Consider the following 115343-nt stretch of genomic DNA (forward strand, 5'->3'; position numbering starts at 1 on the left):
GCTCCAATCAACATACAAGTTGAGAAGCCGCCTGTAGACGACCGCGATGACCTTTAGGCTTTCGCCCTGGACATGCGACAGTGCCTCCCCGGCCATAAGGCTGGGAAGACATCTTTGCGGCGGATGCTGGCACCGCCCTGTAAGGGGTTCTCACGCCCCAGAGCCGAATGCGTCCGGCTCCGGATATGACGTAACACGTAAAACACGCTGAGGGTCAATGGGTGACAGGGCAGGGGATCCTACGTCGCGGGACGCACCCGCAGTACCCGACCTTGAGCCGAATCCGTCACGAGGTAGACGTAGCCGTCGGGGCCCTGGCGGATGTCGCGGATGCGTTCGCCGATATTCTGGAGCATGCGCTCCTCCCGCGTGATCCGGTCGCCGCTGGTTTCCAACCGCGAGACGAGCTGCCCCCGCAACGCGCCCGTAAGAATGCTGCCGCGCCAGGCTGGGAACTTGTCGCCGGTATAGAAGACCATGCCGGACGGCGCGATGGAGGGGTCCCAGTAGAAGACGGGCTGCTCCATGCCGGGCTTCGACGTCCCTTCGCCGATCTTGGCGCCGGAGTAGTCGACACCGTAGCTGATGACGGGCCAGCCGTAGTTCTTGCCCTTGCGGGGGATGTTCACCTCGTCGCCGCCCCGCGCGCCGTGCTCGATGGTCCAGAGTTCGCCGGTGCCGGGGTTCAGCGCCGCCGCCTGGACGTTGCGGTGCCCGATGGACCAGACCTCCGGAGCGGCGCCTGGCTGGTTGAGGTGAGGGTTGTTGGGGGTCGGGCGGCCGTCCGGGCGGATGTGGATCACCTTGCCGATGTGGTTTTCCTTGTTCTGCGCCTGCGCGCGCAGGTCGAACCGGTCACCCACGGTCACGAACAGGTTTCCGTCCCGGTCGAAGACGAGGCGCGATCCGAAATGATTTCCGCCCGTATAGGACGGTTCCTGGCGGAAGATGACCTGCGGAGTCTCTAGAGTGGAGCCGTCGGCGCTCAGGCGCCCACGCATGACGCTGGTGCCGGCGCGCCCTTCACCGCGATCCTCCGCAAAGCTCATGTAGACGAGCCGGCTCTGGGCGAAATCGGGGGCGAGCGCCACGTCGAGCAGTCCACCCTGGCCGCGCGCCGCGATGCCCGTGAGACCGCGCACGGGCTCGGAGAGGCGCCCATCGGCCTCGACGATCCGCAGGCGGCCCGCCTTTTCGGTGACCAGCATGCGGCCGTCGGGCAGGAAGGCGAGGCTCCAGGGGTTCTGAAGGCCGTTGGCGACCGTCTCGACGATGACCTCGGCTTTTTCGGTGCGCACGCGCTGTGAAGTCTGGGCATAAGCGCCGGCGCTCGCGCCGAGGGCCAGGGTCAGCGCCAGGGCGGCGCAGAGGCGTGTCATCGAATCTCTCCGTGTCGTTCGACCCGGAGAGCTAGTGATCGGGCCCGGCGCGTCAACGGCCGGGCCGATCAAGGCCACGTTATCTCTGGAGCAGAATGACCGGCGATTCGGGCGTTGGCTGCGAGGCCGCCTGGGTTCCGGCCATCACCGACACGGTGGCAAAGCCCAGCAGGAACAGGAGGGCAACCGAGAGCCGGTTTTCCCTCAAGGGTTCCAGGCGGTACCCCGCCGACTTGACTTGATTGTGGTTGCGGATCCCAACGGTACTCATGAACCGGCCCCATTAACCTTAACGGTTGCTGGGGAAAACCTGTTCAAAACAGGAATGTTCCCGTTGCGTCCTGTCGCAGGGCCCGCCGAATCGCCTCTACCCCCAAATTGCCAAGGCCGATGGGGTCAGCCTTCCGCTTCGACCGTCACGGAGGGGGCCGAGCGCCGGGACGGCCCGTGAAAGACGGCTTCGATGTTGTTGCCGTCCGGATCGAGGGCAAAGGCGCCGTAATAGCCGGGATGATAGTCCCGCTCGCCCGGCCCGCCATTGTCCCGGCCCCCATGGGCTAGGGCCGCGGCGTGAAAGGATTTTACGGTTTCGCGGTCCGGTGCTTGGAAGGCGAGGTGGACCCGCGAGACCGGTCCGTCCGCCTTATCGACCCATAGCTCATCACAGGCAAAGTGCTTTGGGCTCTCCGAGGTGAAATCCCGCCCGACAGCGTTGAGGACAGCCTTGTAGAACCTGCGGCTCGCTTCGAGATCGGACACGCGGAGATGGAGATGATCGATGAGGCGGCCTTGGTGGATTGGCATGAGGGTCCTCTCGCTTGGCTTCGCACCTCACCCTCATCCTGAGGAGCCGCGCCAGCGGCGTCTCGAAGGAGGATCCAGTGCTCTCTGGAAACATCCTTCGAGACGAATTGCTCCGCAATTCCCTCAGGATGAGGCCGCTAAGCACTCACCCTCCGGTGTCAGAGCAATGCGCCTCACTCCGCCGGCTTGATCCCGGCCGTCCTGATGATCTCCGCCCAGGTGTCGATCTCCTTGGCCAGATAGGGCTTGAAGGTCTCCGGGTCGCGGACGTTCAGGGTGAAGCCGAGCTTGGTGATGCGCTCCTTCACGTCGGGCTTGTTCAGGATCGCCATGATGGTCTTGGACAGCTTGTCCAGCACGGGCTTCGGGGTATTGGCGGGGGCAAAGAAGGCCGCCCAGGATTCCGCGTCCGCGTTCGTGATGCCCTGCTCGCGCAGGGTCGGCACGTCCGGGGCCTGCGGGTTGCGCTGGGGGCTCGCCAGCCCGATGGCGCGCATGTTGCCGGCCTGGAACTGGGACAGCACGCTGGGAAGGGTGGAGTTGGACACGTCGATGCGGCCGGCCATCAGGTCCGTGACCAGGGGCGCCGCGCCGCGGAACGGCACGTGGGTCATCTTGGTGCCGGTGCGGACCATGAAGAGTTCCGTGGCCAGGTGCGAGCCGGAGCCGACCCCCGTGGAGCCGTAATTCAGCTTGCCGGGGTCCTTCTTGGCCAGCTCCACGAGTTCCGTCACCGACTTCACCGGCAAGGCGTTGCTCACCACGAACACGTGCTCGAAGGCGCCCGCGCCCGCGAGCGGCGCGAAGTCCTTGACGGCGTCGTAGCCCGGCTCGCGCAGCAGGAACATGTTGTTGCCGTGCGTCTGGTTGTTGCCGAACACGATGGTGTAGCCGTCGGGCTCGGACCGGGCGACGGTGCGAGTCCCCACGGCCCCCGAGGCGCCGGCGAGGTTCTCCACGATGACGTTCTGACCCAGGTCCTTGCCCATCTCCTCCGCCACGATGCGGGCGATCACGTCGGTTGGGCCGCCCGCCGGGTAGGGCACCACCATCTTGATGACGCGGTTGGGAAAGTCCTGGGCCAAGACATCGGAGAAAGGGGCGCTGGTGGACAGGAGGGCGGCTCCGGCGATGAGGCCGAGCGCGAGGCGTCTCGTAACGGAAAGGGGCGTAAGCACGGGCGTGTCCTCGGGAAAACCGAAAAAGTTAAGCTGTTTTGCTTGCTTGATGGCCGAGCGCGGAATAGGGTCCGGCCCCGCCGATCCGGTACCTTTTAGCGCCCCGACTGGAGGATTCCCATGGGCTTTTTGTCTGACGCCCTTTCCCGCATCAAGCCGTCTGCGACGATCGTGATCACGCAGAAAGCGCGCGATCTCAAAGCGCAGGGCCGGGACGTCATCAGCCTGTCCGTGGGTGAGCCGGATTTCGATACGCCCGACAATATCAAGGAAGCCGCGATCGCGGCCATCCGCCGGGGCGAGACCAAGTATACCCCCGTCTCGGGCATCGTTCCCTTGCGCGAGGCCATCGCGGCCAAGTTCAAGCGCGAGAACGGCCTGGACTACAAGCCGTCCCAGACCATCGTGGGCACGGGCGGCAAGCAGGTGATCTACAACGCCCTCCTGGCGACCCTGAATCCCGGCGACGAGGTGATCATCCCGGCCCCTTACTGGGTGTCCTATCCGGAGATGGTGGGCCTGTGCGGCGGTACGCCGGTCTTCGTGGAATGCACCATGGAGCATAACTTCAAGCTCCAGCCCGAGCCCCTCGAGCGCGCCATCACGCCCAAGACCAAGTGGATCATCCTCAACTCGCCCTCGAACCCGACCGGTGCGGCCTATACCCGGGCCGAGATGAAGGCCATCACGGACGTCCTGATGCGCCACCCCCAGGTCTGGGTGCTCACCGACGACATGTATGAGCACCTGACATACGGGGATTTCGAGTTCGTGACCCCGGCCCAGGTCGAGCCCGGCCTCTATGAGCGCACGCTGACCATGAACGGCGTCTCGAAGTCCTATGCCATGACGGGCTGGCGGATCGGCTATGCGGCCGGGCCGGAGCACCTCATCAAGGCCATGGATTTCGTGCAAGGCCAGCAGACATCCGGCGCGTCCTCCATCGCCCAATGGGCGGCGGTCGAGGCCCTGAACGGCACGCAGGAGCACCTGCCCAAGTTCAAGAAAGCCTTCGAGGAGCGCCGCGACCTCGTGGTGTCGATGCTGAACCAGACCAAGTACCTGAAGTGCCCGACCCCCGAGGGCGCCTTCTACGTGTATCCCTCCTGCGCGGAAGCCATCGGCAAGACGGCCCCGTCCGGCAAGGTGCTGGAAACGGACGAGGATTTCGTGTCCGAGCTCCTCGAGGCCGAGGGCGTGGCGGCGGTTCACGGCTCGGCCTTCGGCCTCGGCCCGAACTTCCGAATCTCCTACGCGACCTCGACCGAGGTCCTGGAGGACGCTTGCCACCGCATCCAGCGCTTCTGCGGCTCGCTGCGGTAAGGGTAGATTGCTCAGAGCCGAGGCGCGTCGGCGCAGGCCCATGTGACAAGCGTGAGCTACTCCCTTCCCCCTTGTGGGGAAGGGCTGGGGATGGGGGTGTCAGCTCCGGGCCCATAAAGGTTGGCGCTTACACCCCCACCTCCAACTCCTCCCCACAAGGGGGACGAGAGTGCGTCGAGCTCATCCCCTCAAGCGAACGTCCAGGCCTTGTGGGCGATGAAGCTCCACACCATCACGATTCCCGTCGTCACGAGCTGGGCGGGGAGATACGGCGCGTCCAGGCCGTTGATGAAGAGCTGCATGAACACCCAGGTCAGCCCGAATCCCACCGCGGCCACAAGGGCGAAGCGCCACGTGGCCTCCTGGTGGGGCCGGTCGCTGTCGTAGGTGTGGGCGCGGTTCAGCCAGTAGGACACGATTCCGCCGGCCACGTACCCGGCGAGCGTCGCCGTCACTGGGCCGAATCCCCCGGCTTCCACCAGCCCGACGAGCAGCCCGTAATGAACCACGGCGGCCGCGAGGCCAACGCCCGCGAAGGCCATGAATTGCCGAAAGAGGCGGGTGAGGGGAGGGAGAGCGGTCACGGCGCCCTCATAACGCCATTCGGCCGCTGGGTCATCCCGTCCGGGAACCATGCGTTTTCACCGGGGGAAGGGGCACCGAATGGCTTCCTTTCGGGTGCAAGCCCGTGTAAGAGCCTCCCTCAACCTTCAATCTGATCACACGCCAGCTGCGCTCGAAGCGCCGCATCATGCGGCCGCGCGGCTGGACACGCCTGGGTGGGCCAATGCCGAAGCGGACTGACATCTCCTCCATTCTTATCATCGGGGCCGGACCGATCATCATCGGCCAGGCCTGCGAGTTCGATTATTCGGGCACGCAAGCCGTGAAGGCCCTGAAGGAGGAGGGCTACCGCATCGTCCTGGTGAACTCCAACCCGGCGACGATCATGACCGACCCGGACCTGGCGGACGCCACCTATGTGGAGCCGATCACGCCCGAGATCGTGGCCAAGATCATCGAGAAGGAGCGCCCGGACGCCCTCCTGCCCACCATGGGCGGCCAGACGGCGCTGAACTGCGCCCTGTCGCTCAAGAAGATGGGCGTCCTCGACAAGTTCAACGTGGAGATGATCGGCGCGACGGCGGAGGCCATCGACAAGGCCGAGGACCGGCACCTTTTCCGCGACGCCATGACCAAGATCGGCCTCGACACGCCCAAATCCCGCCTCGCCAACGCCTCCGCGCTGAAGAAGGCCGACCGGGACGCCTATCTGGCCGAACTGGCGCGACTGGAGGCCCTCGACGAGCATCCCGGCGACAAGAAGCGCATCATCGCGGCCTACAAGCTGAAATGGGATGCGGGCGAGAACGACCGGCGCAAGCGCTACCAGGAGCACGCCATGGGCGAGGCCCTTCTGGCGCTGGCCGAGGTGGGCCTGCCCGCCATCCTGCGCCCGTCCTTCACCATGGGCGGCACGGGCGGCGGCATCGCCTATAACCGCGAGGAGTTCCTCGACATCGTGGAGCGCGGCCTCGACGCCTCGCCCACCAACGAGGTGCTGATCGAGGAGAGCGTGCTCGGCTGGAAGGAATACGAGATGGAGGTCGTCCGCGATAAGGCGGATAACTGCATCATCGTCTGCTCCATCGAGAATATCGACCCCATGGGCGTCCACACGGGCGATTCGATCACGGTAGCGCCCGCCCTGACCCTGACCGACAAGGAATACCAGATCATGCGCGACGCCTCCCTGGCGGTCCTGCGCGAGATCGGCGTCGAGACGGGCGGCTCTAACGTGCAGTTCGCCATCGAGCCCGAGACCGGGCGCATGATCGTGATCGAAATGAACCCTCGCGTGTCGCGGTCCTCGGCGCTGGCCTCCAAGGCCACGGGATTCCCCATCGCCAAGGTGGCCGCCAAGCTGGCGGTCGGCTACACCCTCGACGAGATCGCCAACGACATCACGGGCGGCGCGACCCCGGCCTCCTTCGAGCCCGCCATCGATTATGTGGTGACGAAGATCCCGCGCTTCGCCTTCGAGAAGTTCCCGGGCGCCGAGCCGACGCTCACCACCGCCATGAAGTCGGTGGGCGAGGCCATGGCCATCGGCCGCTCCCTGCCGGAATCGCTCCAGAAGGCCCTTCGCTCCCTGGAGACCGGGCTGACCGGGCTCGACGAGATCGAGATCGAGGGCCTCGGCAAGGGCGACGACCGCAACGCCATCAAGGCGGCGCTCGGCACCCCGACCCCGGACCGGATCCTCAAGGTCGCGCAGGCCCTGCGCCTCGGCATCAGCCACGAGGAGGTCTATGCGTCGTGCAAGATCGACCCATGGTTCCTGGAGCAGATCCAGGCCATCGTGGACCTGGAAGCCAAGGTGAAGGCCCATGGCCTGCCCACGACGCCGGGCGCGTTCCGCCATCTCAAGGCCATGGGCTTCTCGGACGCCCGCCTCGCGGTGCTGGTGCACAAGACCGAGGCCGAGGTGCGGGCCCTGCGCCGGTCGTTGTCCGTGCGCCCGGTCTTCAAGCGCATCGATACCTGCGCGGCTGAGTTCGCCTCGCCCACGGCCTACATGTACTCGACCTACGTGGCGCCCTTCGCCGGCACCCCGTCCGACGAGGCTCTGCCGTCGGACCGCAAGAAGGTCATCATCCTGGGCGGAGGCCCGAACCGGATCGGCCAGGGCATCGAGTTCGATTATTGCTGCTGCCATGCCTGCTTCGCGCTCCGGGATGCGGGCTACGAGACCATCATGGTCAACTGCAACCCGGAGACGGTCTCGACCGATTACGACACCTCCGACCGTCTCTATTTCGAGCCCTTGACCCAGGAGGACGTTCTCGAAATCATCGAGACCGAGCGCCAGAACGGCAGCCTGCACGGGGTCATCGTCCAGTTCGGCGGCCAGACCCCCCTCAAGCTCGCCCGCGCCCTGGAGGAGGCCGACGTGCCGATCCTCGGCACCTCGCCCGACGCCATTGACCTCGCCGAGGACCGGGACCGGTTCAAGCGCCTCCTCGACAAGCTGCACCTCAAGCAGCCCAAGAACGGCATCGCCTATTCGGTGGAACAGGCCCGCCTGATCGCGGCCGATCTCGGCCTGCCTTTCGTGGTGCGCCCCTCCTATGTGCTGGGCGGCCGCGCCATGGCGATCATCCGCGACGAGAGCCAGTTCGCGGATTATCTGCTCGGCACCCTGCCGAGCCTGATCCCGTCGGATGTGAAGGCCCGCTATCCCAACGACAAGACCGGCCAGATCAACACGGTGTTGGGCCAGAACCCGCTCCTGTTCGACCGCTACCTGTCCGACGCCATCGAGGTGGACGTGGATTGCCTGTGCGACGGGAAGGACACCTTCATCGCGGGCATCATGGAGCATATCGAGGAGGCGGGCATCCATTCGGGCGACTCCGCCTGCTCGCTGCCCCCGCGCTCCCTGTCGCCGGACACCATCGAGGAGCTGGAGCGCCAGACCAAGGCGATGGCGCTGGCGCTGAATGTCGGCGGCCTGATGAACGTGCAATACGCCATCAAGGACGGTGAAATCTACGTGCTGGAGGTCAACCCCCGGGCGTCCCGCACCGTGCCCTTCGTGGCCAAGGTCATCGGCGAGCCCATCGCCAAGATCGCGGCCCGGATCATGGCGGGCGAGAGCTTGGCGGAGTTCGGTCTCACCCCGAAGGAATTGCCGCATATCGGCGTCAAGGAGGCCGTGTTCCCATTCGCGCGCTTCCCGGGCGTCGATGTGCTGCTCGGCCCCGAGATGCGCTCCACGGGCGAGGTGATCGGCCTCGACCGGGGCTTCGGCGTCGCCTTTGCCAAGAGCCAGCTCGGCTCGGGCACCCAGGTGCCCAAGACCGGAACGGTGTTCGTGTCCGTTCGGGACAAGGACAAGGCCCGGATCCTGCCCACGGTGAAGATGCTGGAGGAGATCGGTTTCCGGGTGGTGGCTACCGCCGGCACGCAGGCCTTCCTGGTCGAGAACGGCGTCAAGGCCTCGCGCATCAACAAGGTTCTGGAGGGCCGTCCGCACGTGGTCGACGCCATCAAGAACGGCGACATCCAGCTGGTCTTCAACACCACGGAAGGCGCCGGAGCCCTGTCGGACTCCCGCAGCCTCCGCCAGGCGGCCCTCTTGCATAAGGTGCCTTACTATACCACTCTTGCAGGTGCGATCGCAGCGGCCGAGGGAATCAAGGCCTATCTCGGCGGCGATCTCGAGGTGCGCGCGCTTCAGGACTATTTCGCCTGAGGCCCGGGCCTCGAACCGGAACTGCGAAGCTTCACGGAAGTTTTCGTTGACATGCGAGGGCGCTGGAAACGGCGGCCTCGTACCTCTTTTTGGACGAGACGAACGATGGACAAGGTCCCTCTGACGATCAAGGGTTACGCGGCACTTGAGGAAGAGCTCAAGATGCGACAACAGGTCGAGCGTCCCCGGATCATCCAGGCGATCGCGGAAGCCCGCGCGCTTGGCGACCTGTCGGAAAACGCCGAATATCACGCCGCCAAGGAAGCCCAGTCCCTCAACGAGGGCCGCGTCCTCGAGCTGGAAAGCCTGATTTCCCGCGCGGAAATCATCGATGTCACGAAACTGTCCGGCAGCCGGATCATGTTCGGCGCCACGGTGAAGCTCGTGGATGAGGACACCGAGGAAGAGAAGACCTACCAGATCGTAGGCGAGCCGGAGGCCGACGTGCGCTCGGGCCGGGTCTCGATCGGGTCTCCCATCGCGCGCGCCCTCATGGGCAAGACGGTCGGCGATACGGTCGAGGTCACGACGCCCGGCGGCGGCAAGTCCTACGAGATCGTGGGCGTCAATTTCCGCTGATCGCCCCTGGGATGTCTCGGTGCGGCGAAGCCGGTTCATCGTCGACAATGCGACAGGAGAGCCGAGGGAGCCGGCGCCATCCCGATGGCGGCGGCTTCCCGGCGCTGGAACCGAGCGCGGGCCCGCTCCATATCAGGAGAGGCCCGGACCTCCCGTTTCCAAGAGCGCGTCATGACATCCTTCTCCCGTAGATTCTTCCTGGCCGGCGGCGCCCTCGCGGCGGCCTCCCCGGCGCTCGCCCAGTTCGGGGCGCGGGCGCCGTTCCCGCAGACCTTCTCGTCGTTCGCGGTCGATGTCGGCCCCCTGAAAGCCAAGGGGCTCGGCGGCTTCGCGGATCTCGTGGGCAACGCCACCCTGGCCGAATTGCGCATCGCCTTCGCGGACCGGGTCGACCCGCGCGGCCCCCGCCTCGTGGTGCGCCTCAACCAGATCTACCTCACGCCATTCCCCGACGGCGGCGGAGGTGACGGCTGGTTCCGAGGCGGCGGCGGCGGCACGGATTCCATCGACGGCGTGGCGCTGGCGGTCGGGCGGCGGGGCGAGGTGCTGGCCCAGCACCCGCAGCTCGCCGTGCTCGACATCCGCCGGAGTATCCTCGACCCGGACGAGCAGGGCCGGGCCGTGGCCATCGCCCAGCATTACGTGCGCTGGCTGCGGCGGGAGATCTGAGGCGCGGCGGCGTTCTCCTCAGCCGGATTCGTCGCTCGGAAGCCGGGCCACCTATGCCGGGCCGGCAACCTTCGCTATGAGGGGTCTCACGTCCGACCGGAAAGCGAGACCCCCACCATGTCCCCAGCCGAACCCGCCGCCAAAACGAGCTTCGGCCTAAGATACGCCGTCGCCTGCGCCGTGGCGCGAGAGGCCGGGGCCTTGGCCAAGCGCAAGTTCAACGGCCGGCCGGGCTTGTCCATGCTCAACTTCAAGGGCCACCAGGACTATCTCTCGGCTACGGATGCCGAGGTCGAGAGCCTGATCCGCGCCCGCCTGCACGAAGCCTTTCCGGAGGACGGCTTCCTCGGCGAGGAGGGCGGCGGCACCGTCTCCGACACGGTCTGGGTGGTCGATCCCGTGGACGGGACGGCCAACTTCGTGCGCGGAATTCCCCAATTCTGCATCTCGATCGCCTATGTGGCGGACGACGACATCCGGATTGGGGTGATCTACGATCCCGTCGCCGACGAGCTGTTCGGGGCCCTGCGCGGACGCGGCGCGACCCTCAACGGGGAGCCGATCCAGGTCAGCGGCCTCGCCGACATGCGCAGCGCCTCCATCGAGGCGGGCTGGTCGACCCGCCATCCGCTGTCGGATTATCTCACGATCATCAGTAACCTCATGACGGCCGGCGCGGTGGCGCGGCGCGGCGGCTCCGGAGCCCTGGCCCTGGCCTGGGTCGCGGCCGGCCGTACGGACGGCTATTGCGAACTCCATATGAATGCCTGGGACGCCCTGGCGGGCGCGATCCTGATCGAGGAGGCCGGCGGCCTCACCAACGATTTCCTGGCCGATGACGGCCTGGCCGAAGGCAGCGCGATCCTCGGCTGTACGCCGGCGCTCGCCGACGAGCTCGCTCGCCTGACGGGCATCCCGATCCGCCGCCGCTCCTAGCAGCCCCTTCCATAAGGAGATCCCGTGCCCTTCTCAGCCGACCAAGCCCTCGCCGTCGCCTCGATCCTGCGGGAGGCCGCCGAGGCGGAGATCATGCCCCGGTTCCGGAACCTGTCCGAGGGCCAGATCCGGCACAAATCCTCCGTTCGGGACCTTGTCACCGACGCCGACGAGGCCGCCGAAAAGCGCATCGAGTCGGCCCTGCGGGCGCGCTTCCCCGGCGCCGTCATCGTGGGCGAGGAGGCGACGGAGCGGGATCCGAGCCTGCTGGGCCGCCTCGGCGATGCGAGCCTGGCCTTCGTGGTCGATCCGGTCGACGGCACCAAGAACTTCGCCACCGGCCTGCCGCTCTTCGGCACCATGGCGGCCGTTACCGTGAAGGGCGAGGTGGTGGCCGGGATCATCTACGATCCGGTGGATGGCGACTGGGCCATCGCCGTCCGGGGCGAAGGCGCCTGGATCGAGCGCCGGGACAGGACGCGCTCGCCCTTGCGGGTGGCGGACGCGATTCCGCTCCCGGAGATGGAGGGCTGCATCTCCTGGTACCATCTCAAGGAGCCCCTGCGCAGCCGCGTACCCTCCCGGATGCCGTGCGTGGCCTCGGTGGCCAGCTACCGCTGCGCGGCCCATGAGTACCGCCTCGTAGCCTCGGGCCATTGCCACTTTACGTTCTACGCCAAGCTGATGCCCTGGGATCACGCGGCCGGATGGCTGCTGCACCAGGAGGCCGGAGGCTATTCGGCCCGGTTCGACGGCAGCGCCTATCGCCCGACCCATGTGGATGGCGGCCTGATCTGCGCGCCCGACGAGGAGAGTTGGAATCTCCTGCGGGATGCGCTGGTCGGCGAGGACCGGGGCGCCGCTCAGACGATGTAGAAGGCCGCGTAGCTCAGCTCGATGTTGCCCACGATCGCGAACTTGATCGGCGCTGCCGATCCGGTGCCGTCGCGATCATAATAAAGCGTGCCGGCGTCCTTGTCGTAAAGGATGCGGTCGTCGGCGTCCTGGGCCGTGGACCCGTAGCGGAAGGCGCTCTCCGGGATGGGGCCGGGGCCGCCGATGTTCTGGAAGATCGCGCCGCTCAACGAGATGCGGTCCGCCCACGGATTGAAGTCCAGCAGCGTGTCCACGTTGGTGCGCGCATCGAGCTTGGTGTCGAACGCGAAGGTGTCGTAACCCTCGCCGCTGGACAGGGTATCGTTGCCCAGGCCGCCATGGATCGTGTCGTTGCCGGAATCCCCGTAGATCACGTCGTTGCCGGCATCCCCCAGCAGGAGGTCATCGTTGTAGCTCCCGTACAGGGTGTCGTTTCCGTTGCCGCCCGAGAGGGTGTTGTTGTCCGGCCCGCCGAAGAGCACGTCGTTGCCGTTGTCGCCGAAGAGCGCGTCGCGTCCGCTGTCCCCGTAGAGCACGTCGTTGCCGTCGCCGCCGCGCAGCACGTCGTCGCCGTCACCCCCGTAAAGGCTGTCGCGCCCGACACCGCCGTAAAGGGAATCGTTGCCGCTGTCGCCGAAGAGCGAGTCGTTCCCGGCGTCGCCGTAGAGGCGGTCGTGGCCCTCGCCTCCGTAGAGCTTGTCGTGGCCCCGGCCTCCGTAGAGCTTGTCGTTGCCGCCGTCGCCGTAGAGGGAGTCGTTGCCTCCCATGCCTTTGAGGGTGTTGTGGCCTGAATTGCCGTTGATGACGTTGGCGAACTTGTTGCCGGTGAGCGAGATCGACTTCGTGCCGCTGGCCGACATGGTCTCGATGGCGGCGCCGTCGCTCAGCACGTAGCTGACCTTGGCGAACAAGCTGTCCCGGCCGCCGGAATCGATGATCTGATCGCGGCGGTTGCTGATGATGTAGGTGTCGTTGCCGCGCCCGCCGTCGAGGGTGTCGGCGCCGCCGCCGCCATCGAGGGTGTTGTTGCCCGCGTTGCCGACGATGAGGTTCGCGAAGCCGTTGCCTGTGAGTTCCAGCCTCGACCGTCCGGCGACCGCTTGGAGCCGCTCCACCTCCGAGCCAGCCGCGAGCGCATAGCTCACCCGGGCGATAACCGTGTCATAGCCGCCGTAGCGCGCCTCGATGACCCGGTCCTCCTTGTCGTTCACGAAGTAGGTGTCGTCGCCCTCTCCGCCCACCATGGTGTCCTCGCCCTTGCCGCTGACGAGGGTGTCGTTGCCCGCATAGGTGTCCATCCAGGCGCCCCGGCCCGTGCTGACGAGGTAATCGGCTCCGGCCATGATCGTGGCGGCGGCCGCGATCCCGCCGAGCTGGAAGGCGGCGAGGCCCGCACTGTAGCTGAACTTCACGTCAGGGTCGGTGGCGGCCCCGTAGGAAATCCAAGGCCGGTCCTCAGTGCCGAACAGGATCGACGAAACGCTTCCCTGCTGGTCTCCGATGGCGGGACCCCGATAGATGACCTGCACCGCCTTGCGGTCCACGAGCGTATAGAAGGCCGCGAGCTGGGGCGTCGTGGCGCTCGCGTAAGCGATGGCCGTGCTCGGAACCTGGAACAGGTCCTTCAGACGCGTCCCCTGGGGCAGGGAATCCTGAAACTGCACATACGCCATGATCGAACCGCCTGTCAGATCCCCAGGACCCTGCGGCAACGGCGCGAAGGGCCCGGGACGGGCGCGCCGAGTGCGGCCCGGTTGTTTCCGTTGCGTCACCCATAGGCGATCCGGGGACAGGCCCACAAGGCCGGGCGGGGCTGCCGCAGGGGCCCGCCTTCGCGCCACGTCGCCGCATCCCGGCGGAAAGCTTGGCGGAACCTTCCGGGGGACGGGAGGGTTCTTCCCTGACCATTCACCCGAGTTGTGACCGTAGACGCATGTACTCCACCGCCGCCATGCAAGCCGATCCCGACCTTCCGGCCATGGTCGAGCCGGTCGGTCCCCGCATCCTGAAGCCGGGAGAGAATTGCTGGCGCATCGAAATTGCCAGCAAAGCGAGCGTCTTGGTCGACGCGTCCGATTATTTCTGCCACCTCGAGGAAAGCCTGCGAAAGGCCCGCCGGTCCATCCTCATCGTCGGGTGGGACTTCGACGGCCGGATCCGCCTGTGCCCCGACCGGGAGGCGTGCGACTCCCCGAGCCTCGGCAACATGCTCCGCTCCCTCGTGGAGGAGAGGCCCGATCTGGAGGTGCGCGTCCTCGTCTGGAGCACGGCGGTGGTGCATGCCCCCGGGGCGCCTCTGCCGCTGCTCTTCGGTACCGAATGGGACGACCATCCCCGCATCCATGTGCGCCTGGACACCCAGCATCCGATCTACGGCGCGCACCATCAGAAGATCGTGTGCATCGACGATACCATGGCCTATGCGGGCGGGATTGATCTCACCGTCGAGCGCTGGGACACCAACGGCCACGCCGAGACCCATCCGCACCGCCTCAACCCGGATGGGTCCTGCTATACCCCGGTCCACGACATCCAGATGGCCGTCGAGGGCGACGCCGCCCGGGCGCTGGCCGACCTCGCCCGCGAGCGCTGGTGGGTGGCGACGGACGAGGAGCTGGGTCCCGCGGGCGCCTGCGACCGCTGCTGGCCCGAGCGTCTCGACCCTGACTTCATCGACATGCCGGTCGCCATCGCGCGTACCTGCCCGGCCTGGGGCAAAACCACGGCGGTGCGGGAGGTCGCGGCGCTCACGGCCGACTGCCTGCGGGCTGCCAAGTCGCTGATCTACATCGAGGCCCAGTACCTGACCGCCGCGAGTATCGGTGAGATCCTGGGCGAGCGGCTCCAGGAGCCGAACGGACCCGAGATCGTCGTCATCATGACCCGCTCTTCGCAGGGCGCCATGGAACAGCTCGTGATGGGCGAGAACCGCGACCGCCTCATCCGGAAACTCCGCAGCCTCGACGCACACGGGCGACTGCGGATTTTCTATCCAGTCGTGCCGGGCGCGGCCGGAGAGTGCGAGATCCACATCCACGCCAAGCTCATCGTGGTCGACGACGACTTCATCCGCATCGGTTCGTCGAACCTGAACAACCGCTCCATGGGCCTGGACACGGAGTGCGATCTGGCGGTCGAGGCGCAAGGGGCCGCGACCCGCCGGACCATCGTGCGCATGCGCGACCGCCTCGTGGCCGAGCACCTGGACGTAAGCCCGGAGGACGTGGCCCGGACCTTCGAGGCCGAGGGATCGCTCATCCGCACCATCGACGCGCTCAACCGCAATCCCCGCGGCCTGCGCGCCCTCGACCGGGTGCCGGAGGAAGGCCCGACCGTCCCGATGATCGGCACGGCCATCTTCGACCCGGATGAGCCGCTCGACCTCATGTCGATTTTGAGGGGCGGGACGAAGGGCAAGTAAACGCAACTTCATCCTCGACCTCATCCTGAGGGTCCGCGCAGCGGGCGTCTCGAAGGATGGTCCAGTTCGTACCGGAGACCCTCCGCTGGAGCCTCCTTCGAGACGGCCTGACGGCCTCCTCAGGATGAGGTCGAATGTGTTTGAGATGTGTTGCCGCTACCGCTTTCTCTTCGCGTCCAAGCGCCGGAACACGAGTTCCGTCACCGCGAATGTCAGGCTCCCCAGCGCCAGGGGAACCAGGAAGTAGATGAACCGGAACACGAGCACCGAGCCGATCAGGTTGGCGCCCGGCAGCAGGTACATCACCACGCTCTCGATGACGCCCAACCCTCCCGGCACGTGGGTGATCATGGTGGTGGCGTTGGCGATCACGTAGACGGCCGCCACGGAGAGATAATCCACCTCCGCCACCGCCAGGATCGTCTGGTGCAGGCAAGCGGCCACGAGGGAGAAGTTCACGGCCCCAACCACCACCTGACCCAGCGCCAGCCGGAACGGCGGCACGTCCACGGACCACTTCCGGAAGCCGATGGGCCGGTGGACGAAGAAGGGCAGGGCGAGCCATGCCGTCACGATCGCCACGCAGGCGATCCCCACCGTCAGGATCACGGGCCGCTGGAGCTTCGTGACCCCTTCCGCCAGATCCGGCTGCAGGAGAAGCGCCAGCCCGCCGAGGAGCGTGAGGCCTAAGCCCACCATCACGCCGCAGAACAGCACGACCTTGGCGACATCCCCCGCCGACAGACCCCAGCGCGAATAGAACCGGTAGCGGATCGCGCCGCTGCTTACGCCAGCGAACCCGATGCTGTGACCCAGCGACAGGCTGATGAAGGAGGCCAGGGCCACCTTCCGGTAGGGAACCTTGCGTCCGATGGACCGGATCGCGAGCCAATCGAACCCGGTGAGGCAGACGTAGCTCGCGGCCGCGAAGGCGCCGGCCAGCGCGAGGCGGTGGAACGGGATCGCCCGCACGGAGGCGACGATCTCGTCGAAGCTGTAGCGGCTCAGGGTGTGATAGAGCAGATAGGCCGTGAGCGCGAGGGCGGCGGCCGTCAAAGCCATCATCCAGGGCTTGCGGAAGAGCTTGCGGGCCTTCGATTCCTTCTTCTGCGGAATCGGGAAGCTGGTCTCGCTGAGGCTTACCATGCGGGCATCTCGGATGATGGGTCGAAAGGGTCGTCGAGGATTCGGTGAACGAGCAACCCGGACGCCTTCCCGGCCCGCGTGGGCTTCTGGGCCGAGAGCCGTCTTTCGGATGTGCCTAGGATCCTGAAGTCAACCAGCAGCGGCAGGTGGTCGGAGGCGCGGCGGGTGAGGGGCGTGCGCAGCGTTTCCACCCGCGTGACCTCGATGGACCGGCTCACGAAGACGTGGTCGATGCGCAGGAACGGCAGCCCGACCGGGAAGGTCGCCCGGGGACGGCGGATGTGGGGCGCGAGTTGGGCGTCGCACAACCGTTCCGCCATGCGCCGGTAAGCCCGCGACCCCGGAACCGCGTTGAAATCGCCCGTGACGATCACGGGTTCCCGGCAGGAGGGGTGGCCCAGCCAGTCGGGACCCAGGAGGGCGTTCACCTGCGCCAGGCGCTCGTGACGGCGCAGGCCCAGATGGGTGTTGATCACTTGCACCTCGGCCCCGCCGACCTGGATCGCCGCCCAGAGCGCCCCGCGGGGCTCGAGCTTCGGTCGCTTGGCGAGGCCCGGCAGGGCGTCGGCCTTGACCAGCCGCGAGGGCCGGGCGGTCAGGATCGCGTCCCCGTACATCTCCTCCATGACCCGCATGGCGGGGTGGAAATGCATCTGCATACCGAGTTCGGACGCGATCGCATGGGCCTGGTCGACGCCGCCGGAGCGGGCCCGGAACACATCGAGCTCCTGCAGCGCCAGGATATCGGGCTGATGGGGCGCGATGATCTCGGCGATCCTCGCCGGAGACAGCCGCCCGTCGAGCCCGAGGCACCGGTGCACGTTATAGGTGATGAGACGGGGCACGTCCGTGGGCGCTCGTTATCGTGGGCGGTTGCGTTGGAAGGCCCTCGGGCCCTGGGGGCGAACGCTTCCCAAGCGCGACAGTTCCGGCCGGAGGGAGCGGCTCCCGCCCGCAGGGTCAGTCCACCGCCGCGACCCGCAGGACCTCGTCGCGCCCGCGCACCGCGTGCGCGCCGAGGTCGCGGACCCTCGCGTCGGCCGTGAGCCCGAGCCGTTCCAGGAGATCCGAGGAGATGAGCAGGGGCTCCCTCAGGTGCTTGGCGAGTTCTTCCATCCGGGCGGTGGTGTTCACGGTGTCGCCGAAATACGTGATCTTGTGCTTCTCGACACCGATTTCGGCGGTCACGACCGGCCCGCAATGGAGCACGGCCCGGAAATCCGGCCGCACCCCGTAAAGCTCCATCCAGCGATCCGCCTCCCCGTCGATCTCCTCCCGGATCAGCTCCACGCAGCGCAGGCAGCGGGCCTCGCGAAGGCCACGGATGAGCGGCCACGTCACCATGGCCATGTCGCCGATATAGTCGTCCAGCGAGCCCTGGCAGGCGCGCACGGGCTCGGCGAGGCCGGCGAAGAAGCGGCCCAGGAACTCCTGGTAGCGCATGGGCCCCATCCTCTCGGCGATCGAGGTGGACCCCACCAGGTCGATGAACAGGAAGATCCGTTCCTCTTCCACGGGCTTGTGGTAGCGCCCGATGAGAAGGTTGAAGAACATCTCGCCGCCGATCAGATCGCGCATGCGCATCAGGAAGGAGATGATGGCCGCCACCATCAGGGAGTAGGACAGGACCCTTGGGGTCGGGATGACGGCCTCCCAGAACGGCTCGTCGTCGAGGCCGACCGCCAGCACGAAACTGCCCGCGATGATGTTCGCCAGGACGATCAGCGCCACCATGATCACCACAGAGGCGACGCCGTAGATCGGAGCCGAGTATCGCTTGATGCGCTGCTGAAGACGGGGGAGAATGAGCTGCCGGTCGAACCCGAGAAGGAGCGCGCAGGTGGTGATGCCCACGATGACGCCCAGGATCGGCTTCCCGTTCTCGAACAAGGCCGCGTAGGCGAGGCCCGACGCGCTGCCGATGACCACCGAGACGATCCAGAACGAGATCCACCGGCTCAACGAAACCGACCGAGTCATGGGGCGTATCTTACCATCCAGGGAATCACCGATCTGCCAGCTCCCGATACGGGATTACCCTGTCGAGATGGCGAGCGCCACTCGGCTCGCCGTTCGGATGCCCCGCCCGACCCGGTGACGGTCGTGTCCTGGCCCCGAAGCCTCCGGAGGGCACGCCGCGACGCGGGCCCCGACCTTGGCTGGATGGTTTTCCTGTCGAAAGCACCTAAGACCACTATGGACAGGTTGCTACCAATATGAGACCAGTAGGGGTCAATAGAATTTGCTAACCATGACTTTCGTTCGGACGCTGCAGCAGATTTCGGATGCCGGCTCGACCTCCCAACCCAACGAGGACGGCTGGGGCGTGCGCGGGCGGTTCGCTTGGATCGTCGACGGCGCCACGGGTGTGTCCGGCGTGAAGCTGACCTCCGGCGGCAGCGACGCCGCCTGGCTCGCGGGCCTGATTACGGAGCGGCTTCAGGCCTACGCGCCATCGGAGATCGTCCTCCAGACCGTGGAGCGCGACCTGGAGGCGGCGTTCGCGGGCGTCGCGGGAGAGCACCCCTCGGCCGAAGAGGCGGTCGCGCCGTCGGCCTGCCTCGGTCTCATCGAGATCCGGGACGCCAAGGGCGGCGGTCTTCACGTGCGGGGCTCCTTCCTGGGCGACGTGGTGGCCCTCGTGCCGGAACGGGATGGCGTCGCCCGCTGGACCGACGAACGCGCCAAGCCCTTCGAGCGGTTGACCCTGGCCTCTCTGCGCAAGGGGGGAGGGGGCGAGATATCCGACGAGACCCGGGCGCAGATCCTGGAGAACCGAATGAGTCTCAACCGGCCGGACGGCTACTGGGTCGTGCATCCGCGCCGCCCGTGGGCGGGGCATGAGCTTCCCTTCGAGGCCGAAGTGGAGGCCGGGCGGCCGATCGTCCTCGCCACGGACGGCTTCATGCGGCTCGTGGACGTTTTCGGCACCTACACGGACGAGACCCTGTATGATGCGCTCGCGGCGGGCGGGGCTTCCGCTCTCATGGCGGAGCTGCGCGGCCTCGAGACCGAGGAGGGCAGCCTCGATTCCTGCCCGCGCGTGAAAGCGCATGACGACGCGACCGTGCTCGTCATCGCCGGGGAGGCGGGCCCGTGACGAGGAATTCACCGGCGGCCGGACGGCCGGACGCCGCTGAGCTTTTGAAAACCAAAGAAGAGGGAACGACAGTGAAACTGACAAGACGCATTCTGATGGGCGCCGTGATGGGCGGCTTCCTGGCTTCCACGGCGGGCGCCGCCATGGCCAAGACCGACCTGACCTTCTGGAGCTGGCGCCAGGAGGACCGGGCCTTCTACCAGGACATCATCAAGAAGTTCCAGGAGAAGGAGCCGGACATCACGGTCAAGTTCGAGACCTATGCGCCGGAGAACTACCAGACCATCCTGTCCACGGCACTCGCGGCCGGACGCGGGCCCGACGTGATCCAGGTGCGCGCCTACGGCAACCTCGAGACCATCGCGACCCCGGGCTACCTGCTGGCGCTCGACAAGACCAACGTGCCCGAACTGGCGAACTTCCCCGAGGCCGCTCTCGCCGCCGAGACCCTGCGCTCGGACGGCAAGGTCTACGCGGTGCCCTTCGCCACCCAGGCCCAGCTCATTGTCTACAACAAGAAGATCTTCGCCGATAACGGCATCAAGGTGCCGACGACCTGGGACGAGCTGATGGAGGCCGCCAAGGCCCTCAAGGCGAAGAACATCAACCCGTTCACCAACGGCACGGCCACCGCCTGGCAGAACGAGACCATCGTGGGCGGCCTGCTCAGCTCCATGCTGGGCAAGCAGTTCGAGGACGACATCGTCTCCGGCAAGGCGAACTTCACCGATCCGCGCTTCGTCTCCGCCCTGACCAAGCTCAAGGAGATCAGCCAGTACTTCTCGCCCAATTTCACGGGTGTGGATTATCCCTCCTCGCAGCAGCTTTTCGTGGCCGGCCGCGGCGCCATGTTCGCGGGCGGCTCCTACGAGGTGGCGAACTTCAAGGGCCAGAATCCGAGCCTCGACCTCGGCGTCTTCCCGTCGCCGGTGCTCAAGGCGGGTGACCAAGCCATCATCGCCACCTATTACGACGGCGGCTACGCGGTGAACGCGAAGTCCGAGAAGAAGGATGCGGCGCTCAAATTCGTGCGCTTCCTGGCGACGCCCGAATACGGCACGAGCTTCACCAACACCCTGAAGAACCTCTCCCCGATCAAGGGCATCAAGATCGAGGACGCGGTGACCCAGGATGTGGCGAAGCTGGCCCAGAACGCCATGTCATACCTCATGCTCGTGCGCTTCCGCTATCAGGAGCCTTCGGGTTCGGTGCTGCTGCAGTCGAACATCCAGAAGATGCTCGCCGGCCAGCAGACGCCGGAGCAGGCCGCCGCCGCGATCAACGCCGGCATCGCGACCTATTACAAGCCCTTCCAGAAGTAAGCGTCCGGAGCGGCGGGCGCCGTGCCCGCCGCTCCGCCTCAGGTTTTTCCCATGCCCCTGTCCGTCCAGCAATCCCGCACATGGAAGCATCGCGGTTGGGTCGCCTTCCTGGTGCTCCCGCCGATCGCCTTCATCTGCCTGTTCGTGGTCTATCCGATCCTGTCGGCCTTCGGGTATGCCTTCTACAACTGGCAAGGGCTTGCGCGGGGCGAGTTCGTGGGGCTCGCCAATTTCCGCGAGGTGCTGTTCGGCCCCACCATGGGGCCGGTGGTGTGGAACGCTTTCCTCCACAACGTACAGGCGCTCGTCGCCCTCATGATCATCCAGAACGGCGGCGGCTTCCTGCTCGCCTGGCTCTTGTACAAAGAGCCGTTCGGCTTCCGCTTCCATCGCGTCGCGGTTTTCGTGCCGGTGGTTCTGTCCACCATCATCGTGGGCTTCCTCTGGAAGCTCTTCCTCAATCCCAATTTCGGCATCGTGAACCAGGCGCTTTACAGCGTTGGGCTCGATGCGCTCGCGAAGCCCTGGCTCGGCGATTCCGCCACGGCCTTGCCGGCCCTCATCCTCGCCAATGCGTGGCACTTCATCGGGTTTCCGACGCTGGTCTATCTCGCGGGCATGCAGCGCATCCCGTCCGAGCTCATCGAGGCGGCGCGGCTCGACGGCACGAGCGAGTGGCAGCTTCTCAAGAACATCGTCTGGCCGCTGGTGGCGCCATCGACCACGATCCTGTTCACGCTGCTCTTCATCGGCGCGTTCAATTGGTTCGAGATTCCTTACGTGATGGCCGGCCTCGATGGGTCGCCCTTCGGCACCACGGACGTGCTCGGCCTCGTCTTCTACCGCACGGCGTTCGGCAACCAATCGGCCAGCATTCAGAATTTCGGGCAGGGTTCGGCGCTCGCCACCCTGCTGTTCCTGTTCATCGTCGTCTTCGCGTCGCTCCTGACCCTGTGGCTGCGCCGCCGGGAGATCCAGATTTGACGAGCGCCGCCCACTCCCGGACCGACCATGCCCAGACCAACCCGCGCGAGTTCTCCTACGCGTTCCTGATTCAGATCGTCCTGATCCTGAACTCGTTCATCATGCTCTACCCCGTGGTCGTGATGGTGCTATCCGCCTTCAAGACCACGGGCGAGATCTTCGAGCACCCCTTCGCGCTGCCCGATTTCACGCAGGTTCAGAACTTCACCCGTGTGCTCGGCGAAACCTCGATGCCGACCTATTTCGTGAACTCGATCCTGGTCACGGGCGCGTCGATCCTCCTCATCCTGGTGCTCGGCACCATGGCGGCCTACGCGGTGGCCCGCTACGAGTCGCGCACCAATACCTTCGTGCTGCTGTTCTTCCTGGCGGGCCTGATGCTGCCGCTCAAGCTCGCCATCATCCCGCTCTTCATCCTGCTGCGGGACCTTCACCTGCTCGACAGCCTCTGGAGCCTCATCGTCACGTATACCGCCATCGGGCTGCCGTCCTGCGTGTTCATCATGGCGGGGTTCCTGCGCACGCTCCCGGCCGAACTCGAGGACGCGGCGCGGATCGACGGGGCGTCGGAGCCGCGCATCATGTGGTCCGTCATGCTGCCGCTGGCCCGTCCGCCCCTGGCGATCGCGGCGATCCAGAACGCGGTGCCGATCTGGAACGACTTCTTCTTTCCGCTGGTCTTCATCCAGTCGGACGCCAACAAGACCCTGCCGCAGGGCCTGACCAGCTTCATGGGCGAGTACACCACGGATTGGGGCATGCTATTTGCCGGCCTCACCATCGCGGCCGCTCCCATCACGCTCCTTTACATCGCCCTGTCGCGCCAGTTCATCCAGGGCATGACGGCAGGCGCGGTGAAGTAGGAGAACCCCCATGCTGATCCCGAAGGGCGCGCTCGTGGTCTCCTGCCAGGCCCGGGCCGACAACCCGCTCCACGGCCCGGTCTTCATGGCCGCCATGGCGCAAGCCGCCGAGGCCGGAGGGGCGCGGGGCCTGCGGGCCAACGGCTCCGAGGACGTCGCGGCCATCCGGGCGGTCAGCCGCCTGCCCGTGATCGGCATCGCGAAGGTCTTCGACAACCGGTTCCCGGTCTACATCACGCCGAATTTCGAGGCGGCCGCATCGGTAGCGCGGGCCGGGGCGGACATCATCGGGATCGATGCGACGCCCCGCCCCCGTGACGGCGAGCCCGCCGGACATCTGATCGGCCGCATCCGGTCCGAGCTTGGCCGCGAGGTCTTCGCGGACGTCGCGCGCCTCGAGGAGGGCCGGGCGGCCGCCGCCAGCGGGGCGGGTTACGTGGCGACGACCCTTTCCGGCTACACCGACGAGACGGCGCACGCCAAAGCCTCGGGCCCCGATCTCGAGCTTCTGTCGGCCCTCGTCGACGCTCTCGACGTCCCAGTGGTGGCGGAAGGGCGGTTCGACACGCCCGATCTCGTCGCGGAGGCCTTCGCGCGGGGCGCCCATGCGGTGGTGGTCGGCACCATGATCACCAATCCCCGCGAGATCACCAAACGCTTCGCAGCCGCCGCCGCCGCGTTTTCGGCCTGACCGAGAGACCCGATGTTCCCCAAGGACAGGACTGGCGCGGCGAAACGCCTCCGCTATAACGGCAATGTGAAGGACCTCTGCGCCTTCCGAAGTGTACTCCTGTGGCCAGGCCACAACGAGGTGCCGCCATGATGATCCGCCGCCCGTCCGATGTTCTCCCGTCCGAGATCACGCCAAAAGACGTCTACTTCAACCGGCGGCATTTCATCGCCGGGGCCGCTGCCCTGGGTGTGGCGGGCGCCGCGCCCTTCGGGGCCGGGGCGGCTCCGCTCAGCGCCGCCAAAAGCCCGCTATCCACGGACGAGAAGCTCACCTCGAAGCAGGACGTCACGTCCTACAACAACTTCTACGAGTTCGGCGTCGACAAGGCTGATCCGGCCGCCAATGCCGGGACCCTCAAGACGAAGCCCTGGACGGTTCGTGTCGACGGGCTCGTGGCCAAGCCGGCCGAGTACCAGCTCGAGGATTTCATCAAGCCCTCCACCCTGGAGGAGCGGATCTACCGGATGCGCTGCGTCGAGGGCTGGTCCATGGTCATCCCATGGATCGGCTTCCCGCTGGCGGATGTGATCAAGCGTGCCGAACCGCAGAGCGGCGCCAAGTACGTCTCCTTCGAGACCCTGTACCGCCCGGAGGAGATGCGGGGCCAGAATGGCCTCCTGCCGGTGCTCGACTGGCCTTATGTGGAGGGCCTGCGGATGGATGAGGCCATGCATCCGCTCACCATCCTGGCCGTGGGTCTCTACGGCGAGACGCTGCCCAACCAGAACGGCGCGCCGATCCGCCTAGTGGTGCCGTGGAAGTACGGCTTCAAGGGCATCAAGTCGATCACGCGGATCAGCTTCACGGACAAGGAGCCCGAGACCTCCTGGAACAAGCAGGCCTCCAACGAATACGGCTTCTACGCCAACGTGAATCCCGGCGTGGACCATCCGCGCTGGTCTCAGGCCACCGAGCGCCGGATCGGGGAGGGCGGCCTCTTCGCCAAGCGCCGCGAGACCCGGCTCTTCAACGGCTACGCCGATCAGGTGGCCTCGCTCTACGCCGGCATGGACCTGCGGAAGTTTTACTGATGCCGTCCGACCGGGGGGCGGCAGGCACCCAAAAGCGCGGCATCGCGGTGCCGCGCATCCCGACCCTCCTGGTCTACATCGTCGGATTCGTGCCGGCCGTGTGGCTGTTCTATGCTGGGGTCAACGACCGGCTCGGCGCGGATCCGATGCGCTACCTGGAGCAGTCCTTGGGCCTATGGGCTCTGCGCTTCCTGATCGGGAGCCTCGCCGTCACGCCCCTGCGGCAGAGTCTTGGCATCAATCTCCTGCGCTACCGCCGGGCCATCGGATTGCTAGCCTTCTACTACGCTGCCCTCCATCTGCTGACCTATCTGGTGCTCGACCAGGGTCTCGACGGGAGCGCGATCCTGGCCGACATCCTCAAGCGTCCCTACATCACCATCGGCATGGCCACCTTCGTGATTCTGGTCCCCGTGGCGGTCACCTCCAACAACCTGTCGATCCGCAAGCTCGGCGGGCAGGTCTGGGCGCGAATCCACAAGCTCGTCTATGTCGCGGCCATCGGAGCGGCCCTGCACTTCCTGCTCGTGGTCAAATCCTGGCCCATGGAACCGCTGGTCTACACCGCCATCGTGGCCGCCCTGTTGGGCTACCGCGTCGTGAAGGCCTTCACCCGCAAGCCGTCGCCGCGCCGCCGCGCCGCTTGATGGCGGGTGAAGCTTGGCTAGGATGGCCGGCGATCGAGGGTCGAAGCAGATGAATTTGGAACTCGACGTCATGGCCGGGCCACTCCCGACCCTCCGCGTCCAGCGACGCGGGACGACGCGGATCCTCGGATCAGCGATGGGGATGACGATCGACCTCGGGATTCCACAGCCCATAGACCTGTCGATTCCCGGCGCGTCCCGTCCATGACCGACTGGCTTTCCCCCGAGGAATGGACCGCCGTGCGCCTGAGTCTGCAGGTCGCGCTCACGGCCATGTCCTTCAGCGTCGTGCCGGGCCTGCTCGTCGCGCTGGCGCTGGCGCGCGGACGGTTTTGGGGGCGGGGCCTGCTCGACGTGCTCGTCCATCTGCCGCTCATCATGCCGCCGGTCGTGACAGGTTACCTTCTGCTTCTGAGCTTCGGACGCCGTGGTCCGGTCGGCGCTTTTCTGGCCGAACATTTCGGCCTGGTGTTCTCGTTCCGCTGGACCGGCGCGGCGCTGGCCTGCGCCATCATGGGCTTTCCGCTGCTGGTGCGGGCCATCCGGTTGTCGGTCGAAGCGGTGGACCGCAGGCTGGAGGAGGCCGCCGGAACCCTCGGCGCGAATCCGGTCTGGGTGTTCTTCACGGTCACGCTCCCCCTCATTCTGCCGGGCCTCGTCGCCGGCATGGTGCTGTCCTTCGCCAAGGCCATGGGAGAGTTCGGCGCCACCATCACGTTCGTGTCCAACATCCCGGGCGAGACCCAGACCCTGCCGTCGCTGATCTACACCTTCACCCAGGTACCCGGTGGGGAGGGCGGCGCGGCGCGCCTGACGATCGTATCGATTCTGGTCTCCGTCGTCGCGCTCCTCGCCTCCGAGGGCCTCGCGGCCCGGCTGCGGCGGAGGGCGGCCGCGTGACGCTCGAGGTCGATCTCAGCCATCCGCTCGGCGCATTCCGGCTCGAGGCGCGCTTTCGCTCCGAGGGTCGGCTCACCGCTCTGTTCGGGCGCTCGGGGGCCGGCAAGACCACCCTCGTCCGCGCCATCGCGGGACTGATCCGGCCCGAGGCCGGCCGCATCGTCGTCCACGGGCGCACCCTGGTCGATACGGCCAACCGCGTCTTCGTGCCGATGCACCGACGCCGGGTTGGCGTCGTGTTCCAGGATGCGCGCCTGTTCCCGCACCTGAGTGTGCGCCGCAACCTGCTCTTCGGCCGCTGGTTCACGCCGAGGAACGCGCGCGCGGCGTCCGTCGGCCACGTCGTCGACCTGCTCGGCATCGGTCACCTCCTGGACCGCAGGCCGGCGACCCTGTCCGGCGGCGAGAGGCAGCGCGTGGCCATCGGCCGGGCCTTGCTGGCGGACCCGCAGATTCTGCTGCTCGACGAACCCCTGGCCTCGCTGGATGAGGCCCGCAAGGCCGAGATCATGCCCTATCTGGAGCGCCTGCGGGACGAGACGGGCCTTCCCATCGTGCTCGTCAGCCACTCCGTCGCCGAGATTTCGCGGCTCGCGACCGACGTCGTGGTGCTGGCGGACGGACGGGCCGTCGCCTCGGGCCCGGCCACCGAGATCCTGGGGCGCCCGAGCCTGTTCCCGGATCTGGGCCCCACCGAGGCCGGCGCTCTCATCGAGACCCGTGTTCTGTCCCATGACGATGCCTACGGCCTGACCGTCCTCCAAGCGAAGGCCGGCACCTTGACCGTCCCGCGCCTAGAGCGGCCCGTCGGGTCAGCCTTGCGGGTGCGACTGCGCGCCCGCGACATCATGCTGGCGCTTCGGGCGCCCGAGGGCCTGAGCGCCCTCAATGTACTGCCGGGCCGGGTCGTGGCGCTGGCGCAGGCCGACCGGTCCTCCATGGATGTGACGCTGGATTGCGCGGGCGATGCGGTAGTGGTTCATTTGACGCGCAAATCCGCGGATCGCCTGGGGCTCCGGCCGGAACTCCTGGTCCATGCCGTCATCAAGGGCATCGCGTTCGACGCGGATACCGTCGGGCCGACTCTTCGCAATGCGCCCGCCGGCCACATATAAAGCCTCTTCGGCGTGGGATTGCACCCGCGCCCGCCGCGTGTAGCCTGCCGCCCGACCCCTTATTCACCGATGCGAGATCCGCCATGAACGACCAGCTTAGAAACCCCACCGCAGCCACATCCCACGCGAACCGCCTCGACCGGCTCGCTCAGGTGGCCGTGCAGGTCGGGCTCGGGCTCCGGCCGGGCCAGGAAGTCATCATGACGGCGCCCGTCGAGGCCATCGCTCTCGTCCGCAAGATCACGGAGCATGCCTACAAGGCGGGCGCATCGCTTGTCACCACGATCTTCTCGGATGAGGAATCCACGCTCGCGCGCTATCGCTATGGCCGGGAGGACAGCTTCGATACGGCATCGGCTTGGCTGTACCAGGGGATGGCGGACGCCTTCAAGGCCGGGGCGGCCCGGCTCGCGGTCGTGGGAGAAGACCCATCGCTCCTGGCCGAGGAGGATCCCGAGAAGGTGTCCCGCGCCAACCGGGCTCGGTCCAAGGCCTACATGCCGGCCCTCAACCTGATCGCGGGCTTCGACACCAACTGGACCATCGTGTCGGCCGCGACGCCCGCCTGGGCCAGGACGGTGTTCCCGAACGATCCAGAGGACGTGGCGGTGGCCAAGCTCTGGGACGCCATCTTCGCGGCGTCCCGCGTCGATGCACCTGACCCGGTCGCGGAATGGCAGCGGCACAACGCCGAGCTTCAATCCCGCACCAGGATCCTGAACGAGAAGAACTACGCCGCGCTCCACTACACCGGCCCCGGCACGGATCTGCGCCTCGGCCTCGCGGACGGACACGAATGGAACGGCGGGTCGACGAAGGCGAAAAACGGCATCGTCTGCAACGCCAACATCCCCACCGAAGAGGTTTTCACCACGCCGCACAAGGACCGGGTGGACGGTTACGTGCGCAGCACCAAACCACTCTCCTACAATGGCACCCTGATCCAAGACATCGAGGTGAAGTTCGAGGCGGGCAGGATCGTCGACGCGAAAGCCCGGACCGGCGAGGAGGTTCTGAACAAGGTCCTCGACACCGACGAGGGTGCGCGCCGCCTGGGTGAGGTGGCGTTGGTGCCGTTTTCGTCGCCGATCTCGAGGAGTGGCCTCCTGTTCTTCAACACCCTCTTCGACGAGAACGCTTCGAGCCACATCGCTCTGGGCCAAGCCTACAGCAAATGCATCAGAGGTGGTGGCGATTTGACTGAAGAGGAACTGGCCGCCCGCGGCTCCAACAAGAGCCTGATCCACATCGACTGGATGATCGGCTCCGACAAGATCGACATCGACGGCATCACGGCGGACGGCCGCGCCGAGCCCTTGATGCGCAAGGGTGAGTGGGTAAATTCCTAAGATTGGATTCCCCTCATGCGAGAACCGCATGCGTGTCGGACGTCGATTGCCGGCGCTCGAGCGACCGAGGGGTTGACGCAAGGTCCACTTCTGGCGGAAGGGGACAGGTATTCAAGAGGTTCCGACCTCAAGACCGGAGAGTATCGCATGTCCGATGGACCGATTTCGACGTCGCCGTATCTGCCGCAAAAGGGCGCCGGGGCTCTTCTATCGGTTCGAGGGTTATCGGTGGAGTTCGGCACGCAGAACGGTCCCTTCAAGGCCGTGAAGGATGTATCGTTCGACGTGGAGCCGGGTAAGACCCTTGCGATCGTGGGCGAGTCGGGGTCAGGCAAGTCCGTCACGTCTCTGGCGATCATGCGCCTGACCGACTACACGGGCGGCCGGATCGTGGGAGGGGAGATCCTGTTTCGCCCGGCGGCGGGGGAGGCCATCGACCTCGCCAGGGCGTCCGACGACCGGCTGCGGCAGATCCGCGGCAAGGACATCGCGATGATCTTCCAGGAGCCGATGACATCCCTCAACCCGGTTTTTACCATCGGCAACCAGATCGCCGAGACCCTCATGCTGCATGAGGGGTTGGGTGCACGGCAGGCCCTGTCGCGAGCCAGGGATCTCTTGCAGAAGGTCCGGCTTCCCGATGCGGAGCGGCTGCTCGAGCGCTACCCGCACCAACTCTCCGGCGGCATGCGGCAGCGCGTGATGATCGCCATGGCGCTGGCATGCCGCCCGAAGCTCCTGATCGCCGACGAACCGACCACGGCCCTCGACGTGACGATTCAGGCCCAGATTCTCAACATCGTGCGCGATCTCCAGTCGGAGATGGGCACCTCCGTGATCTTCATCACCCACGACATGGGCGTGGTGGCCGAGATGGCCGACGACGTCGTGGTGATGTGGAAGGGCGAGAAGGTCGAACAGGCTCCCGTGCGCGAAATCTTCGCCGCCCCGAAGCACCCCTATACCCGCGCGCTTCTCTCCGCCGTGCCGCGCTTAGGGAGCCTGACGGGCCAATCCCTGCCCAAGCGCACGCCCGTGACCGTGATAGAGAACGGCGAGCCGAAGCTCGTCGGTGAAACACGAGAGCAGGATACGGCTCGTTACGACAAGCCGCTGCTCCAGGTCGAAAACCTCACCACCCGCTTCGACGTGGGCAAGACCTTCTTCGGGCGTGTCACCCATCGCGTGCATGCGGTGGAAGAGGTGAGTTTCGACATTTATCCCGGCGAGACCCTCGCGCTCGTGGGCGAATCCGGTTCCGGCAAGTCCACCATCGGCCGCACGCTCCAGCAGCTCGTGGAGCCTACCGGCGGCACGGTCCGCTTCGCGGGCCGCGACATGGCGGCCATGAGTTCGTCCGACCGGCGCAAGCTGCGCCAGGAAATCCAGTACATCTTCCAGGATCCCTTCGCGTCGTTGGATCCGCGCCACACGGTCGGGTACAGCATCGCCGAGCCCATCGTGGTGCATGATCTCATCCAGGGCCGCGCCTCCATCGACCGGCGGGTGCACGAATTGCTGGAGCAGGTCGGCTTGAAGCCGGAGCATGCCAAGCGCTACCCGCACGAGTTCTCCGGCGGCCAGCGCCAGCGCGTCTGCATCGCCCGCGCGCTGGCCAGTGATCCGAAGCTCATCATTGCGGATGAGTCGGTCTCGGCCCTCGACGTTTCGATCCAGGCCCAGATCGTGAACCTGCTCATGGAGCTGCAGGAGAAGCGGCATCTCTCCTATCTTTTCATTACGCACGACATGGCGGTGGTGGAGAAGATCAGCCATCGCGTGGCCGTGATGTATCTCGGCCAGATCGTGGAGATCGGCACACGCCAGGCGGTCTTCGAGAACCCACAGCATTCGTACACGCGAAAACTCTTGTCGGCGGTGCCCATCGCGGATCCGCAGCGGGAGCGCGCCAAAACCCGCATCGATGGCGAAATTCCGAGCCCGGTGCGGGCGGTGGGTCAGGAGCCCGCCATCCACCGCATGCGGGAAGTCGAGCCGGGTCACTGGGTGGCCATCGAGAGCGAGCCGCTGCAAGGCGCGGCCTGAGGCATTCGACCAGCAAAGCCTGTCCCGGCCTTGGGCCGGGGGATGGATTCATTCCTGAACAACAAAAAAGTCCCACAGGAGAGAGCACATGAGAATCTCGAGAACGTTCAAGGCGCTGGGCCTCGCGGCCGCGGTCGCCCTCGCGCCGCTGATGGCGTCGTCCGCTCAAGCCGCCGGCACCGTGACGGTGGCGCTCGCCATCGATGCGGGCAGCTGGGACCCCATCGATACGTTCATCGTGGACTGGGCCTCTGTCGGCAACAACATTTATGACGGCCTGACGTCTCGCGGACCTGACATGAAGCTCAAGCCCGGCCTCGCCACGAGCTGGGAGTTCCTGGACGACAACGCCCGCATCCGCTTCAAGTTGCGCGAGAACGTGAAGTTCCACAACGGCGAGCCCTTCAACGCGGCCGCCGTGAAATTCACCTTCGACCGTCTCCTCGGCGAGGAGGGCAAGAAGGGGCCGCAGCAGTCCAACTACAATGCCATCGACCGCGTCGAGGTCGTGGACGACAACACGGTCGATTTCGTCATGAAGCAGCCCGACCCCGTGCTCCTGACGAAGCTGGCCGGCTACGGCGCCATGATCGTGCCGCCGCAATACATCAAGGAAAAGGGCGACGAGTATTTCAACACCCATCCGGTCGGCACGGGTCCGTTCAAGTTCGTATCTTACGATCCGAAGGTGAACATTACACTCGAAGCCAATGCCGACCACTGGGGCGGCGCGCCGAAGATCGACAAGGTCGTCTACCGCATGATCGCGGAGGCCAACACGCAGGTGGCCGAGCTGCAGGCGGGTCGCATCGACATCGCGACGTTGGTGCCCTTCGGCCTCGCGCCCACCATCGAGAAGGCCCAGAACCTCAGCCTCGTGAGCATCACCGGGCCGACGGCCGTGGCGCTGCGCCTCAACACCAAGAACGGCATCACCAAGGATGTGAACGTCCGCAAGGCACTGATCATGGGTGTGGACCGCGACGCCATCATCAAGGCGGTGCTGCTCGGTCACGCCAAGCCCATCGCGAGCTTCCAGTCGGAACTGTCCTTCGGCTACGATCCCAGCCTGAAGCCGGTTCCCTTCGATCTCGCGAAGGCCAAGCAGATGCTGCAGCAGGCAGGCGTCCAGCCGGGTGCACCGCTCAAGATCGACTTCCGCGGCAACGACGCGACCTTCCGCGAGGTGGCGCAGGCAGCCGCGGGCTTCTTCCAGGCGCTGGGCCTCAAGCCCACCGTGCAGCCCTACGAGAGCCCGGTCCTGCTCAACGACATCATCCCCAACGGCAAGACCGGCGAGGCCTGGCACAACTCCTGGGGTGGCTGGACCTTCGATTACGACAACACCGCCTACCTGATGTACCATTCGGGCGAAAAGTGGAATCCCTACGACAACGATCCCAAGCTGAACGCACTGCTGGAGAAGCAGCGTACGGTTTATGACGTGAAGGAGCGCGAGAAGATTCTGCAAGAGGTCGGCCGTTACGTGGCCGATCAGGCGATGGAGATCCCGCTCTACAACCAGAACACACTCTACGGGGTGAACAAGCGCCTCAAGAACTTCGATCCGCCGTCCGACCGCCGCTTCCGCTTCACAGACGTGACCGTCGAATAACGCCGGTTCGGCCAGAAGAAAAACAAGGATCACGGCATGGCCGGTTTCATCCTCAAGCGGCTGCTGCAGGCCATCTTCGTGATCCTTGCCGTGACCCTGATCGTGTCCTTCGCGATCAGGCTCTCGGGCGACCCTGCCATCATGCTCACGGGCGCGGGCAGCGTTACCGAGAAGGACCTGGAGAACATCCGCCAGGCCTTGGGCCTCAATCGCCCCTTCCTGGTGCAGTACCTGGAATTCCTGAGCGGCATCGCGCGTGGCGATTTCGGCCGCAGCTTCATGGGCGGTACCCCGGTGTCGCTCCTGATCTCCAAGGCGCTGCCCTCGACCTTGCTGCTGGCTTTCGCCTCGCTCGCCGTCTCCATCGCGATCTCGGTGCCCCTGGGAGTGTACGCGGCGGTCAAGCGAGGGAAGTGGCCGGACCAGGTGATCCGCGTTCTCTCGCTGGTGGGCCTGTCGTTTCCGAACTTCTGGCTCGCCATCATGATGGTGCTGTTCTTCTCGATCACCCTCGGGCTTCTGCCGCCCAGCGGCATGGAAGGCCCGGAGAGCTTCATCATGCCGGCGCTCACCATGGCGATCATCCTCACGGCCACCAATGTGCGCCTGGTGCGAACCTCCATGCTGGAGACTTTGTCGCAGCAATACATCATGGTGGCGCGTTCCAAGGGCCTGAGGGATCGGGTGGTTCTCTACAAGCATGCCCTGCGCAACTCGGCGATCCCGCTCGTCACCTATATCGGCCTCCAGTTCGGCAGCCTCATCGGCGGCATCGTGATCGTGGAGCGAGTGTTCAACTGGCCCGGCATGGGCACGCTCGCCTTCGACGCCATCTCGGCGCGCGATTATCCGGTGCTTCAAGGGTCCATCACGGTGCTGGCGCTCTTCATCGTTCTCATCAACCTCGTGGTCGACATCGCCTATGGGCTGATCGATCCGCGCATCCGCACGGAGTGAAGGCCATGGCTGCGGCACAGGCCGTCCCGTCCAGCCGCCGGCGTTTCCGTTCCATGGAATTCGTCATCGGCCTCCTGTTCGCCGGAACCATGACTCTGGCGGTCCTGTTCTCGGGCTTCCTGTTTCCCGACGGCGGCGAGAGCATGGACCTTATGGCTCGTCTCGTGCCGCCCTTCACGGATCCGGCCCATATCCTCGGCACCGATCCGCTCGGCCGCGACGTGCTGGCGCGGGTGGTCGTCGGCGGCCGAATATCGCTCATGGTCGGCGTGCTGTCAGTGCTGGGCGCCGTAGTGGTGGGCACGCTGGTAGGGCTTGTGGCAGGCTATTACCGCGGCGTCGCCGAGGTCTTTTTGATGCGCTTCGCGGACGTGCAGCTCGCGCTGCCCTTCATCCTGCTGGCGATCATGTTCCTGGCGATCCTGGGAACGGGCATCGACAAAATCATCTTCTTCATGATCGTGGCCCAGTGGGTGCAGTATGCCCGCCTCGTGCGCGGCTCCGTTTTGGCTCTGCGCGACCGGGAGTTCATCCTATCGGCCCGCGCGATCGGCGTCGGCAACGGGCGCATCATCTTCCACCACATCCTGCCCAACGTGCTCGGTCCCATCGTCATCCTGATGACCTTGAATGTGGCCACCAATATCCTCCTGGAGAGCAGCCTGACCTTCCTGGGGCTTGGCGTCGACCCGCTCATTCCGAGTTGGGGCGGCATGCTGGCGGACGGTCGCACCTATCTGCAGTCGGCCTGGTGGGTGAGCGTCTTCCCAGGGCTCGCCATCATGGTCACGGTGCTCGGTCTCAACCTTCTCGGGGACTGGCTGCGCGATCTCCTCGATCCGTTGGGACAGACGAACAAATGACGATTATCCTGGACGCGCGCATCCCCCGCACTCTCGACACCATCCTGCGCTCCTACGGCACGGGTGACTGGCACGGGGCCGTGCTGCAGGCCTGGCTGTTCGAGGATCAGCAAGCACGGCGCGACGCTGAAATCCACCTCGCGCGGGCGGGCGTTCGTGCTCGCCTGCACAGCGCCTACAAGCCGCTGGTGCATGCCTTCTTGGAGGAAATCCCCACGAACGGCCTCACACGGGCCGTCATCCGGTATCCGGTGCATCCTGAGGCCAAGCCTCTCCGGTTCGTGTCCGAGGCCTATCCGCTGGTGGCGCTTCTCGACGGCGTGGACGTCAGGTTCGAGCCGGGCGCGGCCGACATGACGTATTACGTCACGGCCGAATACGCGAACGGCGCCACGGCTCGTTACGACATCTTCGCGCCCAATCGCTTGCGCGAGAACCATCTCGGCGAAACCGACCTGACGCCCACCGGCTGGCTGAAGGTGTCCGAAGCGCCGAACGGCGAGAACACCGATGCGGCAACCGAGACAGAACATGAGACCGTGTTCCATCGCGTCATGGAAACGCTCATGCTTCACGGCTGGCCCGAAACCGAGCCTTATGCGGAGACAATCGCCATCGATGTCGCAATCGCGGGCATCGAGCGCCCGCTCGCCTATGGCGACGAGGTGATGAGCACCCGCGAGGCCCTGCACGAGGACTTCTATTTCTCGCTGCTCGAATTCTTCAAGCATAAGTCCGGCCGCCCGCCGGAGGATCGGGATCTGAAGCCGGGTCAGATCGTGCCGGACATCCGGTCAGGGGAGGGCGATGCCCTGGTGCGCGTGACCCTTCGCCCCTTTGGCCACCCGCAGGATCCGGAGCGGCCCGAGCAGAACCTGGATACCGCCGATGCCGCACCGAGCCTGACACAACTCTATCGCGAACTCGACGCGCTTCCCGGCGAGGATTTCGGCTGCACGTCCTGCGAGGGGAGGGCCGTACGGGGCAAGTATCGTGCAGGCTCGCGGCCTGCGGTCCTCGTCACGGCGGGCCAGCATCCCAACGAGGTCTCGGCCCCGGTCGGCGCCTTGCGGGCCGTGCGCCGTCTCCTCGACGACGCGGAGACGAACATCGCGGTCATCCCGGTGGAGAACCCGGACGGCTATGCGCTGCACGGCAAGCTCTGCGAGGCCAACCCGCGCCATATGCACCACGCGGCGCGCTATACCTCGCTCGGCAGCGATGTCGAATACAATCCTGAGATCGAGAAGGTTGCGCGGATCAAGATTCTAGAAACCTCCGCCGCGAAGCTGCACGTGAACCTGCACGGCTACCCGGCCCACGAGTGGACGCGTCCCTTCACGGGCTATCTGCCGCGCGGATTTGAGCTGTGGACGATCCCCAAGGGTTTCTTCCTCGTCATGCGCCATCACGCGGATTGGAAAGTCCAGGCGAGGGCGCTCGTCGAGTCCGTCACGAAGCGTCTCTCGGCCGTTCCCGGATTGCCTGAGTTCAACCGCCGCCAGATCGAAATCTGCTCCCTCCACACGGGCGGCACGCCCTACGAGATCGTCAACGACGTTCCGTGTCTCTTCACCGAGACCGACCAGCATCCCGTGCCGATGACCCTCATCACGGAGTTCCCCGACGAGACCATCTACGGCGAGCCCTACCGCTTCGCCCATACGGCGCAGATGACGACGGTGCTGGCCGCCGAGGAGGCGCTGTTCGGACTCGTGGGAAAGGGAGGGGCGGTCACCTAACACTCACACAGGCGCTTGATAGCGTGCTTTCACCGCTCGGATGGCAACCTTCGATCGGTTCGGGCTCGGTGGATGCGCGAAGGGGGCTCTCAGCCGGATTGCGCCAACAGAGACACGGCTCTCAGTCAATACTTTCTGTTTTTATTCCTATGATGCTTTTGGCTAACGGGTGTGCCTGATATGAGCCCGTGAGGCCACCTGTCACAAGACACGCTTGCGAGCGCTCGCAGGCCGGTCGGCTGAGCGGTCGCGGATGGCGCTTCCGCAAGGTCTCATACTGGGGGCGCTGCCGGCACAGGGCACAGCGACCCGAGGGTTAGCCGACTTCCCCCAGGAGCTTCAACCCTGGATCGCCACCCCAGCGCAGAGCGCGGGAGGCGCCGTCATGCCTTGGTCGCAGGGCCCGGAGACGGGCGGATCCCTTGCCCCGCCTGCCTCCTCCTGCTAACCCACCCGCAACTCATTCATCATCAAACCTTCAGCAGGACGTCAGCCCTTGTCCCGTCAATTCATCTATCACATGCGCGGCCTCACCAAGGCCTACCCCAACGGCAAGAAGGTCTTGGACAACGTTCACCTGTCCTTCTACCCGGACGCCAAGATCGGCGTGCTGGGCGTCAACGGCGCCGGCAAGTCGACCCTGCTGCGGATCATGGCCGGAATCGACAAGGACTGGAACGGCGAAGGTTGGGTGGCCGAAGGCGCCCGGGTTGGCTACCTGCCCCAGGAGCCCCAACTCGACAACACCAAGACCGTTCGCGAGAACGTTATGGAGGGCGTGGCCGCCAAGAAAGCGATCCTCGACCGCTACAACGAGCTCGCCATGAACTACTCGGACGAGACCGCCGACGAGATGACGGTTCTCCAGGATGAGATCGAGGCGAAAGGCCTCTGGGATCTCGATTCCCAGGTCGACCAGGCCATGGACGCCCTGCGCTGCCCGCCGGACGACTGGGCCGTGGACAAGCTCTCGGGCGGCGAGCGCCGCCGCGTGGCGCTCTGCAAGCTGCTCCTGGAGCAGCCGGAATTGCTGCTCCTCGACGAGCCCACCAACCACCTGGACGCCGAGACCACCGCGTGGCTCGAAGGGCATCTGCGCTCCTATCCGGGCGCGATCCTGATCGTGACCCACGACCGCTACTTCCTGGACAACGTGACGGGTTGGATTCTCGAACTCGACCGGGGCCGGGGCATTCCCTACGAGGGCAACTATTCGTCCTGGCTCGAGCAGAAGCAGAAGCGCCTCGAGCAGGAGGGCCGCGAGGACGAGGCGCACAAGCGCACCATCGAGCGTGAGCGCGAGTGGGTTCAAGCATCGCCCAAGGCCCGTCAGGCCAAGTCCAAGGCCCGTATCCAGCGCTACGAAGATCTCGTCGCCAAGGCGTCCGAAAAGGGCCCGACCACGGCGCAGATCATCATCCCCATCGCTGAGCGCCTGGGGAACAACGTCATCGAGTTCGACGGCCTCCAGAAGGCTTTCGGCGACAAGCTGCTCATCGACGGCCTGTCATTCAAGCTGCCGCCCGGCGGCATCGTGGGCATCATCGGCCCGAACGGCGCCGGTAAGACGACCCTGTTCCGCATGATCACGGGGCAGGAGCAGCCGGACGAGGGCTCGATCACGATCGGCGAAAGCGTGAAGCTCGGCTACGTCGACCAGAGCCGCGACTCGCTCGACGCGAACAAAACGCTCTATGAGGAGATCTCGGGCGGCAACGAGATCCTTTATCTCGGCAAGCGCGAGATCAACGCCCGCGCCTATTGCGGAGCGTTCAACTTCAAGGGCGGCGACCAGCAGAAGAAGGTCGGCGTGCTCTCCGGCGGCGAACGTAACCGCGTGCACCTCGCCAAGATCCTGAAGTCGGGCTCGAACGTGCTGCTCCTCGACGAGCCCACCAACGACCTCGACGTGGACACGCTGCGGGCGCTCGAAGAGGCGCTGGAGGATTACGCGGGCTGCGCCGTGATCATCTCGCACGATCGCTGGTTCCTGGACCGCATCGCCACCCACATCCTCGCCTTCGAGGGCGACAGCCATGTGGAATGGTTCGAGGGCAACTTCGCCGATTACGAGGAGGACAAGAAGCGCCGCCTCGGCACTGATTCCACGATCCCGCATCGGATCAAGTACAAGAAGTTCGCCCGGTAAGACATGGCGAAGACCTTTCTGATCACGGGTGCCGGTCGCGGCATTGGAGCGGAGATCACCCGCGTCCTTCTCGGGCGCGGGGATCGGGTCATCGCGACCTTGCGTGACACCTCCGCTGTTCCGCAGGATTGGGGCAAGGACATCGATGCAGGACGATTGACCCTGGTTCCGCTTGATGTGCGCGACGGGGCATCCATCGTCGCAGCGGCGCGCATGATCGACGAGCCCGTGCATGCGTTGATCAACAATGCAGGCATCATCGGGCCGAGGAGCCCGTCGACTCTCGACGTGGATTTCGACGGGTTTCTCGAAACGCTTGCGGTCAACACCCTTGGACCTTTGCGCATGGTGCAAGCCTTCCTGCCGCACCTGCGGCGGGCGGGTGGAGCCAAGATCGTCACTCTGACGAGCCGCATGGGATCCATGTCCCACGCCAAATCCGACCGCATCGCTTACCGAGCCTCAAAGGCTGCCGCGAACAAGATCGTGCAGGGCTTGGCGACGGATCTACTGGATGAGGGCATCATCTCCGTGGCGATGCATCCGGGTTGGGTGCGTACCGATATGGGTGGGACAGGCGCCGACATCGCGGTCGAGGAAAGCGCGGCGGGCATTGTCCGTGTCATCGATGGGCTGACTCTTGCCGAGACAGGCAGTTTCATCAATTATGATGGCAGTCGCTTGCCGTTCTGAGCACATCATGGCCTCTGCCATCGACGCAACGCCTGTCCGAAGCGTCCTCGTGGATGAGGATGCATTTCCGTGCCTCGACATCGGCGAGGGCGAGCCCGTTCTCTTTCTGCATGGAGCGGTCGGAGACCTGCGCACGTGGGAGCGCCAGTGCGAGGCGCTTTCGGATCGCTATCGTTGCATGGCCTATACGCAGCGCTGGTTCGGGCCAGTGCCTTGGCGCCCGAATGGCCCGCCTTTCGGCACGACCGCGCATGCAGGCGATCTGATTGCATTTGTCGAGGCAGTCGGCGCCGGTCCGGTCTCCCTCGTGGCGTGGTCCTATGCCGGCCATGTGGCGTTCGAGGCAGCCTTGGCGCACCCCGATCTGTTCCAGCGCATCCTTGTCTTCGAACCCGGCGTACCGACCTATGTGGAGGATCCCGCCGAGCGGGCCGCGTTCGGGGTGGAGGCCAGGCAGGCGTTCGGTCCCGTCAGCGCCGCCTTGGCGGCGGGCGACCTCCGAGAGGCGGTGCGTCGCCTCATCGATGCGTCCGGAGGTGAGGGCAGCTTCGATGGGCAGGCGGCCTCGTGCAGCGCCATCGAGATCGACAACGCCCACACCCTCCCCATGCTCTTCGGCCAGACTCCGCCGAGAGCCATTACGGCGGTCGACCTCGCCACCCTGGCGGTTCCAGTCTCCATCGCCTGGGGCGCCCGAACGCGGCCGATCTACCGGATCCCCTCGCAGGCCGCAGCCCGCGCTATCGGAGGCGCGGCCCATTGGGAAATCCCGGAGGCCGGTCACCTCTGGCCCGACCATGAACCCGAGGCATTCGCGGCCTTCGTCGGCGCCTGGCTCGAGGAGCCCCGACATTGAGGTCTTGACGATCTGTCGGGGTCCTCTTTTTCCGCCTTGGGAGGCAATGGGGTTGGGTTTGTCGCAAAATCCGTGTAAACCCCTTGAGGCACTGAACCAAAAGAAAGAAATTCAACAGTGCCTGACGATCGCATCTCTCATTTTCATACCGTCGCCACACCACAGGAAGCCGTCGAGCGTCTGATCCGGCTCCACGAGACCGCCATCGAGGCGCAGCGCCACGCGCTGGAGCATTTCTTCGCCACCGGCGAGGCCCCATCGCCTTCGGAGCGCCCACGCTTCCGGTATCCTGAGCTCCGAGTCATCTACAGGGCGACGGCCATGCCGCCGGTCAAGCAGAGGGCCTATGCCAAGCTGCAGGGGCCAGGCGTCTTCACCACGACCGTCACTCAGCCTGCGGCGTTCAAAAACTATCTTCTGGAGCAGCTCAACCACCTTGTGGCAGATTACGGAGTCCAGATCGAGGTTGGCCTGAGCGATCAGGAGATCCCGTATCCTTATGTGTTCGAGCGGGGCGACGAACTTGGGCGCGGCGCGCATTCCGCAGCGGAATTGGCTCAGCATTTTCCAACCCCGCTGCTGGCCAAGGTTGGCGACGAGATCGCGGACGGCACCTGGGTCTTCAACGAGAACGCTCCACGGCCCCTGGCGCTGTTCGATGCCGCCCGGGTGGACTATTCGCTCCGCCGACTGGTCCATTACACGGGCACGGACTGGCAGACGATCCAGCCCTGGATCCTGCTGACCAATTATCACCGGTATGTGGATCAGTTCGTGCGTTGGGCCATTGGCGAGCTGAGCCAGGCTGATTCCCCCTACGAGCGCTTGGTTCTTCCGGGTGGCATCGCCATCGAGCGCGGGCTCGACGCGGAAACAGCCGCCGAACTGGTCACGTCCTCGCCCTGGCACAGGTTCCAGATGCCAGCCTACCACCTCGTCCGCAAAGACGGGCAGGGCGGTGTCACCCTGGTCAATATCGGCGTCGGGCCTTCCAATGCCAAGAACATCACCGACCACCTGGCGGTCCTGCGGCCCCATTGCTGGCTCATGGTCGGTCACTGCGGCGGCTTACGCCAGTCGCAGACCATCGGCGACTACGTGCTGGCCCACGGCTATCTGCGCCGGGACAAGATCCTGGACGATGCCGTGCCGCCGGAGATCCCGGTTCCGGCGCTGGCCGAAGTCCAGGTGGCCCTCCAGGAAGCGGCCGCAGGCGTGACGGGAGAGCGGGGCGAAGAACTCAAGCGGCGATTGCGCACCGGCACGGTCGTGACCTATGACGACCGGAACTGGGAGTTGCGCTGGAGCCAGGAACGGCGGCAGATCAACCTGTCCCGCGCCATTGCGGTGGACATGGAAAGCGGCACGATCGCGGCCCAGGGCTATCGGCTCCGAGTTCCCTACGGAACGCTTCTTTGCGTCTCCGACAAGCCGCTTCACGGGGAAATCAAGCTTCCGGGCGCCGCGAATGCCTTTTACGAGCGGGCGGTCAGCGAACATCTCATGATCGGATTGGCGGCCATCGATATCCTGCGCGGTCAGAGGTCGTCCCTGCATTCCCGCAAACTGCGTAGCTTCGACGAGCCCCCATTCCGGTGATTTCGAACGCGGCCTTGTCGCAGATGATTTTCCAAGGGATCTGCTTGCTGCCGTCCAATAAATCGGATATAAACATATCTTTATATGTAGCAGCGTACGTTGGACATGGCAGACATACCGGCGCCTTCCCTGGACTTGGCTCTCGGCACCCTCAGGGCGGCCGCCGAGGAGACGCGGCTGCGAATCCTCGCGCTGCTGACCGTCGGCGAGTTGTCCGTATCCGACCTCACGGACATTCTCGGCCAGTCCCAGCCCCGAATCTCCCGTCACCTGAAGCTGTTGGTCGAAGCCGGGCTCGTGGAGCGCCACCGGGAAGGAGCCTGGGCCTTCTTTCGGCTGACGGACCATAACCCCGCCGCCGGCCTTCTGCGACCGATGCTGGACGGCCTCGATGATCGGGATCAGCGCCTCGTCGACGACAGGGCCCGCCTCGATGCGGTTCGGGCCCAGCGCTCGCAGGCCGCCCAAGCGTTCTTTTCCCGGCTCGCCTCCGATTGGGACCGGGTGCGCTCCCTTCACGCGCCGGAAGCGGTTGTCGAAGCTGCCGTCCTCGACATTCTGGGCGACAGGCCGATCCGAAATCTGCTCGATCTCGGGACGGGCACGGGGCGGATGCTGCAGCTTTTGGCCCCGGGCGCGTCCCGGGTCGTTGGCCTCGACGCCAGCCATGCCATGCTGTCGGTCGCCCGCGCCAATCTCGAAAAGGCAGGCTTGTCGCGCATCGAGCTGCGCCAGGGCGATATCTACGCGCCGCCATTCCCGCGCGACACCTTCGACCTCGTGATCGTGCATCAGGTCCTGCACTATCTTGACGATCCGGCTCGCGCCCTGCGGGAGGCAGCTCGTCTCGTGGCACCCGGCGGACGCATTCTCGTGGTCGACTTCGCCCCCCATCGCCTCGAATTTCTGCGCGAGACGCAGGCCCACCGGCGTCTCGGCTTTGCCGCAGATCAGGTCGCGTCCTGGTTCGGGGAGGCGGGGCTCGACTGCACGCTGACCAAGAATATCGCTCCGCCCAGCAGGGGCGAGGACCAACTCACCGTCTCCCTCTGGCTCGGCCAGGATCGACGCGTCATGACCGATTGGCCCCTGGCCCAAGCCGACAGAGAGGTTGCCTGATGTCTCCCCATACCTTCCGCCCGAGCCGGCAGGGCCATGATCCCATCAAGGTCTCGTTCGAGTTCTTTCCACCGAAGACGGCTGAGATGGAAGCGACCCTTTGGTCGTCCATCGAGCGGCTGGCGCCTCTCGGCCCACAATTCGTTTCCGGCACCTACGGAGCAGGCGGATCGACCCGCGAGCGCACACACTCCACCGTGTCGCGTCTCGTGAAGGAGACCCATCTCAAGCCCGCCGCGCACTTGACCTGCGTGGCCGCCACGCGGGGCGAGGTGAACGACGTCGTCCGGTCGTACTGGGATGCGGGCGTGCGCCACATCGTGGCCCTGCGCGGCGATCCCATAGCGGGCATCGGCACCGTCTACGAGCCTCACCCCGGCGGATATGACCAGACATGCGATCTCGTGGCGGGCATCAAGGCCATCGGCGATTTTGAGGTCTCGGTTTCGGCCTATCCAGAGAAGCATCCTGAAGCGTCCTCATTCGATGCGGACATCGACGCCCTCAAGGCCAAAGTCGATGCCGGCGCGGACCGCGCGATCACGCAATTCTTTTTCGATAACGACATCTATCTGCGCTACTTGGACAAGGTGCGCGCCAAGGGCATCGACATTCCGATCGTGCCCGGCATCGTGCCGGTGCAGAACTTTAAGCAGACAGCCAATTTCGCCGCCAAGACCGGCGCCAGCGTCCCGTCCTGGCTGGCCGCGCGGTTCGACGGTCTCGACCACGACGTCGAGACCCGTAAGCTCGTCGCCGCCGCCGTGGCGGCCGAACAGGTTCTCGACCTCGTCGACCGGGGCGTGCACGAGTTTCACTTCTACACCATGAACCGGGCCGATCTGGTCTATGCGATCTGCCACCTGCTGGGCTTGCGCGATCAAAGCCAGAAGGCCGCCGCGTAGTCCCACACGCCTGCGCCCCGTGAGACATTGTTGACCGGCTTCAACCGGTCATGCCGAAAGAAGAACAAGATGACCGCCTACCAACCTGCTCCCGCCGATGGCATTGATGTCCTGAAAGCCCTGCGCGAGGCCGCCTCGCGGCGCATCCTCGTGCTCGACGGCGCGATGGGGACGGAACTCCAGAACTCCAAGTTCACGGAAGAACAGTTCCGGGGCGAGCGGTTCAAGGATTGGAAGCAGGACGTCAAGGGCAACAACGATCTCCTCATCCTGACGCAGCCCGACGCCGTACGCGACGTGCACCTCGATTACTTCCGTGCCGGTGCCGACATCGTCGAGACGAACACCTTCTCCGGTACGTCCATCGCCCAGGCCGATTACGGCATGGAAGAAATTGTCTATGATTTGAATTTCCACGGCGCACGCTTGGCCAAGGAGGCCGCAGTAATCGCCGAGAAGGAAGACGGTCGCCGTCGTTTCGTGGCAGGCGCCATCGGGCCGACGAACCGCACGCTCTCCATCTCACCGGACGTGAACAATCCCGGATACCGTGCCGTGAGCTTCGACGAGGTGCGGGACGCCTATGCGGAACAGGTGAGAGGATTGATCGACGGCGGATCCGACATCATCCTCATCGAGACGATCTTCGACACCTTGAACGCAAAGGCCGCCATCGTGGCGACGCATCAGGTGTTCGAGGAAAAGGGCGTCAAGCTCCCGGTCATGATTTCCGGCACGATCACCGACCTGTCGGGACGCACCCTGTCGGGCCAGACTCCGACGGCGTTCTGGCACTCCGTTCGGCACGCCGAGCCCTTCTCCATCGGCCTCAATTGCGCGCTCGGAGCCCGCGAGATGCGGGCGCATATCCAGGAGATCGGCAAGGTTGCCGATACCCTGGTTTGCGCTTATCCGAACGCGGGCCTTCCGAACGAGTTCGGCCTCTATGACGAGAGCCCGGAGGCGACGGCGCGCATGCTCGCGGAGTTCGCCGATTCCGGTCTCGTCAACGTGGTGGGCGGCTGCTGCGGCACGACGCCGGATCACATCCGGGCCATCGCCAAAGCGGTCGAAGGCAAGACGCCCCGGGCCTTGCCGGAATTGACGCCTCAGATGCGGCTTGCTGGCCTCGAGCCATTCACGCTAACCTCGGACATCCCGTTCGTGAATGTGGGCGAGCGCACGAACGTCACGGGCTCGGCGAAATTCCGCAAGCTCATCACCAATGGCGACTACGCGGCCGCTCTCGATGTAGCGCGGGATCAGGTGATCGCCGGCGCAACCATCATCGACATCAACATGGACGAGGGCCTTCTCGATTCCGAGAAGGCGATGGTGGAGTTCCTCAATCTCGTCGCGTCGGAGCCGGACATCGCCCGCGTCCCGGTCATGGTCGACTCGTCCAAGTTCCACGTCATCGAGGCGGGCCTGAAGTGCATCCAGGGCAAGCCCATCGTGAACTCGATCTCCATGAAGGAGGGCGTCGAGGCGTTCATTCAGCAGGCGAAGATCTGCCGCGCCTATGGGGCGGCCGTTGTCGTGATGGCCTTCGACGAAGTCGGTCAGGCCGACACGCAAGCGCGTAAGGTCGAAATCTGTACCCGCGCTTACAAGATTCTGACCGAAGAAGTGGGCTTCCCGCCGGAGGATATCATCTTCGACCCGAACGTGTTCGCGGTCGCGACCGGCATCGAGGAGCATAATGGCTACGGCGTCGACTTCATCGAGGCCACCCGGACCATCCGCGAGACATTGCCCTACGCCCATATTTCGGGTGGCGTTTCCAACCTGTCCTTCTCGTTCCGCGGCAACGAGCCTGTGCGCGAGGCCATGCACTCCGTTTTCCTTTATCATGCCATCAAGGTCGGCATGGATATGGGAATCGTGAACGCAGGCCAGCTGGCGGTCTATGAACAGATCGATTCCGAGCTGCGGGAATTGTGCGAGGATGTGGTTCTCAACCATCGCGACGACGCGACCGAGCGTCTGTTGGATGCCGCCCCACGCTTCAAGGGCGACGGGGCAGGTGCCGCCAGGGTAGTGGATCTCGAGTGGAGAACGTGGCCTGTCGAGAAGCGGCTGGAACATGCGCTCGTCAACGGCATCACCGAATTCATCGAGCAGGATACGGAGGAGGCGCGTCTCAGCGTCGAGCGTCCGCTCCACGTGATCGAAGGTCCTCTCATGGGCGGCATGAACGTGGTGGGCGATCTCTTCGGCGCGGGCAAGATGTTCCTGCCGCAGGTGGTAAAATCGGCCCGCGTCATGAAGCAGGCCGTGGCCTATCTCATGCCGTTCATGGAGGCCGAGAAGGCAGCGTCCGGCAGTCTCGAACGTTCCATTGCCGGGAAGGTCCTGATGGCGACCGTCAAGGGCGACGTGCACGATATCGGCAAGAATATCGTCGGCGTGGTCCTGGCCTGCAACAATTACGAGGTCATAGACCTCGGCGTCATGGTACCGGCCCAGAAGATCCTAGAGACGGCCCGCAAGGAGAACGTCGACATCATCGGGTTGTCGGGCCTCATCACGCCTTCTCTCGACGAGATGGTGAACGTGGCGGCCGAGATGGAGCGCGAGGGATTCGAGATTCCGCTGCTCATCGGCGGCGCTACGACGAGTCGCGTCCACACGGCCGTGAAGATCCATCCGAACTACAACAAGGGCCAAGCCGTCTACGTCACGGATGCCAGCCGCGCCGTCGGCGTCGTGTCCTCGCTGCTGTCACCCGACATGAAAGCAGGCTACGTCGAGACCGTCCAGCAGGAGTACAAGAAGGTCGCTGACGCGCACGCGCGCTCGGAAGCCGACAAGCAGCGCATCTCCATCGAGAAGGCACGTGCCAACAGCTTCAAGCCCAACTGGTCGAACTACCAGCCGCCCAAGCCGAGCTTCACCGGCGCCCGTGTGTTCCGCAGCTACGATGTGGGAGAGCTTGTGCCCTATATCGATTGGACGCCGTTCTTCCAGACCTGGGAGCTGAAGGGCCGCTTCCCCAACATCCTCGAGGACGAAAAGCAGGGTGAGGCCGCGCGTCAACTCTACGAGGATGCGCAGGTCATGCTGAAGCAACTCGTGGATGAGCGATGGTTCAACCCGAAGGCCGTCATCGGCTTCTGGCCCGCGAACACGGTGGGCGACGACATCCGCCTTTACACGGGCGAGAGCCGGACCGAGACGCTCGCGACCTTCCACGGCCTGCGCCAGCAGCTCACGAAGCGCGACGGCAAGCCTCACATGTGCTTGTCCGACTTCGTTGCACCCGCCACGAGCGGCAAGGCCGATTATGTCGGCGCTTTCGTGGTGACCTCGGGCATCGAGGAAGTTCGCATCGCCGAGAAATTCGAGCGCGCGAACGACGACTATCGCTCGATCATGGTCAAGGCCTTGGCCGACCGCCTGGCCGAAGCTTTCGCGGAGCGCATGCACCAGCGCGTCCGGAAGGAGTTCTGGGGCTATGGCGCCGATGAGACCTTCAGCAACGAGGACCTGATCCGCGAGGAGTACCAGGGCATCCGCCCGGCCCCGGGCTATCCCGCGCAGCCCGACCATACCGAGAAGGAGACGCTGTTCCGCCTGCTCAATGCGGAACGCGCCATCGGCGTGACCCTGACCGAGTCTTACGCCATGTGGCCAGGCTCGTCCGTGTCCGGCCTCTACCTCTCGCATCCGGACGCCTATTACTTCGGCGTCGCCAAGGTGGAGCGCGATCAGGTGGAAGATTATGCGGCACGCAAGGGCATGAGCATCGTCGAGGTCGAACGCTGGCTCTCGCCGATCCTCAATTACGATCCGGTGTCGTACAACGTCATCGCGGCGGAGTAGGGTGCCGTTCAATACCTTCCCCTCGCGGGGGAAGGTCACCGCGCAGCGGCGGGATGGGGTGGGAAACACCACGTTCGGAAATGTCGCGTTTCCCACCCCACCATCCTCCCCTCAAGGGGAGGATGGTGGGCAAATCTAAACCGACGGCGGGGCGGGCCGGCTTGCGATCAAGTCGCGCAGCGTCGTAATCGTTGAGGCGTCGGCCACGCCATCGACGCGCTGAGGGCGGAAATGGCGCTGAAACGCCGCGATGACCTTCTCGGTGTCGTCATCGAAGACACCGTTGATCTTCAGGCCGTAGCCGTACATGGCCAGCATGGCCTGGATGGCCTCGACAGGCATCCCCCGGTCGCCGCGTGAGAAAAATCGTCCGTCCTGAACCGGCGCGGGCTTCACCCAATGCCCGACACCCGCCTTGTGAAGCGCCTCCCAGGGAAAGCCCTCTCCCGGGTCCAGCTTGCGCCCCGGAGCAACATCCGAATGGCCGAGCACCCGGTCGGCCGGGATGTGCCAGCGCTCGACGATGTCCTTCGACAGGGCGATCACGCTCTCGATCTGAGCGGTCCCGAAGGGCGGTAGTCCGGCGGGATGTCCGGCATTGGCGATCTCGATGCCGATTGAACAGGAGTTGATGTCGCTTTCGCCGTTCCATTGGGAATGACCGGCATGCCAGGCTCGCCGGGATTCCGGCACCATCTGCAGCACTCGCCCATCCTCGAACACGAAGTAATGCGCGGATACCTGCGACACCGGATTGCAGAGCCATTGCAGCGCCTCGCCCTCGTTCGGCATGCCGGTGTAGTGCAGGACCAACATGGTCGGGCGCTGCCCATCCTTCCGCTCACCATGGTTGGGAGATGGAAAGACCTTGGCGGCAACCGGACTTTCAGGGGACAGCGCGGCGTTCATGGTCCTATCCGGGGCTCCGCTCGGCTTCGATCCGCTCCCAGGCGGTGTTGATCGCCGCCAGGCGCTCCGTGGCGATCCTGACGGCTTCGGCGGGCAGGCCTCGGGCGATCTCCCGGTCAGGGTGATTTTCCGCCACCAGCTTGCGATAATGTCGCTTGAGCGCGTCGTAGCTCATGCCCCGGTCGGCCTTGAGAACGAGATAGGGATCGTCCGCCCAGCGAACGTGCCGGGCCGCGATCCTGTCGAAGGCGATGCCCTCGAAGCCGAAGATACGGGCGATCTCGCGCAGGTAGGAGAATTCGGCCTGATGCACGGCACCGTCGGCTTTGGCGATGTGAAAGAGGCCGTCCAGCACGTCTTCCAGGAGCAGCGGCTCATCCTCGAACAGGTCCCGGATCTGGCGCGCGTAGGCCTCGAAACCGTCCGTCGTGCCCTTCGCTAAGTCGAAGAGTCGTTGGACCTTCCGGTGCTCGTCCGGTGGCACATCGACGATCTGCTCGAAGGCTCGAACCTCCTGATCGACCACGACTCCATCGGACTTCGCCATCTTGGCCGCGAGAGCCACCAGGCCTGTAGTGAAAATCACGTCGCGCGAAGGCGGTCCTAAGAGGGCCCCTTCCCGGTCCAGCAGAAAATGGCCGGCAATGGCGCCTAGAAGGGCCCCGATTGGCCCTCCTAATGCCAGGCCTAGGCCTGCGCCGCCCAACTTGCCCCAAAGAGATGGAATCATCGTGCTTCAGTGGTACGCGCAAGACGAGACAAAAGAAAAGGGCCGAGACGGTGCTCGGCCCTGGAATTTTGTCAGGCGACCAGATTAGCGGCAGTAAACGTTGCCCGCGCGGTCCTGATAGTAGCCATAGGGGCAGGCCGGTTGGGCCGGAGCCGTCGCCGAACCCACGATGGCGCCACCCGCCGCGCCGATGGCAGCACCGGCCAACGCTCCGCCCGCGCGGCCCGTCGCGGCACCACCGATTGCGGCACCCGCGAGGCCGCCGATGGCGGCACCGCCCAAAGCCCGATCCTGGGGCGTATTGCAGGCAGCCAGCGAGAGGGTGAAGACGCCTGCGGCGAAAGCGGAGATGATCTTTTTCATGGAAGCTTCCCTGTTTTCTTGGGCTCTGATCTATCGGGCCTATGGCTGCCCACGCCTGTTTAGCTTGACCTTACGCCCTCGCCAACTCGGGGCTCGTGAAATAGTTCCCAGTTGCCACAAGGGAACGTATAGGCGCTAAGCTGAACAGCAAATCCAATTCGTTAGACTTGAAGCCAGAGATTAGTAAGACTCCGCGCTTGATAAGCTTGGCCGTTCCGCTAGTTCGGATTGTGGCGGGGACCGTCACATCTTTGCCTTATTGTCGCGAGACCCAACACGCATTCGTGATCGAGACTGAGGGAGCAGCCGTTTGACCTGGGAACATCTGAAGCGGGCCGCTCTCGGGGCAGGGATTTGTTTATTTTCCCTAAATTTCTCTAATTTGGCCCATGCTGAAGGCGGTGAGGGACCGAGCGTCATCATCGAGCATGAGCGCCAAGCCGTCGCTGAGGAAACCAGCGAAGATTTGAAGCTGAGGTCCGACGAGGCTCCCGCCGAAGCGGTCGAAGACGCGAAGCCTTCCAGGGCGAAAGGCAAGTCGGCAGCCAGGGTTGAAGCCGGATCGGATGAAACCGCAGGCGACACCAAGGCGAAGGCCGCCAAAAAGCCGAAGGACGGACCCCAGACGACCGCCGCCAAGCCCTCGAAGGATCGATCCGAGGACGCCGGCGCGGAAGGCTCAAGCCTCTCGCAGGCAGAGCGAACCGACGAGGTGGCATCGACGGAGGATGAGAGGCCGTCGAGCGCCAAGGGAGCAAAGATAGCGGCTGCCGCGGCCGCAACTGGGTTGCAGGTCTTGGTTCAGCGATACGCCTCCCAGAACAACATCCCTTATCCTCTGGCCGATGCGATCATCCGGATCGAAAGCCGCTACAACGCAGGCGCTCGCAATGGGCCGCATATGGGCCTCACGCAAATTCACACCGCCACGGCCCGCTCGTTAGGCTACACCGGCGAGGCGGCCGGTTTGCTCGATGCTGAGACGAACCTGCGTTACGGCCTGAAGTATCTCGCCACGGCCTACAAGCTCGCCGGCGGCGACACCTGCGGCACGATCCTGCGGTACCAGGCCGGCCACAGAGCCGAGACCATGACGGCGGCGGCGCGCAAGTACTGCGCCAGGGTCAAGATCATCACGGCCGGAGCAGAGTAGGGCGCCCGCGGGCTTGACGCGGTCCCCGCTTTTGCACCACATCCCGGATGTCAGCCGGCCGGGCGGCCGCTCCAAGTTCGCTTTCACGGTGCACTTGGGGAGGAAAGTCCGGGCTCCATGGAAGCACGGTGCCGGATAACGTCCGGCGGGGGACGACCCCAGGGACAGTGCCACAGAAAGCAGACCGCCCCGTGGGAGCGGGAGCCCTTCGGGCTTCCGATCTCGGGGCAAGGGTGAAAGGGTGCGGTAAGAGCGCACCGCGGGCGCAGCGATGCGGCCGGCATGGTAAACCCCACCGGGAGCAAAACCGAATAGGGACGACAGGCCACCGGCCAAGCCTGTTTCCAGGCTCGTCGTCCGGGTTGGTTGCTAGAGGCGGTCGGCAACGACCGTCCCAGACGAATGGCCGCCACGTCCGAGGTCACGCCTCGGGCCTTACAGAACCCGGCTTATAGGCCGGCTGACACCTTATCCACAGGCACACAATTGTGCGTGGCAACGTCGAAATCGTTGCCGCGCTTACGGTTCGTTAACCACAAATCATTCTCATGGGACAGGTGTGCACAGCACCGTTCCCACAGCCCCGCTTCGTTGACGCCCATACTGTCCCATGATATCCCAAATCATCCCGTCAACGATGCCTCGCGAGGAGGCGCTGGCATCCGCGAAGGGAAGCGGCGGACCCGCGCGGTCTACCGCTGGGCTGACAATCAGGAGCGTACGAGCAGCGGCCCATGCATCGCTTCGTGTCCAATTTCACGAACAAGTTGGACTCGAAGGGACGGGTCTCGATCCCAGCGACGTTTCGAGCGGTTCTAGCGCGCGACGGGTTCGAGGGCTTGTACGTTCATCCGGCACTCGACGCTCCGGCGTTGGACGCCGGTGGCAACGTGCTCCTGAACGAGATCGATGCGTTCCTGTCGACGTTGTCGCCCTATTCGGACGAGCGGGATCAACTCTCCACGGCCTTGTTCGGCACGAGCGAGATCCTCAAGGTCGATCCGGAGGGGCGGGTCATCCTGACCGAGTCAGTGAAAGTTCATGCCGGGATCGCGGACAGCGTGACGTTCGTCGGTCTTGGCAACAAGTTCCAGATCTGGGAGCCGGAGCGTTTTCGTGTGCACTTGGAGGAGGCGCGCATGAAGGTGCGAGACCTGAAGAAGGTTTTGGGAGCCCGAATTTTGGAGCCGAACACGATGCAGCACATCCCACCAGGAGGGCGGGGACAATGACGGAACGCGGCGACGGCCAGGCCGGAGCCGCTGGCGGACCTTCCCGTCACGTTCCCGTGCTCCTGGGGGAAGTCTGCGCGGCGCTCGACGTGAAGCGCGGCGGCCTCTTCGTCGATGGGACTTTCGGCGCCGGCGGTTATACCCGCGCCATCATCGACGCCCATCCCAAGAACAGCGTCATCGCCATCGACCGCGACCCGAACGCCATCGCGGCCGGGGAGGCGTTGGTGGCGCGCTTGAAGCGTCGCCTGATCCTCGTGCCGGGCCGGTTCGGTGACCTCGACGCCGTCGTGTCGGCCCAGGGTTTCGACACCGTCGAAGGCGTCGTACTGGACATCGGCGTCTCGTCGATGCAGCTCGACGAGGCCGCGCGCGGGTTCTCTTTCCGTCATGACGGACCCCTGGACATGCGGATGGAGCAGAGCGGACCGAGCGCCGCCGACTTCGTCAACGATGCGTCCGAGGCCGAACTTGCGGATATCTTCTACCATTACGGCGAGGAGCGTCGGGCCCGCGCCGTGGCGCGCTCCATCATTGAGGTGCGCCGTCGCAGTCGCATCGAAACGACTCGTCAGCTTGCGGATCTCGTCGCATCGATCATCCGCCAGGAGCCTAATGGCGTGCATCCGGCGACGCGCGTTTTTCAGGGCCTTCGCATCGCGGTCAACGACGAGCTCGGGGAGCTCGTGCGGGCTCTTCACGCGGCGGAGCAGGTGCTCTCGCCCGGAGGACGGCTCGTCGTCGTGACCTTCCACTCCCTCGAGGACCGGATCGTCAAGCAGTTCTTCGCAACTCGCACCGGGCGTGTCAGCGCCGGATCCAGACACATGCCGAGCGTCGCGCAGGCCGAACCGAGCTTCGAAGCCATTACACGAGGACCGATTGCTCCCACCGATCAGGAGACCGCGCGCAATCCGCGCGCAAGGTCGGCGAAGTTGCGCGCCGCCGCCCGCACGTCCGCTCCTGCTCAAGAGCACATGGACGCCTTGACCATGCTGGCGGAACTGCCGCGCACGGCTGACAAACGCGGAGGCCAGAGATGATTCGTTTCCTGCACATGATCGCGATCACGGCGTTGATCGCATCGGCCGTGTATGCGTACTCGATCAAATACGAGACGCTGTTCTATTCGGAGCAGGTCGCGAAGCTGCGCTCGAAGGTTCAAAGGGAGCGGGATGCCATCGCTGTGCTTCAGGCCGAGTGGCAGTATCTCAACCGTCCCGATCGTCTCCAGGCGGCGGCGGACCAGCATCTCGACCTGCAGCCCCTGAAAATCCAGCAACTGGCGCGCCTGTCGGATCTTCCGAATCGCCCCGCCCGCGAAGACGAGATCGGACGTAAGCTCGAAGCCCTCGGACTCCTCGCTCCGACGTCGACGCCCAGGGACAAGAGCGCCGATGCCCGCACGCCGGCCACGCAAACTCCAAGACGGTGACGCCCTTGCATAACGAGTTCGGACCTGAAGCGCCCGCAGCGCCCCCCGCACCGAAACGCGGTTTGTTCACCCATGTGCGCGAGCTATTCCGCCTTCGGGTGGACAAGAGCACCGCTCGCGTGGGGCTCGTGGCCGTCTGTTTCACAGGCCTATTCGCCACCATCGGAGGCCGTCTCGCCTATCTTGCGGTGACGAGCGACAACACCAGCGAAGTGCGCCGCACGGCTTCTTCGGAAATTTCCGCAGCACGTCCCGATATCGTTGACCGCAACGGTCAGGTTCTGGCGACCGACGTCAAGACGGTGTCCGTTTTCGCTGAACCGCGCAACATCATCGACAAGGATGAAGCCGTCGAGTTGCTGACGGCCGTCCTGCCGGACCTCGATGCGCGCGATCTTCGCGAGAAGCTCGGCACCAAAAAGGGCTTCGTCTGGGTCAAGCGCGAGATCACCCCCAAGCAGCAGGCGGAAGTGCACCGCCTCGGCATTCCGGGCGTCGGCTTCCTGCCTGAGAACAAGCGGGTCTATCCGAACGGAACCGCCGCCGCTCACGTGCTCGGCTTTGCCAATATCGACAATGTCGGCATCGCCGGCATGGAGAAATACATCGACAGCATGGGGCTTCAGGACCTCAACGGCGCCGGCTTCAACATCTCGGCGTCCGACCTGAAGCCGATCCAGCTGTCTCTCGATCTGCGCGTTCAGCACGCCCTGCGCGACGAACTCGAAAAGGGCATGGCCAAGTTCAAGGCGAAGGCGACCGCCGGCGCCATCCTGGACGTGAATACGGGCGAGATCATCGCCCTCGTGTCGCTCCCGGATTTCGATCCGAACAATCCCGTCGACGCTCTCGAGAACGATCGAATCAACCGCATAAATGTGGGCGTGTTCGAAATGGGCTCGACCTTCAAGGCGCTGACCGTGGCGATGGCGCTGGACTCGGGCAAGTTCAACATCAACTCGACCCTTGATGCCCGATCAGGCCTACGTTACGGCCGCTTCACCATCGGCGATTACCACCCGACCCGCCGCGTGCTGACCGTGCCGGAAGTCTTCATCCACTCGTCCAACATCGGCACGGCCCGGATGGCGCTGGGAATCGGCGTCGACGGTCACAAAGCCTTCCTGCGCAAGATGGGTCAGCTAACCCGACTCAAGACGGAGTTGCCCGAAAACGCCGAGCCGATCGTTCCCCCGCGCTGGGGCGAACTGAACACCATGACCATCGCCTTCGGGCATGGTCTCGCCGTCGCGCCGCTTCAGGCGCTCTCGGCGGTTGGCGCTCTCGTCAATGGTGGCATTCTCATGACGCCGACCTTCGTCAAGCGGGACGTGGAGACGGCGCGAGCCAATGCGCTTCAGGTTCTCAAGCCTGAGACCAGCGAAGCGATGCGCTACGTGCTGCGCCTCAATGCGTCGAACCCGGCTGGATCGGCGTCCTCCGCGGCGATCGCCGGCTTCTTCGTCGGCGGCAAGACGGGAACGGCCGAGAAGGTCATCAACGGCCGCTATTCGAAGAACAAAAACTTCACCACGTTCACGGCCGTGGTGCCCGCCGACAAGCCGCGCTACGTCTTCCTGACCATCATGGACGAGCCGCAGGCCATCGAAGGCACTTACGGCTTCTCGACGGCAGGCTGGAACGCGGCGCCGATTACGGGCAACATCGTCGAACGGGTCGCACCGCTTCTCGGTGTCCCGCCACGCTTCGAGCCGCCGGCCCAGCCCTTCCCGCTGATGGCGCGCATGAACGCCTGGGGTATCCGCTGATGTCGCAGGCGATGACGCTCCGCGATCTTTTGCCCGACGCCGGAAGTGTGTCGGACGCGTCCCCGGAGGTCACTTCGATCACTGCCGACAGCCGTAAGGTCGCCGCCGGCGCACTCTTCGTGGCCGTTCCGGGCACGAAGGCGGACGGCATGAGCTTCGTGTCGCAAGCCGTGGCGGCAGGCGCGGTTGCGATCCTCGGCGAGTCCGAGCGTCCGGTCGATCTGCCCCGGGCCGTGGCCTATGTTCGAACGAAGGATGTTCGGAAGGCGCTGTCCTTCGCGGCTTCGCGCTTCCATCCCGGTCAACCTGACAAGACCGTCGCCGTCACGGGCACCAGCGGCAAGAGTTCGGTGGCCGATTTCGCGCGCCAGCTCTTCGCGACCCTGGGATATAAATCCGCCAGCCTGGGCACGCTGGGCGTGATCACGTCGGACGGTGCGGCTTACGGATCGCTCACGACCCCGGACCCCGTCACCCTGCACAAGACTCTCGAGCAACTCACTGAAGACGGTGTCACGCGGCTCGCCATGGAAGCGTCCTCGCACGGCATCGATCAGCGGCGTCTAGACGGGGTGAAGCTCGCGGCTGCCGGCTTCACCAATCTTGGGCGGGACCACCTGGACTACCACAATACGACCGAAGCCTATGCGGCCGCCAAGCTCAGGCTCTTCGATACGCTTCTGGACGAAAACGCTCCTGCGGTGGTGAACGCGGACGGTCCGTTCGCGGACGTTTTCCTGAGCGCCATCCGCCGCCGTGGCCTGAAGCTTCTGACAACGGGCCAACGGGGCGAGAGCCTGCGCCTCACCGGATCGGCGAATGCCGGGTTCAGCCAAACGCTCGAAGTGGAGGCCTTCGGCCGCTCCCTGACGGCCGAGCTGCCTCTGCCTGGTACGTTTCAGGTCGAGAACGCGCTGGTGGCCGCCGGTCTCGTGCTGGCCGTGGAAGGCGAGGACCGAGCAGCAGAGGTTCTGGCGGGGTTTTCCGGTCTCAAAGGTGTCGCCGGCCGGCTGGAGCGGGTCGGCGAGGTCGATGGTGCTTTGTGCATTGTTGACTACGCGCATAAACCGGATGCCCTATCCCACGTTCTCGACGCCCTGCGCCCCTTCACGCCGGGCCGCCTCATCTGCGTCTTCGGCTGCGGCGGCGACCGGGACCGAGGCAAGCGGGCCATCATGGGCCGGATCGCGAGTGAGAAGGCGGACGTCGTGATCGTCACGGACGATAATCCTCGCAGCGAAGAGCCGGCCGCGATCCGCGCCGAGATCATGGAGGCCGCGGCAGGCGCCCGGGAAATCGGCGACAGGGCCGAGGCTATCCGTACCGCCGTGGGCGAACTGGGGCCGGGAGATGTCCTGATCGTCGCGGGCAAGGGTCATGAAACGGGCCAAATCATCGGCGACCGGACCCTGCCGTTCTCCGACCAGGACGAGGTTCGGGCGGCGATTGCGGAGAGGCAGGGATGAAAACGCCCCTATGGACCCAAGACGAGATCGTGACGGCGACGGGCGGTGAGATCGGAGCGGAAGTCGCGCAGGCGACCGGTGCATCCATCGATACCCGAACCCTGAACCCGGGCGATCTCTACTTCGCCATCAAAGGCGATGTGCATGACGGCCACGCCTTTGTGGCGGCCGCCCTCGACAAAGGCGCTCCGGCCGCTGTGGTCTCGTCCGCCTGGGCTCAGGGTCAGGCGAGCCGTGACAAACTCGTCGTGGTCCCGGACGTTCTGGAAGCCATGAGCCAGTTGGGTCGCGCCGCCCGGGCGCGCACGGATGCACGGATCGTCGCCATTACGGGGTCCGTGGGCAAGACCGGCACCAAAGAAGCCATGCGTCTGGCGTTCTCCCGCCTCGGCCAGGTGCACGCCTCGGTGGCGTCGTACAACAATCACTGGGGTGTGCCTCTGACCCTGGCGCGGACGCCCCGGGAGACCGAATACGGCATCTACGAGATCGGCATGAACCATTCCGGGGAAATTCTTCCTCTGACGGGAATGGTTCGGCCGCACGTGGCGGTCATCACCACGGTCGAACCGGTCCATATCGAATTTTTTCCCTCCATCTGGGGGATTGCCGACGCCAAGGGAGAGATTTTTTCCGGCATCGCGCCGGGCGGCGTGGCGGTCATCACCCGCGACAGCCCCTATTTCGAACGCTTGAAGGCCCATGCCTTGGCATCGGATGCCGGAAGGATCATTACGTTCGGCGAGCACGAGAGCGCGGATGTGCGGGCGCTCCGCATCGTGGCGAGGCCGGACGGCACCATGGTCGACGCACAGGTTTTCGGCCGGCCGATCACGTATCGCATCGGAACGCCGGGACGCCACATCGCGCTGAACTCCCTCAGCGTTCTGGCGACGGCATTCGCCCTGGGCGCCGACCTCGGCGTGACGGCTCAGGCCATGGCCGAACTGAAACCTCCGGTCGGACGCGGCGAGCGCACGATTCTGTCGCTTTCCGGCGGCGAGGCCCTGCTCATCGACGAGAGCTACAATGCCAACCCGGCCTCGATGCGCGCGGCGCTGGCCAATCTCGGCGCGGTCGAACTGGAAGGCCAGGGAAGACGGATCGCGGTTCTGGGCGACATGCGCGAGCTGGGCGAAGCCGGGCCGGGCCTCCACGAAGGGCTCGCGGAGGCCGTGACGGCCAACAAGGTGGACTTGGTTTTCGCTGCCGGATCCCTAATGGAGCGTCTGACGAGGACGCTGCCGCAGGACATGGTCGCCCAACAGGCGGAGCGCTCCGCCGATCTCGTCGAAAGTGTTTGCGCGGCTGTCCGGCCTGGCGATGCCGTGATGGTCAAGGGCTCGCTCAGCATGCAGATGGCGCTGGTGGTCAAAGCCCTCAAAGAACGCTATGGCGCGCGCGGATCCGCGCAGACGCTCAAAGGATAATGGTCTTATGTTGACGTTTCTGGCTGATTTCAGCCCCTATTTCAGCCCCCTCAACGTTTTCCGGTACATCACGTTCCGCACCGGCGCCGCCACCGCGACCGGGCTTCTCTTCGTGTTCCTGTTCGGCCCCTGGATGATCTCGCTCCTGCGCCTGCGGCAGGGCAAGGGACAACCCATTCGCGAGGACGGGCCGCAATCGCACCTGACGAAAAGAGGCACGCCCACCATGGGTGGTCTCATGATCCTGGCGGGCGTGCTCGTGAGCACGCTGCTTTGGGCGAACCTTGAGAATGCATATGTCTGGGTCGTCATCTTCGTGACACTGGGCTTCGGCAGCATCGGGTTCTATGACGACTATCTGAAAGTCACGAAGCAGTCCCACAAGGGCTTCTCCGGCAAGTCTCGCCTGGCCATCGAGGCGCTCATCGCAGCCGCGGCCTGCATCGCCATCGCCTATATCTCGGCGCCGGGCCTCTCCAACAAGCTGGCGCTGCCGTTTTCCAAGGAATTGCTGTTCAACCTCGGCTGGTTCTACGTCGTCTTCGCTGGTTTCGTGATCGTGGGTGCGGGCAACGCGGTGAACATCACGGACGGGCTCGATGGGCTCGCGATCGTGCCGGTGATGATCGCGGCCGGTACGTTCGGGTTCATCGCCTACCTCGCCGGCAACGCGGTCTTTGCGAACTATCTCCAAATCCACTTCGTGCCGGGCACCGGCGAGTTGGCGGTGGTGTGCGGGGCCCTCATGGGCGCTGGCCTCGGCTTCCTGTGGTTCAACGCGCCGCCCGCCCAGATCTTCATGGGCGATACGGGCTCGCTGGCGTTGGGTGGCCTCCTCGGCACCATCGCGGTGGCGACGAAGCACGAGATCGTGCTGGCCATCGTGGGCGGGCTGTTCGTGCTCGAGATCTTCTCGGTCATCATCCAGGTCACATCCTTCAAGCTCACGGGTAAGCGCGTGTTCAAGATGGCGCCGATCCATCACCATTTCGAGCAGCTCGGCTGGACCGAGCCACAGGTGGTAATCCGGTTCTGGATCGTGTCCGTCGTGCTCGCGATCCTGGGCCTTGCGACCCTCAAGCTGCGGTGAGCCCATGACGCCCGCCACCACATTCGCAGGACGCACGGTCGCGCTCTTCGGTCTTGGAGGATCGGGCCTCGCGACGGCGCTCGCCCTCAAGGAAGGCGGAGCGCAGGTGGTGGCCTGCGACGACAATCCGGCCAAGATGGCGGAGGCCGCGGCCCGGGGCATCGAGACCGCGGATTTGCGGACGGCTGACTGGTCGCGTTTTGCCGCATTGCTGCTCTCACCCGGTGTTCCCCTCACGCATCCCGAGCCGCATTGGTCGGCGAAGCTGGCGAAAGAGGCCGGAATCGAAATCATCGGCGACATCGAGCTGTTCTGCCGTGAGCGGGCGAAGCTCGCGCCTAACGCGCCTTTCATCGCGATCACGGGCACCAACGGCAAATCGACCACGACAGCCCTCGTCGCCCACATCCTGCGAGCGGCAGGTCATGATGTTCAGATGGGCGGCAATATTGGTACGGCCATTCTGTCGCTGGAGCTGCCGTCCGAGGATCGCATTCACGTCATCGAATGTTCCTCCTTTCAGATCGATCTCGCGCCGTCTCTGGCTCCGAGCATCGGCGTGCAGCTTAACGTTTCTCCAGATCATCTCGACCGGCACGGCACCATTGCCGAGTACGCAGCCATCAAGGAGCGATTGGTGGCAAAGGCCGATAAGGCGATTATCGGTGTGGACGACGACATAGACCGGGCCATGGTCGCGCGGCTGAGCGGCGGCAAAAGAACCATTGTTCGCGTCGGGCTGACAGACCACGCTGCGGGAAGCGTCTACGCCGAGGGCGGCCGGATCGTCTCACACCTTGAAGGTGAGCCGCGACGGATCGCCGATCTATCCGGTGTCGGCTCCCTGAGGGGGGACCACAACGCTCAAAATGCGGCCGCGGCCGTTGCTGTCGCGCTTCTGTCCGGCGTCGAAGCGGCTACAATTCAGAGTGCCCTGCGCAGTTTCCCCGGTCTTCCCCACCGCATGGAGGAGATCGGACAAAGCGGCAAAACGTTGTTCATCAACGATTCCAAGGCCACGAACGCAGATTCTACCGAGAAGGCCCTCAAATCCTTCGACAACATCTTTTGGATCCTGGGCGGCAAAGCGAAAGAAGGCGGCATCACGACGCTACGGTCGTACTTCCCGCAAATCCGCAAGGCGTATCTGATCGGCGCGTCATCCGAAGAGTTCGCGAAGACCCTTGAGGGCGAGGTACCTTACGCCCTTTGCTCGACTCTCGATCGCGCCGTAGAGCAGGCGGCTCACGATGCCGCTGCAAGCGATGCTGCCGCAGTGGTGCTGCTTTCGCCCGCCTGCGCATCGTACGACCAGTATCCGAATTACGAAATGCGCGGGAATCATTTCCGCGAACTGGTCCGGGCCTTGCCCGGCATCAACCCCACGATGGGAGCCTAAGGCCATGGTGTCACGCGCGGAACGCTCTCCCCTCGGCGATTGGTGGTGGACCGTCGACCGGACCCTTCTGGCGGCGCTCGCGGCCCTGATGGTGGCCGGACTCGTCTTTCTCATGGCGGGCGGCCCACCGGTCGCGGAGCGCCTGAACCTCTCGACCTTCCATTTCGTGAGCCGTCAGGCGCTCTTCCTGGCGCCGACCATCGCCATCCTGATCTTCGTCTCGTTTCTGTCTCTTCGCCACATCCGGCGCCTCGCCCTCGCGGTTTACGCGGTCGGGATGGCTCTAGTGCTCCTCGCATTCCAGTTCGGTCCCGAGATCAAGGGCGCGCATCGATGGATCATGCTGGCGGGCATCGGCATCCAGCCCTCCGAGTTCGTAAAGCCGGCCTTCGTGGTCATCGCCGCTTGGGCCTTCTCGGAGGGCGCCAAGCGCAAGGACATGCCGGGCGCGCTGCTGGCTTTCCTGATCCTTCCCGCCACCATCATTCCGCTGGTCATGCAGCCGGATTTCGGCCAGACGATGCTCATCACGATCGTCTGGTGCGGCCTCTTCTTCGTCGCCGGGCTACATTGGTTCTGGGTCGCGGGTCTCGGAGGCGCCGGCATGCTCGGCATCGTGGCCGCCTACGAATTCCTGCCGCATGTGCGCTCGCGGTTCGAGCGGTTCCTCGACAAGTCCTCGGGAGACACGTTCCAGGTCGACACCGCGATGGAGTCCTTCGCCCGTGGCGGCTGGCTCGGCCGCGGGCCGGGGGAGGGCACGGTCAAGCGCATTCTGCCCGACGCCCACACGGACTTCATCTTCTCGGTGACGGCGGAGGAGTTCGGTATCGTGGTCTGCATGGCCGTGCTGGTGATCTTCGCCTTCATCGTGCTGAGAGGCCTGTCGCTCGCCCGCAAGAACGAGGATACGTTCTGCCGCCTCGCCACCACCGGCCTGATCCTCATGTTCGGGCTTCAGGCGTGCATCAACATGATGGTGAACGTCCACCTCATGCCGGCGAAGGGAATGACCTTGCCCTTCATCTCCTATGGCGGCTCCTCGCTGCTGTCGCTGGCTTTGGGCATGGGCTTCCTCATCGCGCTGACCCGCAAGCGCCCCAGGGCTGAGATGATGGACCGGTTCAACTAAGATGACCGCTCCCTTGATCCTCCTCACGGCCGGCGGCACCGGCGGCCATCTTTTTCCGGCCGAGGCGCTGGCCAATGCCTTGAAAGACGTAGGGGCCCGGGTCGCGCTCGTCACGGATAAGCGGGCCAACGCCTATGCGGGCTCGTTTCCGGCCGAGGAAATCATCGAGATCCCGTCCGCGACGCCGTCGGGACGCTCCATACCGCAGATGGCCAAGGCCGGGCTATTGCTGGCGAAGGGTACGGCGCAGGCCGTTCCGGTCCTCCGGCGGCTGAGACCCGCCGTCGTGGTGGGATTTGGAGGATATCCGACGGTTCCGCCGGTGATCGCGGCCTCGCTGCTCGGCATTCCGACAGCCATCCACGAGGCCAACGGCGTTCTGGGCCGCGCCAACAGGCTGCTCGCCCGACGCGCGTCCCTGATCGCGACGGGCTTCACGGTCACGAAGGGAATCCCGGAGGGTGTCCGGGGCGAGGTTAGCCACACGGGAAACCCCATCCGCCCGATGGTCATGACGGCGGCAGCGACCGCCTACCCGAACCTGTCGCAGGGCGGCCCGATCCGGCTTCTCGCCTTCGGGGGAAGCCAGGGCGCGCGGGTGATGAGCGATGTGGTGCCCGCGTCCATCCAGATGCTGCCGGATGAGGTCCGGTCGCGTGTGATGGTGTGCCAGCAAGCGCGCATGGAGGATCTGGACCGGGTCCGGGCGATCTATCGCGGCCTGCATGTCGCATGTGAAGTCGAGCCCTTTTTCAAGGACCTGCCGCAGCGGATCGCGGATTCCCACCTCGTCGTGTCGCGCTCGGGGGCCTCGACGGTGGCCGAACTCTCCGTGATCGGGCGGCCCTCCATCCTCGTGCCGCTGCCGGGCTCCCTCGACCAGGATCAGGCGGCCAATGCCAGGACCCTGGAGGAGATCGGGGCTGCCATCGTTCTTCCACAAGCCGAGTTTACCCCTGAGCGCCTCGCCCGGGAGATCCAGGATCTCTTCGGCACCCCTGAGCGTTTGACACGCGCCGCTTCCGCCGCCAAGAGCGCCGGCATCACCGATGCCGCGCAGCGTCTGGCCCAGGCTGTCCTGAAGCTGGCCTCCACCTACAAGAATGGAACCAAAGCATGAAACTGCCTCCGAAGCTCGGACCCATCCACTTCATCGGAATCGGGGGCATCGGCATGTCCGGCATCGCTGAGGTGATGCACAATCTCGGCTACACGGTGCAGGGCTCGGACGCCGCCGACAACTACAACGTCAAGCGGCTCGAGGAGAAGGGCATCAAGACCTTCATCGGCCACAAGGCCGAGAACGTGGACCAGGCCGAGATCGTGGTGGTCTCCACCGCCATCAAACGCGACAACCCGGAACTGGCCGCCGCCCGCGAGCGGCGCCTGCCGGTGGTCCGCCGGGCCGAGATGCTGGCCGAGCTGATGCGGTTCAAGTCCTGCGTGGCGGTTGCCGGAACCCACGGCAAGACCACGACGACCTCTCTCGTGGCAACCCTGCTCGATGCGGGCGGGCTCGATCCGACGGTGATCAACGGCGGCATCATCAACGCCTACGGCACGAATGCCCGCATGGGCGACGGCCAGTGGATGGTGGTGGAGGCGGACGAATCGGACGGAACGTTCCTTAAGCTCCCCGCTGACGTTGCCATCGTCACCAATATCGATGCCGAGCATCTCGATCATTTCGGAACGTTCGACGCGATCAAGGATGCCTTTCACTCCTTCATCAACTCGATCCCGTTCTACGGCTTCGCGGTCATGTGCATTGATCATCCGACCGTCCAGGACCTCGTGGGCCGCATCGAGGACCGCCGCATCATCACCTACGGCGAGAACCCGCAAGCCGATGTGCGCATCATGGATGTCGATCCGCGCGGCGGGCAAACCAAGTTCCGCGTGATGATCCGCGACCGGCGTCCGGGCTTCCGGCTCGAGCTGGAAGATCTCGTCCTGCCCATGCCGGGCGCGCACAACGCCCTCAATGCCACAGCGGCCATCGCGGTAGCCCATGAACTCGGCGTCTCCCCGGATGCGATCCGCAAGGCGCTTGCTGGGTTTGGCGGTGTCAAGCGGCGCTTCACGCGCACGGGCGAGTGGAACGGCGTGACGGTCTTCGACGATTACGGCCATCACCCCGTCGAGATCGCGGCCGTTCTGAAAGCCGCTCGCGCGGCGACGGACGGACAGGTCATCGCGGTCGTGCAGCCGCATCGCTACACGCGCCTGCATTCGCTGTTCGATCAGTTCTGCACCTGCTTCAACGACGCCGACTCGGTGATCGTCGCGCCGGTTTATGCGGCGGGCGAGCAGCCGGTTCCCGGCGCCGACCGCGACGGCCTCGTGTCCGGCCTCAAGGCGCGAGGCCACCGCAACGCCATGGCGCTGGAGAAGTCCGAGGATCTCGCCGGAATGATCAAGGGCATCGCGAAGCCCGGCGATTACGTGCTCTGTCTCGGCGCGGGCAACATCACCCAATGGGCCTACGCGCTGCCAGGCGAACTCGAGGCGCTGGGCGACAAGGCGGCGTGATGTTTCCGGACATCCTGCCTGGCCTGAAGGCTTCCATGCCCGACCTGCGCGGCTCCCTGGAGGCCAATGCTTCGACGGTGCCGCTCTCGTGGTTTCGCACCGGCGGTCCGGCCCAGGCCCTCTACACGCCGGCCGACGAAGGCGATCTCTCGTACTTCCTTGCGAGGCTGTCTCCGGAGATCCCGGTCCTCGTCGTCGGCCTCGGCTCGAACCTGCTGATTCGCGACGGCGGATGGGAAGGCGTTGTGATCCGTCTCGGCAAAGCCTTCGCCGAGGTAACGGTCGAGCCCGGCCATCGCATTCGCGCCGGGGCCGGCGCCCCCGACGTGAAGGTCGCCCGCGCGGCGGCGGAGGCCGGGATCGCCGGCCTGTCCTTCCTGCGCGGCATTCCCGGCGCCATCGGAGGCGCGCTTCGCATGAATGGCGGCGCCTATGGCGGGGAGACGAAGGACGTGCTCGTGGAGGCGAGGGGCGTGCGGCGCACTGGCGAACCCGTCGTTTATACCAATGCCGAAATGGGCTTCACCTACCGCCACTGCGACATTCCGGACGACGTCGTCTTCACGCAGGCCCTGCTCGCGGGAGAACCGGGCGATCCCGCTGCGATCCTGGCCGAGATGAACGCCATTACCGAGGCCCGTTCGTCCACCCAGCCGGTGAATACCCGGACGGGCGGCTCGACCTTCAAGAACCCGCCCGGCCGGAAAGCTTGGCTGCTCGTGGATCAGGCAGGCTGCCGCGGCTTGCGAATCGGCGATGCCCAGGTTTCCGAACTGCACTGCAACTTCCTCATCAACCACGGGACGGCCACCGCCACCGAAATCGAGCGTCTCGGCGAGGAGGTCCGGCGCCGCGTCCGCGAGACGACGGGTGTCGAATTGGAGTGGGAAATTAAAAGAGTGGGAAGGGCTTAAGGCCTTCTTTAACGCTTCGCGGCATCATCGCCGCACCTTGGATGGCCCATTGCCGTCCCGCATCCGATCGGAGCTGAAAACATGGCCAAACACGTCGCGGTTCTCTATGGCGGCTGGTCGGCGGAACGGGAAGTGAGCCTGGCGTCCGGTCGTGCCTGCTGGAAAGCGTTGGAAGAGCAGGGCTACAAGGTCACGCCCATCGACGTTCAGCCCGACATCGCCACCGTTCTCCAGGCCGTGGCGCCCGATGTGGTCTTCAACGGCCTTCACGGACCGATCGGCGAGGACGGAACGATCCAGGGACTGCTGGAGCTGTTAAGGATTCCGTACACCCATTCGGGCGTTCTGGCCTCCGCGCTCGCCATGCAGAAGGACCGGGCGAAGGTGATCATGAAGGCGGCGGGCGTTTCCGTGCCCAACGGCGTGGTGGTTAACAGATCGGAAGCGGCCAAGAGCCACGTGCTGCCGGCCCCCTACGTCATCAAACCCGTGAACGAGGGCTCGTCCAAAGGCGTCATCATCGTCCGGGAGGACCGTTCGCACCCGCCGCAGGAACTGCTGCGCGAGGATTGGGCCTTCGGCGAGCAAGTCCTTGTGGAATCATATGTTGCGGGCCGGGAACTGACCTGCGCCGTCATGGGCGACAGGGCGCTCGGGGTCATCGATATCCGCCCCGCCACGGGGGTGTTCTACGATTATGACGCAAAGTACGCCAAGGGAGGCTCCATTCATGTCCTTCCGGCAGAAATTAAACCGAATATTTACCAAAAGGTCCAAGAGTTGGCGTTAACGGCGCATCAAGCGCTCGGCTGTCGGGGAATCAGCCGTGCCGATCTTCGGTACGACGATACCCCCGGGGGGACGGGAGATCTCGTCGTCCTGGAGGTTAACACCCAACCCGGCATGACCGAGACGAGCTTGGTGCCAGAACTGGCAGCCCATGCGGGCTATACGTTTGGCGAGCTTGTGCAATGGATGGTGGAGGACGCTACCTGCAACAGATGACGGCCTATCAGGCCGACGTCGCAGTTGCGCGTCCCGCCCGCAAGCGGGCCTATCACTCCAAGGCTCTCAACTTTTTCGGCCTGTCGACCCGCGGGCGCCGTGATTCGGTCTCGGTGCCCCTGGCGCGTCGCTTGCCCCGTTTCCTCGGCACGGGCCTGACCCTCGGGTTCTTCAGCGCCGTGACCTTCGTGGGTCTCTGGCAGGGCGGCCATCTCGACGATTTCATCCAGCAGCACGGCGAGCCCCATCACGCGCTCGCTCGCGTCGTCGGCCTCGGCCTGGAGAAGGTTACGATCTCCGGCATCTCCCAGATGAAGGAGGCCGAGGTCCTCAACGCAGCGGGCCTCAACGACAAGGTCTCGCTGGCTTTCCTCGATGTGGGCGACGTGCGCCAGCGGCTCGAGAACGTGCCGATGGTCAAAAGCGCTTCCGTGCGCAAACTCTATCCGAACGAACTCACGATCACCCTGACGGAGCGCGAGCCCTACGCGATCTGGCAGCATGACGGCGAGTTGTTCATCATCGCGCAGGACGGGACCGTGATCGACCTGATGCAGGACGAGCGGCTCGTGGACCTGCCTTTCGTGGTGGGCGACCACGCCAATGCCCGCACCAAGGAATATCTCGCGCTCCTCGAAGCCGCAGGCCCCCTGAAGGCCCGCATCCGCGCCGGCTCGCTGGTGGCCGGACGCCGGTGGACTCTCAAGATGGACAACGGCATGGACGTGCGCCTGCCGGAACTCGGCGCCAAGGAAGCCGTGGCGCGCCTGGCGGTCCTCGAGCGCGAGCAGAAGATTCTCGAAAAGGACGTTCTGGCGATCGACCTGCGGATGCCCGACAGGGTGGTCGTGCGCCTGACCGAAGAGGCTGCGTCGGCACGCGCCGACGCGATGAAGAAGAAACCGATGCGCGGCAAGGGGATTGATACATGAGTGTCTCAGGTCATGGTCTAACACCGCGCCTGAAGCCGCTATCCGCGCGCAAGAGTGCCATCCTGTCCGTCCTGGACATCGGCACCAGCAAGGTCGTGTGCGTTGTCGCCGAGCTCAAGCCGGTGGACGAGATCGAATCCCTGCGCGGCCGCACCCATCTGGCGCGCATCCTCGGGATCGGACACCAGCGCTCCGTCGGCCTCAAGGGCGGCGTCATCGTCGACCTCGAAGCCGCCGAGGCGTCGATCCGCCAGGCGGTGCATGCGGCCGAACGCATGGCGAAGGTCGAGATCCAGTCCGTGATCGTGAACCTCACGGGCGGCCGTCTGGGATCGGAGCATTTCGAAGCCCATGTGCCCGTGCGCGGCGCAGTCGGAGCAAGCGACGTGCACCGCGTGCTCGATGCCGCATCCAACCATGACCTGCGCCGCAACCGCGCCGTTCTGCATGCCCTGCCGACCGGGTTTTCGCTGGACAGCCAGCACAACATCGTCGAGCCGGCAGGCATGATCGGCGAGAAGCTCGGCGTGGATCTGCACGTGGTTACGACCGAAGCCGCGGCCGCGCGCAACCTGATGCTCGCCGTCGAGCGCTGCCATCTGGGAGTCGAAGCCGTGATCTCGACGCCTTACGCGTCAGGTCTCTCGGCTCTCGTCGACGATGAAGCCGACATGGGATGCGCGGTCGTCGACATGGGTGGCGGCACCACGAGCGTCGGCGTATTCGCCAATGGACATCTGGTTCACACCGATGCTATCGCGGTCGGCGGATACCATGTCACCATGGACATCGCGCGGGGTCTCACGACCCGCGTTTCAGCCGCGGAGCGTCTTAAGACGCTTTACGGCTCGGCCATTTCGTCGAGCTCCGACGACCGCGACATGATCGCGGTCCCGCAGGTCGACGAGGATGAGCGCGACATCCCCAATCACCTGCCGAAATCTCATCTCGTGCGGATCATCAAGCCGCGCGTGGAGGAGATTCTCGAACTCGTGCGCGACCGTTTGCGGAGCGCGGGATTTGCGGCGCAGGCCGGGCGGCGCGTCGTTCTGACGGGCGGCGCGAGCCAGCTCGTCGGCCTGCCCGAGACGGCACGGCGCATCCTGCAGGGGCAGGTGCGCGTCGGGCGTCCGCTCGGCATCAAGGGTTTGCCGGAAGCCGCCAAGGGGCCGGCCTTCTCGGCAGTGGTCGGCTTGCTGGTCTACCCGCAGGTCGCTCAGATCGAGTATTTCGAGCCGCGCTCCAACGGCTTGTTTCAGGGTACGGGAACCGACGGCTACTTCTCACGGGTGGGCCGCTGGATTCGCGAGAGTTTCTAATGCGTAAGCGGTGGAGCGGCGGCCACCGTTGAGTTCAAATCAACCAAGGATCAAGCGTCGGCCAGGCGCTTTCGATAAAAGAGGCCAAGAGGCAACAATGGCGATCAATCTGCAAGCTCCGGACATCCGGGAACTCAAGCCCCACATCACGGTCTTCGGCGTCGGCGGCGCTGGCGGCAACGCTGTGAACAACATGATCGAGTGTGGCCTGGAAGGCGTGGAGTTCGTGGTCTCGAACACCGATGCCCAGGCGCTCACCTCCTCGAAGGCCCAGCGCGTCATCCAGATGGGCATCCAGGTGACGGAAGGCCTCGGCGCGGGCTCGCAGCCGGAAGTCGGCCGTGCCGCCGCCGAAGAGGTGATCGACGAGATCCGCGACCAGCTCGCCGGCTCGCACATGGTGTTCATCACGGCCGGCATGGGCGGCGGCACCGGCACGGGTGCGGCTCCGGTGGTGGCCCGCGCGGCTCGCGAACTCGGTATACTGACTGTCGGCGTCGTCACGAAGCCGTTCCAGTTCGAGGGCGTGCGCCGCATGAAGCTGGCCGAGGCCGGCATCGCAGACCTGCAGCAATCGGTCGATACGCTCATCGTCATCCCGAACCAGAACCTTTTCCGCGTCGCCACCGAGAAGACGACGTTCGCGGACGCCTTCGCGATGGCTGACCAAGTGCTTTACTCGGGCGTGGCCTGCATCACCGACCTGATGGTGAAGGAAGGTCTCATCAACCTCGACTTCGCCGACGTGCGCTCCGTCATGCGCGGCATGGGCAAGGCCATGATGGGCACGGGCGAGGCCTCCGGCGAGAAGCGCGCCATCCGGGCCGCCGAAGCCGCCATCGCCAACCCGCTCCTGGACGACGTCTCCATGAAGGGCGCCCGCGGCCTGCTGATCTCCATCACGGGCGGCAACGACCTCACCCTCTACGAGCTCGACGAAGCCGCCACTCGAATCCGCGAGGAAGTGGACCAGGACGCCAACATCATCCTGGGCGCTACCTTCGATGAGACCCTGGAAGGCATCATCCGCGTGTCGGTGGTCGCCACCGGCATCGATCAGGCCCTCATCGCCAATGGCGGCGAGCTGTCCTCCACCGAGCAGCGAATCGCCGAGGTCGCCGAGCGCCTGCGCGCCGAGGCCCGGGCCCGGGTCTCCCAGACACAGGCGGTGCCCACCTTTCGCGCCGCCACTCAGCCCGAGCCGGTAGCCCAGCAGATCGTCCAGCCCGCTCCGGTGCACGCACCGGTCCATGCTGCCCCCCTGCACCATGCCATGGCGGCCGTCGAGGCTCCCCGGGCCGAGTCGATGCAGCAGGCTCTGGTCCGTGACGACGTGGTCCTGACCCCGTCCGCGCCGAAGCAGGCTGTGGCCTACGAGGCGCCCGCTCCGCAGGCGCCCGCCTATCACGAGGAGCTGCCGCAGGCCGCCTTCATACCGCCCCAGGCGGACCGCGCCGTCCGGCCCGCCCGGATGCCGCGCATCGACGAGCTGCCGGTTCCGGCCCAGAACCAGATCCGCGCCATGCAAGGCGAGCAGCCGGTTCATGACTCCAAGCGCATGTCCCTGCTCCAGCGCCTGACCACCGTCGGCTTCGGCCGCCGGGAGGATGCCGCTCCGGCTCCGGTCGAGGCTCCGGCCCAGCGCCAGCCCGAAGCTCGGCCGTCCGCCGCCTCCGTTCATGCCCAGTACGCCCGGCGTCAGCCCGTCCCGCAGGCCCACCCGGCCCAGGGTCAGCTGGACCAGGGACGCATGGCGCCGGCGCCCCGGCAGTCGGAGGACGATCAGCTGGAGATTCCGGCGTTCCTGCGCCGCCAGGCCAACTAACCTCGCGGCAACTCCCGGCCGATTCTGTTACGCTTCGATCCCCGGCCGCCGCGCGGCCGGGGATTTTGTTTTTGAAAACGCCGCAATATCAATCGTTTACAATTCTTTCAGCTTGTTACAGATCGTAAGAAAGCGTGATTTGGATTGGACAGGCCGAGGCACTAGTTTCCCTCTATCGAAAAAGGCCATCGCCCTTATCCGAAATGGTCGGCATCCGACTTCCGGGCAGGGTGGGTTGAGGTTCCGAGTAATGAAGCATAGCCATCAGACAACGCTCCGCGCAGCCGCCACCCTCTCCGGGATCGGCGTGCATTCGGGCGACGAGGTGAGGTTGATCCTCCACCCGGCGGAAGCGAACCATGGCATTGCCTTCCTGCGGACGAACCTGGCCGGCGGCCACGACCGCCTGATCGACGCCCGCCACCTGGCCGTGACCGCGACCGAGCTCTGCACCGTCATCGGCGACCGCGAGAGCGGCGCAGTGGCGACCATCGAGCACCTGATGGCGGCCCTGGCCGGCCTCGGCGTGGACAACGTCCTCGTCGAGATCGACGGCCCCGAGGTCCCGATCCTGGACGGCAGCTCCGCTCCTTTCATCGACGCGATCGACTCGGTGGGCCTCGTCAGCCTCGGCGCCTCCCGCCGCTACCTGAAGGTTCTGAAGCCGGTCCGTGTGACGCAGGGTAAGGCCTTCGCCGAGCTTCTTCCCAACGAGCGTGGCTTCAAGCTCGACGTGGAGATCGATTTCCCCACTCCGGTGATTGGCCGCCAGCGCAAGGCCATCGATCTCACGCCCCAGGTGTTCCGCAAGGAAATCTCCCGCGCCCGCACCTTCGGCTTCATGCGCGACGTGGAAAAGCTCTGGGGCGCCGGTTTCGCCCTGGGCGCGTCCCTCGAAAACACGGTGGCCATCGGTGACGACGGCGTCCTGAACCCTGAGGGCCTGCGCTACGCCGACGAGTTCGTGCGTCACAAGATTCTCGACGCGGTGGGCGACTTATCCCTCGGCGGGCTGCCGATCCAGGGCGCCTATCGCTCCTATTGCGGGGGACACCGGATGAACTTCCTGGTTCTCGAGGCCCTGTTCGCGAACCGTGCCAACTACACCATCGTGGATGGCGCCCCACGCCGCGACACGGGTTACGCCGAGCTGGGCAGTGGGATCGCCATGCCGGCCTTTGCCCAGGACGTTCACTGACCCGCTCTGGCGCCGTCGCCTCGGCGCCATAAGCCTTCCTTAAGGTTAAGGTTGCAAGATAGCCTTCGAGCCGGTTCAAACGGCTTGAGGGCTTTTTCGTTTGCCAGGAGGCATTCGAACCCGCAAGCGCGGTTTGGCCGCATCATTTTGGGCCTCTCTCCCCAGCTGGTTGGGCGAAAGCCGGCAGGATGGGCTTGGCTCTTTGCGCCAGCAAGGTTAAAGAGCCTTGAGTGCATCATTATATGATGGACATGGAATTTTTCGGAGGGCCGCGAGGCATGTCTTTCGCGAAGGCATATTCTGACATGAGAAGCGTTGCTGTTCGCGCGGTCGCGATCGGTGCCTGTGGCATCGTTCTGGCGGGCTGCGATACCTTGTCGTCGATCAATCCCTTCGACAAGAGCGAGACCTATAAGCCCACCATCGTGGCCGAGGTCCCTGGCGACCAGCTCTACAACGACGGCCTCGCCCGCATTCAGAAAAGCGACTACGAGGGCGCGGCAAAGAAGTTCAGCGCGCTCGAGAAGCAGTATCCGGCCTCGGAATGGTCCCGCAAGGCGCTCATCATGACGGCCTATGCGAACTACGAGGGCGGTCTCTACGACGACGCCATCGTGGCCTCGAAGCGCTATCTCCAGCAATATCCGACCACCTCGGATGCGGCTTACGCCCAGTACCTGCTGGCTTCGTCCTATTACGGCCAGATCCCGGACATCACCCGCGATCAGGAAGCCTCCGAGCGCGCCATGCTGGCGCTGGCGGAGCTCGTGGAGCGTTATCCGCGATCCGAATACGCTAACGACGCGAAGCAGAAGCTGCAGGTCGCCCGCGACCAGCTCGCCGGCAAGGAAGTCGAGATCGGCCGCTTCTACCTGCAAAAGCGCAACTATTCCGGCGCCATCAACCGCTTCCGCACGGTGGTGGGTCAGTACCAGACCACCCGCCACGTGGAAGAGGCCCTGGAGCGTCTGACGGAAGCCTATATGGCGATGGGCATCGTGAACGAGGCGCAGACGGCGGCAGCCGTGCTCGGGCACAATTTCCCGAACAGCCCGTGGTACAAGGACGCCTATGCCCTCCTCCAGAAGGGTGGCGTCGAGCCACGTGAGGATTCGGGGTCCTGGATCAGCAAGGCGTTCCGCGGCGTTCCTCAGGTAACCCAGAAAACGGGGTAAGCCTCACACCTCATGCTGATCCAGCTGGCGATCCGCGACATCGTCCTTATCGATAAGCTTGAGCTTCATTTCCACGAGGGCCTTAGCGTCCTCACGGGTGAGACCGGCGCCGGTAAGTCCATCCTGCTCGATGCCTTTGCGTTGGCTCTGGGCGGACGAGGCGACGGAAGCCTCGTCCGACACGGGGAAGCGCAGGGACAGGTCACGGCCGTCTTCGACTGTCCCGTTGATCATCCCGCCCGGCGCATCGCTCATCAGGCCGATATCGATACCGAAGGCGACCTGATCCTCCGCCGCGTGCAGGTGGCGGACGGGCGGACCCGCGCCTTCGTGAACGATCAACCCGTGAGCGTCCAGGTCCTGAAGTCGATCGGCGCGGCACTCGTCGAAATCCATGGCCAACACGACGACCGCGCTCTGGTCGATCCGGTGACGCACCGGACGATCCTCGACGCCTTCGGGGGCCTGCAGACCGAAGTTCGCGCCGTCGCCGAAGCCGCCAGGAGCGTGCGCGACGCCAGATCCCATCTTCAGGGCCACAAGGACCGAATCGCCAAGGCTCGCAAGGAAGCGGACTTCCTGCGCCACGCCGTGGAGGAGCTTGCGACCCTGGCGCCCCAGCCGGGCGAGGAGGCCGCGCTCGCCGAGCGACGCATCGTCATGATGCAATCCGAGAAGGTGGCGCAGGACTTGAACGAGGCCTTCGACGCCATCGCGGGCTCGTCGTCGCCGGTGACCGTTCTGGCGTCCGCCGTTCGCAAGCTCGAGCGCCGCAGCGCCCAAGCGCCGAAACTCGTGGATCCCAGCGTCGCCGCCCTCGACGGAGCCCTCGTTGCCATCGAGGAGGCGCGCATGGCGCTTGAGGAGGCTCTTCGGGCTACGGAGTACGACCCCCGCGAGCTGGAGCAGACCGAGGAGCGCCTGTTCGCTCTTCGGGCAGCCGCCCGCAAATACGACGTCGCCGCCGACGATCTCGCCGCCCTGCGGGAGCGCTTCGTGGCCGACGTTGCCGCCATCGATGCCGGCGAAGAGCAGCTGGCCGCGCTCGAGAAGACTCTCAAGGCGGCCGATGCGACCTACGTCAAGGCGGCGGGCACCTTGACCAAGGGGCGCCGTAAGGCGGCTGCCGCGTTGGATGCGGCCGTTCAGGCCGAGCTGCCGCCTCTCAAGCTGGAGCGAGCGCGGTTCATCACGGAGATCCAGTCCGACGAAACCAGCCGCGACGCGAGCGGGTTCGAGCGGGTCGAATTCTGGGCCCAGACCAATCCAGGCACGAAGGCCGGGCCCCTGATGAAGGTCGCGTCCGGCGGCGAGCTCTCCCGCTTCATGCTGGCCCTCAAGGTCGTACTCGCCGACAAGGGCTCGGCCCCGACCCTGGTCTTCGACGAGATCGACACGGGTGTGGGCGGCGCGGTGGCGGATGCCATCGGCCAGCGGCTCGCGCGCCTGGCCAAGCGGGTGCAGGTCATGGCCGTCACCCACGCGCCCCAGGTCGCCGCTCAGGCGTCGAGCCATTTCCTCATCGCCAAGGAGGGTGTGAAAGGGTCGGACCGGGTCGCGACACGGGTCTTGCCCCTGGCGGACCAGCCACGCCGCGAGGAGATCGCCCGCATGCTGGCCGGCGCCACCATCACCGAGGAGGCCCGGGCGGCCGCGGCTCGCCTGCTGGAGGCCGCCCGATAGGCCGCGTCAACTGACCGGTGATGTTTTGGGCGCTATGGTGCCGGCGAACCCTTCGTCCGAGTCGCCCATGCCCGCTTCCCAGAACGCCCCGAAACCCGTCGACGAACTGGACCCCATTGAGGCCAGAGCCGAGCACGACACCCTCGGGGCGGAGATCGCCGAGCACGATCGACGCTATTACCAGGAGGACGCTCCGGCCGTCTCGGACGCGGAATACGACGCCCTGCGCAAGCGCTATGAGGCCCTGGAAGCCCAATACCCGGAACTCAAGACCGCCGAGAGCCTAACCCGAAAAGTCGGATCCAAGGTTTCCGAGAAGTTCGCCAAGATCAGGCACAGCGTGCCGATGCTCTCGTTGGCGAATGGGTTCTCGGATGAGGAAGTGCAGGATTTCGTCGCCCGCATCCGGCGCTTTCTTCAGCTCAAGCCCGAGATGCCTCTCCTCTTCGTGGCGGAGCCCAAGATCGACGGCCTTTCGCTGAGCCTCCGTTACGAAGGCGGCCGCCTTGTCTCGGCCGCCACGCGCGGCGACGGCGCCGTCGGGGAGGACGTCACGGCCAATGCCCGAACCGTCAAGGACATCCCGCACGTACTGAAGGGCAAGGGCATCCCGGAGGTCTGCGAGGTGCGGGGCGAGGTCTATCTGTCCCACGAGGATTTCGCCGCCATCAACGATCGCCAGCTCGCGGCCGGAAAGCCCGTCTTCGCCAATCCGCGCAATGCCGCCGCCGGCAGCCTGCGCCAGCTCGACTCGGCCATCACGGCCACGCGCCCATTGCGCTTTTTCGCCTATGCATGGGGGCAGATGAGCGCGATGCCGTCCGGCACGCAGGAGGGCATGATCGCTTGCTTCCGCTCCTTCGGCCTCAAGACCAACCCGCTCACGCGCCTGTGCGCGTCCGTGGACGAGATGCTGGAGCACTACCACGCCATCGAGACCGACCGGGCCAATCTGGGCTACGACATCGACGGCGTCGTCTACAAGGTGAATGACCTCAACCTTCAGGAGCGCCTGGGCTTCGTGTCTCGTTCGCCGCGCTGGGCGTTGGCCCACAAGTTCCCCGCCCAGGAAGCGGTGACGGTCGTGGAGGACATCGAGATCAATGTGGGCCGGACCGGCTCCCTCAACCCCATCGCCAAGCTGAAGCCCGTGACGGTGGGCGGCGTGGTGGTGTCGAACGCCACGCTCCACAACGAAGATTATATCAAGGGCATCGGGGGCAACGGCGAGAGCATCCGTAACGGCGCCGATATTCGCGTCGGCGATACGGTGGTCATCTTGCGCGCGGGCGACGTGATCCCGAAGGTCATCGATGTGGTTCTCGACAAGCGCCCGGGAGATGCGCACCCGTATATTTTCCCGACGGTCTGCCCCGCTTGCGGCAGTCATGCGGTGCGCGAGGTCAATCCCCGCACCGGCAAGGAAGATTCCGTGCGCCGCTGCACGGGCGGGCTCATCTGTCCGGCTCAGGCCCGCGAGCGGCTGAAGCATTTCGTCTCCCGCAACGCCTTCGATATCGAGGGTCTCGGCGAGCAGCGCATCGAGGAATTCTACGCGGAGGGTATGATCCAGCGCCCGCAGGACATCTTCACTCTGGAAACGCGCAACGCTCGCAGCCTTCAGCGGCTTGAGAACCGGGAGGGATGGGGAGCCACGAGCACCCGCAACCTGTTCGCGGCCATCGCAGAGCGGCGTAACGTATCTCTCAACCGTTTTATCTTCGCGCTGGGAATCCCGCATATCGGCGAGACGTCCGCCCGCCTTTTGGCTCGCCATTTCGGCACCTTCGAAGCCCTTCGGGAAACGGCGCTGGCGGCACAGGACCATGGCTCCGAGGCCTATGCGGAACTCACCTCCATCGGTGGCATCGGCAAGGTCGTGGCCGACGCCGTGGTGGAGTTCTTCAAGGAGCGGCACAACGAGGACATGCTCGATGCCCTTCTCAAGGAGGTCACCCTCGAACCCATCGAAGCGGCTGCCTCGGATTCGCCCGTCGCCGGCAAGATCGTGGTCTTCACGGGCTCCCTCGAGCAGATGACCCGCGAGGAGGCCAAGGCCATGGCGGAGCGGCTCGGCGCCAAGGTGGCTGGATCCGTATCCAAGAAAACGGACCTGGTGGTGGCCGGACCGGGCGCCGGTTCCAAGCTCAAGAAAGCCGAGGAGTTCGACGTCAAAGTCCTGACCGAGGACGGTTGGTTCGAACTCATCGGGCGGCGCTGAGGCTGCCCCGCGAGGCAATTCCGTCCAAGACTTGCAACCCGAAACGCGTCATACTGTTCGCATGACCTTGGTCAGTCCGGAGTTCACCCTCGATCCGACCCACCGGGAGGCGGGGGACGTCACGCATTTCTGGCGGGTGCAGAGGCACCATGGCCTGGATTGCCTTCGCGCCACCTTCCGGCGGCATGCCTATGCGCGCCACAGCCACGAGACCTATGCCATCGCGGGCATCACGGGCGGCTGCGAGACGTTCTTTCACCGGGGCGAGCAGCATTATGCCGAAACCGGCTCGATCGCGGTGGTCTGTCCGGACGAGGTCCATGACGGCGAGCCGCACGGGGACAGCTTCGAATACCGGACCATCTATCCGTCCGCGGCGCTCATGCACGAGATCGCCGAGGACATCACCGGCCGGCCCCTGTCCCGTCCTCCCTGGTTCGCCGTCTCGGTCCTGCAGGATCCGAGCCTCATGACCGCGCTGACCAGGCTCCATGCCAGTCTGGGCGCCGCCGAGGGCTGGGTGACGGAGATGGAGCAGGATACGCGGTTGGTGGACTTCCTCGCCCGCCTCGTTGCCCGCTGGGGCGACATGGACGGGCCGTCCTCGGCCCCCGAAGGGCACCGCGGGATCGGCCGGGCTCGGGATTATATCGAGGCGCATCTGGGCGACGACATCGAGCTGTGCGTGCTGGCCGGGATCGCCGGCCTGTCCCGCAGCCATTTCATCCGGGCTTTCCAGAAGGAGACGGGTCTCGCGCCCCATGCCTACCTGACCGACCGAAGGTTCCGCCGCGCGAGCCGCCTCCTGGGGAGGGGGGATCCCCCAGGGGACGTGGCCCTGTCGTGCGGGTTCTTCGATCAGAGCCACCTGAACCGGGTCTTCAAGGCCCGAATGGGCGTGACGCCCGGGGTCTATCGCGCCGCCTGAGAGCACTTCTGTCCAAGACCGCTGCGGCGTCTTCCGGCAAACAAGGCCGGAAGAGAGCAAGATCATGGACCAAGTCAATCCTCACACCCCCTCTAAGGGAAATGACGCGCGGGCTGCGCTGCGCGACATCCTTCCAGTGGCCGTCGCGGCGATCCCCATCAGCCTCCTGTTCGGGGCGGTGGCGGTGGGCAAGGGCCTGTCTCCGCTGGAAGTCGGTCTGATGTCGGCCCTCGTCTTCGCCGGGGGCGCGCAATTCGCCGCCATCGAGACATGGATTCATCCGGCGCCGATCCTGGTCCTGGCCTTCTCGACCCTGCTCATCAACGCTCGCCACGTGCTCATGGCGGCCTCGCTGGGGCCGAAGATGAGAGTCACAACAACCCAGAAATTCTTCGGCTTCGCCTTCCTGACCGACGAGAGCTGGGCGCTGTCCGAGCGGCGGGCCCTCGACCGGCCCATTACGGGCACCTATTGGGGTGCCCTGTCAGGGACCCTCTTCCTAACATGGGTGTCAGGCACCGTCCTGGGGGCCATCCTGGGCTCCTTCCTCGGCGATCCCGGCCGCCTGGGGGCCGACTTCGCCTTCACGGCCCTGTTCATCGGGCTCGTGGCGGGGTTCGGGCTGAGCCGGGTCAACCTCGTGACAGTGGCCGTGAGCGCCGGGGTGGCGGCACTGGTCTATCTCGTGGCCGGAGCACCCTGGCATGTCGCGGCTGGTGCACTCTCCGGTATCGCCGCCGCTTATGCTGCGGCCGGCAAGGAGGCGGACGCATGAGCCTAGATACGACGACCTTTCTGGCCATCCTGGCCATGGCAATCGTCACCTATGCGACGCGGATCGCAGGGCTCTTCATCGCGGACCGACTCGTTCTGTCCGGACGGGCTAAAACCGCGTTCGACGCGATTCCGCCCGCCGTCCTCGTCGCCGTGATCGCGCCGACCGCGCTGACGACCGGTTGGGCGGAAGCCCTTGCAGCCGCCATCACAGCCGTTGCGGCGACCCGACTTCCGCTGCTCGCGACCGTTGCGGTGGGCGTAGCGTCCGTCGTCGTGCTGCGTCAGGTGCTTTGACGGCGGATGGCCGGGTGCCAAAAGTCAGCCCTGAGAAATTTTCCCTCTGAGCACTCAAACTTTATTCGTGGCCGCTCGCGTCGCGCTTAATCTGGCGTTGTGGGGCACGGTCCGCGGACGACCGTGCCTGGTGAGAAGCAAGAGGTTCAGCATCCGGCTTTAGCGACAACATCGGGGGGCGACCATGGCGAGCGCGTTGAGTGCGGCGGAGCAGACGGCGACCGGCGCCGGTCCCGGAATCCATGGCAGGCTCGACTTTCTCTGGCTCGAACTGACGAACCGTTGCAATCTGAGATGCGTCCATTGCTACACGGATTCGCATCCCCACGCCGGCGATCGGGATATCCTCGCCCTCGACGATTATCTTTCGCTCCTACGACAGGCCTTCGATCTCGGGTGCCGGAAGGTACAGCTCATCGGCGGCGAGCCCCAGCTGAACCGCGACTTCTTCCGGATCCTCGAGGCCGCCGTGGATATGGGCTTCGAGTTCATCGAGGTCTTCACGAACCTGACCCACCTCGATGAGACGACGCTCCGCTATTCCGCCGAACACGGCATTCACTTCGCCACCTCGGTCTATTCGGCCGAGCCCGCCGAGCATGATGCAATCACTGGGGTCCGGACAAGCCACGCCCGCACGACCTCGAACCTCAGGCGGTTGATCGACCAGGGGATCGAAACGCGGGCCGCCGTCATTGCGCTCGACCAGGAAGCGCCCTCCATCGTACGCACGAAACGCTACCTGAAGGATATGGGCGTACCCGAGGTGCGGCACTCGGAGGTTCGTGAATTCGGGCGCGGGCAGAACATCCTCGACCGGGAGGCCAACCTGCAAGGCCTGTGCGGCCATTGCTGGTCGGGGAAACTCTGCATCGCGCCCGATGGCGACGCCTATCCGTGCGTGATGGCGCGCCACTGGCCCGTGGGCAACGTGCGCGAGGCGAGCCTCGCCGAGATCGTCGGCGGCATGGGCCTCAAGGATATGCGGCAAGAGATCTACACGTCCGTGTGGCTCCCGAAGCTGGAGGATTATCGAGCGCGTCAGTCGTTGCAGAACGGCATTCACGCCAAGGCATGCATGCCCGGAAGTTCGCCTCCGGACACGGACCCCGGCGAGAAGAATCCTGACGGCACGGACAATCCCGATCCGGAGGAATGCCCTCAGAGCTGCGTCCCGACCGACGGCAAGACCTGTGGGCCACATGCCTGCCCACAGAGTTGCACTCCGTTCATCGTCGTTTGCGAACCGACCGGCGACGAATAGACAGCTTGGTCTGTTCCGTCAGCCGATTGCCCGGGTTGCCTTGTCGAGCCACGCCTGCGTCTCCGCATCGAGCTGACCGGCCAGCTTCTCGCGCACCTGAGCGTGGTAGTCGTTGAGCCAAGCCAGCTCCTCGTCGGTCATCAGGTCGGACTGCACCAGCCGCAGGTCGATGGGCGAGAAGGTGAGCGTCTCGAACCCAAGCATCTCGCGGTCGCCGCCGGGGATCGGGCGAGGCTCCACGAGGATCAGGTTCTCGATGCGGATGCCGTAGGCGCCGACCTTGTAGTACCCCGGCTCGTTGGACAGCATCATGCCCGCCTCCAAGGGCGTATGCCCGGTTTTGGCGATCCGCTGCGGCCCTTCGTGCACGGACAGGTAGCTTCCGATTCCATGGCCGGTGCCGTGGTCGAAATCGAGGCCGGCCTCCCAAAGGGGCTTGCGCGCGAAAGCGTCGATCTGAGCGCCTGTCGTCCCCTTGGGGAAGACCGCGAGCGCGATGGCGATGTGGCCCTTCAGAACCCGGGTAAATTGGTCCTTCATCTCGGGCGTGGGTTCGCCCACGATGACGGTGCGAGTGATGTCGGTGGTCCCGTCCTCGTACTGGGCGCCGGAATCGATGAGAAAGATCTGGTTCGGCTCCAAGGGGCGATTGCTGCCCGAGGAGACCCGGTAATGGGGCAGGGCGGCATTGGGCCCGGCGCCTGAAATGCTCGGGAACGAGACGTTCCTGAGCTCCCCGGATTCCGACCGGAACCCTTCCAGGGCTTCAACGGCGTCGATCTCCGTGAGCTGCCCCCCGGGGGCCTCCCGGTCGAGCCAGGCGAGAAAGCGGGCCATGGCGACGGCATCACGCAGATGCGCGGCCCGGGAGCCCGCGATCTCGGCCTCGTTCTTCACCGCCTTCATGAGGGAGACCGGGTCTGGGCCGACATCCACCGTGCCACCGGCGGCCTCGATCTTGCGAACCAGGGCGACGGCTCCGGTGGCCGAGTCGATGCGCACCTTACCGCCCGTTTCGCCCAGAGCCTCCAGCGCCTGCTGGAACGTAGCGATGTTCTCAAAGGTCGCGAGGTCTCCCACCGCCGCGCCAGCCTCGTTGGTGATCTTGGCGGGGTCGAAGAACAGGCCGGCGGGGCCCTCCTTGGGCAGGATCGCGTACCCGAGGGGCAGGGGCGTGTGGCCCACATCGCCACCGCGCAGGTTGAAAGCCCAGGCGAGGTTGTGAGGGTCGGAGATCACGAGCGCGTCGAGCTTGCCCTCGGCCATCTTCTGGCGGATGCGCTCCAGCTTCTCGCTGGCGGTCTCGCCGGACAAGGCTGCCGGGTGGGGGCGCACGGGCGCGCGGGGCGGTTCGGGGCGATCGATCCAGATCACGTCCACGAGGTTGATGTCGACCGGGCTCAACTGCCCGCCCGCCTTGGCTACGGCTTTCTCCAGGCGCTTCAGGCCGTCGTCGGTCATGAGCCAGGGATCGTAGGCGAGGACGCCGCCAGGGGTCAGATTGGCGGCGATCCAGTCCTCGGCGGAGCTCTCGGCCAGCTGGACCGGGGCGATCACGGAGGTGTCGACCTGCTCGGCGGCCTGAACCGTGTAGCGGCCGTCGACGATGAGGGCGGCCTTGTCGGTCAGGACGACCGCAGTGCCGGCCGACCCCGTGAAACCCGTAAGCCAAGCCAGCCGTTCGGCGCTCCGGGGCACGTACTCGCCCTGGTGCTCGTCGGCGCGTGGAATGATGAAACCGGAAAAGCCCCGGCGGATCAGCTCCGCGCGAAGCTTTGCGATGCGCTCGGGTCCCTGCTCGGGGGAGGACGTGTCGTCGAATGTCTGAAACTGGGCCATCGGAATCGGAAATGGTGACAAGAGCGCGTACGCTAGGGCCCTGGTCCGGAGGACGCAACGGCAGCACCGAAAAGATCGGATTGCCCGACGTTGAAGCAGGTTGCGACCCCCTTTGGCACAGGGTGCCCGATTGTTACTCTATTATTTAGACTAAAGTGCAATTCATGCATGGCTCGCATGCTTAGCCGGACCTCCTCGAAAAGGTCAGGAACGCTTACCTTCCAATCAACGCCAAGCTGAGCCTTCCCTCGAAGCCCCGGACGCGGCGTTGGAGTTGACACGATGACGACGCTCGTACTTTCCGCCCCGACCAAGAACCCCGAGACGACCCTTCGCCTGCCGACGTGGATCAAGCGTTTCGTAAACGCGCTGGTCGCGAGCCGGGTCGAAGCGGCCGCTCAGGAAATGCGCCGCCATGACGCTCTCATCCGGGATCTCGGAGGCGATGGCGTGAACCTCTCCCATCGCGAGATCCTTCCGTTCACTGTTTGAGTCTCAGGAGACCGCTATGATGATCATTGCAGCCGTCAAGTTCTGGCGTGACGTGTTCCACGAGGCCCGCGCCATGCGCCGCGAGGCCGTGAAGCGCTACGGCTTCATGGAAGACTTTTAGAACCAGGCTCGGGAGGGGCGGAGGCTCGTGCCGCCCCGTTTCAGAACGAGCGCCGCCCAGCCTTCCAGGTCGTAGCGGCGGCGCAACTGCCAACCCTGGGCCGCGTAGGCCGAGAGCACGCCGGGCACGTCCGGCCCCAGCAGCCCCGACAGGATGAGCGTTCCGTCCGCCGTCGCGACCCGCGACAAGGAGGGCGCCAGGATCCGCAGGGGCTTGGCCAGGATGTTGGCGAAGACCAGATCGAAGTGCCCCGGACGGTCGGCGGCCTCGTTGCGCACCCCGGGACCGACATACAGCTTCAGATAGGACCCGATCCCGTTGAGCCGCGCATTCTCCCGCGCAACCCGCACAGCCTCGGGGTCGATGTCGCCCGCCACGATCGGGCGCTTGAGCGTCTTGGCCGCCGCAAAGGCCAGAATGCCGGTGCCGGTGCCCACATCGAGCACGTGCCGGGGCGTGCGCAGCTTCAACTCATCGACGAAAGCGAGCAGGCAACCCTTCGTGGTGCCGTGATGGCCCGTGCCGAAGGCGAGCGCCGCCTCGATCTCGATGGCGAGGTCGTTGGTCCGGCGCTGATCCCGGTCATGGGAGCCATGGACAAGGATGCGCCCCGCCCGCACGGGGTTGAGACCTTCCAGGGACGTCTTCACCCAATCCTGCTGCTCCAGGGGCAGGAAAACGCCCTTATCGGCCTCCGCGCCCACGACAGGACGGATGAGGTCGCGCACGGCCTTCTGGTCGGGCTCGCGCGCGAAATAGGCTTCCAATAGCCACGGTCCGCCATCCTCCGTCTCGAAAGCCGCGACGGCCGTCTCGGCCGGGTCGAAAATCTCGCCGATCAAATCCGTCATGGCACGGGCCGACTTCTCGTCCGTGGTGATGCGCAAGACGTGGGTCGGGCGGTTGGGGTGAAGTCCTTCGAGCATGGTCAACCGCATAGCACCCCTCCGTGCATCGGTCACGTGCCTGGACCACATGACAGGATGGTTGGATCAGAGGACTCGCAGGCGTCTGGCCTTGGCGGTGAGGAGCGATCGTGACGTTCCCGGGCGCTTCGCCTGCGTTTCATCCGACGCCAAACTTCAACTGGACGGCCACGATCGTCCTTGGGCTGGTCGCCGGCCCGGTCTCCGCCATCGCCGGCCTTTCGATGGCCGGCCGGGTCGGCCATGAGGCCGTGGGAGACTGATGGGCACCCGCCAGCCGGGGTCGTCGCGATGGCCGATAGGCGCCGCGGATGCACGACCTGACGCTCGGCGACCTCGCTGGCGTTGGAGCCTTTCCGCGCGGGGGAGGCGGATCGAACGGCTCCGGCCCGTGGCCATAAGCCCAGCTTCCGCGCGGGCTTTTGTGGGGAACTGCCCGGATGCGGGTCCGTTAGGCAGACAATCGGCCCGCAGCCGTCCGGGCGCGATCTCGAAGACGGCCCAACCCTTTCAAGGAGATCTTTCATGCCTGGACGCCTTTTCGACAAGGTCGCCATCGTCACGGGTGCCGGCACCGGCATCGGTGAGGCCATCGCGCTGAAATTCGCCCAGGAGGGCGCGCGTCTGCTTCTCGTCGGCCTCCCGGACGATCCGGTCGACGACGTGGCTCGCATCATCAACGGAGCCGGCGGATTTGCGGAGGTCTACTTGGGAGATATCGCCGAGGAGCATAACGCGCGGGAGGCGGTCGACGCTTGCGTGAGCGTGTATGGCCGCATCGATGTGCTGGTCAATAATGCGGGTCAGTTCCTGGTCGTCGGCGAAACGCAGGATTTCCCGGTGGACAAGTTCGACAAGAACCTGCGCGCCAACGTGCGCTCCGTTTTCCTCATGACGAAGTTCGCTCTGCCTCACTTGCAGAAAACCTATGGGAACATCGTGGCGACGGGATCGGAGGCCGGCATGATCGGCCAGCCCAAAAACACCATGTACGGCGGCACGAAGGCTTTCATTCACTCGTTTATTCGCGGCGTTGCGGCCGAGCAGGCAGCCCACGGGGTCCGGGCCAATTGCGTGTGCCCCGGTCCGATCGACACGGCCTGGACCCATACGTCCACCGGTCCCATGGACAGCGAACTGACGAGCATGATCACGCAGGCGACGCCGATGGGCCGGCGCGGCACGGCCGAGGAGGTGGCCAACGTGTTCTGCTTCCTGGCCTCCGATGAGGCGAGCTACGTGACGGGCGCCCTCTATGCGGTGGATGGCGGGATCACGATCTCGAAGGGCCCGATGGGCGCGCAGGCCTCGTCCTTCTTCAAGAAAGAGCCGAAGGGCAAATTGCCGTTGCGGCATACCCATGATGGCCTGAAGAACAAAGACTACGAAAACCTGAACTGATCGGCCGGGAGTCCATGATGACAAAACTGTTCGACGCCGGCCTGTCCCGCCGCCTTTTCCTCTGCGGGACCGGCGGTCTCCTCGGAGGCGCCCTGTCACCGACAGCCGCCTTCGCTCAAGGCGGCGGCAACGGAGGCGGGGGCGTCCTGCCGCCGGACCGGCCAACGGGTCGGCCCCATCCGAAGATGGAAAAGGAAATGCCCGAGGCTCCCGGCAAGCGCCTCGGTTATGCGGTTGTGGGACTTGGGCAATTCGCCCTCAATCAAATCATCCCATCCTTCGCGGAGAGCAAGTCCTCCAAGCTCGTGGCGGTCGTGTCGGGCAACCCGGACAAGGCCAGGGATGTAGCGACCCGACATGGGGTGCCTGAGACGAACATCTACGGCTACGACACCTTTGATCGCATCGCCGAGAACGACGAGATCGATGTTGTCTACATCATCCTGCCGAATTCCCTCCACGCGGAATATACGGTGCGGGCCTTCAAGGCAGGGAAGCACGTTCTGTGCGAGAAGCCGATGGCGGTCACGCCCGACGAATGCGAGACCATGATCCGCGCCGGCCGCGAGGCCAACCGCAAGCTCATGATCGCCTACCGGGCCCAGTACGAGCCCTACAACCTCGAGGCCATGCGCATGGCGCGGGAGGGCGAACTCGGCGCGATCCGGCTTGTCACGAGCGACCATGGGCGGGTCCTGGACCCGAAAGTCCCGGCGGACCAATGGCGCATGGTCAAGGCGCTGGCGGGGGGCGGTTCGCTCTACGACATCGGCATCTACTCGCTTCAGGCCGCACGCTACATCACGGGCGAGGAACCGGTCGAGGTGTATGGGCGGATCTTCAGCGACCCGTCCGACCCGCGTTTCAAGGAAGTCGAGGATACGGTGGCGTTCCAGCTTCGCTTCCCATCGGGAACGCTGGCCAACCTGAGCTCGTCCTATTCGACCGCGCCGGTCAAACGGATCCAGGTTTTCGGGTCGAAGGCCTCTCTGACGCTCGATCCGGCCACGGAATATTATAAGCACCAGATGATCGTGAAGACCGAGATGGAGGAGCGCCGGGTCCAGATCCCGGAGGCGAACCAGTTCGCGGCGGAAATGGACCATTTCTCGAAGGCCATCATGGAGAACCGCGAACCCAAGACGCCGGGTGAGGAGGGTTTGCGGGACGTTCGCATCCTCCAGGCCGTCTATCGGTCCGCCCGTGAAGGCCAGCCCATATCGCTTGAGACGACCGGCTCCACCGGGAAGTAAATATTCCTTATTCCGACCCGTCGTGGCGGGCGGCTCCATGCGCGGGTGGCTTCGGCTCCGAGCTTCGATCCGGCCGCCGAGACCGTCTACAAGCCGCAAATCTTTTCCGCAGCGCGGCAATGTCGCCCTTGCGGCGGCTCGCGCGAGACGCCATTCTCCGGCCTGATTTGACGCGCAATCCGTTTCGGATCGCGAATTTGGAGCCGCTTGAGTGCCCGTCCTGAAACTGCTCTCGGCCCGTCGTGGCCTGTCTGCGCTCGTGTTGTCCGTTGCCGGCCTCATGGCGGGGGCGCCGTCCTTCGCGGCCAATGCCGACCCGAACGAGCAACTTCAGCCCGCGCTGAGCCTGGAGGGCAATTACCTGTCGGCCTATGTGGCCGGCGTCGCCCGCGACACCGAGGCGGCCAGCGCCTTCTACCGGCAGGCCATCGAGGAGGATCCGCGCAACGTCGAGCTCCTTGAGCGGGCATTCGTGGCGTTCCTGGCTAACGGCTCGATGCCCGACGCCTTCCGCGCCGCCGAGCGGCTGGCCCAGCGCGACCCTTCCAACAGCCTCGCCCAGTTCACTCTCGCGGTCCGAGCCATGAAAGCCGGCCGGTTCGCGGACGCCCGCGCGGCCCTGAGCCGCGGCGGACGCGGGCGGCAGGCCGACATCACGGCCATCCTCCTCTCGGCTTGGTCCCAGGCCGGGCAGAAGAACGGTAAGGCCGCCCTCCAGGCCGTCGACCGGCTCAAGAATGAGCAGGCCTTCACGCAGTTCCGTGAGTATCACGCGGCTCTGATCGCCCAACTCGTCGGCAACAACGCCGAGGCCGAGAAGCGCTTCAAGGCGGCCTATGATGGCGAGCGAAACACGCTCCAGGTCGTCGACGCCTATGCCCGCTTCGAGGCCAAGCGTGGCCGCAAGGATGAGGCGCTGGCCATCTACAAGACCTTCGAGGAGGCCATGCCGCGCCATCCGGTGGTGCGCTCCTCCGTGGACGCCATCAAGGCCGGCAAGCCGCTTCCCACCACCGTCACGAGCGCCCAGGAGGGCGCGGCGGAGGTGCTCTACGGCCTGGGCGTCGTAGGCAGCGGGCAGGGCGACGAGCTCACGGCCGTCATCTATCTGCGCCTCGGCCTGTACCTGAACCCGAACCACCCCCTGGCCCTCGTCACCCTGGGCGACCTCTACGAGAAGCTCAAGCAATACGACAACGCCAACGAAATCTTCGCCCGCGTTCCGAAAGATGCCCCTGTGCGCCCGAGCGCCGACATCGCCATCGGACAGAACCTCGAGCTGATGGGCCGGGGCCCTGAGGCCGTGTCCTACCTCGAAAAGCTCCAGAAGGAGCGTCCCGAGGACGTAGAGGTCGTCATGGCGCTTGGCAACGTGCAGCGTTCGCGCAAGCAATTCGCGGAGGCTGCCGAGACCTACAGCAAGGCGATCCAGCTCATCGGCAACCCTGAGCGCAGCCACTGGATCCTGTTCTTCTATCGCGGCACCTCCTACGAGCGCGCCAAGATGTGGGAGAAGGGCGAGGCCGATCTGAAGAAGGCCATGGAACTGGTGCCCGACAGCCTGCCGGCCGGCAAGGCGCAGGTGCTGAACTATCTGGCCTATTCCTGGGTCGATCGCGGCGAGAACATCGATGAGGCGTTCAAGCTGCTTCAGCGCGCCGTGGAGCTGTCCCCCCGGGACGGCATGATCATCGACTCGCTCGGCTGGGCCTATTACCGCCTCGGCCGCTACGACGATGCCGTACGCGAGCTGGAAAAGGCGGTTGAGCTGAAGGCAGGCGATCCTGTCATCAACGACCACTTGGGCGATGCCTACTGGAAGGTGGGCCGCAAGCTCGAAGCCAAGTTCCAGTGGAACCATGCCAAGGACTCGAACCCCGAGCACGAGGATCTCGTGAGAATCCTCAAGAAGATCGACAACGGGATGGACGAGGTGCCCGCAGCCGAGGTGACGCCTCCTCCCGCCGAGCCGAAGCGGAACGGCGGCTGAGGCCTACCCGCGCGGGATTCCTGCGCCAAGAAACGGCGCGGGAGCGACGCCATGTGACGTCGCGCTCCTATCGTGAGTGGTGTGCTTTCAAGGCTCGGCAACGGTTGGCCTGAGGCATCCGGGATTGGAGCCATCGAGAGCCTTTCCAACCGGCGCGCTCTCGGGCATGCACTGGCGAATGCCCAAGCCTCTCTCCACACATGCTCCCGCCAAGGTCAACTTGACCCTCCACGTCCTTGGGCGGCGGCCCGATGGCTATCACGAGCTCGAAAGTCTCGTGGCCTTCGCGGGCACGGGCGACACACTGCGCCTGGAACCGGGTTCGTCGTTGGCGCTGACGGTCGACGGGCCGACCGCCGCTGCTGCGGGAGCCGGGCCCGATAATCTGGTTCTCAGGGCCGCGCGCTTGCTGGCTGCCCGCGTGGATGGGCTCCGGGTCGGCGCCTTCCACCTGACGAAACGCCTGCCTGTCGCAGCCGGGATCGGCGGAGGCTCGTCCGACGCCGCCGCGGCGCTGCGCCTGCTCGCTGAACTCAACGGCCTCCCGGTGACCGATCCGTCCGTGCTGGAGGCCGCGAGGCTCACCGGCGCCGACGTGCCCGTTTGCCTCGACCCGCGCGCCCGCATGATGCGCGGCGCCGGTGAGCGAGTCGGGCCGACGCTCAATTTGCCGCCGCTTCACGCGATCCTCGTGAACCCTCGCGTGTCGGTCGAGACCCCCGCCGTCTTCAAGGCGCTGGGGTTGGCTCCGGGGCAGAATCTCACTGGGGCGGCTCATCCCGTGGTGGATGGTGAAGGGTTGGGGGACTTCCTGGCGGAGCTGGCAAGCGCCCGCAACGATCTCGAACCCGCCGCGAGAGCGCTTCATCCCCTCATCGGCACAACCCTCGCGCTGATGCGAGGTACATCCGGATGTCGCGTGGCCCGCATGTCTGGCTCGGGCGCGACGGTGTTCGGATTGTATGAGGGCGCTGCGGATGCGCAGAGGGCAGCTGAGGCCCTGCGAGACGCAAGGCCGGAATGGTGGGTTGAGGCGACGGAGTTGCGTTAGACCGCCTTTCCGAAAATCATACGCCTTGGCCGTTTAAGGCAGCCACGTTGAACCGCCCGATCCAACGGGCGGCCTTTCCGGTCATATCTGTATCGGATCGGCCGCCTTGGGCCTCACTCACACCCTGATCCGACGGGACGCGCACGCGAGAGATCCATCTTTCTCCCGCTGGCGGGAAGCAGGCGCTACACTCGACGAACAAGCTCCGAGTAATAGTTGAGGGCTTCCGATTGTAGAGGCAATTATTGCTTTTGTTTATGCTCATGATCAGTATTTTTAATACAACCCGACTAGCAACCGAAAGTATATCAGTAAATTAAACAATAAAATGCGGACAATTTAACTTGAAAAGCGCTATAAACATTATAATGTATAAATGGACTCAGATTCCCGCAGGGATGAAGGGCCCCAGACCGAGATGGGCCGCAGCAGTCTCCGGGCAGGGGCAGCAGAGCGTGCCCGGGTTTCATGCCAACCGATTGAAGCGTCCGAGCAGACGCAGGTCGCCGCCAAGATCTATTTGAGGAACGGGATATGTTAGAGCACAGCAGAGAATGGAATCTTCAGCAAGAAGCTCAGTATGTAGCGGAAATTCTGGTGGCCCGGAATATGAGCCGCACGGACAAAGTCCTACAGCAAGTGGCTGAGGAGCATTCTCGCCGCACCATCGGGCCTCTGAAGGTGATCGAAGGTACGACTGGTGACGATCTAATCGAAGGGACGGAGGAGGGCGACGAAATCCATGGCAAACTCGGGAGCGATACAATCTTCGGTTACGGAGGTGACGATACGATCTTCGGCGACGCGCAGACTGATTTCCTCCATGGAGGCGAAGGAAATGACGTCATCCACGGTCTGTCAGGCGCCGACGAGATATTCGGCGAAGCGGGAAACGACGCGTTGTTCGGGGGTAATGCAAGCGATCTAATCGATGGAGGAGAGGGTAATGACGTCCTGGACGGAGGGGACGCAGACGATACCATAAGCGGAGGAAATGGTAACGATGTTATAGCTGGAGGAGATGGGTTCAACCAGTTATCCGGCCAAGACGGAGACGATTCTATATTTGGCGGCGGCATTGAAGGATACGAATTACATGCGGATCATATACTTGGTGGAGATGGTAATGATTCAATTCAATCGAGAGCAGGCGACGATCTAGTATTTGGAGGTGAGGGCAACGATTACATTTACGGAGAAGAAGGCGAAGACAAATTAATTGGTGAAAATGGGAATGATTATCTGAATGGTGGCCTCGGCAATGATCTCCTTGTCGGAAGCAAAGGCAATGATTACATCTCAGGCGATAATGGAGATGACATTATCTTTGGATCTAATGAAGAAGGCGACTATCAAGTTGGGGATGTCGACTATTTGCAAGGTGGCATTGGAAACGACACTTATCATATATTCAGTTCAGGCGATGTTGTCGAAGAGTATTCAGAAGAGGGTATCGATACGGTCATTGCTAAGATCGGATCTTACATTCTGACTGATAATGTCGAGAATCTTTATGCGCATGACGAGTTGGAAAAAGCGAATTTTGTTGGCAACGCTTTAAACAACAGCATCGTCGGAGCAAAAGGCCACGATGCTCTCAACGGAAGAGACGGAAACGACACAATAAACGGTGGAAGCGGCAACGATTACATCCTTGGAGGCGGAGGTGATGACACCCTCCAAGGCGATGAAGGAGATGACTACATTTATGGCAACGCTGGTGCTGACTCTCTCTGTGGTGGTGAAGGTGACGACAGGATCTACGCAGGAGATGACAGTGACACAGTCAAGGGCGGTTACGGCAACGATCTCCTCCGTGGCGATGCAGGCGCAGATTGGATTTCTGGCGGTGACGGAAACGACTCAATGTATGGCGGAACTGGTAGCGACACTCTGAAGGGGGGCGCTGGTAACGATCAAATTTGGGGTGAGGCTGGATCGAATTGGATCGAAGGTGGCGATGGAGATGATGTCATCCATGGTGGCGCGGAAAACGACACTCTATTCGCTGGATCAGGAAGCAATACGATAGAAGGCGGCTCAGGGTACAATGTCCTGCTTGATGATTTCAAGAACAACACTGGCAGAACAGTCCTTGTCGGCGGCGTAGATAATGATCAATACTACGTTAACAATGCATCTACTGTATGTATTGAGCAACTCGACGGAGGGTATGATACACTCAACACCTCGGTCAGTTACTCTATTGCGGCTACTGGTATCGAAGAGATACATGCCGACGAAGAGACAGGAAGTTTGAGCCTCATTGGCAACGAGCTGAACAACATAATTTGGGATGGTGCCTTCGATGATACGTTGAGGGGCGGAGATGGAAACGATACAATATACAGTCAATATGGCGCAGATATGGTCTATGGAGAGGAGGGCAACGATCGGTTTTTAGTTGGAGGCACTGGATCAATATTTGGAGGTTCTGGAAACGACACCTTCTGGGCATCAGGTGCGAACTTTCTATATGGGGGCACTGGAGACGACATTTATTTCACTAATAGCTCTCATGTTTCAATGAAGGTCATCGAATATTTTGATGAGGGGTATGATACGATCTACACAACAGCAAACTACTCGCTCGGCGGCACTTTTATCGAAGAGTTGAGGCCAGATTACGGCACATCTTCTGCTCTTCAGCTCGGAGGAAATACACAAGCTAATAAAATCACTGGTAGTGATCAAGCTGATACGATTGCGGGTTTTGGAGGGAACGATACACTCGAAGGCGCCGGTGGAAACGATATAATCTATGGCCATGAAGGTGATGACGTATTAAAGGGCGATAGCAATATTTTTGGCTCAGACAGTGGTATCGATAAGCTTTTCGGTGGAGCTGGCAATGATATTTATTACGTCTCAAACACGCTCTCGTACGCTACAGAATACTACCAAGAGGGCTACGACGTGCTTTACACGACGGCAAACTACTCCATCGGGGGCACATTCATCGAGGAATTGCGCGCCGACCCTAATGGTTACGCTTTGCAACTAACGGGCAACTAGCAGGACAAAAAGATTTATGGCAGCAGGGGTGGTGACTACATCCATGGCGGTTCGGGCAGCGATACGCTGACCGGCGGCGATGGCGCCGACATGTTCCTGTTCACCAGCCACAACGGCGTCGATGTCTTCACCGATTTCGGCGGCGGCGACGTGTTGCACCTGGATGTGCGGGGCTTTGCCAATGTGGCGGCGCCGGGCGGCTACAAGTTCGCGCCCGGTCAGTTCGTGCTCGGCACGACGGCCACGAGCGCGGACAGCCGCATCATCTACGACGCGGGCACGGGCAACCTGTACTATGACAAGGACGGTCTCGGCGGTGAGGCACAAAGCCTGTTCGCCAAGTTCCTGACGAAGCCCGCGCTCACCGAAAGCTCGTTCTTCGTCTTCTGAAAATGATTGGGCGCTCTTTGCGCTTAAGCCAAGATGCGGCGGCGCGGTATTGACCGTGCCGCCAATTCCTCAGCGCATCCCGCGTTTTCCGAACGATGGGCGAGTAACCAGGAGCATCGCGGCCATTTGAAACTTCGCAAAAGCAAATAATCTATTATTACTTGAACCAAGGATTTGAATATGATCGGACACAGCAGAGTGACAAACATCTCTGATAATTCAGTAGGTCTCGTTACCAAGTCGGACAACGGAGCAAAAATATTGGCCCTCGATCCGCACACCATCGAAGGCACGAATGGAAACGACTTCATCAACGGCACAGTCAGGGATGATGTGATCTTCGGTTACGAAGGCCATGACACGATCTTCGGCAATATCGGCTACGATACGATCTACGGCGGCAAAGGCAACGACGTCATCTTCGGTCAGGGAGATAATGACGTCCTCCATGGTCAGGACGGCGACGACTTGATCGATGGCGGTGCGGGTCTGAACTTGGTCTACGGCGGATCCGGCAGCGACACGCTCTATGGCAGTGGATCGGATCCTTGGAGCAATCTGTTCGATACGATCCATGGGGGAACGGGCGACGATGTCTATTACGTCAACAACTTCGCTGGTGTTGTCGAGCTAGGCGACGAAGGGCACGATACGGTCATCACTGGCGACTTCCAGTATTTCATGGAGGCCAACGTCGAGGACCTCTACACCACAGGTGACCTTCCCTCCGTGTGGTTGAGTGGTAACGATGGAAGCAACAAAATCGTTGCCGGGAAAGGGAATGACTATCTGTTCGGCAACGCTGGCGACGACACATTCTACGGTGGAAGCGGAGACGATTACATCGAAACGGGTCGTGGCAACAATGTCGTGTATGCCGGCGACGGTAACGACACGATGATTGTCGACATTGAAGGTGCCTCTGTCCTCTACGGCGGAGCGGGCGATGATTATTATTCCATCACCAATAGCGTCACGCTTTGTGTGGAAGCTGCAGGTGAGGGGCATGACACAGTCAGTTCGTTCAAAGATTACACTCTCGGAAGCCACGTCGAAGATCTGCTGGGAAGGTCTGCTGCTGGACTGAAGCTAACCGGCAACGATCTCAATAACAGGATTCAAGATTATACCGACAATGTTGGTGACGGCAGAGATGTTCTTCGCGGTGAGGCCGGCGACGACACCATCGTTAGCTCCTTTGGCGTCGACTCGATTTTCGGCGGCACGGGTGACGACACGTTTTATGTGTCCAACACGGCCTCTTATGTCACCGAGTACAACGGCCAGGGCTACGATGTCCTCTACACCAAGGCCAACTACTCGATTGGCGGCACTTTCATCGAAGAGCTGCGCGCCAATGCCGGCAACGTCGGCCTGCAGCTGACAGGCAACTCGCAGGACAACAAGATCTACGGCGGCGGGGGTGGTGACTACATCCATGGCGGTTCGGGCAGCGATACGCTGACCGGTGGCGGTGGGGACGACATGTTCCTGTTCACCAGCCACAACGGCGTCGATGTCTTCACCGATTTCGCCGGCGGCGACGTGTTGCACCTGGACGTGCGGGGCTTTGCCAATGTGGCGGCGCCCGGCGGCTACAAGTTCGCGCCCGGTCAGTTCGTGCTTGGCACGACGGCCACGAGCGCGGACAGCCGCATCATCTACGACGCGGGCACGGGCAACCTGTACTATGACAAGGATGGTGTCGGCGGCGAGGCGCAGAGCCTGTTCGCCAAGTTCCTGACGAAGCCCGCGCTCACCGAAAGCTCGTTCTTCGTCTTCTGAGACATGCTCGGCGATGCAATCGCCTGAGCATCAAATGCAACGGCGCGGTCGAAAGATCGCGCCGTTGATCGTTTCAGATCACGTTGGTTGACGCTTCCGAACATTCGTCAGCAACGACGTCCAGGCCAATGAACAAACCTAGTATGTGTCGACCTGTTGGACCTTCCGATCCGGCTATGGGTGCCAAGGGCAAGTACGCCCTTGAAGGTCGCGTATCTCATCGAGACATGATTGCAAAAATCATTCGACTCGCATTTCGCGATTCGGATGTGTCGGAAGAACATCTGGACGCACGTTTCGTATAATAGAAAAGATTTCGGCAGATCAGCGACACATCGTAAGCAATTTTATAGAGGCGAAAGCATCAGAGTTTTCGATCGAACACATCAAATTAATGCGTACAACCTAACGGACAACTTAAAGTGCCTCTCACATAAGCGCCACCTTCCATAAATTAAACTTGATATAACATAATAATGTTATATAAATTGATTGGCGTTTCTGCTTCCGCAGGACGGTAGCAGCTCCGCTATTCCGCCACCGCCATGATAACGGATTCAAGGTCTGGATTTCCTGGGACCCAGATCGCGCAAACTGAGGTCGTTTCCATGGCGAGCGATTTGACGCTGATTCGATTTAAGAGAGAGCGATGAACACAGTGAACAACCCAAATCTCAGCACCATCGAATACCGCGCGGAGGAAACTGCCCGCGCCAGAGCGTGGGAGGTTCCTTTGCACTACGTCGATGCGAGCGGCGGCGCTGTCGGCCCAATGGCTTTTTACGAAGGTAACGATTCCCCCAATATCTTCATGGGTGGCGATGACGACGACTTGGCTTACGGCTACGGCATGCCCGACTACCTTTCGGGCGGCGGCGGCAACGATACGCTCGATGGAGGATCCGGTGATGATTGGCTGCTCGGTGGCCTTGGCAATGATAGCCTGATCGGCGGCGAGGGTAATGACATCCTGGAGGCTGGTGGCGGTAATGACACCATGCTGGGCGGCACTGGCGACGACACATATTATGTCACTCAGTCCCATGTCTTCGTAAAGATTGTCGAGGAGGGCAATGAGGGCCACGACGTCATCTTCACCAGTGCCAACTTTTCGCTCGGCGGCATGTTCGTCGAGGAACTGATTGCGTACAACGCCACACAGGGCTTGGGCCTTGCCGGCAATACGCAAGCGAACCGCATCGTCGGCAGCGGCTTTGGCGACAGCATCGTCGGCGGCTCGGGCAACGACACGCTCGATGGCGGCGGCGGCACGGGGATCGATACCCTCAACGGCGGCCCTGGTGACGATGTCTACTATGTATCGTCGACTGGCACGAAGGTGATTGAGAGTGGCGGTGACGGCTACGATGTCGTCTTCACTTCGTCGAACTTCTCGATTGGTGGGACATACGTGGAAGAGCTGCGTGCCAACGCCGGAGATATCGGCCTTCAACTGACCGGCAACACCCAGAACAACAAGATCTTCGGCGGCGCCGGACGCGACTTCATTCATGGCGCCACCGGCAGTGACACGCTGACGGGCGGAGGTAACGACGACGCCTTCCTGTTCACGAGTCGCGATGGCGTCGACGTCTTGACGGATTTCAACGCTGGCGACCGGGTCTACCTGAATACGGTCGGCTTCGATAAGTTCGCGTCGGGACCCAACCAGGGCTTCGGACCCAGCCAGTTCCACCTCGGCACGGAGGCGGCGCTCGCTGAGAACCGCATCATCTACGATGTGAATACGGGCAATCTCTACTACGACGCGGACGGTGTCGGCGGCCAAGCGCAAACCCTGTTTGCGACTTTCATCACAAAGCCTGCGCTCACCGCCAGCACGTTTTCCGTTTACTACGCTCCGCTCTGAGAACCGGACCGTTTGAACTGACACAGACGGCGGCGCGGGTCCCATCGCGCCGCCGTTTTATTTCAGTCCGGTGTGCTTTTCCCAGGTGCCGGACGAGGCCGCGGTTCCCTCGCGGTGAGGATGTTGTCTCAGAACCGGAATCGACGGTCGGAACAATCGGACGGACCGGCGCTCAATACGCCCGCGCGATGCAGAAATCGACGGTCTCCAGCAGGGCCTGCTTCATGGGGCCGTTCGGGAACAGCGCGAGGGCATCCCGGGCCATGGCACCGTAATGGCGGGCGCGGTCGACGGTGTCCTCGAGGGCCCGGTGGCGGCGCATGATGGCGAGAGCCTGGTCGAGGTCGGCCTCGTTCGTCTCGCCGCGTTCCAGCGTCCGCTTCCAGAACGCGCGCTCCTCGTCGGTCCCGCGCCGGAAGGAGAGGACCACGGGCAGGGTGATCTTGCCCTCGCGGAAATCGTCGCCCACGTTCTTGCCGAGCGTCGCGGCCTTGCCGCCGTAATCGAGGGCGTCGTCCACGAGTTGGAACGCGATGCCGAGATTCATGCCGTAGGAGCGGCAGGCGGCCTGCTCGGCCTTGGGACGCTCGGCGATGACGGGCCCGACCTCGCAGGCGGCCGCGAAGAGTTCCGCCGTCTTGCCCCGGATCACGGCGAGATACTCGTCCTCGGTGGTCTCGGTGTTCTTGGCGGCGGCAAGCTGCATCACCTCGCCTTCGGCAATCACGGTGGCGGCCGCCGACAGGATGTCGAGAGCCCGCAGGGAGCCCACCTCGACCATCATGCGGAAGGCCTGGCCCAGCAGGAAGTCGCCCACGAGCACGCTGGCCTCGTTGCCCCACTTGATGCGGGCCGCGATTTTGCCCCGGCGCATGTCGCTCTCGTCCACTACGTCGTCGTGGAGGAGGGTGGCGGTGTGCATGAACTCCACCGCGGCGGCGAGCTTCACGTGCCCGTCGCCCTCGTAACCGGAAAGGCCGGCCGTGGCGAGGGTGAGCATGGGGCGCAGGCGCTTGCCGCCGGACGAGATGAGGTGGTTGGCGACCTCCGGGATCATGGTCACGTCCGACCCGGTGCGGGACAGGATCATCGCATTGACCCGGCCCATATCCCCCGCCACAAGGGAGACGAGCTTCTCGATGCTCGCGTTCTTGTCGGGATGCTTCTCTTCGAACGGAACGACGACGCCCACGCCTTCAAACCCGGGTTGCCGGCCGCGGCGGCCGGTAGGAACATGTTACACCGTCACGGGAAGGCCTCCCGGTCGCCCGTGCGGCCAAGCCTTTAAGCCTGCCGCAAAGGAAAGGGAATCCCCGCGCCGATGGTCGAAATCATTCGCACCAACAATCTCGTCCTGATTGGCTTCCTACAATCCTTGTTGGAGAACGCCAATATCCCCGTGCTCGTGGCCGATCTGCATATCAGCGCACTCGAGGGCATGATCGGCGCTTTTCCAAGACGGATGCTGGTGCCGGAGGATTACGTGGCGCAGGCGCGCCGCCTGATCAAGGAGGCCGGGCTCGAAGCGGAGCTGCGCCATGCCTGACACCACGGACGATTCGCTCCTGGGCGGCCGGGTGCGGCTGCTCCAGCCGGCTCGGGGCCACCGGGCCGGAACGGACGCGGTCCTGCTCGCCTCCTCGGCGGCCGTCCGTCCGGGCCAGAATGTGGTCGATGTGGGGGCGGCCACGGGGGCGGTCGGCCTGATGGCGGCCGCACGGGTGCCCGACGCGCGGTACGTTTTCGTGGAACGCGACCCCACCCTGGCTGAACTGTGCCGTCACAATGTCCGCCGCAACGGGGTCGCCGGTACCGTGGTGTGCGCCGACGTGCTCGACCGGCACGCCCGGCAGGCGGGCGGTCTCGCCGGAGAAACGGCCGACCTCGTTCTGACGAACCCGCCCTTCCTGGAGGAGGGACGGGCGCGCATCTCGCCCGACCAGGGCCGCGCCGCCGCTCATGCGCTGCCGGCCGGTGGGTTGGCGAATTGGCTCGGCGCCTGCATCGGCCTTCTCAGGCCGAAGGGGACCCTTGTTCTGATCCATCGGGCCGACCGCCTGCCGGATTGCCTCGATGGCCTGAGGGGACGGCTCGGCTCCTTGAGCGTGCGCTTCGTCCACCCGGACGCCACGCAACCCGCGATCCGAATTCTGCTGGCAGGCGTCAAAGGAAGCCGGGCCCCGATGGAGGTCCTGCCTCCGGTGTTCCTCCATGGGCCAGATGGACGCTTCACGCCCCTGGCTGAAGCCCTTCACCGGGGAGAGGCCACGCTTTCATGACGAACGGGCACCGGATCGCCGGCCCCGCATCATCCGGTCGAGGCCGGGATCAGCGGCAGAGCCGGACCGGCCTCTCGGCCCAACGCCAACCGTTCCAGAACCGCTCCATGCGGGTGAAGCACCGGGGCGGGGCAGGGCGGTAATAGGCGCGGTAAGCTGGGGGAGGACCATAGGGGCGCGGGTGCATCACCGGCCGGGTGGCGTAATCGTAGCGTGGCGGAGGCGGCCGGTGGCCCCAATAATACTGGGCCTGCGCGCTCTGAGCCGCGAGGGTGCCGACGGCAAGGGCCGCAAAGGCCCCGAGGAACTTGTTCATGCTCGCTCTTCCTGTTTGGGTCGAAGGGCCATTCTCCCGGGCGGGCGTGAACAAGCGTTAAAAAAATTAAGTTAATCGATACTTTATTTCAATTCAGGTCTGATACGAACACGGGCGCCGAAGCGCCCGTGTTCCATCGATCTAGCGGCAGACCTCGACGGGCCTGCGCACCCAGGCCCAACCGTTCCACACCGTCTGCGGGCGAACCCAGCAGCGCGGTCCACGATAATAGGCCGGACGATAGCCATAGGGCCGGTAGACCGGAGGAGGCGGGCCCCAGCCATAGGCGCGCCGGGGATAGGGACGGACGTATCCGGGCGGAGGGCCATAATAGCGGCCATAGCCCGGACCATAGGGTTGAGCCTCGGCCGGCTGGAAAGCCGCCCCGCCGAAGGCCAGGGTCAGGATGCCGAAGGCGCCTACCAAAAGCTTACGCATGACGGTCGCTCCCACGTTGGAGGAATGTGAAGGCTAGCGGCGCACCGTCCGGCAGATCTCGACCGGGCGGCGAACCCAGACGCCGGCGGGCGTACGCACGGACCGGACCTCCCGACGGCACACCGTGCGGCTCACCGGCGGACGGTAGCGGCGGCGCTCGTAGCGCGGACGCTCATAGCGCGGGGGGCCGTAATATTGAGCCTGGGTCACGAAGCTTCCTGCCTCGGCCAAGGGCTGGGCCGGCATCAGCGGCGAGGCGGAGGCGCTGCCCACGAACCCAAGAGCGCCAACCGTCAGGACCGTGGCGGCAGCGAGGCTTTTCAGGAAAGTCATATGGTTCTCCGTTCGACTTTTTGGGATAGGCGCGATCCGAAGCAGAATCACGGAGCGCGTTTATCGTGGGATAAGTTTTAGGCGGGGTAAACTGAACGGGACCCGACATGTTCCTGAAGGGAATGTTCAGCTTCGGCCTGTGGTCAACGGGGGGTTAAGAGGGCCGTGTCCGATCCCGCCGGGGCCGTGACGGAGACCGTTTCCCCTTTTGGATGAGGATGTTACGCGGGTTATGGAGGGCCGGGCCGACGGGACGGAGACCGGAGGCGACGTCCTTTCTCGATGCCAAGCCCTTGGGAAGCGTGGCATTGATCGCTACATCTGATCCGGTTCAGAGTTTTGCCCCCATGACGATCCCCCACCGCCTGCGCTCCCTTCTGCCTGCCCGCTTCCGCAAGGACCGGCCCATTGTCCCGGTCGTGCGACTGTCTGGCGCGATCGGGGCGGTGATGCCCCTGCGGTCGGGCCTCGCCATGGCGAACGTGGCGCCGATGCTGGAACGGGCCTTCACGACCCCAGGCGCGAAAGCCGTCGCGCTCGTGATCAATTCGCCGGGCGGATCGGCAGCCCAGTCTCATCTCATTTTCAAGCGCATCCGGTCCCTGTCCGAGGAGAAGGGCGTGCCGGTGCTCGCCTTCGTGGAGGACGCCGCGGCGTCCGGCGGCTATATGATCGCCTGCGCGGCGGACGAGATCTTCGCCGATCCGGCCTCGATCGTCGGGTCCATCGGGGTGGTGTCGTCCGGTTTCGGCTTCAACAAGTTCATCGAGCGCTTCGGCATCGAGCGGCGGGTCCACACGGCGGGCCAGAGCAAGGCCATGCTCGACCCGTTCAAGCCGGAGCATCCGGAGGACGTGGCGCGGCTCAAGGAACTCCAGCGCCGAGTTCATGGGGTGTTCACGGGGGTGGTCCAGTCGCGCCGAGGCCCCAAGCTTGCCGAGCGGGACGACCTTTTCTCCGGCGCCTTCTGGGTCGGGGACGAGGCCCTGGAACTCGGGCTCATCGACGGCCTGGGCGATATCCGCTCGGTGCTGCGCGCCCGGTTCGGAGAAAAAGTGCACATGCGCCTGATCGCGCCCGCCCGGCCCAATATCCTGGCCCGGTTTCTGGGCCGCCGCTCCTTTGGGGACGACACCCTGCTCGATCCGGCGGAATTGCTCGGGGCGGTGGAGGAACGCTCGGCCTGGACCCGCCTGGGGCTCTAGGGCGGTCCGAGCCCCGGCGCTTGACTTGCGCCGCCCGTCATCTCAAGGGTGCCCGACCGACACCAACCGGACGCCAGCATGACGAGCGAACCCGCGCACATGAACCCCGCGCGCTCCTTCCAGGGCCTGATCCTCACGCTCCAGCGCTATTGGGCCGAGCAGGGCTGCGTCATCCTCCAGCCCTATGACATGGAGGTCGGCGCGGGCACCTTCCACCCGGCGACGACCCTGCGGGCCTTGGGTCCCAGGCCCTGGCGCGCCGCCTATGTCCAGCCCTCCCGCCGTCCCAAGGACGGGCGCTATGGCGAAAACCCCAATCGGCTCCAGCATTATTACCAGTTCCAGGTTATCCTGAAGCCGAACCCGCCGAACCTGCAGGAACTCTATCTCGGCTCGCTGCAGGCCATCGGCATCGACACGTCCGTCCACGACATCCGCTTCGTGGAGGACGACTGGGAGAGTCCGACCCTCGGCGCCTGGGGCCTGGGCTGGGAATGCTGGTGCGACGGCATGGAGGTGTCGCAGTTTACGTATTTTCAGCAGGTCGCGGGCTTCGAATGCGCGCCTGTGGCGGGCGAACTGACCTATGGCCTCGAGCGTCTCGCCATGTACCTGCAGGGCGTCGAGTCGATCTACGATTTGAACTTCAACGGCCTCGAGGGGGACCGCAAGGTCACCTACGGCGACGTATTCCTTCAGGCCGAGCAGGAATATTCCCGGCACAATTTCGAATATGCCGACACCGAGATGCTGTTCCGCCACTTCCGCGACGCGGAGGCTGCCTGCCGGAAGTATCTGGCCGATGGCGAGGCGAAGCCGGGCGCGAACGACGAGCGCCACCTGATGGCCCTGCCGGCCTACGACCAGTGCATCAAGGCCAGCCACATGTTCAACCTGCTCGACGCCCGGGGCGTGATCTCCGTCACCGAGCGCCAGAGCTACATTCTGCGCGTGCGCGAACTGGCGAAGGCCTGTGGCGCGGCGTGGCTGAAGACGGAAGGCGGAGGATTGGCAGCGTGAGCCTCCTCTCACCCTCCCCTTGAGGGGGAGGGTCGGAGCGCATCAGCGCTCCGGGGTGGGGTGGAACCGCGACAAACAACCAGCATGGCGAACATCGACCGCTTCCGTCGAGCAAGGGCCAAAAGCCTCCGCTCGAACGCCACCGAGCCAGAACAAATCCTCTGGCGCGCTTTGAGGCGCGTGCCGGTCCTAGAAAGCCATTTTCGGCGGCAGGTTCCTATTGGACCATACATTGCGGACTTTGCCTGTCTGCGAGCCAAGCTGATCATCGAGCTTGATGGCGGGCACCATTCGCACGACGACATCGCCGCTCGGGACGAGGCCAGAACTCGTTGGCTCGATCACGAAGGCTATCGGGTCATTCGATTCTGGAACGGCGAACTGACCGAGAACCTGGAAGGCGTTCTCGACACCATTTATGCGGCCCTGTATGGCTCGCTTCAATCAGAGGCCGTTGCGCTTCCCACCCCACCCCGGAGCGCTCATGCGCTCCGACCCTCCCCCTCAAGGGGAGGGTGAGCCGAGCGGCGAGTCCCCATGCCCGATCTTCTCCTTGAACTCTTCTCCGAAGAAATCCCGGCCCGGATGCAGCGACGGGCGGCGGAGGATTTGAAGAAGCTTGTGACGGATGCTCTCGTGGAGCGCGGCTTTGTCTACGAAGGTGCGAAGGCCTTCTCGACGCCGCGCCGCTTGGCGCTTCACATCGCGGGGCTGCCGGCCAAGGGCCAGGACGTGCGCGAGGAGCGAAAAGGTCCCCGCGTGGGCGCGCCCGAGGCGGCCGTTCAGGGCTTCCTCAAGGCGGCGGGGCTCGCCTCGCTGGATCAGGCAAAGATCGAGAGCGATCCGAAGAAGGGCGAGTTCTACGTGGCGCTGATCGAGCGTCCCGGCCGTCCGACCCAGGACGTGCTGGCCGAGACCCTGCCGCAGATCATCAAGACCTTCCCGTGGCCCAAATCCATGCGCTGGGGCGCGGCCTCCGTAGAATCGGGCTCGTTGCGCTGGGTGCGCCCGCTGCAATCCATCCTCTGCACCTTCGGACCCGAGACAGAGGAGCCCGAGATCGTGCGCTTCGCCGTGGACGGGATCGAATCCGGCGACGTGACGCACGGCCATCGTTTCATGGCGCCCGGGCCGATCCGCGTGAAGCGCTTCGACGATTATGCTCCGGCCTTGGAGCGGGCCAAGGTCGTGCTCGATGCCGACCGGCGCAAGGACATGATCCTGCACGACGCCCGGGACCTCGCTTTCGCGCAAGGGCTCGAACTGGTCGAGGACGAAGGGCTGCTGGAAGAGGTCGCCGGTCTGGTCGAATGGCCCGTCGTGCTCATGGGCTCTTTTGATGAGGCTTTTCTCGACATCCCGCCGGAGGTGATCCGCACCACGATCCGGGCCAATCAGAAATGCTTCGTGCTGCGCCACCCTCCTCTTGAGGGGGAGGGTCGACGCGAAGCGGCGGGGTGGGGTGGAAACGCGACATCGGAAGGTTCGGCGCCAACACCCCCCTCTCCATCTCTCCCCCACAAGGGGGGAGAGGGCCGTGATGCGCTTGCCAACAAGTTCCTGCTCACCTCCAACCTCATCGCCAGCGATGGTGGCGCGACGATTGTCGGCGGCAATGAGCGCGTGGTGCGCGCGCGCCTGTCGGACGCCAAGTTCTTCTGGGAGACGGACAAGAAAATCCGCCTGGAAGACCGGCTGGAGAAGCTGAAGAGCATCGTTTTCCACGAAAAGCTCGGCACGCAATTCGAGCGCGTGGAGCGCATCGCGGCGCTGGCGAAGGAACTCGCGTCGGTCGTCGGCGCCGATCCCGAATTGGCCGAGCGCGCCGCGCGTCTCGCCAAGGCGGATCTCGTGACCGAAATGGTGGGCGAGTTCCCCGAGCTGCAAGGCCTGATGGGCCGCTACTACGCGGCCATGCAAGGCGAAAACCCATCTGTCGCCGCCGCCATGGAAGAGCACTACAAGCCGCTGGGTCCATCGGATCGCGTGCCCACCGATCCCGTGTCGGTGGCCGTGGCGCTCGCCGACAAGATCGACACCCTCGTGGGCTTCTGGGCGATTGATGAAAAGCCGACGGGCTCGAAGGATCCCTATGCGCTGCGGCGCGCGGCTTTGGGCGTGATCCGCCTGGTGCTGGAGAACGGCCTTCGCCTCGAGCTGTACGATGTGGTGAAAAAGGCGCTTGCGATTCTGACTGCACAGGGACGCGCGGGTGAGAGCGATCCCGAGAAGGCCGAATTGGTCCTTCTCGATCTCGTTCAGGAGTTCTTCTTCGATCGTATGAAGGTGAGCCTTCGCGACAAGGGAATCCGCCACGACCTGATCGACGCGACGATCGGTTTGGGTGAGTGGGACGATCTTCTCATGATCGTCCGCCGCGTCGAGGCGCTCGGCCGCTTCCTCGATACGGAAGACGGCGCGAATCTTCTTGCCGGCTCCCGTCGCGCGGCCAACATCCTGCGCATTGAAGAGAAGAAAGACGGGCGTTCCTATGATGAGCCCGCTGATCTCCAGATCGTGAGCGAGCAGGGGCAGATCGAGGAGAAGGCTCTCGTGGTGGCTCTGCGCGGCGCGACGGACGAGGCCCGCAAATCCGTCGAAGCGGAGGATTTCGAGGGCGCGATGCGCGCTTTGTCGCGGCTGCGCCAGCCCGTGGATGCATTTTTCGACAAGGTCATTGTGAACGCGGACGATCCGGCCTTGCGCGCCAACAGGTTGAGGCTTCTCAACGAGTTGCGCCAGGCCACGCGCACGGTCGCGGATTTCTCCCGCATCGAGGGGTGAGGGGGACGATCCTGTTAAGCTGTGGCGCTGGTGTCACAGCCATGGTTCCGGCTTCGGGTTAGGCAGGCTAGAATTGTCCAACCCGGTTGCGAGCCAATGATTTCCCGACGCTTGATTCTCGGTGCTCTTCTGAGCGCGCCCCTTGCCGCCTGCCAGACCACCCAGGCCCCGCAGGCTGTCGCTGAGGCGGACCCCTATGCGGGATGGTATATCGGCTTCATGCCGGATAAGCCGCATGACGTGCCGCTGGTCGACCGCCGCCGGATGGACCCCAAATACATGCGCCAGACGGTCGCCTATATGGGTTCCGAGAAGCCCGGCACCATCGTGGTCGATATCGACGAGCGCTTCCTCTACCTGGTCCAGGACGATGGCAGGGCCCTGCGCTACGGCGTCGGCGTCGGCAAGCAGGGCTTCTCCTGGAAGGGCGTAGCCTCCGTGGGCCGGAAAGGCGTCTGGCCCGCCTGGTCCCCCACCAAGACCATGGTGAGCCTCAGGCCCGACCTGCCGCGCTACCGCGAGGCCGGTCTCGACAACCCGCTCGGCGCCCGCGCCCTTTACCTCTACCAGAATGGCGGCGACACCCTGTTCCGCATCCACGGCACCAACGAGCCCTGGAGCATCGGCGAGCAGGTCTCCTCCGGCTGCGTGCGCATGCTGAACGAGGATGTGGTCGACCTCTACGAGCGCGTCCCCACCGGCACCACGGTCTATGTGAAGCGCAACGGGCGGTATCGAGTTTAAATCGTCGTCGGGATGAACAACAGGCCGGGCAATGCCCGGCCTTTTTTGTTACAGCAGCCTCTCCTAATTGGGTCGGGGCTCATCGCGCAGCCTCATCCTGAGGGGATGGCGCAGCCATTCGTCTCAAAACATTATCCTGAGGGCCCGCGTAGCGGGCGTCTCGACCTCATCCTGAGGGAGCCGCAGGCTCGTCTCGAAGGATGGTCCAGTTGGCACCGGAAGCACTCCGCTGAACCCTCCTTCGAGACGGCCTGACGGCCTCGTCAGGATGAAGTCCGGAGGCAGAGTGCTGGGCCGCCATGGCCCTCTGCCCTAACTCCAAGGAACCTTGGCCGTTCAGGTTGCGTTTTGGCGCGACATGCTTCAAGCCAATAGCCTCTGCGTTCGCAGGGTCTCGTGAATCCAAGGGGTCGAAGATGGCGCAGTGGGTGTATACCTTCGGGGACGGCAAGGCCGAGGGCGAGGCGGGGATGAAGAATCTCCTGGGCGGCAAGGGCGCCAACCTCGCCGAGATGTCCAATCTAGGCCTCCCGGTGCCGCCGGGCTTCACCATCACGACGGAAGTCTGCACGTATTTCTACGACCACGGCCAGTCCTACCCGCCGGAGCTCAAAGCTCAGGTCGAGAAGGCCCTGGCCTATGTGGGCAACCTCACGGGCCGCACCTTCGGCGATGCCGAGAACCCGCTCCTGGTCTCCGTCCGGTCCGGCGCCCGCGCCTCCATGCCGGGCATGATGGACACGGTGCTCAATCTCGGCCTCAACGACATCACGGTCGGAGCGCTGGCCCGGGGCGCGGGGGACGAGCGCTTCGCCTACGATTCCTACCGGCGCTTCATCACCATGTATTCCAACGTGGTGCTCGATATCGGCCACCACCATTTCGAAGAGGCCCTCGACGAGTTCAAGGACCGCAAGGGCTACAGCCTCGATACGGATCTCACCGCCGAGGATTGGAAGGCGCTGATCCCGCGCTACAAGGCTATTGTGGAGAAGGAGCTCGGCAAGGCCTTCCCGCAGGACCCGGAGGAGCAGCTCTGGGGGGCGGTGGGCGCCGTGTTCGGCTCCTGGATGAACAACCGCGCCATCAAGTACCGCGAGCTGCACACCATTCCGGCGAGCTGGGGCACTGCCGTGAACGTGCAGGCCATGGTGTTCGGCAACATGGGCGAGACCTCGGCCACCGGCGTCGCCTTCACGCGCAACCCCTCGACCGGCGAGAGCGAGCTCTACGGCGAGTTCCTCATCAATGCGCAGGGGGAGGACGTGGTGGCGGGCATCCGCACCCCGCAGGACATCACCGAGAAGGCCAGGATCGGCTCGGGCTCGGACAAGCCCTCCATGGAACGGGCCATGCCCGAGGCCTACAACGAGTTGGTTCGCATCTACGGCATTCTCGAGAAGCACTACCGTGACATGCAGGACATGGAATTCACGGTGGAGACCGGCAAGCTCTGGATGCTCCAGACCCGCAACGGCAAGCGCACCGCTAAAGCCGCGCTTCGCATCGCCGTGGAGCTGGCCTCCGAGGGCTTGATCACGCAGGACGAGGCGGTGGGTCGCGTCGATCCGGCGGCGCTCGATCAGCTGCTGCATCCGACCATCGACCCCAAAGCCGAGCGCAAGGTCGTGGCCTCGGGGCTGCCCGCCTCGCCGGGCGCGGCCTGCGGCGAGATCGTGTTCAATTCCGACGACGCCGAGACCGCCAAGAAGGCGGGCCGCAAGGTCATCCTGGTGCGCGTCGAGACGTCGCCGGAAGACATCCACGGCATGCATGCGGCGGAAGGCATTCTCACCACGCGGGGCGGCATGACCTCCCACGCCGCCGTGGTGGCGCGCGGCATGGGCAAGCCCTGCGTGTCCGGCGCGGGCTCGATCCGCGTGGATTATGCCGCCCAGACCATGACGGTGGCGGGCAAGGCGTTCAAGAAGGGCGACATCCTCACCATCGACGGCGGCAACGGGCAGGTGCTCGAGGGCCAAGTGAAGATGCTGGAGCCCGAGCTGTCGGGCGAGTTCGCCACTCTGATGGGCTGGGCCGACAAGGCGCGCCGCATGAAAGTGCGCGCCAATGCCGAGACGCCGCTCGACGCCAAGACAGCCCGCACCTTCGGGGCGGAGGGCATCGGCCTATGCCGCACCGAGCACATGTTCTTCGAGGGCGACCGCATCGTGGCGGTGCGCGAGATGATCCTGTCCGACGACGAGGCCGGACGGCGTGCGGCGCTTGCCAAGCTGCTGCCGATGCAGCGAAAGGACTTCACCGAGCTGTTCACCATCATGAGCGGCCTGCCGGTGACGATCCGCCTGCTCGATCCGCCCCTGCACGAGTTCCTGCCCCACACGGAGGCGGAACTTTCCGAGGTCGCCAAGGTGATGAACGTGCCCGCGGACAAGCTGAAGCAGCGTGCCCGCGACCTGCACGAGTTCAACCCGATGCTGGGCTTCCGCGGCGTGCGCCTGGCGATCGCTTACCCTGAGATCGCCGAGATGCAGGCCCGCGCCATCTTCGAGGCGGCCGTGGAGGCCGGAAAAGCCACCGGCAAGCCTGTGGTGCCGGAAGTAATGGTGCCGCTGGTGATGACCAAGGCGGAGCTGGATCTCGTGAAGGCCCGCATCGTCGCCATGGCGGAAGCGGTCGCGAAGGAGAGCGGCGTCACGGTGGAGTATCAGGTCGGCACCATGATCGAGCTTCCCCGCGCGGCGCTCCGGGCTGCCGAAATCGCCGAGACGGCGGAATTCTTCTCGTTCGGCACCAACGACCTGACCCAGACCGCGCTCGGCATCTCCCGTGACGACGCGGCCTCGTTCCTGGGCAGCTACACGCAAAAGGGAATCCTGGCCGCCGACCCGTTCGTGACCATCGACCAGGAAGGCGTAGGCGAGCTGATCAAGCTCGCGGCGGAGCGCGGCAAGCGCACCCGCAACGGCATCAAGCTCGGCATCTGCGGCGAGCATGGCGGGGATCCGGCCTCGATCCACTTCTGTCAAGGTGTGGGCCTCGATTACGTATCGTGCTCGCCCTACCGCGTGCCGATCGCCCGTCTCGCTGCCGCCCAGGCCGCCCTCGGCGGCAAGGCCGCATCCCAGGCGTGATCATGCCTGTGACCGCCAGCCGCTGGCTCTATCTGGGCGTGATGCTGATCGCGGGCCTCGTGATCGGCCTCATCGTTGCTCCACGCCCTCACTTGAGGGACGCGTTCATCATGCCGGCCTTGTGGCCACTAGGTGTCTCCTTCATCTTGGAGATGATCCTGGGATTCGCCGTGGCGCAGGGCAAGGCGCAACCCCTCACCATGAACGACCGGTTCATCGGCGTGATCGGCGCGGGCCTTATCGTCGTCGCGCTGATGTACGCCATGGCGTGATCGGAGTGGGAGCGCTTTGCAGGCTCGCTCTCACCGCTTAAGGGGACGATGTGCCAAATGTCGGAGCGAATGAGTATGCACCAAGGATCCTGCCATTGCGGCGCGGTGACCTTCGAGGTCGAGACCGATCTCGAACAGGTTATCGCCTGTAACTGTTCCCATTGCGGCCGCAAGGGGCTCTGGCTCGCCTTCACGCCGCGCGGCGCCATGACGATCACGAGCGGCGAGGACAATCTCGCCACCTACACCTTCAACACCCACACCATTCAGCACCGCTTCTGCAAAACCTGCGGCGTCCAGCCCTTCGGCGAGGGCAAGGCTCCGAGCGGGATGGACACGGCGGCGATTAACGTCCGCTGCCTGACGGATGTGGACTTGAGCGCGATCGAGCCGGTGCCGGTGGACGGACGAAATTTTTGACATTGCCGATTGCGATGTGTCAAAGGCCACCGGTGAATAGATTCCCGTCCGATACTGATCGGATGAACTCAAGACTCTGACGTAGAAGAACTGCTTGATAATATTTCCACAGACTTGAACTTGGCCGTTGATGTTATAACTAGATATGTTATATCGAATAAAATATTGCTTATCTTACTAGAAAGTTTTCCCAGAATGGGCACAAGTGACCTCAATGCCAGGATCGGCATCGAGATGCTCGATGGCGACCGGATTCATACGAGCGTGGGTGGATCAGTCGGAATTGACGCGGGCAATGCAGCCTACGTTTGGAACACCAATTCCACCAAGCTCGGCACGCTTGAGATCAGCGTCGCATCCGCTGACAAATTCGACAGCTTTACTGCTGAGTCGACAGATAAGGTGAAGTTCTCCAAAGGCCTTGAAGTCGGCAGCAAAATCGAATTTCTGGCGAATGGGTATCGCTACCCGGTTGGCGAAATTGTTGAGCGCTCCGGCGCGGGCCACATCAAGATCAAGATTGCGGAATATGGCTATGGCCTTGGCAACGTCATTCAAGCCATCGAGTATAAAAATCTGGCTGATGACATCAGCTACACGGCCAGCAAAACTATTCGGTTCAGCCTAAAGTCCGATTCCGGTCTCGATCTGAGCGCAGGCGTCCAACTCTCTGTCTCAACCGGGACGCCGATTACGTTCTACTCGCGTCATGATGAGCGGATCGTCGGTTCGGACGGCAATGATGTTTTCAATCTCGCTGAAGCCAATCTCAACGGCTCGAATAGCGACTCCGTCGACGGTCGCGCAGGCTACGACATCCTGAATATCAACACCCTCAATCACGGCGGCGACTTCCTCGGACTCAGGAACATCGAACAAATCAATGGGACCGTCGGGTTCGATACGATTACGGTCTCTTTGGAGGAGTATACTGCCCTCCAAGTGGTGGATTTGAAGGACGATGGCGCTCTCATAGTTGTTGCGGATACGCTTGATCTGCGCGGAAAGTCGTTCTTCGGCGTGAGCCAGCTTTACGTCGGTGGCCCACCAAAAGCTGTTTTTCCCGGCAACGGGCAGATCGAGACCGTCTATAGCAAGAGCGTTGCCACTGTCGACAATGTCGAGCACGCGAAGATGGTGCACAATACATCGCTTGGCGGCGGCCAATTGATCGTGACTCAGGGTGTTCTTTCCGCGAAGGATCGTGCTCTGATCTACAGCCACAACATCACTGAAATCATGTCCTACGAGTCGCCCGCCTTCAGGGACGCGATTGGCAACAACCAGAAGAACGTGTTGCGCGGCACCTCAAAGGACAATGTGCTCGATGGTGGCCCAGGAGCCGATACGCTTTATGGCCGGGGCGGTCGCGACGTGTTCATGTTTAGCGACGCCCTCGGGAAGAAGAACGTCGATAAAGTCAAAGACTTCAAATCCAAGTATGACCGGATCCAGCTGGATAGCGACGTGTTCACGGGCTTAGACGAAGGCAAATTGTCCAAATCCGAATTTCGCCTCGGCAGCAAGGCCAAGGATCGGGACGACCATATTCTCTATGATCAGAAAACCGGAAAGCTGTATTTCGATGAGGACGGCTCTGGGCGCAAGGCTGCCGTGGAGTTCGCAAGCCTCGACCATAAGCCTGCTATCAGCCATCACGACTTCTTCATCGTGTGAGCAGGTCACGCTGAAAAGGACTGGCCGCGACGCTGCCGGTCCACCTCTCAATCATGATCCGGATGCTGCCGTGATTTGAGTTTCGGCAGCATCTCGGACGGCATTCCGGTTTTCTCCGCGCGGAGGAGATGCAGGGTGTCGAAGGCAGGGAGCTTGCCTTCGATGCCCCATTGCACTTCCGGCTTGATCCGCGCCGGTTCGTCCAGGCTGCCGATGGACACGCAGATGCGGTCCTCCTCCAGGACGTCGTAGGTCAACGGCGTCCCGCACGCCTGGCAGAACCCGCGCGCCACGGCCTCCGAGCTGCGAAAGGTGCTCAAGGAGCCCTTGGTCCAGACGAGGTCTGCTTTCGGAACGCCGGTCAGAGGGGCAAAATAGCTGCCGAACGCCTTCTGGCACATGCGGCAGTGACAAATGCTGGCCTCGGTGGGCTCGGACATCAGCGCGTAGCGAACGGCGCCGCACTGGCATCCGCCCTTCATGACGGGGCTCGCGTCGGTCATGCCGGCTGTCCCTTCATCTCGGCGATCAAGGCATCGTCCTTTTCATTCGCCCGCTGATGCGCCGGGCGCTCCAAGAGGCGAGCGTAGTAATCCTCGAACGCCGTCCGCTTCTCGATGGAGCCGAATTGCAGGCCCCAGCCGATATGCGAGCCGACATAGACATCGGCTGCGGTGAAGCGGTCTCCGGCGATGTAGGGCGCCTTGGAGACGGCCTTCTCCAGGGTGTCCATCACGCTGGCATAATTGCCGTAGCCCGCCATGCGCGATTGCTCGCGCGTGACCTCGAACTTGAGCGCCCTGTTCGTGACAGCAGCCTCCAGGGGGCCCGCCGCAAAGAACATCCAGCGGTAATAATCGGCGCGCTCTTCTGGCTTGGGCGCAAGACCCGCTTCCGGGACGGCTTCGGCCAGATAGGCGCAGATGGCTGCGCACTCGGTAACCACCGTCTTGCCGTGGACGAGTGTCGGCACTTTTCCCATGGGATTGAGCGCCAGGTAGTCGGGCGACTTCATGTCTTCGAACGCCACGACTTTGATGTCATAGGGAGCGCCCGTCTCCTCGATCATCCAGCGCGCGATGCGTCCCCTGGACATGGGATGCGAGTACAGAACGAAGTCGGCCATGCGATTCTCCATCTTTCAGGGCGAATGTAGCAGCGACATTCAGCGGAAGCATCCGCCGGTTCAAGCGGCCACTTCGCGCGTCTCGGCAAGGGCCCCGCGAATGTGCCGTGCCAATTCCCGCACGAGATGCCCGGGCCTGCTCCGTGGCAGGTGGAGATTGATCATGAACGGCGGGAGGGGCGGCAATCCCGATGTCTCATCCAGGATCTCGAAGCCGGAGGGCACGGTCGAGGTCATCCAGACCATAACCGCGACATCGGCCGCGACGGCGGCAACCTGTTCCGTCGTGTCCCTCAAATCGGGGATCCCGTACCACGGGATGTCGGCCCTCCGTAGGGCCTCCCGCATCGGCGGCACGAACGTGCAATCCTTCCATCCGATCGACACCGGCAGGGGGCGCCGGCGGGCCGCATCGCCCTTGGGCGCTCCCACCCAGACCAGGGGATCGAGCCGAAGCGTTTCCCCACCCGGATCGCAGGAAAGCTCCGTGGTGATCGCGAGGTCGACCGAACCGGCGTCGAGTTCGCGGCGCAGATTGACGCTGGAGTCGCTGTTGAAGGTCACGCGGGCTCTCGGATAGTCCCGGACGAAATTCTTGAGAAACATCGGCAGATAGGCCGTCATGATATCGCTCGGTATGCCGAGCCTGATCTCTCCGTCGAACTCCGGCGTTTCCATATCCAGGAGCATCTCGTCGTTCAGGGCGAGCATCCGCTGGGCCCAGACCAGCAGTCGCTCACCCTCCCGCGTCAGGGTGAAGCCTCGTCTTCCGCGGGTGATCAGGGTCTCGCCGAAGAGATCCTCCAGGCGTTTGATCTGGAGGCTCACGGCAGCCTGGGTCAGCTTGAGGGTGCCCGTGGCCGCGGTCATCCCGCCCGCGTCGATCACCGTCACGAACGCTCTGAGGAGGGCGATGTCGATGTTGCGGTTCATGGCGATGGTCTTCACCGAGGTTTCAGGGGGCTAAGGACACCCTACGACAAAAACGCAACACAATATAGTTGTGATCATCTCATTCAGGCGGTGACCAGACATACTGGGGCAGGCAGAACCACAAACCGCCCGGACCTTCGATCTCGGCACCTTTCGCGAGCCACTCACGGATCACAGAGTCGATGATCTCTTCGGGTCGGGAACCGTATTGGCGCTGGAGGATCCAGTCATGCGGGCCATCGGGCCCGCCGCCGATCACGGGAACAGCGCCGCGCGACAGGAGTTCGGCGATGCAACGGCGGACATAATCAGTCAGGGCGTCGCCTTCTAGATCGAAACCGCGACGGGCACCCGGCACAATCTGCCACATGCCGACGGCATCGATCGGCAACTCGTCGGCGACCGCCACGATATGTTCGGAGATCGTATTATGATAGAACTTGTTCGTTGGTTCTCTGGTCATCTCTTATGAACCTTGTAGCCTGGACCGATCTGCGGGTGCTTGTTTTCAATGACCTCAAACGTAATGCCGTTATGTTCACTTCGTCGTATGCCGAAGATGGATCCGTCTGTCCTGCGAAACCAGTTTCCTTGATAAGCCTGTGGCGATGAAATGAGCTGGGCGCCAGGGCTGATACTTTCGAGAAGTTCGTCAAACTCACTTTTAGATATTGTTCGAACATCAGTCCTGGCACGCCTATTTCTCGATCCAATAGGTTTCCCGTCCGACAATAGATAATCTTGCATGGGCCTGGATGACCTCTCTTGCGCACCCAACTCCCTGAGCCGCGCCGTAGCTTGCTGCGCCTCCGACTGGTTCGCCAGGATTTGACCCTCGACGCCCTCATAAAGGCTGGGACGCGGTTTCCAAGAGGGATCGCGTTGCTGCACCGCTCCCACGAGCGCTCGTGCCTGAGCGGCCGTGACATCCAGGCGCGCTTCCTGGGCGGGCGTAACGGGGTGGGCTCTGCCGCCGATGACCCGATATCCGGATGGAAGTTTTCGGGGTCTGAGTTGAGCATACTCGGTACGCGGCGTTCCACTGCCGCCGCCACCGCCCGTCCACCTCCCGCCACCTGAACTCCCGGCGGGAACGCGTGGCTGGTTCGGATCGTAGCGCTTGCAGAGTCTTTCGATGCGAAGCAGCCGCACCTCCAACTGAGCCGCCGCCAAGGCGTGTCGAGCCTGAAGCCAGTCCTGCCGCGAGCACCTGAAACCGTTCATCCAAAGCCCTCGAAACATTCAGGAAACGCTAGAACATTTCATGAACATTGTCAAGCTTCACTCCGAGTCCGGGCCATGAAAAAGCCCGGCGCGAGGCCGGGCTTTCGTCTCATCGGACATGCAAGGACGTTTAAGCCGCCATCGCCTTCTTGAGGTTCTCGTCGATCTTGTCGAGGAAGCCGGTGGTGGAGAGCCACTTCTGCTCCGCGCCGACGAGCAGCGCGAGATCCTTAGTCATGTAGCCGGCTTCGACCGTGTCGATGCAGACCTTCTCGAGAGTCGAAGCGAACTTGGCCAGCTCCTCGTTGTTGTCGAGCTTGGCCCTGTGGGCGAGGCCGCGGGTCCAGGCGAAGATCGACGCGATGGAGTTGGTCGAGGTCTCCTTGCCCTTCTGGTGCTCGCGGTAGTGGCGGGTCACTGTGCCGTGGGCGGCCTCCGCCTCCACGGTCTGGCCGTCCGGCGTGAGCAGCACGGAGGTCATGAGGCCGAGGGAGCCGAAGCCTTGCGCCACGGTGTCGGACTGCACGTCGCCGTCATAGTTCTTACAGGCCCACACATAGCCGCCCGACCACTTGAGGGCCGAGGCCACCATGTCGTCGATGAGGCGGTGCTCGTAGGTGATGCCGGCGGCGTCGAACTTCGCCTTGAACTCGTTCTGGTAGACCTCCTCGAAGATGTCCTTGAAGCGGCCGTCATAAGCCTTCAGGATCGTGTTCTTCGTGGAGAGATACACCGGGTACTTGCGCAGCAAGCCGTAGTTCATCGAGGCGCGGGCGAAGTCGCGGATCGAGTCGTCCAGGTTGTACATGGCCATCGCCACGCCCGCATCCGGGAACTTAAACACTTCCTTCTCGATCACCGTGCCGTCGTCGCCCTCGAACTTGATCGTCAGGCGGCCCTTGCCGGGGATCTTGAAGTCGGTGGCGCGGTACTGGTCGCCGTAGGCGTGACGGCCGACGATGATGGGCTGGGTCCAGCCCGGCACGAGACGGGGCACGTTCTTGCAGATGATGGGCTCGCGGAAGATCACGCCGCCGAGGATGTTGCGGATCGTGCCGTTGGGCGACTTCCACATCTCCTTGAGGTTGAACTCCTTCACGCGGGCCTCGTCCGGCGTGATGGTCGCGCACTTGACGCCGACGCCGTACTTCTTGATCGCCTCGGCGGCCTCGACCGTCACCTTGTCGCCGGTGGCGTCGCGGTGCTCGACGCCCAGGTCGTAGTACTTCAGGTCGATGTCGAGATAGGGGTGGATCAGCTTGTCCTTGATGAAGTGCCAAATGATGCGGGTCATCTCGTCGCCGTCGAGCTCGACGACCGGATTGGCAACCTTGATCTTCGCCATGATCTCACCTTGCGCTTGAGGGGGCTTTCGGGAACCCGCCGGACGGCGGGTATCTGCCGGGCGCTATAGCGCGACTGGGGCGGCGGGGGAAGGAGACCCCAGTGCCTTTTTGTGACCGGTCGGACCCTATCCGCCTTCCGTGAGACCGTGTCCGGCTCGACGGCGGGCAGCCCGTTGGGCGGAGGGCATCAGGCATGGCAGACCCGGTCCTAGCCAAGGACGGGTCACGCCGGGCCTCCCATTCTCGGTCCGGTCGGGGTAAAGCGCGGGCGTGCAGCCGCGCGGACCGCTCGATGAGCGGGACGTCATCAGAGCTCCCGTCCGGGTTTTCCTGGCAGGGACGATGGAATCCTCGATGTCCCAGAAGCCCATCATCATCCTGGTCGAGCCGCAGTTGGCGGAGAATATCGGCATGGTGGCCCGCGCCATGGCCAATTTCGGCCTGTCGGAGCTGCGGCTGGTCTCCCCGCGCAACGGCTGGCCCAAGAAGGGCGCCCATTCGGCAGCTTCGGGCGCGACCCATGTGCTTGAGCGCGCGAAGCTCTTCGAGACCGCCCGGGAGGCCGTCGCGGACCTGAACTACGTCCTCGCCACCACGGCGCGGGAGCGGGGGCAGATGAAGCGGGTGCGCGGGCCCGACGCCGCCATGGCCGAGGCGAAAGCGCGGCTCTCGGCCGGGCAGGGCGTCGGCATCCTGTTCGGGCGCGAGCGGACGGGACTGGAGAACGATGAAATCTCGCTGGCCGACGCCATCGTGACGTTCCCGGTCGATCCGCAATTCGCGTCCCTCAACCTCGCCCAGGCCGTCCTGCTGATATCCTACGAGTGGCAGAGGGCGGAGA

General features: G+C 64.3%; 99 protein-coding genes, 1 other RNA gene and 1 pseudogene (1 of these 101 running past the window's edge). 78 read left to right on the plus strand and 23 right to left on the minus strand.

The window, feature by feature from the left end:
- Positions 1-239: 239 nt before the first annotated feature.
- The 4 genes from ILT42_RS17735 to ILT42_RS17750 form a co-directional block, all read right to left on the minus strand.
- Complete coding sequence (locus ILT42_RS17735) at positions 240-1379, minus strand: PQQ-dependent sugar dehydrogenase (protein WP_204217052.1); 1140 nt, start codon at positions 1377-1379, stop codon at positions 240-242.
- Between the two features lie 79 nt (positions 1380-1458).
- Positions 1459-1650, minus strand: coding sequence for a hypothetical protein (locus ILT42_RS17740; protein WP_204217054.1), 192 nt, complete (start codon positions 1648-1650; stop codon positions 1459-1461).
- 125 nt (positions 1651-1775) lie between these two features.
- Positions 1776-2183, minus strand: coding sequence for a VOC family protein (locus ILT42_RS17745; RefSeq protein WP_204217056.1), 408 nt, complete (start codon positions 2181-2183; stop codon positions 1776-1778).
- A 173-nt stretch (positions 2184-2356) separates the two neighbouring features.
- A complete protein-coding gene (locus tag ILT42_RS17750) occupies positions 2357-3361 on the minus strand; it encodes a Bug family tripartite tricarboxylate transporter substrate binding protein (protein ID WP_204217062.1) in 1005 nt (334 codons plus the stop codon).
- Positions 3362-3481: 120 nt separating this feature from the next.
- Here ILT42_RS17750 and ILT42_RS17755 point away from each other — a divergent pair, with 120 nt between their 5' ends.
- Positions 3482-4684, plus strand: a complete 1203-nt coding sequence (locus ILT42_RS17755) for a pyridoxal phosphate-dependent aminotransferase (protein ID WP_204217063.1) — start codon at positions 3482-3484, stop codon at positions 4682-4684.
- Positions 4685-4872: 188 nt separating this feature from the next.
- Here the strand turns inward: ILT42_RS17755 and ILT42_RS17760 are convergent, their stop codons facing one another.
- Positions 4873-5268 carry a GtrA family protein gene (locus tag ILT42_RS17760; protein ID WP_204217065.1) on the minus strand — a complete coding sequence of 132 codons (396 nt, stop codon included), beginning with the start codon at positions 5266-5268 and terminating at the stop codon, positions 4873-4875.
- Positions 5269-5471: 203 nt separating this feature from the next.
- On the opposite strand from ILT42_RS17760, the gene carB reads away from it, so the two are divergent.
- From carB to ILT42_RS17785, 5 genes are all read left to right on the plus strand, one after another.
- The gene (gene carB / locus ILT42_RS17765) at positions 5472-8942 is read left to right on the plus strand and encodes a carbamoyl-phosphate synthase large subunit (protein ID WP_204217074.1); all 3471 of its coding nucleotides are present in this window, start codon (positions 5472-5474) and stop codon (positions 8940-8942) included.
- 105 nt (positions 8943-9047) lie between these two features.
- Positions 9048-9521 carry a transcription elongation factor GreA gene (gene greA, locus ILT42_RS17770; RefSeq protein ID WP_204217075.1) on the plus strand — a complete coding sequence of 158 codons (474 nt, stop codon included), beginning with the start codon at positions 9048-9050 and terminating at the stop codon, positions 9519-9521.
- A 171-nt stretch (positions 9522-9692) separates the two neighbouring features.
- The gene (locus ILT42_RS17775; RefSeq protein ID WP_204217077.1) at positions 9693-10190 is read left to right on the plus strand and encodes a hypothetical protein; all 498 of its coding nucleotides are present in this window, start codon (positions 9693-9695) and stop codon (positions 10188-10190) included.
- A gap of 117 nt (positions 10191-10307) precedes the next feature.
- On the plus strand, positions 10308-11126 hold the full coding sequence (locus ILT42_RS17780) for an inositol monophosphatase family protein (RefSeq protein WP_204217079.1): 819 nt from the start codon (positions 10308-10310) through the stop codon (positions 11124-11126).
- Between the two features lie 24 nt (positions 11127-11150).
- Positions 11151-12002, plus strand: a complete 852-nt coding sequence (locus ILT42_RS17785) for an inositol monophosphatase family protein (RefSeq protein ID WP_204217081.1) — start codon at positions 11151-11153, stop codon at positions 12000-12002.
- Here ILT42_RS17785 and ILT42_RS17790 read toward each other — a convergent pair.
- Positions 11990-13675: a calcium-binding protein gene (locus ILT42_RS17790; protein WP_204217083.1), complete on the minus strand. Its 1686-nt coding sequence runs from the start codon at positions 13673-13675 to the stop codon at positions 11990-11992. The genes ILT42_RS17785 and ILT42_RS17790 overlap by 13 nt on opposite strands.
- 260 nt (positions 13676-13935) lie before the next feature.
- Here ILT42_RS17790 and ILT42_RS17795 point away from each other — a divergent pair, with 260 nt between their 5' ends.
- The gene (locus tag ILT42_RS17795) at positions 13936-15423 is read left to right on the plus strand and encodes a phospholipase D-like domain-containing protein (protein ID WP_204217085.1); all 1488 of its coding nucleotides are present in this window, start codon (positions 13936-13938) and stop codon (positions 15421-15423) included.
- Positions 15424-15579: 156 nt separating this feature from the next.
- Here the strand turns inward: ILT42_RS17795 and ILT42_RS17800 are convergent, their stop codons facing one another.
- The 3 genes from ILT42_RS17800 to ILT42_RS17810 form a co-directional block, all read right to left on the minus strand.
- A complete protein-coding gene (locus tag ILT42_RS17800; RefSeq protein WP_204217087.1) occupies positions 15580-16569 on the minus strand; it encodes a lysylphosphatidylglycerol synthase domain-containing protein in 990 nt (329 codons plus the stop codon).
- Positions 16563-17414, minus strand: a complete 852-nt coding sequence (locus ILT42_RS17805) for an endonuclease/exonuclease/phosphatase family protein (RefSeq protein WP_204217102.1) — start codon at positions 17412-17414, stop codon at positions 16563-16565. The genes ILT42_RS17800 and ILT42_RS17805 overlap by 7 nt, the downstream gene beginning before the upstream one ends.
- 115 nt (positions 17415-17529) lie before the next feature.
- A complete protein-coding gene (locus ILT42_RS17810; RefSeq protein WP_204217110.1) occupies positions 17530-18549 on the minus strand; it encodes an adenylate/guanylate cyclase domain-containing protein in 1020 nt (339 codons plus the stop codon).
- Positions 18550-18820: 271 nt separating this feature from the next.
- Between ILT42_RS17810 and ILT42_RS17815 the strand changes: the two genes are divergently transcribed.
- From ILT42_RS17815 to metH, 22 genes are all read left to right on the plus strand, one after another.
- Entirely contained in the window at positions 18821-19669 is an 849-nt protein-coding gene (locus tag ILT42_RS17815; RefSeq protein ID WP_204217112.1) for a hypothetical protein, read from the plus strand.
- Positions 19670-19740: 71 nt separating this feature from the next.
- Positions 19741-20991, plus strand: coding sequence for an extracellular solute-binding protein (locus tag ILT42_RS17820; protein WP_204217120.1), 1251 nt, complete (start codon positions 19741-19743; stop codon positions 20989-20991).
- A gap of 51 nt (positions 20992-21042) precedes the next feature.
- Positions 21043-21975: a carbohydrate ABC transporter permease gene (locus ILT42_RS17825; protein WP_204217121.1), complete on the plus strand. Its 933-nt coding sequence runs from the start codon at positions 21043-21045 to the stop codon at positions 21973-21975.
- Complete coding sequence (locus tag ILT42_RS17830) at positions 21972-22838, plus strand: carbohydrate ABC transporter permease (RefSeq protein WP_204217123.1); 867 nt, start codon at positions 21972-21974, stop codon at positions 22836-22838. The genes ILT42_RS17825 and ILT42_RS17830 overlap by 4 nt, the downstream gene beginning before the upstream one ends.
- Before the next feature lie 10 nt (positions 22839-22848).
- On the plus strand, positions 22849-23529 hold the full coding sequence (locus tag ILT42_RS17835; RefSeq protein ID WP_204217124.1) for an N-acetylmannosamine-6-phosphate 2-epimerase: 681 nt from the start codon (positions 22849-22851) through the stop codon (positions 23527-23529).
- A gap of 128 nt (positions 23530-23657) precedes the next feature.
- Positions 23658-24602 (plus strand): protein-methionine-sulfoxide reductase catalytic subunit MsrP, encoded by a 945-nt coding sequence (msrP, locus tag ILT42_RS17840; RefSeq protein WP_204217126.1) that lies wholly within the window; start codon positions 23658-23660, stop codon positions 24600-24602.
- Positions 24602-25249, plus strand: a complete 648-nt coding sequence (gene msrQ, locus ILT42_RS17845; protein WP_204217127.1) for a protein-methionine-sulfoxide reductase heme-binding subunit MsrQ — start codon at positions 24602-24604, stop codon at positions 25247-25249. The genes msrP and msrQ overlap by 1 nt, the downstream gene beginning before the upstream one ends.
- A 204-nt stretch (positions 25250-25453) precedes the next feature.
- Entirely contained in the window at positions 25454-26149 is a 696-nt protein-coding gene (gene modB, locus ILT42_RS17850) for a molybdate ABC transporter permease subunit (protein ID WP_204217128.1), read from the plus strand.
- Complete coding sequence (gene modC / locus ILT42_RS17855) at positions 26146-27264, plus strand: molybdenum ABC transporter ATP-binding protein (protein ID WP_204217129.1); 1119 nt, start codon at positions 26146-26148, stop codon at positions 27262-27264. The genes modB and modC overlap by 4 nt, the downstream gene beginning before the upstream one ends.
- 83 nt (positions 27265-27347) lie before the next feature.
- Positions 27348-28613: an aminopeptidase gene (locus ILT42_RS17860; RefSeq protein ID WP_204217130.1), complete on the plus strand. Its 1266-nt coding sequence runs from the start codon at positions 27348-27350 to the stop codon at positions 28611-28613.
- 147 nt (positions 28614-28760) lie between these two features.
- A complete protein-coding gene (locus ILT42_RS17865; RefSeq protein WP_204217131.1) occupies positions 28761-30659 on the plus strand; it encodes an ABC transporter ATP-binding protein in 1899 nt (632 codons plus the stop codon).
- Between the two features lie 88 nt (positions 30660-30747).
- Positions 30748-32274 (plus strand): ABC transporter substrate-binding protein, encoded by a 1527-nt coding sequence (locus tag ILT42_RS17870; protein ID WP_204217132.1) that lies wholly within the window; start codon positions 30748-30750, stop codon positions 32272-32274.
- A gap of 36 nt (positions 32275-32310) precedes the next feature.
- Positions 32311-33231, plus strand: coding sequence for an ABC transporter permease (locus tag ILT42_RS17875; RefSeq protein ID WP_204217133.1), 921 nt, complete (start codon positions 32311-32313; stop codon positions 33229-33231).
- A gap of 5 nt (positions 33232-33236) precedes the next feature.
- Complete coding sequence (locus ILT42_RS17880; protein ID WP_204217134.1) at positions 33237-34094, plus strand: ABC transporter permease; 858 nt, start codon at positions 33237-33239, stop codon at positions 34092-34094.
- The gene (locus ILT42_RS17885) at positions 34091-35836 is read left to right on the plus strand and encodes a M14 family zinc carboxypeptidase (RefSeq protein ID WP_204217135.1); all 1746 of its coding nucleotides are present in this window, start codon (positions 34091-34093) and stop codon (positions 35834-35836) included. Before ILT42_RS17880 ends, ILT42_RS17885 begins: the two co-directional genes overlap by 4 nt.
- A 496-nt stretch (positions 35837-36332) precedes the next feature.
- On the plus strand, positions 36333-37985 hold the full coding sequence (ettA, locus tag ILT42_RS17890) for an energy-dependent translational throttle protein EttA (protein WP_204217136.1): 1653 nt from the start codon (positions 36333-36335) through the stop codon (positions 37983-37985).
- A 3-nt stretch (positions 37986-37988) separates the two neighbouring features.
- The gene (locus ILT42_RS17895; RefSeq protein ID WP_204217137.1) at positions 37989-38678 is read left to right on the plus strand and encodes an SDR family oxidoreductase; all 690 of its coding nucleotides are present in this window, start codon (positions 37989-37991) and stop codon (positions 38676-38678) included.
- A 7-nt stretch (positions 38679-38685) separates the two neighbouring features.
- Positions 38686-39534 carry an alpha/beta fold hydrolase gene (locus ILT42_RS17900; RefSeq protein ID WP_204217138.1) on the plus strand — a complete coding sequence of 283 codons (849 nt, stop codon included), beginning with the start codon at positions 38686-38688 and terminating at the stop codon, positions 39532-39534.
- A gap of 117 nt (positions 39535-39651) precedes the next feature.
- Positions 39652-41133, plus strand: coding sequence for an AMP nucleosidase (locus ILT42_RS17905; RefSeq protein ID WP_204217139.1), 1482 nt, complete (start codon positions 39652-39654; stop codon positions 41131-41133).
- Positions 41134-41238: 105 nt separating this feature from the next.
- Entirely contained in the window at positions 41239-42252 is a 1014-nt protein-coding gene (locus tag ILT42_RS17910; RefSeq protein WP_204217140.1) for an ArsR/SmtB family transcription factor, read from the plus strand.
- On the plus strand, positions 42252-43157 hold the full coding sequence (metF, locus tag ILT42_RS17915) for a methylenetetrahydrofolate reductase [NAD(P)H] (RefSeq protein WP_204217141.1): 906 nt from the start codon (positions 42252-42254) through the stop codon (positions 43155-43157). Before ILT42_RS17910 ends, metF begins: the two co-directional genes overlap by 1 nt.
- 69 nt (positions 43158-43226) lie before the next feature.
- On the plus strand, positions 43227-46982 hold the full coding sequence (gene metH, locus ILT42_RS17920) for a methionine synthase (RefSeq protein ID WP_204217142.1): 3756 nt from the start codon (positions 43227-43229) through the stop codon (positions 46980-46982).
- Positions 46983-47117: 135 nt separating this feature from the next.
- On the opposite strand, the gene ILT42_RS17925 is transcribed toward metH, so the two are convergent.
- The 3 genes from ILT42_RS17925 to ILT42_RS17935 all read right to left on the minus strand — a co-directional run bounded on the left by ILT42_RS17925 (position 47118) and on the right by ILT42_RS17935 (position 48984).
- A complete protein-coding gene (locus ILT42_RS17925; protein ID WP_204217143.1) occupies positions 47118-47891 on the minus strand; it encodes an N-acetylmuramoyl-L-alanine amidase in 774 nt (257 codons plus the stop codon).
- Positions 47892-47895: 4 nt separating this feature from the next.
- Positions 47896-48621, minus strand: a complete 726-nt coding sequence (locus ILT42_RS17930) for a TerB family tellurite resistance protein (RefSeq protein ID WP_229428745.1) — start codon at positions 48619-48621, stop codon at positions 47896-47898.
- Between the two features lie 84 nt (positions 48622-48705).
- Entirely contained in the window at positions 48706-48984 is a 279-nt protein-coding gene (locus ILT42_RS17935; protein ID WP_204217145.1) for a hypothetical protein, read from the minus strand.
- A 466-nt stretch (positions 48985-49450) separates the two neighbouring features.
- On the opposite strand from ILT42_RS17935, the gene ILT42_RS17940 reads away from it, so the two are divergent.
- The 26 genes from ILT42_RS17940 to ILT42_RS18065 all read left to right on the plus strand — a co-directional run bounded on the left by ILT42_RS17940 (position 49451) and on the right by ILT42_RS18065 (position 79157).
- Positions 49451-50137: a lytic transglycosylase domain-containing protein gene (locus ILT42_RS17940; protein ID WP_204217146.1), complete on the plus strand. Its 687-nt coding sequence runs from the start codon at positions 49451-49453 to the stop codon at positions 50135-50137.
- A gap of 50 nt (positions 50138-50187) precedes the next feature.
- Positions 50188-50605, plus strand: an RNA gene (gene rnpB, locus ILT42_RS17945) — RNase P RNA component class A.
- 266 nt (positions 50606-50871) lie between these two features.
- A complete protein-coding gene (gene mraZ, locus ILT42_RS17950) occupies positions 50872-51369 on the plus strand; it encodes a division/cell wall cluster transcriptional repressor MraZ (protein WP_204217147.1) in 498 nt (165 codons plus the stop codon).
- On the plus strand, positions 51366-52412 hold the full coding sequence (rsmH, locus tag ILT42_RS17955; protein ID WP_204217148.1) for a 16S rRNA (cytosine(1402)-N(4))-methyltransferase RsmH: 1047 nt from the start codon (positions 51366-51368) through the stop codon (positions 52410-52412). The genes mraZ and rsmH overlap by 4 nt, the downstream gene beginning before the upstream one ends.
- On the plus strand, positions 52409-52804 hold the full coding sequence (gene ftsL, locus ILT42_RS17960; RefSeq protein WP_204217149.1) for a cell division protein FtsL: 396 nt from the start codon (positions 52409-52411) through the stop codon (positions 52802-52804). The genes rsmH and ftsL overlap by 4 nt, the downstream gene beginning before the upstream one ends.
- A gap of 74 nt (positions 52805-52878) precedes the next feature.
- Entirely contained in the window at positions 52879-54573 is a 1695-nt protein-coding gene (locus tag ILT42_RS17965; protein WP_204217150.1) for a peptidoglycan D,D-transpeptidase FtsI family protein, read from the plus strand.
- The gene (locus ILT42_RS17970; RefSeq protein ID WP_204217151.1) at positions 54573-56039 is read left to right on the plus strand and encodes a UDP-N-acetylmuramoyl-L-alanyl-D-glutamate--2,6-diaminopimelate ligase; all 1467 of its coding nucleotides are present in this window, start codon (positions 54573-54575) and stop codon (positions 56037-56039) included. Before ILT42_RS17965 ends, ILT42_RS17970 begins: the two co-directional genes overlap by 1 nt.
- A complete protein-coding gene (locus ILT42_RS17975; protein ID WP_204217152.1) occupies positions 56036-57469 on the plus strand; it encodes a UDP-N-acetylmuramoylalanyl-D-glutamyl-2,6-diaminopimelate--D-alanyl-D-alanine ligase in 1434 nt (477 codons plus the stop codon). Before ILT42_RS17970 ends, ILT42_RS17975 begins: the two co-directional genes overlap by 4 nt.
- Before the next feature lie 7 nt (positions 57470-57476).
- Positions 57477-58559 (plus strand): phospho-N-acetylmuramoyl-pentapeptide-transferase, encoded by a 1083-nt coding sequence (gene mraY / locus ILT42_RS17980; RefSeq protein ID WP_204217153.1) that lies wholly within the window; start codon positions 57477-57479, stop codon positions 58557-58559.
- A gap of 4 nt (positions 58560-58563) precedes the next feature.
- Entirely contained in the window at positions 58564-59958 is a 1395-nt protein-coding gene (murD, locus tag ILT42_RS17985; protein WP_204217154.1) for a UDP-N-acetylmuramoyl-L-alanine--D-glutamate ligase, read from the plus strand.
- Positions 59959-59962: 4 nt separating this feature from the next.
- Positions 59963-61090, plus strand: coding sequence for an FtsW/RodA/SpoVE family cell cycle protein (locus ILT42_RS17990; RefSeq protein WP_204217155.1), 1128 nt, complete (start codon positions 59963-59965; stop codon positions 61088-61090).
- A gap of 1 nt (position 61091) precedes the next feature.
- Positions 61092-62210 (plus strand): undecaprenyldiphospho-muramoylpentapeptide beta-N-acetylglucosaminyltransferase, encoded by a 1119-nt coding sequence (gene murG, locus ILT42_RS17995; RefSeq protein ID WP_204217156.1) that lies wholly within the window; start codon positions 61092-61094, stop codon positions 62208-62210.
- A complete protein-coding gene (murC, locus tag ILT42_RS18000) occupies positions 62207-63622 on the plus strand; it encodes a UDP-N-acetylmuramate--L-alanine ligase (protein WP_204217157.1) in 1416 nt (471 codons plus the stop codon). The genes murG and murC overlap by 4 nt, the downstream gene beginning before the upstream one ends.
- The gene (gene murB, locus ILT42_RS18005) at positions 63619-64536 is read left to right on the plus strand and encodes a UDP-N-acetylmuramate dehydrogenase (protein ID WP_324617750.1); all 918 of its coding nucleotides are present in this window, start codon (positions 63619-63621) and stop codon (positions 64534-64536) included. The genes murC and murB overlap by 4 nt, the downstream gene beginning before the upstream one ends.
- An 81-nt stretch (positions 64537-64617) precedes the next feature.
- Positions 64618-65541: a D-alanine--D-alanine ligase gene (locus ILT42_RS18010; RefSeq protein WP_204217159.1), complete on the plus strand. Its 924-nt coding sequence runs from the start codon at positions 64618-64620 to the stop codon at positions 65539-65541.
- Positions 65508-66473, plus strand: coding sequence for a cell division protein FtsQ/DivIB (locus ILT42_RS18015; RefSeq protein ID WP_204217160.1), 966 nt, complete (start codon positions 65508-65510; stop codon positions 66471-66473). The genes ILT42_RS18010 and ILT42_RS18015 overlap by 34 nt, the downstream gene beginning before the upstream one ends.
- Positions 66470-67792: a cell division protein FtsA gene (gene ftsA, locus ILT42_RS18020; protein WP_204217161.1), complete on the plus strand. Its 1323-nt coding sequence runs from the start codon at positions 66470-66472 to the stop codon at positions 67790-67792. The genes ILT42_RS18015 and ftsA overlap by 4 nt, the downstream gene beginning before the upstream one ends.
- A 97-nt stretch (positions 67793-67889) precedes the next feature.
- A complete protein-coding gene (gene ftsZ, locus ILT42_RS18025) occupies positions 67890-69617 on the plus strand; it encodes a cell division protein FtsZ (RefSeq protein ID WP_204217162.1) in 1728 nt (575 codons plus the stop codon).
- 250 nt (positions 69618-69867) lie between these two features.
- The gene (gene lpxC / locus ILT42_RS18030; RefSeq protein ID WP_204217163.1) at positions 69868-70815 is read left to right on the plus strand and encodes a UDP-3-O-acyl-N-acetylglucosamine deacetylase; all 948 of its coding nucleotides are present in this window, start codon (positions 69868-69870) and stop codon (positions 70813-70815) included.
- A 305-nt stretch (positions 70816-71120) separates the two neighbouring features.
- A complete protein-coding gene (locus ILT42_RS18035; RefSeq protein ID WP_204217164.1) occupies positions 71121-71990 on the plus strand; it encodes an outer membrane protein assembly factor BamD in 870 nt (289 codons plus the stop codon).
- A gap of 12 nt (positions 71991-72002) precedes the next feature.
- Positions 72003-73673 (plus strand): DNA repair protein RecN, encoded by a 1671-nt coding sequence (gene recN, locus ILT42_RS18040; protein ID WP_204217165.1) that lies wholly within the window; start codon positions 72003-72005, stop codon positions 73671-73673.
- A 67-nt stretch (positions 73674-73740) separates the two neighbouring features.
- Positions 73741-75894 carry an NAD-dependent DNA ligase LigA gene (ligA, locus tag ILT42_RS18045; protein WP_204217166.1) on the plus strand — a complete coding sequence of 718 codons (2154 nt, stop codon included), beginning with the start codon at positions 73741-73743 and terminating at the stop codon, positions 75892-75894.
- 61 nt (positions 75895-75955) lie between these two features.
- The gene (locus tag ILT42_RS18050; RefSeq protein ID WP_204217167.1) at positions 75956-76822 is read left to right on the plus strand and encodes an AraC family transcriptional regulator; all 867 of its coding nucleotides are present in this window, start codon (positions 75956-75958) and stop codon (positions 76820-76822) included.
- A 64-nt stretch (positions 76823-76886) separates the two neighbouring features.
- Positions 76887-77597 carry an AzlC family ABC transporter permease gene (locus tag ILT42_RS18055; protein ID WP_204217168.1) on the plus strand — a complete coding sequence of 237 codons (711 nt, stop codon included), beginning with the start codon at positions 76887-76889 and terminating at the stop codon, positions 77595-77597.
- Positions 77594-77893 carry an AzlD family protein gene (locus ILT42_RS18060; RefSeq protein ID WP_204217169.1) on the plus strand — a complete coding sequence of 100 codons (300 nt, stop codon included), beginning with the start codon at positions 77594-77596 and terminating at the stop codon, positions 77891-77893. Before ILT42_RS18055 ends, ILT42_RS18060 begins: the two co-directional genes overlap by 4 nt.
- 184 nt (positions 77894-78077) lie before the next feature.
- Positions 78078-79157, plus strand: coding sequence for a radical SAM protein (locus ILT42_RS18065; RefSeq protein ID WP_204217170.1), 1080 nt, complete (start codon positions 78078-78080; stop codon positions 79155-79157).
- 18 nt (positions 79158-79175) lie between these two features.
- Here the strand turns inward: ILT42_RS18065 and ILT42_RS18070 are convergent, their stop codons facing one another.
- The gene (locus ILT42_RS18070) at positions 79176-80996 is read right to left on the minus strand and encodes an aminopeptidase P family protein (RefSeq protein ID WP_204217171.1); all 1821 of its coding nucleotides are present in this window, start codon (positions 80994-80996) and stop codon (positions 79176-79178) included.
- A gap of 282 nt (positions 80997-81278) precedes the next feature.
- On the opposite strand from ILT42_RS18070, the gene ILT42_RS18075 reads away from it, so the two are divergent.
- Positions 81279-81488 (plus strand): hypothetical protein, encoded by a 210-nt coding sequence (locus ILT42_RS18075; RefSeq protein WP_204217172.1) that lies wholly within the window; start codon positions 81279-81281, stop codon positions 81486-81488.
- Between the two features lie 117 nt (positions 81489-81605).
- Here ILT42_RS18075 and ILT42_RS18080 read toward each other — a convergent pair whose 3' ends face one another.
- Positions 81606-82535: a 50S ribosomal protein L11 methyltransferase gene (locus ILT42_RS18080; protein WP_229428764.1), complete on the minus strand. Its 930-nt coding sequence runs from the start codon at positions 82533-82535 to the stop codon at positions 81606-81608.
- Between the two features lie 110 nt (positions 82536-82645).
- Between ILT42_RS18080 and ILT42_RS18085 the strand changes: the two genes are divergently transcribed.
- The 10 genes and pseudogenes from ILT42_RS18085 (at position 82646) to ILT42_RS23115 (ending at position 95290) form a co-directional block, all read left to right on the plus strand.
- Positions 82646-82798, plus strand: a complete 153-nt coding sequence (locus ILT42_RS18085; protein ID WP_204217174.1) for a hypothetical protein — start codon at positions 82646-82648, stop codon at positions 82796-82798.
- A gap of 262 nt (positions 82799-83060) precedes the next feature.
- A complete protein-coding gene (locus ILT42_RS18090; RefSeq protein ID WP_204217175.1) occupies positions 83061-83936 on the plus strand; it encodes an SDR family NAD(P)-dependent oxidoreductase in 876 nt (291 codons plus the stop codon).
- A gap of 17 nt (positions 83937-83953) precedes the next feature.
- Positions 83954-85189, plus strand: a complete 1236-nt coding sequence (locus tag ILT42_RS18095) for a Gfo/Idh/MocA family protein (protein ID WP_204217176.1) — start codon at positions 83954-83956, stop codon at positions 85187-85189.
- 211 nt (positions 85190-85400) lie between these two features.
- Entirely contained in the window at positions 85401-87179 is a 1779-nt protein-coding gene (locus tag ILT42_RS18100) for a tetratricopeptide repeat protein (RefSeq protein ID WP_204217177.1), read from the plus strand.
- Positions 87180-87357: 178 nt separating this feature from the next.
- Positions 87358-88230: a 4-(cytidine 5'-diphospho)-2-C-methyl-D-erythritol kinase gene (locus tag ILT42_RS18105; protein WP_229428747.1), complete on the plus strand. Its 873-nt coding sequence runs from the start codon at positions 87358-87360 to the stop codon at positions 88228-88230.
- Between the two features lie 534 nt (positions 88231-88764).
- A complete protein-coding gene (locus ILT42_RS18110; protein WP_204217179.1) occupies positions 88765-91245 on the plus strand; it encodes a calcium-binding protein in 2481 nt (826 codons plus the stop codon).
- Positions 91246-91257: 12 nt separating this feature from the next.
- Positions 91258-91326: pseudogene (locus ILT42_RS23305) on the plus strand (hypothetical protein); the annotation flags it as partial.
- 9 nt (positions 91327-91335) lie between these two features.
- Positions 91336-91635 (plus strand): hypothetical protein, encoded by a 300-nt coding sequence (locus ILT42_RS18115; RefSeq protein WP_229428748.1) that lies wholly within the window; start codon positions 91336-91338, stop codon positions 91633-91635.
- Positions 91636-91815: 180 nt separating this feature from the next.
- On the plus strand, positions 91816-93420 hold the full coding sequence (locus tag ILT42_RS18120; protein ID WP_204217180.1) for a calcium-binding protein: 1605 nt from the start codon (positions 91816-91818) through the stop codon (positions 93418-93420).
- A 649-nt stretch (positions 93421-94069) separates the two neighbouring features.
- Positions 94070-95290, plus strand: a complete 1221-nt coding sequence (locus ILT42_RS23115) for a calcium-binding protein (protein WP_204217181.1) — start codon at positions 94070-94072, stop codon at positions 95288-95290.
- 172 nt (positions 95291-95462) lie between these two features.
- Here ILT42_RS23115 and ILT42_RS18130 read toward each other — a convergent pair whose 3' ends face one another.
- Positions 95463-96482, minus strand: a complete 1020-nt coding sequence (locus ILT42_RS18130) for a polyprenyl synthetase family protein (protein ID WP_204217182.1) — start codon at positions 96480-96482, stop codon at positions 95463-95465.
- Positions 96483-96611: 129 nt separating this feature from the next.
- Between ILT42_RS18130 and ILT42_RS18135 the strand changes: the two genes are divergently transcribed.
- Both ILT42_RS18135 and ILT42_RS18140 read left to right on the plus strand, forming a co-directional pair.
- Positions 96612-96836 (plus strand): putative signal transducing protein, encoded by a 225-nt coding sequence (locus tag ILT42_RS18135; protein ID WP_204217183.1) that lies wholly within the window; start codon positions 96612-96614, stop codon positions 96834-96836.
- Entirely contained in the window at positions 96829-97569 is a 741-nt protein-coding gene (locus ILT42_RS18140) for a tRNA1(Val) (adenine(37)-N6)-methyltransferase (protein ID WP_204217184.1), read from the plus strand. The genes ILT42_RS18135 and ILT42_RS18140 overlap by 8 nt, the downstream gene beginning before the upstream one ends.
- Positions 97570-97618: 49 nt before the next feature.
- Here the strand turns inward: ILT42_RS18140 and ILT42_RS18145 are convergent, their stop codons facing one another.
- From ILT42_RS18145 to ILT42_RS18155, 3 genes are all read right to left on the minus strand, one after another.
- Complete coding sequence (locus ILT42_RS18145; protein ID WP_204217185.1) at positions 97619-97885, minus strand: hypothetical protein; 267 nt, start codon at positions 97883-97885, stop codon at positions 97619-97621.
- A gap of 141 nt (positions 97886-98026) precedes the next feature.
- Complete coding sequence (locus ILT42_RS18150; RefSeq protein ID WP_204217186.1) at positions 98027-98323, minus strand: hypothetical protein; 297 nt, start codon at positions 98321-98323, stop codon at positions 98027-98029.
- A gap of 33 nt (positions 98324-98356) precedes the next feature.
- Complete coding sequence (locus ILT42_RS18155) at positions 98357-98656, minus strand: hypothetical protein (RefSeq protein WP_204217187.1); 300 nt, start codon at positions 98654-98656, stop codon at positions 98357-98359.
- Positions 98657-99003: 347 nt separating this feature from the next.
- Here ILT42_RS18155 and ILT42_RS18160 point away from each other — a divergent pair, with 347 nt between their 5' ends.
- The 9 genes from ILT42_RS18160 (at position 99004) to ILT42_RS18200 (ending at position 109873) form a co-directional block, all read left to right on the plus strand.
- Positions 99004-99861, plus strand: a complete 858-nt coding sequence (locus ILT42_RS18160; RefSeq protein ID WP_204217188.1) for a S49 family peptidase — start codon at positions 99004-99006, stop codon at positions 99859-99861.
- 78 nt (positions 99862-99939) lie between these two features.
- Positions 99940-100881, plus strand: coding sequence for a glycine--tRNA ligase subunit alpha (locus tag ILT42_RS18165; protein WP_229428749.1), 942 nt, complete (start codon positions 99940-99942; stop codon positions 100879-100881).
- Positions 100882-100965: 84 nt separating this feature from the next.
- Positions 100966-101400, plus strand: coding sequence for an endonuclease domain-containing protein (locus ILT42_RS18170; RefSeq protein WP_204217189.1), 435 nt, complete (start codon positions 100966-100968; stop codon positions 101398-101400).
- Positions 101401-101418: 18 nt separating this feature from the next.
- On the plus strand, positions 101419-103665 hold the full coding sequence (glyS, locus tag ILT42_RS18175; protein WP_204217190.1) for a glycine--tRNA ligase subunit beta: 2247 nt from the start codon (positions 101419-101421) through the stop codon (positions 103663-103665).
- 96 nt (positions 103666-103761) lie between these two features.
- Positions 103762-104409: a L,D-transpeptidase gene (locus ILT42_RS18180; RefSeq protein WP_229428750.1), complete on the plus strand. Its 648-nt coding sequence runs from the start codon at positions 103762-103764 to the stop codon at positions 104407-104409.
- A gap of 416 nt (positions 104410-104825) precedes the next feature.
- Positions 104826-107504, plus strand: coding sequence for a pyruvate, phosphate dikinase (ppdK, locus tag ILT42_RS18185; protein ID WP_204217191.1), 2679 nt, complete (start codon positions 104826-104828; stop codon positions 107502-107504).
- A gap of 2 nt (positions 107505-107506) precedes the next feature.
- Entirely contained in the window at positions 107507-107776 is a 270-nt protein-coding gene (locus ILT42_RS18190) for a hypothetical protein (protein WP_204217192.1), read from the plus strand.
- 75 nt (positions 107777-107851) lie between these two features.
- On the plus strand, positions 107852-108196 hold the full coding sequence (locus tag ILT42_RS18195) for a GFA family protein (RefSeq protein WP_204217193.1): 345 nt from the start codon (positions 107852-107854) through the stop codon (positions 108194-108196).
- A gap of 195 nt (positions 108197-108391) precedes the next feature.
- Positions 108392-109873, plus strand: a complete 1482-nt coding sequence (locus ILT42_RS18200; RefSeq protein WP_204217194.1) for a calcium-binding protein — start codon at positions 108392-108394, stop codon at positions 109871-109873.
- A 47-nt stretch (positions 109874-109920) separates the two neighbouring features.
- On the opposite strand, the gene ILT42_RS18205 is transcribed toward ILT42_RS18200, so the two are convergent.
- The 5 genes from ILT42_RS18205 to ILT42_RS18225 all read right to left on the minus strand — a co-directional run bounded on the left by ILT42_RS18205 (position 109921) and on the right by ILT42_RS18225 (position 114501).
- Positions 109921-110376, minus strand: a complete 456-nt coding sequence (locus ILT42_RS18205) for a GFA family protein (RefSeq protein WP_204217195.1) — start codon at positions 110374-110376, stop codon at positions 109921-109923.
- Positions 110373-110999 (minus strand): glutathione S-transferase family protein, encoded by a 627-nt coding sequence (locus tag ILT42_RS18210; RefSeq protein WP_204217196.1) that lies wholly within the window; start codon positions 110997-110999, stop codon positions 110373-110375. Before ILT42_RS18210 ends, ILT42_RS18205 begins: the two co-directional genes overlap by 4 nt.
- Before the next feature lie 60 nt (positions 111000-111059).
- On the minus strand, positions 111060-111947 hold the full coding sequence (locus ILT42_RS18215; RefSeq protein ID WP_204217197.1) for a LysR family transcriptional regulator: 888 nt from the start codon (positions 111945-111947) through the stop codon (positions 111060-111062).
- A gap of 64 nt (positions 111948-112011) precedes the next feature.
- Positions 112012-112395: a hypothetical protein gene (locus ILT42_RS18220; protein ID WP_204217198.1), complete on the minus strand. Its 384-nt coding sequence runs from the start codon at positions 112393-112395 to the stop codon at positions 112012-112014.
- A gap of 891 nt (positions 112396-113286) precedes the next feature.
- Entirely contained in the window at positions 113287-114501 is a 1215-nt protein-coding gene (locus ILT42_RS18225) for an NADP-dependent isocitrate dehydrogenase (RefSeq protein WP_204217199.1), read from the minus strand.
- 355 nt (positions 114502-114856) lie between these two features.
- On the opposite strand from ILT42_RS18225, the gene ILT42_RS18230 reads away from it, so the two are divergent.
- A protein-coding gene (locus ILT42_RS18230) for an RNA methyltransferase (protein WP_204217200.1) crosses the window boundary here: on the plus strand, positions 114857-115343 show its 5' portion. It continues 251 nt past the right edge of the window; 487 of the gene's 738 nt are visible here — the first part of the coding sequence; its start codon is at positions 114857-114859; its stop codon lies off the right edge, out of view.

The sequence above is a fragment of the Microvirga pudoricolor genome (assembly GCF_016892705.1).
In the GTDB taxonomy this organism is placed as follows: Bacteria; Pseudomonadota; Alphaproteobacteria; order Rhizobiales; family Beijerinckiaceae; genus Microvirga; species Microvirga pudoricolor.

Coding starts and splice junctions, on each gene's coding strand:
- ILT42_RS17735 (WP_204217052.1), bottom strand. CDS start 1,379: ATGACACGCCTCTGCGCCGCCCTGGCGCTGACCCTGGCCCTCGGCGCG.
- ILT42_RS17740 (WP_204217054.1), bottom strand. CDS start 1,650: ATGAGTACCGTTGGGATCCGCAACCACAATCAAGTCAAGTCGGCGGGG.
- ILT42_RS17745 (WP_204217056.1), bottom strand. CDS start 2,183: ATGCCAATCCACCAAGGCCGCCTCATCGATCATCTCCATCTCCGCGTG.
- ILT42_RS17755 (WP_204217063.1), top strand. CDS start 3,482: ATGGGCTTTTTGTCTGACGCCCTTTCCCGCATCAAGCCGTCTGCGACG.
- carB (WP_204217074.1), top strand. CDS start 5,472: ATGCCGAAGCGGACTGACATCTCCTCCATTCTTATCATCGGGGCCGGA.
- greA (WP_204217075.1), top strand. CDS start 9,048: ATGGACAAGGTCCCTCTGACGATCAAGGGTTACGCGGCACTTGAGGAA.
- ILT42_RS17775 (WP_204217077.1), top strand. CDS start 9,693: ATGACATCCTTCTCCCGTAGATTCTTCCTGGCCGGCGGCGCCCTCGCG.
- ILT42_RS17780 (WP_204217079.1), top strand. CDS start 10,308: ATGTCCCCAGCCGAACCCGCCGCCAAAACGAGCTTCGGCCTAAGATAC.
- ILT42_RS17790 (WP_204217083.1), bottom strand. CDS start 13,675: ATGGCGTATGTGCAGTTTCAGGATTCCCTGCCCCAGGGGACGCGTCTG.
- ILT42_RS17795 (WP_204217085.1), top strand. CDS start 13,936: ATGTACTCCACCGCCGCCATGCAAGCCGATCCCGACCTTCCGGCCATG.
- ILT42_RS17800 (WP_204217087.1), bottom strand. CDS start 16,569: ATGGTAAGCCTCAGCGAGACCAGCTTCCCGATTCCGCAGAAGAAGGAA.
- ILT42_RS17810 (WP_204217110.1), bottom strand. CDS start 18,549: ATGACTCGGTCGGTTTCGTTGAGCCGGTGGATCTCGTTCTGGATCGTC.
- ILT42_RS17815 (WP_204217112.1), top strand. CDS start 18,821: ATGACTTTCGTTCGGACGCTGCAGCAGATTTCGGATGCCGGCTCGACC.
- ILT42_RS17825 (WP_204217121.1), top strand. CDS start 21,043: ATGCCCCTGTCCGTCCAGCAATCCCGCACATGGAAGCATCGCGGTTGG.
- ILT42_RS17835 (WP_204217124.1), top strand. CDS start 22,849: ATGCTGATCCCGAAGGGCGCGCTCGTGGTCTCCTGCCAGGCCCGGGCC.
- msrP (WP_204217126.1), top strand. CDS start 23,658: ATGATGATCCGCCGCCCGTCCGATGTTCTCCCGTCCGAGATCACGCCA.
- msrQ (WP_204217127.1), top strand. CDS start 24,602: ATGCCGTCCGACCGGGGGGCGGCAGGCACCCAAAAGCGCGGCATCGCG.
- modB (WP_204217128.1), top strand. CDS start 25,454: ATGACCGACTGGCTTTCCCCCGAGGAATGGACCGCCGTGCGCCTGAGT.
- ILT42_RS17860 (WP_204217130.1), top strand. CDS start 27,348: ATGAACGACCAGCTTAGAAACCCCACCGCAGCCACATCCCACGCGAAC.
- ILT42_RS17865 (WP_204217131.1), top strand. CDS start 28,761: ATGTCCGATGGACCGATTTCGACGTCGCCGTATCTGCCGCAAAAGGGC.
- ILT42_RS17870 (WP_204217132.1), top strand. CDS start 30,748: ATGAGAATCTCGAGAACGTTCAAGGCGCTGGGCCTCGCGGCCGCGGTC.
- ILT42_RS17875 (WP_204217133.1), top strand. CDS start 32,311: ATGGCCGGTTTCATCCTCAAGCGGCTGCTGCAGGCCATCTTCGTGATC.
- ILT42_RS17880 (WP_204217134.1), top strand. CDS start 33,237: ATGGCTGCGGCACAGGCCGTCCCGTCCAGCCGCCGGCGTTTCCGTTCC.
- ILT42_RS17885 (WP_204217135.1), top strand. CDS start 34,091: ATGACGATTATCCTGGACGCGCGCATCCCCCGCACTCTCGACACCATC.
- ILT42_RS17895 (WP_204217137.1), top strand. CDS start 37,989: ATGGCGAAGACCTTTCTGATCACGGGTGCCGGTCGCGGCATTGGAGCG.
- ILT42_RS17900 (WP_204217138.1), top strand. CDS start 38,686: ATGGCCTCTGCCATCGACGCAACGCCTGTCCGAAGCGTCCTCGTGGAT.
- ILT42_RS17910 (WP_204217140.1), top strand. CDS start 41,239: ATGGCAGACATACCGGCGCCTTCCCTGGACTTGGCTCTCGGCACCCTC.
- metF (WP_204217141.1), top strand. CDS start 42,252: ATGTCTCCCCATACCTTCCGCCCGAGCCGGCAGGGCCATGATCCCATC.
- metH (WP_204217142.1), top strand. CDS start 43,227: ATGACCGCCTACCAACCTGCTCCCGCCGATGGCATTGATGTCCTGAAA.
- ILT42_RS17925 (WP_204217143.1), bottom strand. CDS start 47,891: ATGAACGCCGCGCTGTCCCCTGAAAGTCCGGTTGCCGCCAAGGTCTTT.
- ILT42_RS17930 (WP_229428745.1), bottom strand. CDS start 48,621: ATGATTCCATCTCTTTGGGGCAAGTTGGGCGGCGCAGGCCTAGGCCTG.
- ILT42_RS17935 (WP_204217145.1), bottom strand. CDS start 48,984: ATGAAAAAGATCATCTCCGCTTTCGCCGCAGGCGTCTTCACCCTCTCG.
- mraZ (WP_204217147.1), top strand. CDS start 50,872: ATGCATCGCTTCGTGTCCAATTTCACGAACAAGTTGGACTCGAAGGGA.
- rsmH (WP_204217148.1), top strand. CDS start 51,366: ATGACGGAACGCGGCGACGGCCAGGCCGGAGCCGCTGGCGGACCTTCC.
- ftsL (WP_204217149.1), top strand. CDS start 52,409: ATGATTCGTTTCCTGCACATGATCGCGATCACGGCGTTGATCGCATCG.
- ILT42_RS17970 (WP_204217151.1), top strand. CDS start 54,573: ATGTCGCAGGCGATGACGCTCCGCGATCTTTTGCCCGACGCCGGAAGT.
- ILT42_RS17975 (WP_204217152.1), top strand. CDS start 56,036: ATGAAAACGCCCCTATGGACCCAAGACGAGATCGTGACGGCGACGGGC.
- mraY (WP_204217153.1), top strand. CDS start 57,477: ATGTTGACGTTTCTGGCTGATTTCAGCCCCTATTTCAGCCCCCTCAAC.
- murD (WP_204217154.1), top strand. CDS start 58,564: ATGACGCCCGCCACCACATTCGCAGGACGCACGGTCGCGCTCTTCGGT.
- ILT42_RS17990 (WP_204217155.1), top strand. CDS start 59,963: ATGGTGTCACGCGCGGAACGCTCTCCCCTCGGCGATTGGTGGTGGACC.
- murG (WP_204217156.1), top strand. CDS start 61,092: ATGACCGCTCCCTTGATCCTCCTCACGGCCGGCGGCACCGGCGGCCAT.
- murC (WP_204217157.1), top strand. CDS start 62,207: ATGAAACTGCCTCCGAAGCTCGGACCCATCCACTTCATCGGAATCGGG.
- ILT42_RS18010 (WP_204217159.1), top strand. CDS start 64,618: ATGGCCAAACACGTCGCGGTTCTCTATGGCGGCTGGTCGGCGGAACGG.
- ILT42_RS18015 (WP_204217160.1), top strand. CDS start 65,508: ATGGATGGTGGAGGACGCTACCTGCAACAGATGACGGCCTATCAGGCC.
- ftsA (WP_204217161.1), top strand. CDS start 66,470: ATGAGTGTCTCAGGTCATGGTCTAACACCGCGCCTGAAGCCGCTATCC.
- ftsZ (WP_204217162.1), top strand. CDS start 67,890: ATGGCGATCAATCTGCAAGCTCCGGACATCCGGGAACTCAAGCCCCAC.
- lpxC (WP_204217163.1), top strand. CDS start 69,868: ATGAAGCATAGCCATCAGACAACGCTCCGCGCAGCCGCCACCCTCTCC.
- ILT42_RS18035 (WP_204217164.1), top strand. CDS start 71,121: ATGAGAAGCGTTGCTGTTCGCGCGGTCGCGATCGGTGCCTGTGGCATC.
- recN (WP_204217165.1), top strand. CDS start 72,003: ATGCTGATCCAGCTGGCGATCCGCGACATCGTCCTTATCGATAAGCTT.
- ligA (WP_204217166.1), top strand. CDS start 73,741: ATGCCCGCTTCCCAGAACGCCCCGAAACCCGTCGACGAACTGGACCCC.
- ILT42_RS18050 (WP_204217167.1), top strand. CDS start 75,956: ATGACCTTGGTCAGTCCGGAGTTCACCCTCGATCCGACCCACCGGGAG.
- ILT42_RS18055 (WP_204217168.1), top strand. CDS start 76,887: ATGGACCAAGTCAATCCTCACACCCCCTCTAAGGGAAATGACGCGCGG.
- ILT42_RS18060 (WP_204217169.1), top strand. CDS start 77,594: ATGAGCCTAGATACGACGACCTTTCTGGCCATCCTGGCCATGGCAATC.
- ILT42_RS18065 (WP_204217170.1), top strand. CDS start 78,078: ATGGCGAGCGCGTTGAGTGCGGCGGAGCAGACGGCGACCGGCGCCGGT.
- ILT42_RS18070 (WP_204217171.1), bottom strand. CDS start 80,996: ATGGCCCAGTTTCAGACATTCGACGACACGTCCTCCCCCGAGCAGGGA.
- ILT42_RS18075 (WP_204217172.1), top strand. CDS start 81,279: ATGACGACGCTCGTACTTTCCGCCCCGACCAAGAACCCCGAGACGACC.
- ILT42_RS18080 (WP_229428764.1), bottom strand. CDS start 82,535: ATGCTCGAAGGACTTCACCCCAACCGCCCGACCCACGTCTTGCGCATC.
- ILT42_RS18090 (WP_204217175.1), top strand. CDS start 83,061: ATGCCTGGACGCCTTTTCGACAAGGTCGCCATCGTCACGGGTGCCGGC.
- ILT42_RS18095 (WP_204217176.1), top strand. CDS start 83,954: ATGACAAAACTGTTCGACGCCGGCCTGTCCCGCCGCCTTTTCCTCTGC.
- ILT42_RS18105 (WP_229428747.1), top strand. CDS start 87,358: ATGCCCAAGCCTCTCTCCACACATGCTCCCGCCAAGGTCAACTTGACC.
- ILT42_RS18110 (WP_204217179.1), top strand. CDS start 88,765: ATGTTAGAGCACAGCAGAGAATGGAATCTTCAGCAAGAAGCTCAGTAT.
- ILT42_RS18115 (WP_229428748.1), top strand. CDS start 91,336: ATGTTCCTGTTCACCAGCCACAACGGCGTCGATGTCTTCACCGATTTC.
- ILT42_RS18120 (WP_204217180.1), top strand. CDS start 91,816: ATGATCGGACACAGCAGAGTGACAAACATCTCTGATAATTCAGTAGGT.
- ILT42_RS23115 (WP_204217181.1), top strand. CDS start 94,070: ATGAACACAGTGAACAACCCAAATCTCAGCACCATCGAATACCGCGCG.
- ILT42_RS18135 (WP_204217183.1), top strand. CDS start 96,612: ATGGTCGAAATCATTCGCACCAACAATCTCGTCCTGATTGGCTTCCTA.
- ILT42_RS18140 (WP_204217184.1), top strand. CDS start 96,829: ATGCCTGACACCACGGACGATTCGCTCCTGGGCGGCCGGGTGCGGCTG.
- ILT42_RS18145 (WP_204217185.1), bottom strand. CDS start 97,885: ATGAACAAGTTCCTCGGGGCCTTTGCGGCCCTTGCCGTCGGCACCCTC.
- ILT42_RS18150 (WP_204217186.1), bottom strand. CDS start 98,323: ATGCGTAAGCTTTTGGTAGGCGCCTTCGGCATCCTGACCCTGGCCTTC.
- ILT42_RS18155 (WP_204217187.1), bottom strand. CDS start 98,656: ATGACTTTCCTGAAAAGCCTCGCTGCCGCCACGGTCCTGACGGTTGGC.
- ILT42_RS18160 (WP_204217188.1), top strand. CDS start 99,004: ATGACGATCCCCCACCGCCTGCGCTCCCTTCTGCCTGCCCGCTTCCGC.
- ILT42_RS18165 (WP_229428749.1), top strand. CDS start 99,940: ATGACGAGCGAACCCGCGCACATGAACCCCGCGCGCTCCTTCCAGGGC.
- ILT42_RS18170 (WP_204217189.1), top strand. CDS start 100,966: ATGGCGAACATCGACCGCTTCCGTCGAGCAAGGGCCAAAAGCCTCCGC.
- glyS (WP_204217190.1), top strand. CDS start 101,419: ATGCCCGATCTTCTCCTTGAACTCTTCTCCGAAGAAATCCCGGCCCGG.
- ILT42_RS18180 (WP_229428750.1), top strand. CDS start 103,762: ATGATTTCCCGACGCTTGATTCTCGGTGCTCTTCTGAGCGCGCCCCTT.
- ppdK (WP_204217191.1), top strand. CDS start 104,826: ATGGCGCAGTGGGTGTATACCTTCGGGGACGGCAAGGCCGAGGGCGAG.
- ILT42_RS18190 (WP_204217192.1), top strand. CDS start 107,507: ATGCCTGTGACCGCCAGCCGCTGGCTCTATCTGGGCGTGATGCTGATC.
- ILT42_RS18195 (WP_204217193.1), top strand. CDS start 107,852: ATGCACCAAGGATCCTGCCATTGCGGCGCGGTGACCTTCGAGGTCGAG.
- ILT42_RS18200 (WP_204217194.1), top strand. CDS start 108,392: ATGGGCACAAGTGACCTCAATGCCAGGATCGGCATCGAGATGCTCGAT.
- ILT42_RS18205 (WP_204217195.1), bottom strand. CDS start 110,376: ATGACCGACGCGAGCCCCGTCATGAAGGGCGGATGCCAGTGCGGCGCC.
- ILT42_RS18210 (WP_204217196.1), bottom strand. CDS start 110,999: ATGGCCGACTTCGTTCTGTACTCGCATCCCATGTCCAGGGGACGCATC.
- ILT42_RS18220 (WP_204217198.1), bottom strand. CDS start 112,395: ATGACCAGAGAACCAACGAACAAGTTCTATCATAATACGATCTCCGAA.
- ILT42_RS18225 (WP_204217199.1), bottom strand. CDS start 114,501: ATGGCGAAGATCAAGGTTGCCAATCCGGTCGTCGAGCTCGACGGCGAC.